This is a genomic window from Niveispirillum sp. GW835-FHT14G11, assembly GCF_058793615.1.
In genome coordinates, this window is sequence record NZ_JBXAFZ010000011.1 from 112,444 (window position 1) to 227,786 (window position 115,343).

The window sequence follows — 115,343 nt, forward strand, 5'->3', positions numbered from 1 at the left end:
AAATTATTACCCGCCGCCGTAAAGGCGACCGACGTGGCGCGGGGATAATCGGCGTCGATCAGCCGGCCCATGAAGAAGCTGACCAGGAACATGATGAAGAAATAGAGGGTCAGGGGCACGGCGATGGAAAGCGCGTCCAGTGGCAGACGCACCACATCGCCACCCTTCAGGCTGAACATGGCGACAATGGTGAACAGCAATGCGGCCAGGGTGATGGGGGAGATGCGGGGCAGGAAACGGCTTTCGTACCAGTTCTCCCCCTTGGCCTTGATCAGGATCTTTCGGGTCAGGAAGCCGGCCAGGAAGGGAATGCCCAGATAGATCAGCACCGCCTCCGCGATGGTCCAGAAGGAGACATCAATGACGCTGCCCTCTAGCCCCAGAAGCGGCGGCAGGAAACCGAGGAAGAACCAGGCATAGAGGCTGAAAAACAGGATCTGGAAGATGGAGTTGAAGGCCACCAGCCCGGCCACATACTGGTTCGACCCGCAGGCGAGCTGGTTCCAGACCAGCACCATGGCGATACAGCGCGCCAGCCCGATCAGGATCAGGCCCGTCATGTAGTCCGGCTGGTCATGCAGAAAAATCACCGCCAGCACGAACATCAGCACCGGCCCGATGATCCAGTTCTGGACCAAGGACAGGGCCAGGATGCGCTTGTCTGCAAATACCTGATGCAATTCCTCGTACTGGACCTTGGCCAGGGGCGGATACATCATCAAGATCAGACCGATAGCGATGGGAATGTTGGTGGTGCCCACCGACAGCCGGTCGAGTGCGGCCGGCAGCCCCTCGAACAAGCTTCCCAGCGCCACGCCCAGTGCCATGGCGGCGAAGATCCATAAGGTCAGATAGCGGTCCAGGAAGGAGAGGCGGCGGGTGGCTTGTGTCACGGCGGAGCACCTTGGGGCAGGCAGGGGGAGGAGGGTGTCAGCGCAGCCGGTTGCCGGCCGCGTCGATGACGGGCTCACCATCCTCCTTGGCAAAGGCGGCCTTCTGTGCATCGGGCAGGATGTCCAGCACCTGTTCGGACGGCCGGCACAGCCGCACGCCCAGCGGCGTGACCACGATGGGCCGGTTGATCAGGATCGGATGTGCGATCATGGCATCCAGCAGCGCATCGTCCGACATGGTCGGGTCATCCAGCCCCAGATCGGCATAGGACGTACCCTTCTCGCGCAGCACATCACGCACGGGCACGCCCATGCGGGCGATCAGCCCGACCAGGGTGTCGCGTGACGGCGGGGTCTTCAGATACTCAATGACCACGGGTTCCACGCCGCTGTTGCGGATCATGGCCAGTGTGTTGCGCGAGGTGCCGCAGGCGGGGTTGTGATAGATGGTGATCTCGGTCACGCCATGGCTCCCTGCTGCGCCATCTCCGCCAGCTTGCGTTTCAGCGCCAGCTTGTCGAGCGAGGTCAGCGGCAGGCTCATGAACAATTGCAGTCGGCGCTGGATCTGGCGATAGACATCGGCGGTGAAGGCCGCCTTCTCCGCATCGTTGCCCGTGGCCGATGACGGGTCGGGAAAGCCCCAATGCGCCGTCATCGGATGGCCGGGCCACACCGGACAGACCTCGCCAGCCGCGTTGTCGCAGACCGTAAAGATGAAATCCATCTGCGGCGCATCCGGTGCGGCGAACTCGTCCCAGGTCTTGGAGCGAACGCCCGAAAGATCGTGGCCGAGATGCGTCAGCAGGTCCTTCACATAGGGGTTGATGCGGCCCGACGGCTGGCTGCCAGCGCTGTAGGCATGGAAACGGCCGTTGCCTTCCTTGTTCAGGATGCATTCGGCCATGACGCTGCGGGCGGAATTGTGGGTGCAGAGGAACAGTACATTGAAAACGCGCTCGGACATGATGTCTCCTTCCGGCAAGGTCGATGGGGTCAACCGGCGCCATTGTCGCAGCAGGCCACGGGCTGGATGTCACCGCAAATCTCCGGCCGACCCTGGCAGCAATCCTCCATCAGGAAGGCGATCAGCCGGCGCGTGCCCTCGTAATCGGTGGCGTAGAATATCTGCCGCTGCACCCGCCAGGACCGCAGCAGGCCCGCGCGGTCCAGAATGCCCAGATGATGGGAAAGCGTAGAGGCGGGCACGCCGACCTGGGTGGCGATCTCACTGGCATGCAGGCCGTTCGGTCCCCGCTGCACCAGCAGGCGGAAGATGGCGAGCCGTGTTTCCTGGGCAAGGGCCGCAAAGGCGTCGATGGCTTGTTTTGATTCCATGATTCTATAAATATCGAATTGATGGTTTATGTCAAGTCCCGTCACAAGCCGTGGTGTCATCGCCGGACCGGGTGGTCCAGGCCCCTTCGAGAGACAGCCCGTGCACCAGTCGGCTGGCCCGGCGCAGGTTCGGGACAATTCACCGGAACTCCACGGCCATCCCGCCGTTATCCGGGATAAGCCTATCAGGAAGGAATGCTCTCATGGATGAAGCCACGCGGTTCGCCACCCATAAGGGTGCCGGCGGTGAGACCCACCAGACATTGCCCAAATCCAGCACGGATGCGCAGGCGCGCCTGACCACCAATCAGGGCATCCCGGTCGCCGACAATCAGAACAGCCTGAAGTCAGGGACCCGGGGGCCAACCCTGCTGGAAGATTTCATCCTGCGGGAGAAGATCTTCCATTTCGACCATGAGCGCATTCCCGAGCGTATCGTCCATGCCCGTGGCTCCGCCGCCCATGGCTATTTCGAGCTGTATGAATCGCTGCCCGACCTCACCAAAGCCGATATTTTCCAGCGGGCCGGGGAAAAGACACCCCTCTTCACCCGCTTCTCCACCGTCGCCGGCGGTGCCGGGTCGGTGGACACGCCGCGCGACGTGCGCGGCTTTGCTGTGAAATTCTATACAAAGGAGGGCAACTGGGACCTTGTCGGCAACAATATCCCGGTTTTCTTCATCCAGGACGCCATCAAGTTTCCCGACCTGGTGCATGCGGTAAAGATGGAGGCGGACAAGGCCTATCCCCAGGCGGGTTCGGCGCATGACACGTTCTGGGACTTCGCCTCGCTGATGCCGGAGACGACCCACATGCTGATGTGGGCCATGTCTGACCGGACCATCCCGCGTTCCCTGCGCATGATTGAGGGGTTCGGGGTCCATACGTTCCGGCTGGTCAATGCCAAGGGAAAGTCCAGCTTCGTCAAGTTCCACTGGAAGCCCAAGCTGGGCCTGCAATCGACCGTTTGGGACGAGGCGGTGAAGCTGCAATCCGCCGATAACGACTATCACCGCCGCGACCTCTACGAAGCCATTGATGCCGGCGATTTCCCGGAATGGGAGCTGGGTATCCAGGTCTTCGATCAGGCCTTCGCCGATGCCCAGCCTTACGACGTGCTGGACGCGACCAAGCTGATCCCGGAGGAGGTTCTGCCCATCCGCAAGGTCGGGCGCATGGTGCTGGACCGCAACCCCGACAATTTCTTCGCGGAGACGGAGCAGGTGGCCTTTTGCCCGGCCAATGTCCCTCCCGGCATCGATTTCAGCGAGGACCCGCTTCTGCAGGGCCGCCTGTTCTCCTACCTGGATACGCAGAAATCCCGCCTGGGGACGGCCAATTTCCACCAGTTGCCGATCAACGCCCCCAAATGCCCGTTCCAGAATTTCCAGCGTGACGGCCAGATGCAGATGCATGTGCCGCGCGGACGTGCCAATTACGAGCCCAACAGCCTTGCCCAGCATGGGGAGGAGGCGGGGCCGCGCGAATGTCCGGCCAAGGGCTTTACCACCGTTGCCGATACGCTGGCGGACGCGCAGGGGGACAAGCCGCGGGTGCGTGCCGAGCTGTTCGCCGACCATTACAGCCAGGCAAGGCTGTTCTGGATATCCCAGACGCCGGAGGAACAGGCGCATATCGCATCCTCCTTCGTGTTCGAGCTGTCGAAGGTGGGGTTGGCGCAGGTGCCGGGCCGGATGCTGGCCAATTTGCGCAATGTCGATGAGGACTTGGCCAAGCGGGTCGCCGCCGGCCTGGGTGTGCCCGTGCCGCCGGTGGCCAAGGCGGCGCGGCCCCCGGTTGACATGGAACCATCGCCTGCCTTGTCGATCCATATGAACATGAAGCCGACCCTGGAAGGCCGCGCGGTCGGCATCCTTATCCATGATGGCAGCGACGCCGATGAACTGGCGACGCTGGTCAAGGCGGTCACCGAAGCCGGCGCAAAAGCCGTCATCGTGGCGCCCCGGATCGGTGGTGCCAAGCTGTCCGATGGCACGGTCCGCAAGGCGGACCATCTGCTGTTCGGCGCCCCGTCACCGATTTTCGACGCCGTCGCTGTTGTCTTGTCGGCACAGGGAACCAAGGCCTTACTGAAGGAGGGGGCGGCCATCCAATGGTTGATGGATGCGTTCGGACATCTGAAGGCCATCGGTTTCAGTCCGGCGGCGAAACCGCTTCTCGACAAGGCCGGTATCGTGCCGGACGCCGGTGTGCAACCTATCGGTAACGGCTTCGTTGAAGCCGCCAAAACCCGCCATTGGGCGCGGGAGCCCGATATCCGCACCCTGGCCTGACCTGGACATGCGATGCTGACGCAGCCAAAGGATCTGTGGACCGGGCGGTCCATATGGATGGACAGCACGGTTCCCCGGATCCAAACTACATCACTGGACCGGGACGTGACGACCGACATTATTCTGATCGGTGCCGGGATCAGTGCGGCGATCACGGCGCAGGCCCTGGCCACCCGGGGCCATAAGGTCGTGTTGCTGGACCGCCGTGCGCCACTGTCGGGATCGACAGCGGTCACCACGGCCCTGTTGCAGCATGAGGTCGATCTGCCGATCCTGAAGCTCAGGAAGAAGATCGGCCTGGAACCGGCAATACGGGCCTGGCAGAGGACCAGGCTGGCCCTGGAAACGCTGGCCGACAAGGTCGGCGCGCTGAACATTCAGTGCGGGCTGGAACGCCGGTCCTCGCTTTATCTGGCGGGGACGGTGCTCAATGCCGGCCAGTTGCGGGAGGAGGCGGCGTTGCGCAACCGTGCGGGCCTGCATACCGAGTATCTGGATCGCACCGATCTGCGTTCGCGCTATGGGCTCGACCGGGCGGCGGGATTGCTGTCTTTCGGCAATTTCACCGCCAACCCGCTGCAGCTGGCGGCGGGTTTCCTGTTGGATGCGCAGCGGCGCGGGGTGGCCATTTTCTCCCCCATCACCGTCGCCAGCCTTGAGAGCCGGGGTGGCGGGGTGGTGGTCACGACGAAGGAGGGGCCGAAGCTCCATGCCGGCACGGCGATCTATGCCACGGGCTATGAACTGCCAAAAGGGGTCCGCCGGACGAAGCACAGGATCAGTTCCACCTGGGCTATCGCCACGCGGCCACAGCCCCGCAAGCTCTGGCCCGACCAATGCCTGATCTGGGAAGCATCCGACCCCTACCTCTATGTGCGGACCTTGCCGGATGGCCGGGTCATCTGTGGCGGCGAGGACGAGGATTTCCAGGATGAAGCGTTGCGGGACGCGCTTCTGCCGGCCAAGGTCGCGCAGTTGCAGGAGAAGCTGAAAGCCTTGCTTCCGGCGCTTGATACCAGGGCGGACTATGCCTGGTGTGGGAATTTCGGATCGACGCCCAGCGGCTTGCCGACCATCCGGCGGGTGGGTGGCAAGCCCAACGTCATGGCCATTCTGGCCTTTGGCGGGAACGGCATTACGTTCAGCAGCCTGGCGGCGGAACTGCTGGTCAGTGCGATCGAGGGTCGTGTGGATATCGATGCCGGCCTGTTTGCCTGACAGTTAGCGCACGGGATGGGAGGGGTGATGGACCTTGCAGCGATTGCCGGCCTGCTGGCCCCGGCGGCCACCATGATCGCCGCGATGATGACCGCTGCCAATCTGGGTGTGCGGATGACGGGTTGGGGTTTTGTCATGTTCGCCTTGGGCTCCGTCTGCTGGGCCGCCGTCGGCTTCACGTCTGGCCAAGCCAATCTTTTGTGGACGAATCTGTTTCTGGCGACCGTCAACATTGTCGGCGTCTGGCGTTGGCTGGGGCGTAAACGCGCTTATGAGGAGGGTGGAAAATCCGCAATCGCGGCCAGTCGCCGATCAGCAGCCCCGACCTTGCTGACGGCGACCGGTATTGCTGGCACCCCGGTCCGGGACGTGAACGGCATCGCGCTGGGCAAAGCGGTTGAAGCACTGATCGAATGTGACACGGGCCGCGTCAGCTATGTGGTCGTCGCATCAGGCGATGCCGGCAGCAACCATGAGAATCTACGGGCAGTGCCCCGGCACCACATCGATCTTGACGCCGGATGTTTGATCATGAGGGTCACGGAAGCGCAATTTCGACAGCTGAACATCCTGCAGGATGAAGGTTGGCCGGTTCAGGCATGATCCCGGCGGACCGCTGAAAATTTTTTCGCACAGGGGTGTAACCTTCCCCTGCGTGCGGCGAATGACAGGGTACGGACGACGGCGACCCGCCGTTCCCGGTGGGGCCGATAGAGGCGCCCATAACCTTGCCCTGTTAAGGAACCGCACCCATGAATACGCGCATTTCCGTCCTGACCCTCGGTGCCGCCGTTGCCGGTGCCCTGTCCCTGGCCGCCATCGCCGCCCCGGCCAATGCCGCTGAGGGTGAGAAGGTCCATTGCTATGGCGTGGCCAAGGCCGGCGAGAATGACTGCGCCAACAAGGCCGCCGGCCATTCCTGCGCCACCCAGTCCAAGGTCGATTACAGCGGTCAGGACTTCAAGGCGATGACCAAGGAGGCCTGCGAAGCCGCCAAGGGCAGCCTGACCGCCTATGAGGGCGCCAACCCCGCCATGATGGCGACCAAGAAGTAAGGCCACGTCCGCATGCGCCCTCCTTCCACCTTCCGGTCCCAACCCGTCCCGGCTGCGGCCGGAATCGGGCTCCGGCACGCGCATGTGCCGGATTTCCTGACGGCGCCCCAGCCGGCGGGGTGGCTGGAGGTGCATGCGGAAAATTACCTGGTCGCAGGCGGGCCGCGCCTGGCGCAGCTGGAACGGCTGCGCCGGGACTACCCGGTCTCCTTCCATTCGGTGGCCCTGTCCCTGGGTGCCGCCGACGGGGTGGATGGGGATCATCTGGCCCGCCTGCGTGCCCTTTACGACCGGTTCGAACCGGCACTGGTTTCCGACCATCTGGCCTGGACCGGGATGGTCGGTACCCATGTGCCGGATCTGCTGCCCCTGCCGCTGACGGCGCAGACGCTCGACATCGTCTGCCGCAATGTGGATCGGGTGCAGGAGGCGCTGGGTCGACGGCTGCTGGTGGAAAACCCCTCCCTCTATCTGCGCTTCCAGATGGATCAGATGGATGAGGGGGAGTTCCTGGGCGCCCTTGTCGCCCGCACCGGCTGTGGCCTGCTGCTGGACCTGAACAATCTGTATGTCAGCGCCCGCAACCGGGGGCGTGATGCCCTGTCGCTTCTGTCGCGGTTTCCCGCTGATGCAGTGGGGGAGATACATCTGGCGGGGCATGCGACCGTGGAGATCGACGGGGCGAGGCTGCTGATCGACGATCATGGCAGCGCCGTGCCCGATCCCGTTTGGGCGCTGTATGACATCGCCATGCGCCGCTTCGGCCCGCGCCCGACCCTGGTGGAATGGGACACGGCCCTGCCGCCGCTGCCTTTGCTGCTGGCTCAGGCCGCCAGGGCCGATGCGATACGGGAGGCGACGTCATGCTGATGGAATTGCAGCAATCGATGCTGGCCGCCTGTTACGGTGATCCCAACGGCTTCGCGCAGACGCTGGCGCACCTAGCACCGGCATCGGTGCCGGTGGACAAGGCGCTCTATATCCATACGGCCACAGTAACAGCGGCGCTGACGGCGGTGCTGGCCCAGGCCTATCCCAGCCTGGAGATGCGCCTGGGACCGGAAAGCTTCGCCGACATCGCCCGTCGTCACCTGCGTGCCCATCCGCCGCGACCGGCCGTGCTGGCTGATTATGGTGAAGGGTTCGGCGGCGACCTGCCGGATGATTTGCCTGTGCTGGCCGCTGCCGACTGGGCCGCGCACGCAGCCTATTTCGCTGCCGATGCCGAGCCGATGTCGGCGCAGGTAATGGCGGCTCTACCGCCCGATGCCTTGGCCGCCCTGCGCCTGCCGCCTGTGCCGTCGGCGGGTTTGGTTCATGGTGTGGCGGCCGTGCTGTCCGCCTGGCTCGACGGGCGACCGGATATCAAGCCCGTCGCGCCACCCTTGCCTTTAGGCGACGGTGCGGCTGTGGCGCTGATCTGGCGGGGGAGCGACCTGCTGGTCGCGGTCACGCTGCTGCCGCCCGATGCCAGTGCCTTCGTTCAGGCCCTGATTGATGGGGCGACCCTGCTGGAGGCCGCGGATGTCCTGGCCGATCCGGAGAGACTTTCCCCCCTTCTGGCGCTGCTGTTCGGCCATGGGCTGATCGCCGCCGCAACCGATGATGTGACGCCATGATTCGCCCGTTGCTGCATTTTCTGAGCGATCCCGGTCCCACCATGCGTGTCGCGGCCCCCGCGAGATGGGCGTCCGCCCTGCTGCTGGCCTTTGGGCGCTGGTGGCTGGCATGGCCGTTCCTGACGGCGGGCTGGCACCGTGTTCTCACCTGGGACAGCCAGGAGTTCCTGTTCACGGAAGTGCACCCCGTCCCCTTTCTGCCGGCCATGGCGGCGGCCCCCCTGACCACGGGGGCTGAGATCGTCCTGGGCCTGTCATTGCTGTTGGGGCTGGCGGGGCGGGTGGGGGCTGCAGGTCTGGCCGTGATGGCGGCCACCTTGTTCCTGGTCATCGGTCGCACGCCGCAGGGCATGGAAAGCGGTATCGCCATTGCGGCGGAGCAGATTCCGTGGATCATGGTCGGGTTGGCCCTGTTCCTGTCCGGTCCCGGCCTTCTGTCACTGGATGCCGCCTTGCGGCGCCTTCGATTGTCCCGCTTCACCCCTGTCCCGAGGTGACCCATGCGCTGCACCCAACGCACCGGCCTGCTGCTGGTCCTGTTTCTTGCCCTCCTGCCGCCGGCTGTGGCTCAGCAGGCCGGCGCCCCGTCGATGACTGCGGCGGAGAAGGCGGAGAAGCAGGCGGCGAACGAAGAGGCGGAACGCCTCTGCAAGCGTATCAAGGACCCGGACAAGTTCGATGAATGCCTCGACCTCTATTTCCTGGATGCCGGGAAGTTCAAGGCCTTCTTGGAAGCCAACGGCGCCGCCAAGCCCGACAAGCCGGCCAAGTAACGCCTTGCCAATGGGCTTAGCGATGCGGGCAGCGGAGGTGGGGGAGGGCGATCTTGGCCTGCTGCTGGCCGCGGCGCAGGACGGGGATCGGGCCGCCTACACCGCCTTCCTGCACGCTGCCGTACCGCTGATCCGCGCGGTCGGGCGTGGCCGGCTGGTGCGCGCCGCCGATCTGGAGGATTTTGTGCAGGATTCGCTGCTGGCCCTGCATCAGGCGCTGGCCACCTATCAACCGGGCCGGCCCGTTGGCCCCTGGCTGGGCACCATCGCCCGCAACCGGCTGGCCGATGCGCTGCGCCGCCATTATCGCCGTCGGGCGGTGGAGACGGATTTCGATGAGGATCTGGCCGAGACCGTAGCCCAGCCGGTGGCCGATGCGTCGCCGGCGCTGGCGCTTGGGCCGCTTCTGTCGCAGTTGCCGGAGCGGCAGCGGCTGGCCATCGACATGCTGAAGGTGCGGGGCATGAGCCTGAAGGAGGCGTCCATGGCCAGCGGCGTCAGCATCGGCGCATTGAAGGTGGCCGTGCATCGCGGTATCGCGGGCTTGCGGCAATTGTTGGGAAAGGATGCAGACCATGGCTGATACGGCCCATCTGATCGACCTGTTGAGCGCGCAAGCCGCGCCCGCCCGACGCCTGCCGCCCCCTGCGCTGCGGCTGGCCCGCTGGGCCTTGTTGTCCATCGCGCTGATGGTGCTGGCCACCACCTGGCATGGCGTGCGCAGCGACCTTGCCAGCGTAATAGTAAGCCCGGCCTGGCTGACCGAGCAGGGGCTGGCGCTGCTCACCGCGCTGCTGGCCGGGTTCGCTGCCATTTCCTTTTCCGTGCCGGGGCGGCGGGGATGGGAAAGGCTGGTCTGGCTGCCGGCCATCGCCTTCTGGGGGCTGGTCCTGTGGGAAAGCGGCAAGCCCGATATGACCACGCAGGAGATGCCGGCCCTGATGCATCTGTTCTGCCCCTGGTGCTTCCCCGTGATCAGCATCGGGTCCGCTTTGTTCCTGGCCGCCGACATGCGCCGTGCAGCACCCGTGGCGCCCGTCCGGATGATGGGCCTGCTGCTGATCGCCGGCGGCGGCATGGCCTTGTTCGGGGAACGGATGATCCATGACGATCTGGATGCGCCGCTGTTGATCGCCGTCCAGGTGGTTGCCGTCCTGCTTCTGGGGGCGATGCTGGCGCCGCTGGGCCGGTTGCTGTTCCGCTGGAAATCGCGTCGCTGACGCGCATTTGCGCGCCGTAACGGCACGCCGCTGCTGGATTTGGCTGTAGATCGGAAGGTAAGTCACCGCCGAAATGCGGCATTTTATAACTCACTATCTTGAGAGTGAATAATATATCCGCTATACAGGCGCTTCGAAAAATCAGAGGGGAGCGCTGGAACATGGCGTTGAAGGGACGGATCGCGATTGTCACGGGGGCGGGTGGCGGCTTGGGCCGGCAGCATGCCTTGTTCCTGGCGCGGCAGGGCGCCAAGGTTGTGGTGAATGACCTCAGCCAGGAAGCAGCCGACAAGGTGGTGGTGGAGATCGCGGTGGCGGGTGGCGATGCCATGGCTATCGCTGGTTCCGTGACGGATGAGGCCGCGGTGGCCGCCATGGTGTCGCGCACCATGGGCGAATGGGGTCGCATCGACATCCTGGTCAACAATGCCGGCATTCTGCGCGATAAGAGCTTCGCCAAGATGGGGCTAGATGATTTCCGCATCGTTCTGGATGTGCATCTGATGGGGGCCGTGATCTGCACCAAGGCGGTGTGGGAGATCATGCGCAACCAGCGCCATGGCCGCATCGTCCTGACCACTTCCTCCTCCGGCCTTTACGGCAATTTCGGGCAGGCCAATTATGGCGCCGCCAAGATGGCGCTGGTCGGCCTGATGCAGACGCTGGGGATTGAGGGGGAGAAGTATGATATCCGCGTCAATTGCCTGGCGCCCACGGCGGCCACGCAGATGACGGACGGTGTACTCTCCGGCGACAGTCTGGAGCGGCTGCACCCGTCGCTGGTCAGCCCGGCCCTGCTGCCGCTGGTCGGCGACGATGCGCCGACGCGCACCATCCTGTGTGCCGGCGGCGGCAATTTCGCGGCGGCCAACATCACCCTGACCCAGGGCTGCTATATCGGCAGCGGGCCGGAAGTGGGGGCGCAGGTGGTGGACCGCCTGGCCGAGGTCACGGATCGGACGGGCGAGATCGTGCCCGCCTATGGCTTCATGCAGGCCGAACGGGAACTGACTGCCGCCGGGTGGCGCCAACCGGTGATGGCGGTATCGCGCTGAAGCGCGGTGCGGGAGGGGTTACGACCCCTCCCGCACCTTGCAGACTTCCTTGAAGCCGGCGGCCATGAAGGCGGCCATGCGGGCCTTCACGGCGGTGAAATCATCGGATTTGCACAGGCCGCCCGACAGTTTGTCGATGCGCCCGGTGCGGGCCAGGGTCAGCAGCAGGGCCCCGGTGACGAAGTGATATCCCCAGAAGATGTCCTCTTCCGCCCGGTCGGGCAGGGCCTTCTTCAGCAGGTCGATCAGCCGCAGCACGACGGGATCGAAATGCTGGTCCATCAACTCCGCCCCCCATTCGGGTGTGTTGGCCACCTGGGCGCCCAGGGCCGCGTAATTCTTCCAGGCTTCCCCGCCTTCGATATAGAGGTCAAGGTCGGTATCCAGGAAGGCGTGCAGCGCGCCCTCCACCGTGGGCTTGCCGCCGCTTGCTGCCTCATACTCGTCCAATGCGCGCATCCGCCGCTCGCTGGTGACGGCGGCGCGGCGGGCGAAGACGGCATCGAACAGCTTCTTCTTGTCCTCGAAATAATAATTCAGCAGCGTGTGGTGCACGCCCACCCGCTGCGCCACGTCCTTCAGCGTGACACCGTAGAGACCGTGCTTGGAGAAAAGATACTCGGCCTCGTCGAGGATTTGCTCCATCTTCTCGGCCCGCTGCTCGGCCTTGGTGGAGCGTCGACGGGGTTTCACCTGCTCGGACACCAATTCATCTTTCCATTCCTGACCGGTCTGCCCGCGTCACCACATCCCATTTCAACCGCCACCATGTTGAATCCGCAAGCGGATTTTGTCGATCTTGCCGGTTGCTGCAAGCGGCATCGCGTCCAGCCGGATGATCGCGTCCGGCATCCACCAAGGAGCCACCTTGCCGTTCAACGGCGCCAGCAGGCCGGCATCGTCGATCATGTCGCATGTTTCCACCAGCAGAACCGGGCGCTCCCCCCATTTCGGATGGGTTCGGCCGATGACGGCGACCAGCGACACCTCCGGCAGGGCCCCCACCAGCGCCTCGATCTCCGCTGGGTTGATCCACTCGCCGCCCGATTTGATCAGATCCTTGGCCCGACCGGTGATCATCAGATTGCCGGCCGCATCAATCCGCGCCAGGTCGCCTGTGGGGAACCAGCCGGCCTTGTCGGTGGCGGGCTGGTCCTGCCCGAAATAACGATCGATGACGGCGGCCCCGCGCACTCGCAGATGTCCCTCCACCTCCCGCTGCTGTGGCAGGGGCACGCCGTCCGCGTCGGTCAGCAGCAGGTCGACCCCCACCGACGGCCGGCCAGACAGCGCGGCGTCGCGTACCGGGTCATTGGCGGGGGCGACGGTGCCCGATGGCGACAGTTCGGTCATGCCCCAACTGGTCTGCACGATGACGCCCAGCCGCCGCTCGATCCGCTCCATCAGGGCCGGGGGCAGGGGAGACCCGCCGACGATGACCCGCTCCAGGCTGGGCAGTTCCCCGCCGGTCGCGTCCAGATGTTCCACCAGCCCCAGCCAGACGGTGGGCACGCCCACGCCCACCGTGACCCCTTCGGATGCAATCAGGTGAGCAAGGCTGGTGCCGTCCGTATGGCGCCCCGGCAGCACCAGCCGCCCGCCCACCGCTGGCACGGCAAAAGGCAGACCCCAGGCATTGGCATGGAACATGGGCACGGCGACCAGCACGCTGTCGCGGCCCGACAGGGCCATGACATCGGTCTGCAACAGCTTCAGCGTATGCAGGAAGCTGGACCGGTGAGTATAGGTCACGCCCTTGGGCGCGCCGGTCGTGCCCGACGTGAAGCAGAGGCCTGAGGGTGCCGTTTCGGCAAAGCAACCCCACTGGGCATCACGCGGTGCGCCGTCGATCAACGGTTCCAGCGCGGTGGCCAGCGGCCAGTCGGCCGGGGCTGGCCCGTCGATGATCAAAACGCGGGCGATGCCGGGTGCCCGTGCGGCGACCTGACGGGCCAGCGGTATCAGGTCGGCGCTGGCCACCAGAATGCGGGCCTGCGATTGCAACAGCATCGTGGCCAGCTGTTCCGGCGTCAGGCGGGGATTCAGGGTGTGGCAGACCGCGCCCATGCCCATGATGGCATACCAGGCCTCCACATGGCCCTGGCTGTTCCAGGCCAGGGTAGCGACCCTTTCGCCCCGTCGCACCCCAAGGTCTGCCAGGATGGCGGAGACGGCCAGGCTGCGATCCATCAGCGCCGCATAGCCGACGCGGTCCGGTTGCCCGCCCTCGCGCGCCGTCACCAGCTGGGCATCGGGGTGCCATTTGGCGGCATGGCGCAGGAACTGGTCCAGCGTCAGGGGGAAATCCTGCATGGTTCCGTCCAGCATCAGCAGACATTCCCCTTGGGCGGCAGCACGGGCGAGGCGACGCCGGTATTCCAGTTCCAGGCCAGGGTGCCCGCCGCCCGGCGGCGGCAGACGGCGGTTTCATGCAGGGCGAACATGCCGGGGCGCACCCGCATGCCCGGCTTGGGCGTGCCGGCGAAGGCCATGTAACCTTCTTGCCTGCCGAAGACCGGCCATGCGGGCTGTCCATCCGCCACTGGCGACCCATCGCGGGCAAAGCTGGCCCAGTAACTGTTCATGGCGGCCGACAGCCGGCGTTCGGCGGCATTGTCCGGCACTTTGGGCCAGAGCGGCGGGGTGCGGTCGGCTGTGCCGAACACATAGGGGATTTCGGCGGCATGGAAGGCGTGCAAGCCATGTTCGTCCGCCGCCGGATAGCCATGGTCGAAAATATAGAGATAGGCACTCTGCCCCAGGGCCGTCTGGTTGCGGACCAGCCGTTCCGACGTCCAGCCATAGAGCGCGTCACGCGTGGTGGCCAGCATGCTTTCCTCCACATTGCTGGCTGGATAGAGCCGCAGGAACAGATCGGCCAGATCGCCATAGCGTTCGCGGATCATTGCCTCATAGGCGGCTGCATCGGCGGGCTTGGGTGGCAGCAGGAAACGCAGGGAGCGGATTTCCCCGCTGTTGAATCCGGTCAGGATGGGTACCGGTGCCTGCTGCCCCTTGTCGAAAATCTCGACCAGCTGGGCCGGCAGCACCTTGCCATCGACGGTGCCGAAGGGGATGTAGCCGGCCTTCACCGCTTCCGCCGTCAGGGTTTCCGGGTCCATGGCGCGCAAGGCGGCGATATCGGCGGCGCCGACCTTGCCGGCCACATAGGTGCCGATCGCCTCCGCCGCGAATTCCCCGTTGCGGGGCTGTTTCAGGTCGGGCGTGGAGATCATATAGGCGCTTTGCGCTATGGCCTTGCCGAACAGGCCCCTGGCCTGGGGCGCGGCCATCAGATACATGACCGACAGGGCGCCGGCGGACTCCCCCGCCACGGTAACATTGCCGGCAGCGCCGCCAAAGGCCCCGATATTGTCGCGGACCCAGCGCAGGGACGCGATCTGGTCCAGCAGGCCGTAATTGCCGGAAATTCCCTCGGGATTCTCCGCACTCAACCCCGGATGCGCCAGATAGCCCAGGATGCCCAGCCGGTAATTGATGGAGACGACAACCAGCCCCTGTGTGGCCAAGGCCGATCCATCATACATCTCCTCATGCCCGTAGCCGCCGGTCAGCGACCCGCCATGGATCCAGACCAGGACAGGGGCATTCTTCGCCCCTTCCGGTGCCCAGATGTTCAGGGACAGGCAATCCTCCCCCATCTCCTTGGGCGGGTTGGCGTAGATACTGGCCAGACGCGGGCGCGGCTGCACACAGGCGCGGCCCGCCTCACCCGCATCGCGCACCCCTGTCCAGGCGGGCAGCGGTTCCGGCGCCTTCCAGCGCCGGTCGCCCACGGGCGGCTGGGCATAGGGGATGCCCTTGAAGACATTCACCCCGTCCTTGGCGCGGCCGGCAACGGCGCCTGCCGGGGCGGTGATGGTGGGATTGTCCTGCGCCATCGCGGTCAAGGACAGAAAGGTGGCCGCCGCACAGACGCCCAGGCGAAGGGAAAGGCGCATCAGCGGCCTCCGTTCCGGTTTGCAACGCCCTTCAGCACCCGCGCCAGCACCAGGAACATGCCGATCGCCAGGAAATAGAAGGGGATCAGGGTGTAAAAGGCCAATTGCAGGGAATTGTCGGGGTTGGTGGCCCGGAAATAGTCGCTGGCGGCACCCAGATATGTCGGGCCCAATCCCAGCCCGATCATGTTCATGACCAGCAGCAGCAGGGCGCCCGACATCACCCGCTGATTGGGACGCACCGCCTCCTGCACCAGGGCCACGGCGGGCGACAGGTAGAAATAGTTGAAGAAGGTCGGCCCGATCAGGAACAAGAGCGCCAGTTCCCAGCCCGGGGCCCAGACGAAGCCCGCGAAGAACGGCACCGCCCCCACCAGACCCACGGCGGGGATCAGGGCATAGGCCTGCCGGTAGCGCACAGAGTACCGGTCGATCAGGCGGCCCGACGCATACATGCCCAGGCTGATACCCACCCCGATCAGCAGCGCGTAATAGAGCGCCACTTCACCCAGGCTCATCCCCTTTTCCCGCATCAGGAACAGGACTGTGAAATTCATCACCGCATAGGTGACAAACTGCGTGGCCCCACAGGCCAGCGACAGCAGCAGCAAATCTTTGCGGCGGAAGAACATGGACACGGTTTCCATGAACCCGGCCTTTTCCATCGGGGCTGGTGCTGCACCCGCCGCCGGCTGATCCAGCCCGCCGCGCTTGGGCTCCCGGATGGTGGCCCAGACCACGGCCGCCGCGACGATGCCCACCGCGCCCAGCACCACGAAGGCACTGCGCCAGCTATAGGCGGCGGCGATGGAGGCCCCAAACGCCACGCCCATCGCCTGACCCAGCGGCGGTCCCAGATTGAACAGGCCCAGTGCGGTGCCCCGGCGGCCCGGTGAGAAATAGTCGGTGATGATGGCGTAGGAGGGGGGAACACCCCCGGCCTCTCCCACCCCCACGGCCATGCGGGCGGCGACCAGTTGCGGATATGTGGCGGACAGGCCGCAGGCCACGGTCGCCGCACTCCACAGCGCACAGGCGATGGACAGCACCTTCACCCGGTTCGCCCGGTCGGCCAGCCAGGCCACGGGGATGGAAATGGTGCAGTAGAACAGCGCGAAATACAGCCCGCTTATCAGACCCAACTGCCCATCGGTGACGCCCAGATCATCCTGGATGGGCTTGGCCAGGATCGACAGCAGCTGTCGGTCCAGGAAATTCAGCACATAAACGAAGCAGAGGGCACCCAGCACATACCAGGCGCGGGCGTCCGGCGGCGGGTGGGCCGCCGGACTGTTCAGGGGGGAAGGGGCGGCCTTCATCGCTTAATACTCATAGCCGACGCGCACACCCACCGTGCGCGGCCGCATCGTGCCGAAGCGGCTGGCCAGGAAGGCTTCCGGGTGGATGTAGGTGATCGAATGATCGTCGAACAGGTTCTCCACATAGGCGGTGGCTGTCCAGTTCCCCTTGGTCACCCCGAAGCTGGCATTGACGTTGCTGTAGCTGTCGGTATGGCCATAGGTGGGCAGCATGTTGTTGGGCTGGCCCGGCACGCGCGGGAAGGAGCTGGGGAAGGAGCCGACATGCTGCCAGTTGGCGGTGGCGAAGCCATCCAGCTCCGGCGCCAGATTGACCCAGTACTGGGCGAAGACCGACCCCTGGAAATGCGGCGATGACAGGCGCGCACCCTTCACCGCACCGGAGATCGCGGCTTCCGCGTCGGTCAGCTTCGTCACCTTGGCATCGTTCAGGGAACCGTTCAGGCCGATGGTCAGGCCCGTGGCCGGTACGGCGGCGATTTCAAACTCAATGCCCTTGCTGCGCGCAGCCCCGATATTGGTGGCGAACTGCACGCTGTCCGACGTGCGGTTGGCCTGGACCTGGATGTTCTTCCAGTCGATATAATAGGCGGCCAGATGTGCCGTCAACTTGCCGTTCAGCCAGCGGCCCTTCAGCCCCAGCTCATAATTGGTCAGATCGTCGGAACTGGCGCCATAGGGGATGATCAGGTCATTGGCATTCACCACACTGGGTCGCCCGGCATAGGCATTGACCACGGGGGCCCGGAAGCCGGTGGAGACGCTGGCATAGGTGGTAATGGCCTCGCTGGCCCTGTAGGAGGCGCTGACCTTGTAGGAAGGCTTGGAGCCCTTGGCCTTCACGCCGGTGGCGGCGGGGATGGGCACCATGGCCAGCGGCCCGGACTGCCCGGTCAGGGCATAGGTCAGATAGGCGGAATTGTACCCGCCCTCGGTGAAGCCCTGCGCGTCCAGCCGGCCATAGCGCAGGCCACCGGTCAGCCAGAATTTCTCGTTGACGTGATAGGTCAGCTCACCGAACCCCGCCAGTTCATGCGAGATCGTGTGGACATACTGGCGCTGGTAATATTCATCCGGCAGGCCGGTGATGCGGCGTGCCGCCAGGAAGGCCGGTGAAGAGCGGTAGAAATAATCCACGTCGTGCCGGCGATCCAGATAGAAGCCGCCGATGGTCCAATCCCAATCGCCACCGGGATCGGACGCCAGCCGCACCTCCTCCACGAACGTGTCCTGATAGCCATTGGCATCCAGGCCGAAGGCGATGGCCTGATTGAAGGTCCCGGCCAGATCGACGTGGAATTTCTGGTCGAAGGTGGAATATGTCGATGAACTGGTCAGCTTGGCGCCGTCGAACTGGTATTCCAGTGTGGCGTTATAGGTGGTCAGCACGCCGGAATAGAGGTCGGGTCGGTCGGAAATCCGCTTTTCCTTGCCCAACGATGGGCTGGTCAGCGAACTGTCGCGGGGATTGCTTTCCTCACGCGAGGCCAGGAAGCGTATCGACAGGTCTTCCGACGGCTTCCATTGCAGGATAGAGCGCCCACCCCAGCTTTCCAGCGTGTTAGAATTGTGGGTGCCGGTGCCGACATTGTCGAGATAGCCTTCCTCATGCCGGTAGAAGCCGACCACGCGCAGCGCCAGTTCATCCTCCACCAGGGGCGTGTTCAGCATCAGGTTATAGCGCTGGCGCAGGCTGTCGGACCCGGTCAGGCCGAAATCCACCTGGCCGGCGGCATCGAATTTCCGCAGATCCGGGCTCCTGGTCAGGATGCGCATAGCGCCCGACAGAGAGCCGGAGCCAAACAGCGTGCCCTGCGGCCCGCGCAGGAATTCCACCCGTTCCACATCGAACAGGGTCGGGTCCAGCACCGTGGTGTTGCCGATGGTGGAGATGGGCAGTTCGTCGATATAGACGGCCACCGTGCTTTGCAGGTTGGCGCCATAGCCATTGGTGGCAATGCCGCGCGCCGTGAAATTGTTGAAATTGGCGCTGGGCCGGTTCAACACGACGCCCGGCGTTTCCCGCGCCAGCCCCTCATACCCGACCACGCCCTTGATATTCAGGTCTTCCTGCGAGAAGGCGGTGATGGATAGCGGCACCTCACTGATATTCTGGGCGCGGCGGGTGGCGGTGACGATGATTTCCTGCAGCGTATCTTCCTGCGCGGCAGGCTTGCGCGTGGATGATGCTTCCTGCGCCATCGCCTGGGTCGAAATGGTGATCAGCGCGACCGCGCAAGCGGACGCGAGCAGCTTGGCCCTCATGTGAAGCGTTCTCCCATATGACCGCCGGTCGTTATCGCCAGCGTGCCAGGGGAGGATGGGGCAAGGTCTGTCAGCTGTCAACATTCACTATCGTGTGTGTGAATATTATTTATGATGCGTTTTGTCAGGCCCTCCCGACCGGTCGATGACAGGTTCAGTCATAAGTAAAGTTTGGTACGATCGCACTTTTCATCATTGGACATTGATGCTGGGGAGCGGCACTTCCTTGTCAAAACAGTTTCCGGTCCGGCCGATTGCCGCACCGGCCATGTTGTGAAGGGAGGATCAAGAATGACGTTCAAGCCCCGCCACCGGTGTTATCTGCTGGCCACCACCATGCTGGTTGCCGCCACCCTGCCGGCCCACGCCCAGCAGGCCGAGGAAAGCTTCGTCCTGGAGGAGATCGTGGTGACGGCGCAGAAACGAGCCGAGCGCCTGCAAGACGTGCCGCTGGCCGTCAGCGCCCTGTCCGCCGATGCCCTGGCCCAGTCCCAGGTCAACAGCACGGCCGGTGTAGCAGCGCTGGTGCCGTCGCTGACCTATACCCAGTCGACCAGCGACCTGAACAACAATGTCCGCATCCGCGGTGTCGGCACGGCCCTGTTCAATGCCGGCCTGGAATCGGCGGTGTCCTTCGTAGTGGACGGCGTCGTCATGTCTCGCCAGGGCCAGGGCTTCCAGGATCTGATCGATGTGGAGCGGGTGGAGGTGCTGCGCGGCCCTCAAGGTACGCTGTTCGGCAAGAACGCCACTGCCGGCGTCATCAACATCGTCACCAAGCGCCCCTCGCGTGACTTTGAGGGCGTGGCCGAGGTCGGGATCGCCGAACAGGGTGAGTACCGGGCCCGGGCGTCAGTTTCCGGCCCGCTGAGCGAAACGGTGGGTGCCCGGCTGACCGGCTATTACACCGACAATCGCGGCTATGTGTATGATCATGGCCGTGGCGAGCATGTCTATGGCGGCCGCGATGTCGGTGTGCGCGGCAAGGTGGAATGGCATGCGACGGATGATCTGAACATCCTGTTCACTGCCGACCTGCGCGACAGCGACAGCGATTGCTGCCAACCCATCCCATACCTGACCACCAATAGTGTCCTGGCCGGGGTGCGCGCGCCCGTCGTGGCGTCGTCGGACAATCGCAGCGTCACCAGCGGCGACACGCGCACCTTCTCCAATTCCGAACAGGCCGGCGGCTCGATCGAGGCGAACCTGGATCTGGGTGACCACACGATCATTTCGGTCACCGCCTTGCGCAACTGGACGCTGGAGAACAATGTTGACGTGGATGGTTTCAATACCGCCACGCCGCTCTATCTGCCATTCGGCAATGGCTATTTCGGGGTCAATGGCGGCACGGCCGATATCAATCAGTTCACCCAGGAACTGCGGTTGGCCTCTGCCGATACCGGGCCGCTGTCCTATACGCTGGGCCTGTTCTATTTCAATCTGGACCTGGATCGCGCCTTCACCCGTCGCGTCGGCGGCTGCGTGACGCCGGGGACGGCGTTCGGCCAGCCCTGCGCCACCTCCTTCTTCTCGTCCGCGAGCCATGTCGCCAATACCAAGACGGACAATTACGCCGCCTTCGGCCAGATCGAGTATGATTTGACCGACGCGCTGTCCGCCTTTGCCGGCTTCCGGTTGCAGCGGGAAACCGTGTCCTATAGCGGTACCCGCACCGGTACGGCACCTTATGCCGGCGACCGGCTGCTGTTCGCGGCCTCCACCGGGTCGGGCAAGGTGTCGGACAATGACCTGTCGGGCAAGGCTGGCCTTAAATATGAGATCGACCGTGATGCGCAGACCTATTTCACCTGGTCGCGCGGCTATAAGGGGCAGGGCTATGACGTTGAACTGACGGCGAATTTCGCCGGACAGACGCCGGTGCGCCCGGAAACGGTGAATTCCTATGAACTGGGCTGGAAGCAGCAGGCTCTGGATGGCCGCCTGATCCTGAACAGTGCTCTGTTCTATGCCAAATATCAGGATTTGCAGGTCCAATCGACCATCGCGCCCAACGTGTCGGTGCCCACTAATGCCGGCAATTCCGTCTCCAAGGGGGCGGAGCTGGAGTTCCAGGCGCGGGCGTCATCGGCGTTGAGCATCAATGGCGGCGTCACCTTCCTGGACGCCACGTTCGATGCCGATCGCATCGCCTGTGCCCTGCCGGCCCAGGCCACGCCCGTCACGTTGGCCACGGGGGCGGCGGAGCCGGCCAATACCTGCTTCCGCCTGGGCAATGGTACGGTCCAGAATGTGCGTGGCGGCGATCTGCCCAACGCCCCGCGCTGGCGCGGCAATATCAATGTCCGCTACGAGGATGAGATCGCGGCCGACTGGAACGGTTTCGCCCAGGTCGGGTTCAACAGCCAGAGCGCCGTCACCTTCTCGCTGGAACAGGATGAGGGGCTGGAGCAGGGCGGTTATAGCACGGTGGACCTGTCGTTCGGTGTGCTGTCGCAGGATGACCGCTATCAGCTGACGCTCTATGTCCGCAACCTCACGGACAAGAATTTCGCCGTCGGCATGCAGCGCGACAACATCCTGACCAATGCCGCCAATCCCGGCAACATCCTCTACTTCACCTCCAAGGAAGCGTCGCGCTACATGGGCGGCACCTTCCGCGTGAAGTTCTGATCCTCCCTGGGGCCGGCATATGCCTATCCAGGGCAGTGCCGGCCCTTTCTTTCCCGAAGGGACAAGCAAGGCAGCCATGATCCATGATGTCGCCATTGTCGGCTGCGGTCCCGTTGGCGCCACGGCTGCCAACCTGCTGGGCCGGGCCGGATTGTCGGTTCTGGTGCTGGAGCGCGAGCCGGACCCCCACCCGCTGCCGCGCGCCGTCCATATCGACCATGAGATGATGCGTATCTTCCAGGGTATCGGCCTGATCGACCGGCTGCTGCCCTTGATGCGCGAAACAGACGGGCACCTGCATATCGGCGCCGATGGCGGGGCCATCCGCTATCTGGGCACCGCCGGCCGGGCACGGCCCTTCGGCTGGGCCAATGACTATTTCTTCTATCAGCCGGAACTGGAAGCCAGCCTGCGCGACGCACTGGAAGCCTATCCGCATGTCGATCTGCTCTTAGGCGCTGAACTGGTCGGGCTGGTGCAGGGAGACGACCATGTCACCCTGCGTCTGGCCGATGGCGGGCAGGCGCAGGCCCGCTATGTCATCGCCTGCGACGGTGCGCGCAGCAGCGTGCGCAAGGCGCTGGACCTGCGGCTGGATGATCTGGATTTCGAGGAACCGTGGCTGGTGGTGGACGCGGAGGTGGATGGCCCCATCCATTTCCCGCCCTTCACCGGTGTGCCGGATGAGGCGGACCTGCAGCGCCTGTCGGTCATGCTGTGCGATCCCAAACGTCCGGCCACCATAGTGCCGGGGCGTGGCAATCATCGCCGCTGGGAATTCATGCTGCTGTCCGGTGAGGATGACCGGGAGATGATGGGGCCGACGCAGGTGGCCGGCCTGATCGGCCCCTGGGTGGATACCGCCCCGCATCGGCTGGTGCGGGCGGCTACCTATCGCTTCCATGGACTGGTGGCATTCGACTGGCAGGCGGGCCGGGTGTTCCTGGCCGGTGATGCCGCCCACCAGACCCCGCCCTTCTTCGGCCAGGGCATGTGCCACGGGCTGCGTGATGTGGCCAATCTGGCATGGAAACTGGAACTGGTGCTGAAGGGTTTGGCCGCGCCCGCCCTGCTGGAAACCTATCAGCCGGAACGCGATCCGCATGTGCGCGCCGTGATCGGGGCCGCTGTGGCGGCAGGGCGTTATATCTGTGAGCTGGACCCCGCCCTGGCGGCGGAGCGTGACGCGGAGATGCGGCGCCGGGCGGTACTGTCGGGTGCTACGGCCGCCGATCTGATCCCGCCCTATCGGGCCGGCGTGGTCGGCGCCGGCGGCGGGGAGCGCTTTATCCAGCCTATGGTGACGGATGCGCAAGGCCAGCGCCGGTTGCTGGATGATGTGACAGGCGGTGGCTGGGTGCTGTTGCGCGGCGCCGATGCGACCGCCACGGCGTTGCCGCCGGCCCTGGGCGTGAAATCGCTGATGATCGGTCGCGACCTGTTGGATGATACCGGCATGCTGGCCGCTTGGTTCGACCGGCATGGGCTGGGCTCCGGCGCCTCGATCCTGCTGCGCCCGGATGCCTATCTGTTTGGCATTGCCGTGGATGACGCGGCCCTGGCTGCCCTGGTCGATGAACTGACCGCCAAACTTCACCTGCAACCGGAGAGGATCGCATGTTCAGCCTGACCCTTGCCGCCGCCGGCACCATCGTTGATGCTGCCCTGGCCGAGGCCCGCCGCCAGGGTTTCGCCCCGCTCTGCGTCGCCGTGCTGGATGCCGGTGCGCATCTGGTGGCTTTGAAGCGCGAGGATGGCGCCAGCCTGATGCGCCCGCAGATCGCCATCGCCAAGGCCACTGGCGCCCTGGGCATGGGCTATGGCAGCCGCGAGCTGGCGCGCCGGGCCAATGCCGCCCCCACCTTCTACAACGCCCTGTTCGCCATCAGCGGCGGGGCCATGGCGCCCTCGCCGGGAGGCGTGCTGATCCGGGATGGGGCCGGCGCGCTGATCGGCGCTGTCGGCATCAGCGGTGACACCGGGGATGCCGATGAGACCTGCGCCGTTGCCGGGGTGAATGCGGCGGGGCTGGTGGCCGATCCCGGCCTGCCGCCGGCTTGAAGGAGGATGTGATGCGTCTGCGCAGCATCGAACTGAACCTGGCCGGCGCCGACGCGGCGGCCGATTTCCTGACCAGCATCTGGGGGCTGGCCCCGGCGGAGACCGAGGTGGACGGCACGCGCTATCTGCGCGGGTCCGGTCCTTTCCCCTATCTGGTGGCATTGACCGAAGCCGATGGCCCCTCCATCCGCTGCACGACCTTTGTCAGCGATGAAGCCAGCGTGGCCGGTATCGCCACCCGCGCCCGTGCCGCCGGCTGGCCGGTACAGGATACGGTCTCGACCGATCCCGGTGGTGGCCAGGGCATCCTTGTGCAGTTGCCGGAGGGGGAGGTGTTCCGCCTCCTGTACGGTGCCGCCGAGGTCGCGCCCATCGACGGCCGTGACCTGCCGGTGAAGCTGACCCATGTCGTCATGAACGCCACCGATGCCGAGGCGACGGCCCGTGCCGCTGAACAGGTGCTGGGCTTCCGCGTGTCGGACCGCACCAAGGGCATGGTCTTCGTCCGCTGCAACAATTCCCACCATTCGGTGGCATTCGCGCGGGCGGGCCACAGCTCGCTGAACCATATCGCCTTTGAAATGAACGATCTGGACGCCGTGATGCGCGGCATCGGACGGCTGCGCGACAGTGGCCTGGTGCCGGCCTGGGGGCCGGGTCGACACGGGCCGGGCGACAATGCCTTTGCCTATTTCGTCGCCCCGTTCGGCGCCGTGGTGGAATTCTCCACCGCTGTGGAGATCGTGCCCGACGATTACCATGTCGGCGCCCCCGAAGACTGGACCTGGCCGCAGAACCGCATCGATCAGTGGGGCATCTCCGACAAGGACGTGGCCGCCCTGGCCGAAGCCGAACGCAATTTCCATTATCGCCCGCTGGTGGCGTGACCCTTTCCCCTATCGCTGGAAACCATCCGACATGAAACTGATCAGCTTCCGCCATCAGGGCCGGGACAGCTATGGCCTGGTCCGCGACCAGCAGGTCCTGGATCTGGGTGCCGTGGCCGGTGCCACTGCACCCGACCTGAAATCCGCTATCGCCAACGGCCTGCTGGCCGATCTGGTCGGCCGTGACTCCCCGTCGCTGGCGTTTGATGCCGTCACGCTGCTGCCGACAATTCCCAATCCGGGCAAGATATTCTGCGTTGGCCACAATTACGAGGAGCACCGCCAGGAGACGGGCCGCGCCAAGGTGGGCCATCCGTCGATCTTCACCCGCTTCGCCGACACGCTGACCCAACATGGCGGCCCCATCATCCGACCCCGCGTCTCCACCAGTCTGGATTTCGAAGGCGAATTGGCCATCGTGATCGGCAAGGGCGGGCGCCATATCGATGAGGCCGACGCTATGGCCCATATCGCCGGCTTCACCTGCGCCAACGACGCCTCGGTGCGCGACTGGCAGTGGCATACCCAGCAATTCACGCCGGGTAAGAACTTCCCCGCCACGGGTGGCCTGGGCCCCTGGCTGGTGACGCCGGACGAGATCGCGGACCTGCCTTCTGTCACGCTCACCACCCGCCTGAATGGCGAGGTGGTGCAGCAGGCGCCGCTGGCCGACCTGATCTTCCCGCTGCCGGTGATCGTCGCCTACCTCTCCACCTTCACGCCGCTGTCGCCGGGCGATGTCATCCTGACCGGGACGCCGGGTGGGGTGGGGGCCAAGCGCGAACCGCCGCTATGGATGAAGCCGGGCGACGTGGTGGAGGTGGATATCTCCGGTGTTGGCCTGTTACGCAATGAGATTGTTGACGAATCGTAATGAAAAAGGGGCGGTTTTCACCGCCCCTTTTCTTTTAATTTCGATACCGGTTTGATGCTGTTATCCCTTTAGTCCGAAACCGGTCGGGTAGAGTGGCTTGTCACTGTCGGAAGACACGTCGGGCAACTGCTTTTCCACCGCCTGCATAGAGGAGGGCAGTTCGAATGGCAGCTTGCCGGTGAACGTGGCCTTGCCGGTCAGCAGGTCCAGCAGTGCGTCGTCGGAGGCGCCGAAATCGACGATCAGAACGGTGGCCTTGTCCTTGATCGGGCCCAGGATGGCTGGCCGGTCCAGATAGGTACTGACCATCACCGGTAATCCTGCGGCAGCGGCCCGTTCCACGGCCAGCCGGTCGGCATTGTCGGGCGCGAAGGCCAGCGATCCTTCATGATGGCGGGAGCCGAAGAAATAGGCCGGGCGCGTCGTGAAGGGGGTGGCGATGCGCATCAGCGCCACATCGGCCTGTTCCGGGCTGTCCACGATGGTGAAGCCGCGGGCCTTCACGGCGTCGGCATCCATCTTCCACAGCCAGGCACGCGGCCTTTTGGCCGGGTCCATCGGCAAGGCACCGTTCGCTGCCTCCAGCAGCACCAGCGACCGGCGCTGGGCCTCCAGCGCCTTTTCCCGGTCGGCCGGGGCCCCGACGATGCGCTCCGCCGCGTCGGCATCGACATACGGGTTCTCGAAAAGGCCCAACTGGAACATCACCATCAGCATGCGGCGCACCGACAGGTCGATGCGCTCAGGTGTGATGCGGCCGCTTTCCACCAGCGTGACCAGGATGTCGGGGTCCATGATGCCGCCGAACTGGTCCACCCCGGCATCCAGGGACTTGGCGAAACGGTCGGGCTTGGACAGGGCCTCCACGCCCCACGGCATGCCGACCTCGTCATGCTTCAGGGTGCCTTGCAGGCAGGGCGTCAGGCAATCATCGGTGATCTTCCAGTCGGTCAGGACGAATCCGTCGAACCGGTAGGTGTCGCGCAGCAGTTCGGTCAGCATCTGGCGGCTGAAGCCGGCGGCCACCTTTTCCGCCGGGCGGCCATTGATGGTCACGCTGTCCGGCAGCATGCCATAGGTGGGCATGACGCCGGTGGCGCCGGCCCGGAAGGCGCCCTTGAACGGGGCGACATGTTGGTCGAACCAACCGCCGGGAAAGGCGATATCGCGGCCATAGGGATTGTGTGCATCGTACCCTTCGGGCTGCGCGCCATAGCCCGCCCAATGCTTGACCACGGTGGCCACACCGCCCGGCGCCAAGCCGTCCCTGGCCCCCTGGAACCCCTCCACATAGGCCTGCACGAAGGTTTCCACCTTGGCCGGATCGTCGCCGAAGGTGCCGTTGGTGCGTGGCCAGCGCGGCTCGCTCGCCAGGTCGGCCATGGGGGACAGGGCCAAGCTGATGCCCATGGCGCGATATTCCCGCGCTGCGATACGCCCGAATTCGCGCACCAGTTCGCGGTCGCCGGATGCAGCCATGCCCGGCGGTTCCGGCCATTGCGTGGATTTGCCGGCACTGACGCTGAGCCCGAATGTCGCCTGGAAATGGTTGCGCGGGTCGGAACTGATGACCAGCGGGATGCCCAGCCGTGTCTCCTCCGCCAGCTTCTGCGCGCCATTGGCCATCGCCGCCATCTCGCGCGGGGTGACGGAGACGCGGTTGATGTAGAAGCGGATATGCCGGTCGCGGATCTGCGGGGCGATGGCCGCCAGGTCCCAGGGATTGCGCAAGCCCCCGTTCAGGCCCGGCGGATTGCCATGCATCAGCAGGCCGGCCTTCTCGTCCAGGCTCATGCGGCCCGTCAGGTCGGCGGCGCGGTCGGCCGGGGACAGGCGCCAATCCTCATACCCGTCCAGCTTGCCATTGCGGTTCAGGTCCTTGAAGCCCTGGCCATCGGCCTGGATCACCGGCGCGGTGCGGTATCCTAGGGCGGGCTGCGCCGGGGTGCCGGCATGGGCGGCGGCGGCCAGGGCCAGGATGGCGGCCAGACTGGCTGGCAGGTGCTTTCTCATTAAGGCGAAACCTCTTTCCAGGGATCAGGCGGCCAAGGCGGGGCGAAGCCCATGGCGGCGGGCCAGGAAGATGGCGGCGGCCCCGAACTGCGCCAGGGCCAGCAGCGACAGGGTGACCCAAAGGGCACCGGATGCCTGCTGGGCCATGCCGATGATCAGCGGGCCCATGACGCCACCGATGCGGTTGACACCGACGGCGATACCCACGGCTGTACTGCGCAGGCCGGTTTCATAGCTCATGGCGATGAAATTATTCATCACCGCCTGCGCCCCGAACACGCAGGCCCCGACCAGGGCGACCACGACCCAGGCGACGTCCGTGCCGATGGTGGGGATCAGCAGCAGCAGCGTGGCCGCCCCGCCCAGGAAGCCGGCGGCCATGCTGTTGACCTGCCCATACCGGTCGGCCAGCCAGCCGCCGATGCCGCCGCCTACGATCTGCATGGTCATCAGCAGGGAGCCATAGGCGAATGCCATCTCCACCGCCGCCCCCTGTTCCAGGATGATGCTGGGCAGCCAGCCGGACAGGCCATGGAGGCAGAACAGGCTGAAGGCCCCCGCCACCCAGATGGAAAGCGTCACGCTGCGATAGCGGGGGCTCAGCAGGGCGCCGACATTGGTGCTGCCGGTTGCCGCCTCCCCCGACAGGAATTGCGTGGCGGCGGCATAGGCGGCGGCCCGTTCTGGCCGGGCGCGCGACAGGATGGCGGCCACGTCCGCATGCCGGCCCTTGGCCACCAGGAAGCGCACGGATTCCGGCAGCAGCCTGTACCCAACCAGGGCGGCGGGCAGGGCCAGAGCGCCGATGGCATACAGGCCGTGCCAGCCGAAATGCGGCGCGATGGCGATGCCGCCCAAACCCGCCGCGATCCCGCCCAGCGAGAAGGGCAGCACGAAGGCCAGCGTGGCATAGCGGTTGGCGCAGCGCTGTGGTGCCCATTCATTGATATAGACGAAAGCCAGCGGCGAGATCATGCCCAGGCAGATGCCCAGCAGCCCGCGCAGCACACAGAAGATCACGAAACTCGGCGCCCACAGCCATAGCGCCAGGCTGGCCAGCCCCAATCCCGTCACGGCCCCCAGCAGCACGCGGCGGCGGCCCAGGCGGTCGGCCAGCGGCCCCTGTAACAGCGCACCCGACGCCAGGCCCGCGATGCCGATGGACAGCATCAGCCCGATCTGGAACGCGCTCAACGCCCATTGCGCCTTTACATAGGGCGCCACATAGGCGGCGTTGAACAGGTCGTAGCCATCGATGAACAGGATGGCGCCCATCAGCAGGGCGAAGCGTACATGGAAGGAGGCCAGCCCCATCTCGCCCAGCTCGCGGGCCACGTTGATCGCACGATCGGACATTTTTTCCTCCGATGCCGGACTTCGCCAGCTTCATGGTTCACCGTTGACACCGTTCAGCACCCCCTGTCAAATAATGATAATCGGCTTTGTCATAGGTTTAAGTTATGGCTGTTGAAGCAAGCCAGATCGCCAATCTGCTGGCGATCGCCAAGTACGGTTCCTTCACGCGGGCGGCGGAAGAGAAGGGGATTTCCCAACCGGCCCTGTCCAATTCCATCGCCCTGCTGGAACAGCGGCTGGGCGTGCGCGTGCTGGAACGCACGCGGCGCGGTTCGACCCTGACCCCCTATGGCGAGATCCTGGTGCGCCGGGCTGAAGGCGTGCTGTCGCTATTGTCGGATGCGGAGACGGAGGTCAAGCGCCGGTCGGCCGGTGTTGCCGGCCCCTTGCGCATCGGCGCCACGCCCAGTGTGCTGGCCACATTGCTGCCAGCGGCGCTGCGGGAATTGCTGGCGGATGCGGGGCCGGTGGATATCGAGATCGTGGATGGCTTGGACGACATGCTGGTGCCGATGCTGCGGTCGGGCGCCATCGACATCATCGTCGGGCCGGTGGCGGAGATGTTTCGCAGCCCGGATGACGTGCTGGAACATGTGCTGGTCCAGGACCCGTTCGCCGTGGCCGTCGGCCCGGACAGCGCTTTCTTCCAGCGGGACAAGGTGACTCTGGCGGAACTGGCCGACGCCAAATGGGTGCTGCCCCGGCCGGGCAGCACCTATCGCCGGCATGTGGAGGCGCTGTTCATGACCAGCGGCATTCCCTGGCCGCAAAACTGCATCCTGGCCAATTCCCTGCCGGTGCTGGAAAGCCTGGTGCGGTTTTCCAGCTGCGTCACCATCGTCTCTTCGGTGCAGATCAGCGAGGGGAACAGCGATTTCAAGGTGCTGACACTGGATGGCGCGGGCCATCGCTCCATCGGCTACAAACTGCGCCGCAACATGCGGCCCAGCCCCCTGCTGGAACAGTTCTGTGCCGTATTGAAGGTGTTTTTCGACCGCTGATCGTTCTGCGGAACCCCCGCCATCCAAGCCTATATCGTGAACGTTCCGGCTCCTTTTGCTGCCATGCGCACACGCCCTGTCCCGCGGGGTGTGCCTGCCCGCGCTGACGATTTCGCTTTTCATTCATTTATCACTAAGTTAATGAAATGATATTCGATGTCCGCAGGCCCATTGGCACCAACCAACTGAAAAGACGGCGCCGCGGGGAGGGTTTCCAGTCAGGAGTTGTCGTTATGTCGAACGATGGTGTCGCATTCTCTTCCATTCTTATCCACCACGCGCGCCGATCCCCCTCCCGGGCGGCGCTGATCCTGGACGATCGTTCGGTATCCTTCGCAGAGTTGGATGCACGCGCCAACCGCCGTGCGCGGATGCTGGCGGTGCAAGGGGTTGGTCATGGCGATTTCGTCACGGTGGCGCTTCCCAATGGTATGGCCTTCTATGAGAGTGTCTTTGCCATCTGGAAACTGGGTGCCATCCCGAACATCGTCGCCGCCAAGCTGCCGCGCCCGGAAATGGAAGCGATCCTGGACATTGTCCGCCCCCGGATCTTTATTGGCAACCCGCCCGGCCCCGGCATCAAGGCATTGGCCGCCGATGCGGGGAACCCGGACGAATATTCCGCCGATCCGCTGCCCGAAGCCGTCTCACCGCATTGGAAGGCGATGACCAGCGGCGGTTCCACGGGACGGCCGAAGGTGATCGTGGATGCTATGCCGGCCAGATGGAACCCGCAGGAGGGGTTCCTGGGCCAGCATCCGGGTGATGTGATGCTCAATCCCGGACCCCTTTATCACAATGCGCCGTTCCATTGCATCTTCATGGGCCTGTGCGTCGGCAACAGCATCGTCGAGATGGGCAAGTTCGATGCGCTGCGGGCTCTCCAACTGATCGAAGCCCATCAGGTGAACTGGGTGACGCTGGTGCCGACGATGATGCATCGCATCTGGCATCTGGGTCCCGACATCCTGTCGCGTTTCACCCTGCCCAGCCTGCGGATGATGCTGCATATGGCGGCCCCTTGCGCCCCCTGGCTGAAACTGGCCTGGATCGACTGGTTGGGGAGCGAGCGGGTGCATGAATATTACGGGACGACGGAGGCCATCGGATCGACCATGATCTCCGGCACAGACTGGCTGGCCCATCGCGGATCGGTCGGCCGGGTGCGCGAGGGGTATGAACTGGCGATCCTGGATGCCGAAGGGCGGCCACGCCCCACCGGCGAAGTCGGGGAGGTCTATTTTCGTCCCCGGGGTGGTGCCGGCTCCACATACCATTACCTGGGCAGCACGGCCAAGCGCATGGGCGAATGGGAGGCGACCGGCGATCTGGGCAGCGTGGACGCGGAGGGCTATCTCTATCTTTCCGATCGCCGCAATGACCTGATCATCTCCGGAGGGGCGAACATCTATCCGGCGGAGGTGGAGGCGGCGATCGATGCGCATCCTGCCGTCCGCACCAGTGCGGTGATCGGGCTCCCTGATGAGGAATGGGGGGCGCGTGTCCATGCTATCGTCCAGCCGCTGGCGGGGATGGACCTGGACGAAGGGGAAATCCTGGCTTTCGTCGCCGAACGGCTGGCCCGTTACAAGCTGCCAAAAAGCGTGGAATTCACCAGCGAACCCCTGAGGGACGAAGCGGGAAAGGTGCGCCGCGCCGCGCTTCGCGATGCGCGCCTGGGGCCAGGATGAGGGACAGGCCGTCCCAACCCGGTGGATTGGTGCGGCTTTCCTTTCGGCTATTGCCCCCGGCGTTTGTAAAGCGCCTCGAAGCCGCCTGCCATGAAGGTCACGAACCTTTCACGGGCGGCTTCGTAATCATCGGATGAACACAGATTGTCGGACAGCCGGTCGATGCGGCCCGTACGCGACAGGATCAGCGTGTAGGCGCCCGAGGTGAACTGGAAGCACCAGTACAGATCATCCAGCGGCGCCCCTGGCAGGGCCTTCTTCAGGATGCCGACAAGCCGGCGCACCGGCGGGTCGAAATAGGTGTCCATCTTCTCCGCGCCATAGCCGGGCGCATTGTTGACCTGGGCGAAGATGCGGCCGAAATTGCGCCAGCCTTCCCCCCCGTTGATATAGATGTCGAACGCACCGTCATAGAAGGCGCGTAAGGCACCCTCCACGGTCGGATGATCCCCCGCGGCCGCCTCATAGGCGTCCAGCGCCGCCGACCGGGTGGTGACGGCATATTGAACGCGGCGCTCCCAGACGGCGTCGAACAGCGCCTGTTTGCCATCGAAATAATAGTGAATCAGCGCGGGATGGATGCCCATCTTGTCCGCGACGTCCTTGATCGTCACCCCGAAATAGCCGAGCTGCGAGAACAGGTCCTCGCTCGTATCCAGGATCAGTTTCAAGGTCGCCGCCCGCTGTTCCGCGCGCGTGCGGCGCCCCACTGGTTTCGGCTCTGTTGCCATAACCTCCGGCCTTTCTGACGGGACGCGTCCGGAGAAGACACGACCACCCGATCTTTCAGGTGAGACGATGGAGGCGGGGACCATGTCCGGTCAAGCGATGACGCTTTTCCTCAGAAGTTTTATTTATCACTAAATGAATGAACTTGACGAGCCGCCCCGGTCGGGATATCGCTTGGCAAAAGCCACAATCAAATAAGGGAGGATATTGAATGTCAGGAGCCTGGAATGCCGCGAGACATGTCGCGCTGTCCGGATCGTCGCTGGTTGCCCTCATGCTGCTGGCGGCGGGCCCCGGATTGGCGCAGGCGCCGGATGCGGCGGCATCCGACATCATTCTTGAGGAAATCATCGTTACCGGATCGAGAATCCGGGGTGTTCCGCCGACCGGTTCCAACCTGATCAGCGTATCGCGCGACGATATCAAGGCGGTCGGCGCGCCGACGACGCCGGACCTGCTGGCCAGCGTGCCACAATTGAACAGTTTCAACACCGCCCCGCGCGCCAGCAGCGCCGGATTCGGTCCATTCGCGCCTGGCCTTCGCGCGCTGCCATCCAGTGCGACGCTGGTGTTGATGAATGGCCGCCGCCTGGTCGGCGCCGCCGCCAACGACACCAATCCCGACTATCCGCATCTGCCGGGCCTGGCGATCGAGCGGGTGGAGGTCGTTGCCGACGGCGCCTCGTCGGTCTATGGCTCCGACGCCATCGCCGGTGTGGTGAACTTTGTCACCCGACAGCACTTCTCCGGTGCGGAGGTGGATGTCCGCCATGGCGTGGGCGACGGCTATCACTCCACCTATGCCAGCACCCTGGTCGGCGAAGATTGGGGCAGTGGGTCGATCCTGGCCGCCTATCAATATACCCAGAACGACAATATCACCGGTGCCGATCGCGATTACCGGGTTCTGGATTTCCGCCCCTATGGCGGCGTCGATACCAGGCTGACCAACTGCCCGTCGCCCAATGTGCTGATCCCGCAGACCGGTGCCGTCACCTATGCCGCCCCCGGCTTTGCGCCCAACACGACGAACTATTGCGACAATGGCGCCTCGGTGGATCTGTATCCCCGCACCCGCATGCATAGCGGTTTCCTGTCAGGCCGGCAGGAACTGGGCGAGCATGTCACCCTGTGGGGCGACGTGCTCTATTCGGACCGCAAGGACAAGATCCAGGCGGCACCGGCAATCCAGGCGCTGACCATCCGCAATACCAACCCGTTCTTCGTGGCTCCCCCTGGCACCAATGCCACGCAGGAGACGGTGCTGTTCCGCACCGACAATCTCTATGGCGCCGACCATGTCGTGAATACCGACCGTGCGAAGGTCGGCAATTCGTCGCTGGGCCTCGACGTGTCGCTGCCCGGCGACCTGAACCTCAGCGCCTATGGTACGTTCGGCTGGACGACCAACAGTGCTTTCATCCCCGACGTCAATCCCTATGCCCTGGCCGCCGCTGCAGCCGGGACAACGACGGCGACGGCGCTCGACCCGTTCGGCACGCGTACCGCACCATCAGTGGCAGCCGCCATCACCGATTATTCGACCAGCGTCACCGTCAAGCAGCGCACGTCGCTGGGTGCCGTCAAGATCGACGGGCCGCTGTTCGACCTGCCCGGCGGTGAACTGAAATTCGCAGCCGGTGCCGAATATCGGCACGAGTCATTCGAACAGGCGGGCTTCGTCGGATTCTTCCCCGTGCCGGAGGATTTGGGCCGCAACATTTATTCCGTGTTCGGTGAGATCTTCGCGCCCATCGTCGGCGCCGATAACGAGGCGCCGCTGCTGCACCGCCTGTCGCTGTCCGTGTCCGGCCGATATGACCATTACAGCGATTTTGGATCGACCACCAATCCCAAGGTCGGCTTCAATTGGGACCCGGTGGCAGGTGTGACGGTACGCGGCACCTATGGCCGATCCTTCCGGGCACCGGGCATGCGCCAGGTCGGGGCCACGGTGGGGGCCTATTATCTGGATGCCGCGTCGGCGGCGGTGGCCGCCCGCGATCCGACGCGCGGCAATAATCAGGTCAACACCATCTATTTCCGGGGCGGTAATCGTGATTTGCAACCCGAAAAGGCCCGCACCTATTCGTTCGGCCTCGACTGGCTGCCCAGCTTCCTGCCAGAGGTACGGGCGAGCGCAACCTTCTACGATATCCGTTTCACCGACGCGATCGGCGTCCCGGCGGCGGCCCTGATGTTCTCCGACCCGACGCTGGCCTCGATCGTCTATCGCAATCCATCGGCATCGCAGCTTGCCAGCCTGTTGTCGGTGGCCACGCCGGTCAATCTGCCCACACCCCTGCCGTCGATTGGCAATGTGCTGGACCAGCGCCTGGGCAATTTCGGTATCCGTGAGACCAATGGCCTGGATTTCGACATCGGCTGGCGACGGACCACGGATTTCGGTGCGGTCTTTGCCGGTCTGGCCGGCAACTATATCCTGAAGTTCGATACGCAACTGACGCCAGGGGCACCTGTCTCCGACAGCCTGGACTTGGGTCTGCCCCGGACGACGGCCAGGGCGTCCCTGGGGGCGGTGGCCGGGCCGGTCAGCGTTGTCGGTTTCGTGAATTACCGGGCGGGCGTCAAAAGCACGTTCAGCACGCCCACGGGTCTGGGCATGTACAAGTCCGATCCCTATACGACGGTGGATCTGCGCGTCACCTGGACCCTGCCCGACAGCGGCATGACCTCCGACACGCAGCTTGCCTTGCAGGTCAACGACCTGTTCGACAAGAAACCACCCTTCTTCCCTGCGACGGACGGCATCGGCGGCAATTATAATCCCATCGGCCGCTTCGTGGCGCTCAACCTGCGCAAGGCCTTCTGATTATATGTCAGGCACCCGGCCGAAGCCGCCTTCCTGCCAAGGGTGGCGACTTCGGCCGCATCGCACAGGCCGTCCGCAACAATAATGAGCGTCAAACCATGACCAATGTCGCCAAATCCCCGCCACCGGACGCGCGCGCCTGGTACGTCTTGGGGGCTCTGTGCTTCGTCTATGTGCTGAACTTCCTGGACCGGCAGCTTCTGTCCATCCTGGCCAAGCCCATCCAGGATGATCTGGGTGTCACCGATGGGCAATTGGGCCTGATCAGCGGGCTCTATTTTGCCTTGTTCTATTGCACCATTTCCATCCCCGTGGCGTGGCTGGCCGACCGCACCAACCGGGTAAAGGTGCTGTCCATCGCCTGCGCCCTGTGGAGTGCGGCAACCGTGGCCTGCGGCCTGTCATCGACATATCCGCAACTGGTGCTGGCGCGCATGTCGGTGGGTGTGGGGGAGGCGGGTGGCGTGCCGCCATCCTATGCCATCATCACCGACTATTTCCCGCCGGGCCGGCGGGGGACGGCGCTGGGCCTGTTCAACCTGGGACCGCCACTGGGGCAGGCCCTGGGCGTGGCCTTTGGTGCTTCCATCGCCGCCGCCTATAGCTGGCGCAGCGCCTTCATCGTGCTGGGTGTGTTCGGCATTGGGGCGGCATTGGTCGTCTGGACCACGATCAGGGAGCCCAAGCGTGGCGGTCTGGACCTGTCGGCGCCCGGTACGCTGCCAGATCAGGCGCCGGCCAAGGCCGGATTCTGGGAAACGGTGTCCATGTTCTTCGGGCGGCGGGTGCTGCTGGTGCTGTCGCTGGCCGGTGGCGCGACGCAGTTCGTCACCTATGCGGTGATGAATTTCACCGTCCTGTTCCTGATGCGGGAAAAGGGGATGACCCTGCAGGAGGTGGCGCTTTACTACGCGCTGCTGATCGGCATCGGCATCTCCATCGGCATGTTCGTGTCGGGCCGCCTGATCGACCGGTTCAGCGCCAAGTCAAAGCAGGCCTACGCCCTGATCCCGGCTTTGGGGCTGGCGGGATCGGTTCCGTTCTTCATCGGTTTCGTCTGGGCGCCGGGATGGGAACTGGCGCTGTTGTTCCTGATCGGGCCGACCATCCTCAATTATTTCTTCCTGTCACCGGCCGTCACGCTGGTGCAGGAGGAGGTGAAACCGCAGCAGCGCGTGATGTCGGGGGCCCTGCTGCTGCTGGTCATGAACCTGATCGGGCTGGGCCTGGGGCCCACCTACCTGGGCGCGGCCAGCGATTATTTCCGGGCCGCCCATCCCGATAATTCCCTGCAACTCGCCTTCTACACGCTGACCCCCTTCTACTTCCTGGCCATCGCGCTTTACCTGCTGCTGGCCCGGTTGTTGAAGGCAGAGGCGGCCCGGACCGGAGGTCAATGATGCGTCTTCTCCGTCACCTTGGTGCCTGCGCCGCCGCCGCGCTGCTGTCCGTCGCGGCCATGGCCCAGGACAATCCCCGGGTCCAGGCTCCCGCTGGCACCCTGGAAGGTCGCACCATCGGCGACCGGACCGTCTTCAACGGCATCCCCTATGCCCGACCACCGGTCGGCCCCTTGCGCTGGAAGGCGCCGGAGCCGCTGCCACCCTGGCAGGGCGTGCGTGATGCCGGGTCGCCGGGCCTCGCCTGTGTACAGCCCACCGTGACCGTCGTCAGCGTCTATACCAATCCGCCCCCCGCCTCGGGCGAGGATTGTCTGACCCTGAACATCTCGGTGCCCAAGGGGGCGAAGAAGGCGCCGGTCCTGATCTGGATCCATGGTGGCACCCTGCTGAATGGTCGCGGCTTCGGTGCGATGTATGACGGGTCCGCCATGGCGGCGCGCGGGGTGATGGTTGTTTCCATCAATTACCGGCTGGGCGTGCTGGGCTATATGGCGCATCCGGGCCTAAGTGCCGAGAATCCGGACGGGATTTCCGGCAATTACGGGTTGTTGGACCAGATCGCGTCTCTGCGCTGGGTCCGTGACAATATCGCCTCCTTCGGTGGCGACCCCGACAATGTCACCATTTCCGGGGAGTCTGCCGGGGCGCTGTCGGTCATGTATCTGATGACCTCTCCGCTGGCCAAGGGCCTGTTCGCCAAGGCCATCGTGCAGAGCGGTTACATGATTTCCGGTCCCGAACTGAAAAAGCCCAACCATGGGGAGTTCGCGGCGGAAGCCATCGGTGCCTATATGATGGCCCAGGCTGGTGCCAACGATGTGGCAGCGATGCGCGCCGCGGATGCGCAGGCCCTGGTGGATGTGGCTGCCAAGCTGAATTATTTTCCGCTGGGCACCGTGGATGGCAAGGTCCTGACGGGGCAACTGGTCGATGTGTTCGATCGGGGCGAACAGGCGCCGGTTCCCGTGCTGGCCGGGTTCAATGGCGGGGAAATCCGCAGCCTGCGTCACCTGCTGCCGCCCAAGCCGGCCGATGCCAAGGCCTATGAGAAGGCCATCGCCGAGAAATATGGCGACCTGACGGATCTGTTCCTGCGGCTCTACCCCTCCGACAATCTGGAGGAGAGCATGCTGGCGGTCACACGGGACGCGCTGTACAGCTGGACGGCGGAACGGCTGGTGCGCAGCCAGACGGCCTTGGGGCAGGGTGGGTATTATTATCTGTTCGACCATGCCTATCCGGCCACGCAGGAGAAGGGGCAGAACGCCTTCCACGCGGCGGAAATTCCCTATGTTTTCGGCACCATGGACCGCACGCCATCCTATTGGCCCAAGGCGCCGGACAATCCGGTCGAACGGGCCCTGTCCGCCGCCATGACCGATTATTGGGCCAGCTTCGCCAGCACCGGCAAGCCGGTGGCGAAGGGGCAGCCCGACTGGCCCGAATATGGCAAGGACGAAGGCTATATGGCCTTCATCGATGCGCCGCAGCCGGGGCAGCGCCTGCTGCCAGGCATGTTCACCCTGCACGAAACCGCCATGTGCCGGCGCCGGGCTGCCGGAACGATGCAGTGGAACTGGAACACCGGCCTGGTCTCCCCCGCGCTGCCGGCCAAGGGCAAGGATTGCTGATCACATCGTCGCTCTCGAATTTCAGGAACAATCTGCGCGCCCCATGCCCGCATCATGCCGCACCTCCCGCCGGACGGCGCCGCGCCCGGCGGCCCAGCGCCACGATGCTGAAGAAGGACACCGCACACATGGCGCAGAGATAGAGGGAGATGGACAGGGTCGACTGGTAATGGGCGTAGAGTGCGGTGGCGATGATCGGTGCGAAGCCACCGCCCACCACGGATCCGACCTGATAGCCCAGCGAAGCGCCGGAATAACGCACATCGACGGGGAACAATTCCGCGAACAACGCCGCCTGCGGCCCGTACATCATGCTGATGAACAGCATCTCCACCGCGATGGCCAGGATGATCAGGGGGGTGGAGGCAGTTTCCACCAGCGGGAACATGGCGAAGGCCCACAGCCCGCTCAACACCGCGCCGATCATGAAGATGCCGCGCCGCCCGTACCGGTCCGACAGGCCGCCGAAGATGATCAGCACCGGCAGCATTATGCCGCTGGCCAGCATGACGGCCATCAGCATGGTTTCCTGCGCGATGCCCAGGGTCGCGGTGCCATAGGCGACGATGTAGGTGATGGCCATGTAGAAGCAGGTATTGTTGGCGACAAACGCCCCACCGGCCAGCAGCACATCCGGCATATGGTCGCGCAGCACCTTGGTCAGCGGCAATTCCCTGGGCTTGTCCGGTGTGGCCGGCACCGCCTTGTCGAACTCCTCCGGCTCCTCCAGGTGCCGCTGTACATAGGTGCCGATCAGGACCAGCACGATAGACAGCAGGAAGGGTACGCGCCATCCCCAGGACTGGAATGCCTCTGGCGATACCGCCTCGCTGACCAGCAGGAAGATGGTATTGGCCAGGACCAGCCCGACCGGCACCCCGATCTGCACGAAGCTGCCATAATAGCCGCGCCGGTTGGCGGGTGCGCTTTCGATGGCCATCAATGCGGCCCCGCCCCATTGCCCGCCGACCGCCAGCCCCTGGGCAAAGCGCAGCAGCACCAGGGCCAGCGGCGCGAACACCCCCGCCTGGGCATAGTTCGGCAAAAGGCCGATGGCGGTGGTGGCGATGCCCATGATCAGCAGGGCAATGGACAGCGCCCGCCGGCGCCCGAACATGTCGCCCAGATGCCCGAACAGGATGCCGCCCAGCGGCCGCACGATGAAACCGACGGCAAAGGTGCTGAAGGCCGCGATCTGCGCCACCAATGGCGGCATGTCGGCCGGGAAGAACTGGCCCGGGAAGACCAGGGCAGCGGCCGTGCCATAGATGAAGAAATCATACCATTCGATGGAGGCGGCGGCCCCGGCGGTTGCCGCGACCTTGGTGGTGGACCGGGATTGTGCTGTTGCTGTCATGGTCTGTGCCTCCTTCAGCGCTTGATGGCGGTAAAGGCGGCACCCTGCCGGCCCACGATATCGACCAGGTCGCCGATGCCGATATGCATGTCGATGCGGTGAAGGCCCCAATCGGCGAAGGTGCGGCCCTTCACCACCACATCACCCGGCACATCCTGCGTGCGTCCATCATCCTTGCCCGCCGCCACATGCACGGCCAGATAGCTGATATTGCCCTGCGTAACACAGCGCGCGCTCAGCAGGCCCGGCGTGGTGACGAAGGGCGTATCGATGCGTTTGCCATCGCGGGTCCAGGCAAAGCCGTCGCGCGCCCACGGGCCCATATCGGTCTGGAAATAGCTGCGCAACGGCCCCGACCCGCCGCCCAGGTCGGCGGGGTTGGTGCAAAGTCCGTGGGCATTGGGGAAGGATAGCATGCTGGTCGGCTCCACCCCCTTTCCGAACAGCCCGTTCTCCGATGGCGGGACAGTGTCGCGGAAGGAGACATAGGAGATGACGCAGCCCGTCTGGTTCGCCGCCCGGCAGGCGGGGATATGTTTCAGCGAGCCGCCGACATCCGCCCCGTTGGGCACGACAACATTGGTGCCCGGCAGGATGGCGGAGACGAGCTGCTTCTGCACCGGCTTGCCATCGATCTCCGCCTTGATCAGGGCCAGCAGGACCGCGGCCCCCTGGCTGTGTCCGATCAGGACGACGCCCCGGCCCTGATTGTCATACGCCAGATAGTGGCGCCAGGCCGCCAGCACGTCGTTATAGGCCATGTCACGGTCGGCCGCGGGGCCGGTGCCGCCATTCATGCGGGCATGCAGGGAGGTCAGTGTTGCTTGCCGGTACAAGGGCGCGAAGGTCCGGCACGCGGCCCCGAACCGCGCGAACTGCACCTTCGCCACGAATGTCTCTTCAGGGCCCGCGTTCAGATCGCTATTGCCGCCGGGATCGGTCGACACGGTGGGATAGACATAAAAACAGTCGATGGCCGGGTCGGCGGCCCGCGTGAACGGTTCCCGCACCATGCCGCCATCGGCCTGGATGATGGTGGCGGTCAGGTCACCGGCGCAGGCATCGTTGCGGCCGGGACGGCACAGCCAACTGGCATCGTCCGCGTAATCGGCCGGCGGCGTCTCTGCCTGCGCCGGGGTCAGGCCCAGCGACAGGACAGCCCCCAGCAGCAGCCGTTTCAGTCCACGCATTGCATCCTCCCAGATCATGTCGTTGGTGCCCCGGTGACAGGGTCGTTCAGGTGCCCTTGACGATGCCGGCGAAATGGCGGGCGCTGGGCTTGGGTGTCCGCGCAAAAGTCTCTCGGTCCACGGACACCAGACCGAAATGCTGGCCGTATCCCTGCGTCCATTCAAAATTGTCCAGCAGCGACCAGTAGATATAGCTGCGCACGTCGATACCCTCACGCAGGCATCGCTCCACCTCGGCCACGCAGTCATTCAGCCAGGCGATGCGGCGGGTGTCATCGTCGGTGGCGATGCCGCTTTCGGTGACATAGATGGGCTTGGCTGTTTTTGCGGCGGCCAGACGGATCACCGAACCCAGCGCCTTGGGGTAATATTCATAGCCCGCTGCCGTCATCTCCGCGCCCGCCGGGGCCGCCATCGGTCCCTTGGCATCGACGCGGATGCGGGTATAGGCCTGGACGCCGACAAAATCGCTCTGGTTCACCGCGTCCCACCAGCCGCCATAGAGCGTGGTTTCCACCTGCGCGGCCAGACTGACCTCGCCTACTGCCTCCACCGCTTGGGTGGTCAGGGTGACGCCGACGGGGAAATCACCCGATCCCGCCTTGATCGCCTGATAGGCCTTGGCATGGGCGGCCAGAAGGTTGGGTTCGATCCGGTCGGGTTCGGCAAACAGGATGGAGGAGAAGTTCTGCGACCCCGTGGCCCGCCCCGCCGCCGCGATCATCGCGGCGCGTTTGGCGCGGTGTTCCGGCGTGGCCGCCATGCGGAACACCTTCACCAGCAGATGGATATTGGCTTCGTTGAAGGGTGACGCCATGCCGATCTGGTCACCCAGCGCGCGGGTCGCGCGGTCGCAGAAGCGGGCGAACAGGTCCGAACTGTCCGCCATCTCCCACCCGCCCCGGCTGGCGAACCAGACCGGTACGGTAAAATGGTTGTAGGTGACGATGGGCAGCAGCCCATGCTTACGGCACGACGCCAGCACCCGGATATAATGGTCCAGCGCCGCCTGATCGAACCGGCCTTCCTCCGGCTCGATCCGCGCCCATTCGATGCCGAACCGGTAACAGTTCAGGCCAAGATCGCGGGCAATGGCGAAATCCTGGGCATAGCGATTATAGCTGTCGCAGGCGCTGCCCGACGGTTCCTTGTAGACCGTCTCCGGCAGATGCTCGAGCAGCCAGCTATCGGAATTGGTATTGTTGCCCTCGCTCTGATGGGCGGAGATGGCCGATCCCCAGAGAAAGCCCCTGGGCATCGCCCGGCCGGGAGCGGCCAGCGCGGGGGAGGGGCCGAGTGTCGCGGCCAGGGCCATTCCCGCCAGCATCTGGCGGCGTGTCGTCTTCATCCGTTCCTCCCTGGTTTGTTTCTTATTGGGAAACAAAATAGTCAGCCGTAGTCGGCGCGCAGGCGTGCCTTGTCGATCTTGCCCGTGGCGGCGAGCGGCATGGTATCGACGCGCACCACGGCATCGGGCAGCCACCAGGACGGCACGCGTGGCCGCAGAGCATCCAGCAAGGCCTCGTCCGCGATGTCCGCCCCCTGGCGCGGTTCGATCACCAGCACCGGGCGTTCGCCCCATTTGGCATCGGCGCGGCCGACAACGGCGACCTGCGCCACCTGCGGCAGGGTGCCGATCACGGACTCGATCTCGCCGGGATTGATCCACTCGCCCCCTGATTTGATCAGGTCCTTGGCGCGGCCCGTGATGGTGATGTTGCCATCCGCATCGATGCGGGCCAGATCGCCCGTGTCGAACCAGCCATTTTCATCGACGGCCAGTTGTTCCTGGCCGAAATAGCGCTGGACCACGGCGGCACCGCGCACGCGCAGTCGGCCCTCCGGTCCGCGCTGCTCCGGCAGGGCCACGCCATCGCTATCTGTCAGCAGCAGATCCACGCCCATGGCCGGCCGGCCGGATTGCGAGGCGTGGCGCACCGTTGCCCCTGGTGGCGCCGCCGTGCCCAGCGGCGACAGTTCGGTCATGCCCCAGCTTGTCTGGATCACGATGCCCAGCCGCCGTTCCAGCCGTTCCATCAGGGCCTGCGGCATGGCGGCACCGCCGACCATGACGCGGCGCAGGGTCGGCACCTCCCCGCCCGTACGGTCCAGATAATCGGCCAGCCCCAGCCAGACGGTGGCCACCCCGGCCGCCACCGTCACCCCTTCCCGGTTGATCAGGTGGGCCAGGCTGGCCCCGTCCTGATGCCGGCCGGGCAGGACCAGCTTGGCCCCCGCCGCCGGCCCGGAAAAGGGAAAACCCCAGCCATTGGCATGGAACATGGGCACGGCGACCAGGACGCAGTCGCGCCATGTCAGCCCGCAGGCATCGGCCTGAAGCTGATGCACCGTATGCAGATAGTTGGAGCGGTGCGTATAGGTGACGCCCTTGGGCGCGCCCGTGGTGCCGGAGGTGAAGCACAGGCCGGCGGGCGCCTGCTCATCCACCCCGCCCCACCCGACATCCCGGCCCAGCCTGGCCAGAAGATCGCCATAGGCCCAGACCTTCACGCGGCCGCCATCGGGCCATGCCCCCCCGGCCCCCGGCTCGTCCAGCACGATCACATGCGCCAAACCGGGGCAAAGCTCGACCAGCATGCGGGCCAGTTCCGTCAGGTCGGGGCTGACGGCCAGCACACGGTTGCCGGCCTGCCGGATCATGCCGGCCAGATGGGTGGGCGACAGGCGGGGGTTCAGCGTGTGGCAGACGATGCCCACCCCCACGGCCCCGTACCAGCATTCCATATGCGCCTGACTGTTCCAGGCCAGCAGGCCCAGATTGTCACCGGCGCCCAGGCCCAGCGCCTGGAACGCTCCGGAAAGGTGCCGGGCGCGGTCGCGCAACGCCGCATAGCCGATCCGGGTGGTGACCCCGCCGCCACCGGCCGTCACGACCTCCGTGGCGCCATGCCACCGGGCCGCATGCTCGATGAAACGGTCCAGCGTCAGCGCATAGGGCTGCATGGCGCCGGCTTGTAAGGGGGTGGTCATCTTGTGGCACTGCTCCCGCAGGGTCGCTAGGGGGATGTCTGTCGTTTCCGGGCGGCCTCTTCCCGGCAGATGGCCTCGAAACCGGCGGCCATGAATTTCGCCATGTGCCGCCGGATGGAGACAAAATCATCAGAGGAGCAAAGGCCGTGGGACAGTTCGTCCAGACGGCCCGTGCGGGCCATGTTGTGCGTCATGGCGCCCGACACGAAATGGTAGCCCCAGAAGATCGTTTCCTCGTCACAATCGGGCATGGCCTTTTTCAGCAGGTCGATCAGGGCCAAGACGACCGGGTTGAAATATTTGGTCATCTTTTCCGCACCCCAGCCGGCAGCACTGTTGGCCTGGGCCGCGATCTTGCCGAAGGCCCGCCACTGGTCCGTCTCCTCGATCTGCACATTCAGGTCGGCGTCGATCCAGGAGGCCAGGGCGCCTTCCACCGTGATCCTGTCGCCGGCCTCCTCGGCATAGCGACGCATGGATTCCAGGCGGTTGCGGGCGGAGATCGGGGCCTTGCGGGCCCATACCGCCTCACAGATGCTGTCCTTGCCGCTGAAATGGTAATGGATCAGGGTTGAACTGACGCCGACCTTGGCCGCCACATCTTTCAAGGTGAAGCCGTGATAGCCGAATTCGGCGAAAAGCTGCTCGGCCGCATCCAGGATGCGTTCGATGGACGCTTCCCGGACACGGGCCTTGTGGTTCTTGCCACGGGCAGGTTGTTCAACGTCGCTCATGATACTCCACACTTCCGACCGGGGGGCTCCTGCCGGGCGGCGTGCGTGCCGCCCGGCTCTTTCCCAGTACGGTTAAAAGGCCGCGAACCCGATGTCGAGCCGCCAGGCACGCCCCTGCCGCCGCCGGCTTTCAACCAGCGCATCGGCATGGGCGAAGGGACCGGCCAGAAGCCCGCGCCCCACCGCCGGACGCTCTGCGATGTCCAGGTAACCAGCTTCCCCGGCCGCATAGCGGGGCCAGGCGGCCTCACCGTCGGCGCGGGGGGCGCCGTCACGGACGAAGGACAGCCAATAGCCCATCATGGCAGCCGACAGTTTTGCCTCATCCTCGCTCAGCGGCGGTTTGGGCCAGTTCGGGCCCAGGGCCGCGTCCGGCCCCACCTGCCCGAACAGGTAGGGCAGTTCACTGGCATGGAAGGCGGCCAGGTTGCGGTCCCGCTGTGCCGGTGTGCTGTGCCGGAAATAATAGAGATAGGCCGGCTGCCCCGCCGCCGCCTGCTGGCGCACGACATTCTGCGCGGCCCAGCCGTAAAGACCGTCGCGGATGGATGCGGCCGCATCCTCCTTCGGGTCGTCGCCGGGATAAAGCGCCAGATAGGAAGCTGCCCCGCCCCCGAAGCGGGCGCGGATATCCGCCTCGTAAGCCGCCTTGGTGGCGGGCACGTTCTTCGGCATCAGGAAGGGCAGGGAGCGGATTTCCCCCTCGTTGAAGCCGGCCAGCACCGGCACTTTGGCCTGCTCACCCAGGGCAAAACTGTCGGCCAGTTGCCGCGTCAGCACGGCACCATCGATCACCGGCTCCGGCGCCCAGCCCGTGGCCAGCCCGGCCTTGAACAGGGTGACCAGATCGGCCTTGCGCAGTGACGCGGCATCGCTGACGCCCGCCATCTTGCCGAGTGCTGCCCCCATCGCTTCGGCCGAGGGCAGGCCCAATGTCTCCTCCCGCAGGGCGCGGTAGGAGGGCATATAGCCGCTCTGTGTAATGGAAGCGCGGAACAGGCCATGGGCCTGATTGCTGGCCATCAGGGCGATGACGGACAGGCCGCCCGCCGATTCACCGGCGATGGTGACCTTGGCCGGATCGCCGCCGAACGAGGCGATATTGTCGCGGACCCAGCGCAGTGCCGCGATCTGGTCCATCAAGCCGTAATTGCCCGACAATTTGTCTGGCGATTCAGCGCTGAGTGCCGGATGCGCCAGGAAACCCAGCAGCCCCAGCCGGTAATTGATGGAGACGAAGATCACGCCCTTCTGCGCGATCTTCGTGCCGTCATAAAGCGGTTCCGAACTGCTGCCGCCCACCAGGGCCCCGCCATGGATCCAGACCATGACGGGCAGGTCCTTGGCCTCCGCCGGCGCCCAGACGTTCAGGCTCAGGCAATCCTCCGCCATCGACGCCATGCCGCCATAATAGAGGCTGGTGGGCACCGGTGGGGGCTGCAGGCAGGACGGTCCGAAGCTTTTCGCCTCCCGCACCCCCTGCCAGGGCCGCGCCGGCACCGGCGGGCGCCAGCGCTGGTCGCCCGTCGGCGGCTCGGCATAGGGGATGCCCTTATAGGACACCACCCCGTCGCCGGACACGCCCTGCAGCACGCCATCGCCGATATGGACCTGCGGGTCGGCGCTGGCCAGGGCCGGCAGACCCGTGGCAAGCCCCGCGCAGAGGCTGGCGAGCGCCAGCCACCGGCGCATGCCGCGCAACGCCCTTACCATAGATTGTACCCCAGCCGGATGCCGACGGTCAGCGGCCTTGTCACGGCATAGCGGCTATAGACGAAGGCTTCGGGATGCACATAGGTGATGGCATTGCGGTCGGTCAGGTTCTCACCATACAGTGTGACGGTCAGGTCGTCGAAGGTGATGCCCGTCTGCAGGTTCAGCAAAGTATAGGCGTCGGTGCTGTCATAGGTCGGGCGCGGCACGGTCGGCTTGCCCGGCGTATTGGGGAACCCGACAGGGAAGGACCCGACATGCTGGATCTGGAAGCTGGTGAAGGCCGGCCGGTCGTCGAACAGCTTGTAGCTGTAGCTGCCGAAGAATGATCCCTGCAGATGCGGCGACGCCAGACGTGACCCGTCCACGGCACCGGAGACCGCCGCCTCCTGCGGCGTCAGCTTGGTCACCTTGGCATCGTTCAAGGCGGCGTTCAGACCCAGGGTCAGGCCGCGCACGGGCCGCAGGGTGACTTCCGCCTCCAGCCCCTTGCTGACCGCCTGGCGGATATTGGTGGCGAATTGCACCGAATCCGACACGCGGTTGGCCTGGACCTGCAGGTTCGACCAATCGATGTAATAGGCGGCGAGATTGGCGGTCAGCTTGCCGTCCAGCCAGGTGCCCTTGACGCCCGCCTCGTAATTGGTCAGATCGTCGGAGGTGGCGCCTCCGGGAATGATCAGATCGGTGGGGTTCACGGTGCTGACGCTGCCGGCGCGGACATTATAGACGGGCGTGCGGTACCCCGTGGACACGGTCGTATAGAGCGTCATGTTGCGCGACGGCTCATAGGACAGGCTGGCCTTCCAGGAAGATTTCTCCGTTGACGGATAATCGCGGGTCACCGGTACGGTGGGCACCAGCGCCAGCGGGCCGCGGATGCCGCCCAGCGCATAGGTGAAATAGGCCGAGTTGAAGCCCGAGACCACATCCACTGTCGTCTTGTACTTGCCGTAACGCAGGCCACCGATGGCCGACAGCTGGTCGGTGATGTGCCAGGTCAGTTCCCCGAACCCCGCCAGTTCATAGGACTCTGCATCCGTCACATTCGAATAGAAGGTGCCGTCCGGCATCAGGCCCGTGATGCCGCGCGCGGCCAGGAAGTCGGGCCGCGACGCCTGCCGCGCATCCAGGAACTGGTCGCGATGCAGATAATAGCCGCCGACCGTCCAGTCGAACCGCCCGCCGGTGGCGGAAACCAGCCGCGTCTCCTGCACCAGGGTCTTCCAGATGCCGGTATTGAACAGGTCATAGGGGATGGCAAGGTTGAAGGTGCCCGACAGATCGACGTCGAAATGCCCCTTCTGGTGGCCGTAGCTGGTCGAGCTGGTCAGGTGCGCCCAGTCGAAATCATAATCCAGCGTCGCGTTATATTGCTGGGTCTGTGAGGTATAGAGGTCCGGCATGGTGGTGTAGCGCTTGCGCTTGCCCAGCGACGGGGTGACCAGCGAAGCGTCTTCCGGCTGGCTGTCCTCATACAGCGCCATCAGCTTCAGGCTCAGCCGCTCGGTCGGCTGCCAGAGCAGCATGGCGCGGCCGCCGACGCTTTCCAGCGTGTTGGCGTGCTTCTTGCCGGTACCGGTATTCTCGACATAGCCATCCTCGTGCCGGTAGAAGCCGACGACGCGCAGGCCCAGCTTGTCCTCCACCAGCGGCACATTCACCATGCCGTTATAGCGTTGGCGCAGACCGTCAGAGGCCGGCGTATAGCCGCCATCCACCGACAGCGCCTTGTCGGTCTGGGTCAGGTCCGGGCTCTTGGTCAGGATACGCAGGGCACCCGACAGCGAACCCGACCCGAACAGCGTGCCCTGCGGCCCGCGCAGGAATTCCACCCGTTCCACATCGAACAAGGTCGGGTCCAGCGTCACCGAATTGCCGATGGTGGTCAGCGGAAGATCATTCAGATAGATGGTGGTGGTGCTTTGCAGCCCGGCATCATAGCCATTGACCGAAATGCCGCGCGTCGTGACGCTGAGATTGTTGCTGCTGCGGTTATCCAGCACGACGCCCGGCGTCTCCTTGGCGATGCCTTCGACGCCGACAATGCCCTTCTGGGTCAGTTCGGCCTGGGTGAAGGCCGTGATGGACAGGGGCACGTCCTGCAACCGCTCGGCCCGGCGGGTCGCCGTCACGACGATTTCTTCCAGCACGATGCCGTCATTGGACGGGGTTTGGGCAACGGCAGCGGACGCAGCCGCCAGCAGCGCCGTCGCCGACGCCGCGCAAGCTAGGTTTCTCAATTTTTCCTCCCTGTTTCGGCGGCGTCTTGGCGACGCTTTTGCGCGAATGGAGTGACGTTCGCATACGATCGGACGTCCGTCAATACTGACTGACACGGAAGTCAGTATTAATTTCCGGGCCGGATCGCGCCGTCAAAAAAATTGGTACGATCGATCAAAATACATTGACCTCCCCGACCGCTTGCCCTTAATCCATCCGCGATCCGTGCCGGCGCATGCGCCCGCCGCCGGAAGCTGACAGGAGTGGCCGCCATGTCCCTGATTGTTCACCGCCGGAACCTTGATTTCCTGCTCTATGAGACATTGGGTTTTGACGAGCTGCTGACGGCCCCCCGCTTTGCCGCCTATGACCGTGGCGCGATCGACGCGGTGCTGGGTGCCACCCAGGTCATTGCGGAACGGGAGTTGCTGCCCTGCGCCGCCGATCTTGATGCGCATGAGTCGCATTTCAGGGATGGCAGGGTGCAGGTCGATCCGCGGGTGAAGCGGGCACTGACGGCCTGCGCGGAGGCCGGTCTGTTCTGTGCCGGCTTTGCTCACGAACTGGGCGGGCTAGGGATGCCGGCCACGGTGACGATGTTGATCAACGGCATCCTGGCCGCTGCCAATATCGGCATTGCCAACTACCAGCTTCTGACCGTGGCCGCCGCCAACATGCTGGCGACTTTTGGTACGGATGAACAGAAATCCCTGTTCCTTCCGCCCATGCTGGACGGAAACTGGTTCGGCACCATGTGCCTGTCGGAACCCCAGGCCGGCTCCTCCCTGTCCGACATCCGCACCCGTGCGGAGCCGCTGGAAGGGCGCCTTCACCGGATCACGGGTACCAAGATGTGGATTTCCGGTGGCGATCACGACCTGACGGAAAACATCGTCCATATGGTGCTGGCGCGCCGTCCCGACGGGCCGCCGGGTGTGAAGGGCCTGTCGCTGTTCATCGTGCCCAAATACCGGGTCGCGGCCGATGGCACGCCGGGGGAATTCAACAATATCGCCCTGGCCGGGCTGAACCATAAGATGGGGCAGCGCGGAACGACCAACTGTCTGCTGAATTTCGGGGAAGGGGGCGATTGCCTCGGCTATCTGCTGGGCGAGGCGCATCAGGGCCTGGCCTGCATGTTCCATATGATGAACGAGGCGCGGATCGGCGTCGGTGCCAATTCCGTCATGTCGGCACAGGCGGGATATCTCTATTCCCTGGACTATGCCCGCAGCCGGCCGCAGGGGCGGTCGCTGCGCAACAAGGACGCCACCACGCCGCAGGTGCCGATCATCGCGCATGCGGACGTCCGCCGCATGCTGCTGGCCCAGAAGGCAGCGGTGGAGGGCGCGCTGGCCCTTTCCTGCTATTGCGCGATGCTGGTCGACCGGATGGCGACGGCCACGGACGAGGCGGAGCGGCGCGACCTGCATCTGTTGCTGGAATTGCTGACGCCCATGGCCAAATCCTGGCCCGCCGAACATTGCCTGGAAGCCAACAAGCTGGCCATCCAGGTGCTGGGTGGCTACGGCTATACGCGCGATTATCCGGTGGAACGCCATTACCGCGACAATCGCCTGAACGCCATCCATGAAGGCGCCTATGGCATCCAGGGGCTGGACCTGCTGGGCCGCAAGGTGCGGATGGAAGGCGGTTGGGCCATGGACCTGCTGGTGCTGGAGATCGGCCAGACGCAGGATGCCGCGGAAGCCGATGGAGACTTCACCGATGAGGTGGATGCGCTGCACGCCGCCCTGGCCGCGCTGGGCCGAGCCACGCGCGCCGTCATGGCCTGCACCGATACGGAACGCGGCTTGGCCAACGCTACGCTCTATCTCGATGCGTTCGGCCAGATCGTCATTGCCTGGCTTTGGCTGAAACAGGCCGTGGTTGCCAGCCGCGCCCTTCGGACAGGAGGCGGGGCGGTGGAGGCCGATTTCTACCGGGGCAAGATCACCGCCTGCCGTTATTTCTTCCGCTATGAACTGCCTCGGGCCTTGCCGCTGCTGGTGCTGGTGGAACGGCTGGACAGGATCTGCCTGGATGTCACCCCGGCCCAGTTCCTGGGGGGCTGAGCTGTCCGGCGGGGGGCTTGCTGCGCGAGGATGCGCAACGGTAGGCTTGGCGTCGCCAGAGACAGCGCCCGTGGGTATCATGAGTGAGCCAGCCGCATCCGGGCCGACCGAACGACGTCGCGGAGAAAAGCAGGAACGGTCCCAGCAGCGCCGGGCCCGGATGGTGGATGCCATCGTCACACTCATGGCCAGCCATGGCATCGCCGGCCTGACCCATCGCCTGGTGGCGGGTGAGGCTGGGGTTTCCCTGGCCGCCACCACCTATTATTTCGACAGCAAGGTTGACATGGTGGCCGCCGCCTCCAACCGGGTCCTGGACGGGTATATGGCGGCCTTCCGGCGGGCTGCGATATCCGGGCGCAACGGGTCGGTTCGCGACTATGTCGTCCGGCTGTTGATCAACGCCGTCGGGCGCCACCGGGCGGGGGCCACCTGCTGGGCGGAGATCATGCTGGACGCGCCGCGTCACGCGGAAAGCCTGACTCTGGCCCGGGAATGGTTCGCCGGTCTGGCGGTGATCTGGCAGGATATCGCCCAGGCGACAGGATGCCCCGACCCGCAGGCGACGGCCAGTTCCGCCATTGATGCCATGATCGGCCTGCTTTTGGCGGTGCTGGCCCTGGGGCTGACCGAGGCGCAGGTCGCCGCCGTGCTGCTGCACGGAGCGCAGCCGCTGGAGGTATGGATGCCGCCCGTCCCCGCGGGCGTCATCCCGCCCCGTAAACCCGGACGCAAATCTGCCGGAACGCGGGACAGGATTATCGCCGCCGCCATCGACATCCTGACGGCGGAAGGCACTGCCGCCGTCAGCTACAGGAATGTGGCCGCCCGGGCGGGACTGGCACCGGCGGGCCCGGCCTATCATTTCCCCACCGTGGACAGCCTGCTTGCCGCCGCCCAGGCGCAATTGTTCGAGGAGTCAAAGCAGCGCTATCGCCTGGCCGCCGCGATGGATAGCGGCCCGCATGATCTGGAGCGGTTGATCGACCGCACTGCCGTCGTTTTCCTGCGGGAAGTAACGGCTTTCGCCGACCAGAACCTGGCGAATTTCACCGTCTGGCTGGAGGCGGCCCGGCGGCCGGAATTGCGCCCGATGGTCTGGAACAGCATCGCCGATCAGATACGGGCCTGGCGCCATGTGCTCGACAATAGGGGGGCCACGGTTCGGCCGCTGGATGCGCTGCTGCCGCAATGCCTGTTCATCGGCAAGATGATCCGGTTGCTGGCCACCGGCTGCCCCCTGCAGGCGCTGGAGACCGCGCGCCGCGAATTCGCGGGCGACCTGACCTCCCTGGCGCGGGGGCGTTTCTGGCTTTCACCCTGATGGCGCGTGCGTGTCAGCCGGCACGCCGTGGGCAAAGTTTCACAATTCCTTCAATGCGGCAGGGCTGGCATCGGTGATACATCCCCCCGGCAGGGGGCGTTGGCCGCCATCCCCTGAAGAAATCCTCAAGGAATGGGAGAACCTAAGACCATGCGTGCCCTGATCCCGTTTGCCGCCATTTTGCTGCTGCTGTCCGCCTGTGGCAGGGACCAGCCCGCCGCGCCGGTGGCCTATGCGTCGCTGCCCCTGGTCAAGCCGGTGGTTGAAACCGCCCCGGGCATGCCCGACAGCGCGCAGAAGGGCGATGCCGACGATCCGTCCTTCTGGCTGCACCCGGACGATCCGGCCAAAAGCCTGGTGATCACGGCGGTGAAGGGATCGGGCCTGCGGGTCTATGATTTGTCGGGCAAGCTGGTGCAGCGCATCGATGCCCAGCCGGACGGGCGCTACAACAATGTCGACGTGGCCTATGGGTTGAAGCGCCCCGATGGGTCGACGGTCGACATCGCCGTAGCCAGCGACCGCGGCCGCGATCGGCTGGTGGTCTGGGCCATCGACCCGGCCAATCCCGCCGGCCCTCTGACCGATATCAGCGATCCCGGCCAGGGGCCGGTCTTTCCCACCCGTTTGGCGCCCGACGGCAAGGGCGAGATCGACAACCCGGTGGCCGACCAGGTCGGTGCCTATGGCCTGACGCTCTGGCAGGACAAGGCGACGGGGGAGGTCCGCACCGTGGTCGCACAGCGCAAGGCCGCACGGCTGGCCGAACAGCGCCTCGTGGTGAAACCCGACGGTACCGTCGGGCATGAACGCATCCGCCATTGGGATTTCCCCTCCAACCACAAGGGCCAGAGCCTGGTGGCCGAGCACGAAACCGACCCCGAACAGGACTGGTCGCCGCAGTTCGAAGGGCTGGTGGTCGATGCCGAAGCCGGCATCCTGTTCGCAGGCCAGGAGGATGTAGGCCTGTGGCGGGTGAATCTCACCACCGGCCAAGCCGACGACAAGCCCTTCTATGAGACGCGCGGATCGGTGAAGAGCCCGTTCAACAACAAGGACAGCCAGATCGCCCGCGACGTGGAAGGCCTGGCGCTCTATCGCGGGGCGGACGGCGCCGGCTATCTGATCGCCTCCAGCCAGGGCGACGTCCATGGCGATGGCGGCCATTCCGACAATGGCGGCCTGGATGACAGCTTCGCCATCTTCGAACGCGGCGGGGAGAACCGGTATCTGGGCAGCTTCCGGCTGACCGTCAACGGCGCCATCGATGCCGGGCAGGAATGCGACGGGGCGGAACTGGTGTCGATCCCGCTGCCGGGTTATCCGCAGGGGCTGCTGATGGTGCAGGACGGGTACAATGACGACCAGAACGGTCTGTCGGGCGAGCCCAATGCCACCAACTTCAAGTTCGTCTCCTGGGCTGACGTCGTGGCCGCCCTGCCGCAGCTGAATGTGCAGGCCGGCGGCTGGGTGCCGCGGTAGGGTGCAGCGGCCATAGGCCCGACCATATCCATGGTCGGTCATTCCACGGGACGACACCATGATATCGGGTTGGACATCGCGGCGCGGGCGCAATCTGCCCCGCTTTGGACACCAGACATGATCATCCCAGCGTCTCGATAAACCCGGTGACGGCCGCCACCACGGCGGATTCGTCGGCGCCTTCCTGGTTGTAATTATCCAGGTCCAGGCGCAGGACGGGGATGCCCGCCGTCTCCAGCGCGCGTAGCACGAACGGGTCGGCATCGGTCAGGGCCACAGCCCCGTGTACCCCATGGATTTGGGCGTCGCGGACATGCCACGCCCCGGCCCAGGTCGGCATTCGCAACTCGTCTCCCATGGTCGCGAACCGGGCGGCGAGCGCCCGCATCGGGTCGCGGTCCCGGTCGTGCCGGCGGATATAGCCGTCGGCCGCCAGCGACAGGTACATGGAGCAGACGAAGACCGCACCGTGGCTTTCCTCCCAGCGCTGGTAGAAACCCATGTCGCTCCACAGCCCGCGCCCCACCCACATCAGGCGCACGCGCTCATGCGGGCATGCGGCCTCTCCCGCCGCCACGCGGGCCGCCACCTCGTCATACAGCGCCTTGGCTGCGTCGCGGGCCCAGACGGAACCGCGATGCCATTGCGGCACCATGGTGGCCGGCATCGTATCGACGATGCCGACGGGGGCGGGGCGGCTGGCGGCGATCAGGTCGCGGGTGCGGCGATACCATTCCTCCTGTTCGTTCACCAGGTCCATCACGTCAGCGAACCGCGCGGGATCGAACCGTCGGCCGGTCGCGACCTCCAGGGCCGCCACCTGCGCCCGCAATTCGCCCTCCAGCAGGTCCAGGCGCTCGGGCTCCAGATGCCGGTCCCAGTCGCCGGGCAGGTTGTCCCACCATTCGACGGGGATGGTCCACCGGCTGTCGAAGCTACGCTGGTACAAGAACAGTGCCGCACCCGTCTCCGCCGCCCAATGGCGAAAGATGCGGGCGGTCGCGTCGGTTCCCGTCACGGCGGCCAGGAAGTCGGGCCTGGGCAGCCCGCCCCAGGGCGCCTTCTCCGCATCCTCATCGAAGGTGGCGGCCAGTCCCTGTGCGCTGTAGGCCTCGACATCCGCCGGATAGCCCTGTTCGCGCAGCAGGCTGAAATAGCGGCCGGACTGCTGCTTGGCCGCAACGATGGAGGCCCACCATTGGTTGACGACAAAGGGGATGTCCAGGGCGCGTAGGATCTCCTGCGGCGCATTGGCGTTGACGACGGCCAGGGGGGCGCCGGCCGCCACCTGTTCACGCAGGCCCGCGAACCAGTCACGCTGGAACTGCCCAAAGCTGGCCACGGCGGCCAGCGACTTGCGGCTGCGCGTCGGCGGCTTCAGCGCCACGCGCCCACCGCCGGCACGAGCGGGGGAGGGGGGCTCAACGGGTGCCGGAAGGGGGGGCGGGGCTGCGGGATCGGCCAGGAAGGCTGAAAGGGTGGGGGGCATCGGGGCGCTTGCGTCCCAGGTGACGGCCAGGAACGGCCGGCCGGCATCACCCAGTGCCTTGACATCCCAGGGCGCGGCCTCGTCCCCCGGCCGGGTGACATGCAGCAGGGCTTCAGCCCCGGCTGCGCGTGCCATCGCCAGGATGGATACCGCCTTGTCCGGCGCACGGCGGACCAGGGGGGCGGGGTCGTCGCACCAGTTCCGGCCCCAATCCTGGGCTTCCCCCGCCACCAACGCCCCTGCCGCCTCCAGCGCATCATACAGCCGGAAATCCTCCTGCACGCTGCCGGCCACGAACAGCTTGCGTCCGGCTTCGATCAGGGGCGGGGGATCGGTCAGCAGCGCCGACAAGGCGGTTTCCACGCGGTCCGATGGCAACAACGCCGTCGCCGCCACCAGCCGCGCCGCCTCCGCTCCCGTCAGCCGCCCGGCCGGCCGCAGGTCCAGCACCCGTCGCAGCAGCGCACGCAACCGCGCTTCTTCGGCCGCCGCTGCCGCGATATCGCCAACCGGCGCCCCGATACCGGCCAGCCAGTCGCACAACTGCGCCATGCGCCGGTCATTGTACTGCGCCAACCCGTTCCCAGACCCGTAAAGCCGGTCCAGGAAATGCACCGGCCCCAGGCGCGGCGCGGCGTCGCGGGCCAGTTCGCGCAAGGCGGCAAAGACCTGTGGCTGTTCATTGTCGGCGCTGGTGATCAGGACTGGGTCGGGTCTTGCCCCATCACCCACCAACTGTTCCAGCAGCGACTTGCCCCGCACCGACAGGCCGGCACCGCCCATGATGGTATTCATCATCGGCGTTGGTGCGGTCGTGGGCACCAACCGGACCGGCAACAGACCCGCCGCCCGCACCAAAGCGCGCGGCGCATCCACGCCCAGCAGGCGGATGGGCCGGTGCCCTTGGCCCCGCAGTGTGTCCAGGGTCCCAGCGGGGTCGTCGGCAGCGGCCAGCAGGAGGGCGAGGGCCGGGTGGCGGGCCATCAGATCACCCCCCCTTGCCTCAGCGCCGCCAGCTTCTCGGCCGAATAACCGGTCAGCCGCGCATAGACGGCGCCATTATGCTCCCCGATGGCCACTGGCAAGACGGGATCGAAGCCGGTGCGCGCGCCGGAGAACAGGATGGGGATGCCGGCCGTGCGCAGGTCGATGTCGGAGCTGTAGCTGGGATGGGCGATGGGCATCGTCTCATTCCGCGCCACCACGCGCGGATCGACCAGCGCATCCTCCGGATGGCGCACGGGGGCCACGGGCACGCCATGCGCCTCCAGCGCCGCCACGACCTCGGTCACCGGTAATGCCCGTGACCAGGCGTTGATGCGCGCCTCCAGTTCGGTGGCATTGGCCACGCGGGCGTCGCGGGTGGCGAAGTGCGGATGCTGCAACAGTTCCACCTGTCCCATGGCGCGGAACAGACCGGCGGCCAGCTTGTCATGCACCGCCACCAGGGCGATATAGCCGTCGGCGCATTCGAACACGCCGAAGGGCGACAGGCGCTGCACCGTCAGGCCCGTGCGCGACGGCATGCCGGCGGCGGCCATGGCCGACCAGTTCTCGATGGCCACGAAGGACGTCAGCGCCCCCAGCATCGACACGTCGATATGCTGGCCCTCGCCGGTCCGATGCCGTTGTTCCAGGGCCGCCAGGATGCCGATGACGGCGAAGACCGGGGCCAGCATGTCGGCCATGGGCACGCCCATGCGCACCGGCGGTTCCCCCGGCGCGCCCGACGTGTACATGGCGCCCGACAGGGCCTGGATGATCACATCCATGGCCTTGCCGCCTTCCGACCCATTGGCGCCGAAACCGGACAGGGAACAATAGATCACGCGCGGATTTGCAGACTTAGCGGCCTCATAACCCACACCCAGCCGGTCGGCCGTGCCGCTGGTGAAGTTCTCCACCACGATGTCGCAGCCCTTCACCAGATCGGCGAAGACCGCCCTGGCACCCGGATGCTTCAGGTTCAGGCTGATGCCATGCTTGCCGCGGGCGCGGGTCAGGTGGGAGATGGAGATGTCATCGTCGTGCCGACGTTCCACCACCACCCCGTCGCGCCCGACATAGGGGCTGTTCTCCCGCGCCAGATCGCCGCCGACCGGGTCCTCCAGCTTGATCACCTCCGCCCCCAGCCCCGCCAGCAACAAGGTGGCGTAGGGGCCTGCCAGGGCGCGGGTCAGGTCCAGGACACGCAATCCTTCCAGGGGGCGCTGCTGGCTGTTCTCGGTCATGCTCATGCTCGTGATCCTTGACGGGCGGACAGGGCGCCCTTGTCGCGCAGGGACTGGATGTCGGTTTGAGAAAGGCCGATGCCGGCCAGAATGGCGTCACTGTCGCCGCCCGCCGGTGTCGCCGGTTGCGGCGGGGCAGGGGGCGTGTCAGACAAGTGGATAGGCAGGCCAATATGCGGGGCGGTGCCGCCGCCCGGCAGCGGCACCTCGAACACCATGCCGCGCGCCCGGTTATGTGGGTCGGCCAGGGCGCCCTGCAGGTCATGCACGGGCGCGAACTGCGTATCCGCCGCCGCCAGAATGTCCAGCCATTCGGCCAGGGTTTTCGTGCGGAAGATGGCGGCCAGCGTGTCGGCGATCTCTTCCCGCCGGTTGACATCCATCTGCGACCCGGCGAAGTCCGGGCGGCCCACCGCTGTGCAGAAGCGCTGCCAATAGCGGGGTTCCATATCGGTGGTGGTGATGAACCGCCCGTCCGCCGTTTCCCAGATGCCGCTGTCCGCCCGCCGCTTGCCGCGCGCCGGCACCTTGGACAGGTCGGGATTGCGGGAAATGGTGCTGGCGACCAGGGCGAGCGAGGCATCCGACATGGCGACATCGACATGCTGGCCCCGGCCCGTCACACCGCGCGCGATGATGGCCGACAGGATGCCGATGACGGCGTTCGACCCGCTCAACAGATCGGCCACCGGCACGCCGGGGAAGCTGGGTCGGGCGGCGTCCTCGCCGATACGCGACAGCGCGCCGGCAATGGCCAGGGCCACGGGGTCGTGCCCCGGTTTGTCCCGATACGGCCCCGTCTGCCCGCACAGGGTGACCGAGGCATAGACCAGCCTGGGGTTGAGTTCCAACATGGCGGCGGCACCAAAGCCCATACTGTCCATCACGCCGGGACGGTAATCCTCCACCAGGATGTCGGCCTTGGCGACCAGCGCCTCGATCACAGGGCGGGCCTCTTCATGGCCGGGATCAATGACCAGGCTACGCTTGTTGCGAGCATAGATATCGTGGGCACGCAGGTTCGCGCGGGCGTCACTGTCCAGCCTGTCCCACCCGAACACCTGCGCCTGTTTCGCCAATTCGCGCGGGTTTTCCACCCGGATGATATCGGCCCCCAGATTGCCCAGCATCCAGGTGCAGTAGGGGCCGGGCAGGAACTTGGAGAAATCGATGACCGTCAGGCCGGAAAGCGGGCCGTTCATCGCGCATCCTCCCGGCTGGTCCGGAACAGGGAGCCGGGCACGCGGAGGATGCGGTCCGACACGGGATCATCGAACGGAACAAAGGCGCCGCGTGCCGCATGATGCGGGCTGTTCAACACATCTTCCGGTTCATCGATGGCCGACAGGCCCATGCCATAGCGGTTGGATTGGTCGGCCAGGAACGCGCGGGTCTTGGTGGCGAAGAACGCCCCCACCAGCTTCTCCCATTCCTTCAGGGTTTCCTGCGGCAGATCCGCGACCAGGAGTTTCTCCCACTCGACCCCGGCCAGCGGCCCCGCCATATCATCGGCCTGCATCAGGGCGACCATGGCGCGCATCATGCCGGGATTGTCGACCAGCGCCCAGGTGACCCAGCCATCGGCCACTTTCCAGACCTGATTGACCCCCGACTTGCCGCGTACCAGCAGATTACCCTGCCGTCCGCCGATCTTGCCGGCCCAGTCCCACATCACCGGTTCCCGGTAATTGGCCAGCACGGCGGACTGATAGGCGGAAACGGTCACGCGCTGGCCCTTGTCCTGGCGGGCATGCAGGGCTGTCAGCACCCCGATCACCGCCTGGATGGCGCCCAGCGCATAGGCCTGTTGCCCCGGCAGACGCAGCGGTTCCCGGTCCGGATCGCCACCGATATGCAGCAGCCCCGACCGCGCCATCAGGGTCAGGTCGGTGGCTGGCCGGTCGCTACAGGCGAACGGGGTCAGAACCACATCGATCAGACCCGGGTAATCCGCTGGCTCCGCCCCGGTCAGCGGCCCGTTGCGCAGCAGGATGTCGGCGCCCGACAGCAGGGCCGGCAGGTCGGCATCGTCCAGGGCCACGCACCGTTTGTCCCGGTTCCATACCGGATCGGCCTTCTCGCCCCACGCCGGGACCAGCCGCGTCACGGATGCGCCCAGTTGCGCCAGCATATGGCCGGCCAGGGCACCCAACTCGCCCGTCGCGTCGATGATGGTTAGATGGTTCAGCATCTTCATCCCCTTACGCCAGCGCGCCGGATGCGGTCAGTTCATCGACCACCGCTGGGTCCATGCCCAGCAGGTCGACAAAGACAGCGCGGTTATCGCCGCCCAGCAGCGGCGGCGGTCCGACATGGATGCCGGCATTGGAAAAGCGCAAGGGCGGCCCCGGCATCTCGCAATCGCCCAGCTTTTCATGGTGGATGCGGTGGTAGTGGCCGGCCGCCTCCAACTCCATATCGGTGAAGACATCGCGGCCGTCATTGACGGCTTCGGCCGGGATGCCGGCCTGCGACAGGCTGTCGGCCAGCCTGTGCTTGTCATGGGTCTGGGTCCAGGCCGACAGAAGCGCTTTCAGGTCGCCCGCATGCGCCTTGCGGCCCTCTAGGCGAGCGAAACGGGTATCGTCGATCCCTGCCAATACCGCCAACGCCCGCCATTCCGCATCATTCCGCACCGCGATGGCGCACCATTGGTCGGGACCGCGACAGGGGAACAGGCCGTGCGGTTCCATGCGCGGATCATCATTGCCGCGGCGCGGCTCGATCCCGCGCTGCCCATCGGCCAGACAGTCCGACGTGACCAGCATCATCGGTTCCACCTGCGACACGTCCAGATGCTGGCCTTTACCGGTTTGGCGGCGATGCTCCAGCGCCGCCAGCACCGCCACCGTCGCCATCATCGGCGCCACCACATCGCCATAGGCAAAGGGCGCCATATGCGGCCCCCGGTCGGGCCAGCCGGACAGGGCAGCAAAGCCCGACAGGGCGGCAGCGGAATTACCATAGCCGCGCAGATCCGACAGCGGTCCGGTGCGCCCGGCCACGCTGACCGACAGCAGGATGATATCCGGCTTGATGGCTTTCAGAATGTCCCAGGACAGGCCGATCCGGTCCATGTAGCCCTTGCCGAAATTCTCCACCACCACATCGGCCCAGGCGATCAGCTTTTTCGCCACCTCAATGCCGCGCGGGTCGTTCAGGTTGATGGTGACCCCATGCTTGCCGGTATTGGTGATGGCGAAGAAGGCGGACGCGTCATGGTGGCGCCTTCCATCCTTGAAGGGCGGGGACAGGCGGCCAAGGTCCAGGCGTCTGGCGCTTTCCACCTTGATGACGGTGGCACCGTAATCGGCCAGATCCTTGGTGGCGCGCGGGCCGGCGCCGACCCAACTGAAATCAGCGATGCGCAGCCCGGCCAAGGGGCCTTCCAGGGGGCCTTCGCGGGTCATGGCGATTGCTCCGTTTGGCTGTTGAAACAGGCAGGGGTCTCCCCCCGGCTCCGTGCGGCGATCAGTTCCTGGGCATGGGCCAGGATCGGGGCGCCATCGATTTCGAAATGCGACAGCTCATCGGCAATGCGCCTTGCATTGGCGGCATAAAGGGCCCGGAACCGTTCCTGGTCCTCCGGCGGCAGGGCCTCGATGATGCGCATGTTCTGGGCCTTGCCCTTCTCCATGCCGCGTTCCTCGGCACTCAGGATCTGGCGGGACAATGCCGCTTCCCAGATGGGTTGAGCCTTTTTCAGCACCTGACGCAGTTCGGGCGTCAGCCGCTGCCAGGCCTTGTCCGACATGGCGCGGGCCGGATAGGCGCCACGGTCGAAATGCAGAGCGGTGAAATAGGAGGCAACCTCCCCGAAATGCAGGGAATGGACCGTGTCCACCGGGGCCACGACCCCGTCGATCACCCCCTTGGCCAGGGCGGAATAGACCTCCCCCATGGGCATGTTGACAGGATCGGCGCCCAGGTCGCGCAGCACGCCCAGCGCCTCCGTCTGGGCCCGCAGGCGCAGACCGCGCAGATCTTCCAGCCTTTCAATCGGCTTGTGCCGGGTCAGCACGCCGGGGAAATTGCCGCCCTGGACGGCTAGGACATGCAGCCCCTCCAACTCCCGGCCGAAGGCGGGGAAGGCGGCTTCCAGGCATTTATAGATGGCGACCTGATCCGACAGGTCCTTGATCCCGCCATAGAACCCTGCCTGTCCGCGCAGCGCGTGCGCGCCGCCCCTTGTATAGATCGGGGTGATCAGGCCGATATCGGCCACGCCATGGCGGATTTCCACCATGCTCTGGTCCGACGTGATCAGCGATCCCGACCAGAAGGGCTTGATCACCAGCCTGCCGCCGGATTTCTCGGTCACAGCCTGCATCCACTCGATGTCGGCCTTGCTGAATGGATGGCCGGGCGGGTAGGGGCTGGCATAGGACAGGGTGACGGTGCCCGGCGGGGGTTCGTCCTTGCTGCCACAGGCGGACAGGGCGATCAGGGCGCAGGTCGCCAGCAGATGTTTCAGACGCTTGCCCATCATCATGCCCCCAGCACCTTGGGCAGCCACAGCGTCACCGCCGGAAAGGCGATGATGACCGCCAGATGCACGAAATCGATGGCCAGGAAGGGCACGATGCCCCGGAAGATGGTACCCAGCGGGATATCCTTGGCGATGCCATGGATGACGTAGCAGTTCAGTCCCAGGGGCGGATGCACGAACCCGATCTCCATGGTCCGCACCAGGAAGATGCCGAACCAGATGGGCGAGAGGCCCAGATCGATGATGATCGGCAGGAAGATGGGTGCCGTCAGCAGCATCAGCGCCAACCCGTCCAGGAACGACCCCAGCACCAGCAGCAGCAAGGTCATCACCAGCACCGCGGCCAGCGGCCCCGCTTCCAGATCGGCGACCAGGGCCGACATATGCCCCGTGATGCCCGTCAGGCTGACGAACGTGGAAAACAGGATGGCGCCGATGATGACGACATAGATCATGCCGGTCGTGCGTAGCGTGTCCGACAGGGCCTTGGTGATCGCCGCCCGCGTCAGGGCACCCCGGATGGCACACAGCAGGAAGGACCCCACTGCCCCGACTGATGCGGCTTCTGTCGGCGTGAACCAGCCCACCATCAGGCCGCCGACCACGAACACGACCAGCGCCACGATATCGATGATCCGCCGCAGGGCCGGCAGCCGGTCGCGCCAAGGCACCCGCGCCGTTTTCGGCCCCAGATCGGGCCAGATGCGGCACAGGATAGTGATGCCGACCATATAGAACAGGGCCTGGCTCAAACCCGGAATGACGGCGGCGGCGAACAGACGGCCGATGGATTGTTCGGCGATGATGCCGAACACGATCAGCGCCCCCGACGGCGGGATCAGCGCGCCCAGGGTTCCCCCGGCGGCCAGCGCCCCCGTGGCGAAGGCGGGGGAGTAATTGTGCTTGCGCATCTCCGGCAGGGCCACCGACCCGATGGTGGCGGCGGTGGCCAGGCTGGACCCGCTGATGGCCCCGAACCCGGCGCAACCGGCGATGGAGGCGAGCGCCAGACCGCCGGGCCGGTGCCCGATGAACCGGGCCGCCGCGTCGAAGAAATCCCGGCTGGCCCCGGCGGCAAAGCACAGGTGCGCCATCAGCAGGAACAGCGGCAATACGCCCAGTTCGTACTTGGCGATGGTTTCGAACGCCACCACCCCGGCCTTGATCATGGCCGCTTCCGGCGTGACCAGGATGGCAATGCCGCCTGCGCCCACGGCGGCCAAGGCCACACCGATGGGCAGACCCAGGGTCAGCAGGGCCAGCAGGGCGATGATGCCGATGGCACCCCAGAGTTCAGGACTCATGATGTCCCCCCTTGCCCAGGGCGCGCGCCAGGAACAACAATGCGATCAGCACGCAGGAAGCGATCCAGACCACGCGCAGCCAGCGCAGAGGCAGGCCCAGGATTTCCGTCACCTCGAACCCGTTCCACAGGTCGGCGGCGACCCAGGCGGAGCCGGCGGCCAGGAACAGGAAGAACAGGCAGCAGGCGATATCCGACGCGCGGTCATAACGCTGGTGCCAAGTGGGGCCCAGCCGTTCGATCAGGATATGTACCCGGGCATGGGCGCCTGACAGGGTAGCCCCGACCATGGCGGCAGAGGCCGCCAGGACGACGCTGGCCTGCACCACCTCGATGGCGCCCAGCAGGGTGAAGCCGACATGCCGGCCCAGCACTGCGATGGCATCCGCCGACATGGCCATCAACAGGCCAGCCGCCCCCAGCACAAAGGAAAGCCGGGTCAGCAGCCCGCCACCGGCCGAGGGTGGTTTGTCAAAGCGTTGAACCAAGATTCACTTGCCCCCTTATCGCTTTTCTCGTCATCCCGGCGAAAGCCGGGACCCAGGGGCCACATGCCCAACCTCTCGGCAGCGTCCAGCGAAGCCGCTCTGACCGCAAGTGCCCACGGCCCCTGGGTCCCGGCTTTCGCCGGGATGACGCAGGAGAGGGGCGTCGGAGGGGAATGACCACCCTCAGAACGTTACCCTTATGCCGCCATAGGTCATGCGCGGCGGCTTGTAGGTGACCATCTGGTTGCCGTTGGCGGGGGAGGCGACGCCGTTGGCGATGACGGCCTTGTTGTTGATGTTGCTCATCGCCACGAACAGTTCCCAGCCGCCGGCGGCCGGCACGAAGGTAATGCGCCCGTCAAACACATCATAGGCGTCCTGGGCCACGGCTTCGGTATTGTCGATATCGATGAAATAGCTGCTGGAATGGCGCCAGTCGCCACGCAGACGCACCGCCGCACCGTCCGTCGATACCGGCACCTCATAGGTCAGGCCCAGATTGCCGGTGAATTTCGGCACGAAGGGCAGTTCGTTCTGCAGGCCCAGCAGCACCGTGCCCGGCGTCGCCTGCTGCGGCAGCAGCTTGGTGAACTTGAAATCGGTATAGCCCAGTCCCGCCTGCAAGGTCAGTCCCTCGGCCAGCAGGGCCGTCGCTTCGGCTTCCAGACCCTTGATCTCCCCATCGCCACCATTGGTTTCCAGACGGATGAAGGCGCCCGTGGCGTCGGTGGTGTTGCGGGTGATCTGGATGTCATCATACTCGCTGAAATAGGCGGCCAGGTTCAGGCGCAAGCGGCGATCAAAGAAGTCACCCTTGAAGCCTGCCTCATAGGCCGTCAGCTTTTCCGGATCGAAGGTATTGAACAGGTCGGCGCGGGTCGGACGACCGTTGACGCCACCGGCCTTGAACCCCTTGGACCAGGAGACATAGGCCATCATGTTGCTGTCGAACTTGTATTCCGCCCCGAGTTTGGGCGTGAACACGTCCCAGGTGTCACCGGCAGTGACATTGTTGAAGCTGACCAGATTGTTCTGGAGCGGCCGGACCTCGTAATAGCGGAAGTCCTTCTTCTCCTTGCTGATACGCGCACCGGCGGTCAGGCTGAACGCGTCCGTGACTTTGTATCCGGCATGGGCGAAGGCGGCATAGGATGATCCGTCCAGCCAGCGATTGCCCAGCCGCGTCTGATCATAGCGCAAATTGTTGTTATTGGTCGCTCCACCCAGGCAGCTTGCCGGACCGGTCCCGTTGGCGGGGCAGGTCGCGGCCGCGACACCGGGCGGGGAGATAGAGCGGTTGGGGGCCGCCCGCAGCGCCTCCACCAGACCCACCAGCTGGCGGGAGGACTGGGTATCCTGGGCCTTTTCCTCAAAGTACCAGAGGCCGACCAGCCAGTTCAGCCGGTCATCGAATGCCTGGCCACTGAACTGGAATTCCTGGCTGAACTGGTGCTGCTGCACAGAGATGCCGGCAGAGGCCACGATGTCGGCGGGGGTACCGTCGGCATCGGCCTTGCTGCGCACATCCAGGTCGCGATAGGCGGTGATGGATTTCACCCCGATCGCACCGGGGTCCCAATCGACCACACCGGACACGCCCCAGACATCGGAATTGGCGTAGCTGGAGGAGGTGGAATAGGTGGTCCAGGGCTTGGGCGCTACCCAGCGATTGTCATAGGTCAGGCCCTGCGGGGCCAGCACGACGCGGTTATACAGCTCGATATTGGGGGCAGCAGACGCCGTATTGAAGATGCCAACGGCCTGGTAATCCGTCGCCGCCTGCCGTTCCCGCGTCACGTCGCCGGACAGGGTGACCTGCAGCGTATCGGTTGGTGTCCAGGCCAGGGTGGCGCGGCCGCTGCGCACATTCACATCATTGCCATCGCGCTTCGTGCCGTCGGCAGACGGCAGCAGACGCTTGTAATAACCGTCCTGATCGCGCGACAGGGCGCTGACCCGCAGGGCCAGCTTGTCCTCCACCAGGGGCACATTGACAGAAGCACCAACATCCAGCCGCGCGTAATTGCCGATGCGCAGTTCGGCCACGCCGCCGAATTCATCCGCGGGCGCTTTGGTGCTGATATTGAGCGCACCGCCCGACGTATTCTTGCCGAACAGCGTGCCCTGTGGCCCGCGCAGCACTTCCACCCGCTCGATATCCAGCAATTCCAGCACGGCACCGGGTGCCCGCGCCAGATAGACGCCGTCGATATAGATGCCGACGGCGGGGTCCTTGGTGATGATGAAATCCGGCTGCCCGACGCCACGGATGAACAGCTGGGCAAAATTGCTGCCGCCGGAGCCGTTGCCCGACGTGGTCATCTGGAAATTCGGGGTAGCATCGGCCACACCCTTCAGATCGACCACGCCCTTTTCACGCAGATCCTCAGCCGTCAGCGCCGTGATGGCGATGGGCGTGTCCTGCAGGTTCGTGGACCGGCGTTCCGCCGTCACGATGATCTCTTCCAGCACGATGGGGGCGGTCTGCTGGGCCTGGGCCATGGCAGGGATAGCGTAAAGACCGACGGCCAGCGCAACAGGCGCGGCGCCACGAGGCGTCCACTTCTGGAACATAATCATCCTCCCTGGATGTTCGGGCGGGGTTCTTTGCCCCCATGAAGGCTCTCTCGCCTTTCGTTATCGTTCATAACATAGACAGTTGATGTTCACAACTATCTAATTCCTGGAATGCCATCCCCGAGAACGGAATTTGCGGACAGGGCGCTCCGCTTCCGCTATCAAGGTTTTACGACAATCCCTACTCCTTTCCCGATGATGACCATGGCGAATGACAAGAATGATGTGATGGACCCGCCTGAAGTGGATCTAGGGCGGCTGGGTGACTTTATCGGCTTTCGCCTGCGTCGTATCCAGAACCATTTGTCGCGCAATTTCTCCGCCCGCAATGCCGACTGGAATCTGCGTTCAGGCCTGTTCAGCTCGCTGGCTATCATCGCCGCAAACCCGGGGATTTCCCAGAACCTCCTGTCGCGGGAGGTGGGGCTGGACAAGTCCGCCACGGTGCAGATCGTCGATGACCTGGAAGGCCGCGGCTGGGCCGAGCGCCGCCGTTCGCTGAACGACCGGCGCTTCTATGAACTGGTGGTGACCGATGCGGGGCAGACGGCCCTGTCGCAGCTTTTCGCCAATCTGGAACAGACGGAAAAGGACGTTATGACCCATCTGTCGCAAGCGGAGCGGACCCTGCTGCTGGGGCTGCTGGACCGGATCTATCAGAGTTGCTTCAAGGGCTGATCCGGTCCGGCATTTAGTTATAGTACATTACTAAAATCACGATGGCCGATAGCCGGTGTCGATTACCGCATGTCCGCCCGCGATTCGGGAGACACAGGCGCAGAGCTTGGTACCATCCCGCTTCTCCGCGTCCGACAGGAACACATCGCGATGGTCGATCGGGCTCTGGTTATCCAGCACCTCGACGACGCACAGGCCACATTCCCCGCGCCGACAATCATGGATCATGGGAATGCCGGCATCGTCCAGCGCGTCCAGCAGCGACCGGTCCGGCGGCACCGTCACATCCACCCCGTATCCCGCCACCCGTACCGTGAATGATGCCTCGGCGAAGCGGCCGGTATCGCCAAACACCTCATAGCGGAAACGGCTGCCGGCCCGCCCAGCCTTGGCCCAGGCGCGCTTGGCCGCTTCCAGCATGGGCAGGGGGCCGCAGATATAGACCTCCCCGTCGGGCGACAGTCCGGCAATGGCCTTGTCCAGGTCGATCATGGCGCCCTGGTCCTGTGGGTGCAGCGCCAGCCTGTCACCCAGCAGGATGCGCAGTGGTTCCACGAACGGCATCGCGGCAAGGCTTTGGCCACCATATTCCAGGCGGACATTGGCCCCACGCCCGACCAGGGCCTGTGCCATGCCGTGGATCGGGGTGATGCCGATTCCCCCGGCCAGCAGCAGATAATCCGGTGCCCGCCAGGACAGTTCGAACCGGTTTTCCGGCGTGGTGATCCGCACCTCGTCGCCTGGCATCAGACCGAACATGAAGCGCGACCCGCCCCGGCTGTTGGGATGCAGCTTCACGGCCACGGCGACATGGCCGGGTGCGGCGTCTGGCAGGCAGCTATAGGTACGGATGGCATGGCCGCCGACGATGGCGGTCCGGATGGCGATATGCGATCCGGGATCGAAGGCGGGCAGGGGGCCTGCGGCCGCGAACTCGATGCGGCGCACGCCGTCGGCGATGTCATCGGCGCGGGTGACGTGGGCGTTCAGCCAGATGGCGTCATTCTTCATTTCTTTTCCTCCCTTACCCGGCGACCAGCGCCAGGGCCGGGAAGCGGCGCAGGGCGGCACTGCCCGCTTCCATCACCTGTTCCAGATTGCGCCGCGCCAGCCGTGCGTGCTCGCGGGCCACGGCTTCCGCCCGCGATCCTTCGCGCAGACCGATCGCCTCCACCATGGCGCGATGTTGCGCCTGGGCCAGGACCAGGGAATGCGGCACCACGGCCGATCCCGGCTTTTCCAGAAAGGCGGACGGGGAGGCGAAGGGCAGAAGGGTGATGCGGTCTATCTCCCGCTCGATCGTCTCGCTTCCGGAAAGACCGGACAGCAACTGGTGGAACTCCGCGTTCAGGGCAATATAGCGGTCGAGCGGCGGGTTGGCCGGGTCGGGCGCCATCGCCGTATCGATGGCGTCCAGCACGCGGTTGATGGCGATCATCCGCCGGGGTTCCACCCCGCGCTCCGCCGCCAGCCGCGCCGCCGTGCCTTCCAGCACACCGCGCAGTTCGATGGCGTCGATGGCTTCGGCCAGGGTGAAGCGGCGTGGCATGTGCCCGCCCGCTGGCACCCGCTCCAGCAGCCCCTCCTGTTCCAGCCGGGCCAGGGCGGCACGGATCGGCGTGCGGGAAATGCCCAGCCGCTCTGCCAAAGCCGGCTCCGACAGGCGCTCCCCTGGTTCCACTGCCCCGCGCAGGATCAGGTCGCGGATACCGGCCAGGGCGCGCACGGTTTGCGCCGCGTCCTTGTTATAGCTCATGATGGGGCTCCCTATTCGGCAGCCGCCAGTACCGGCCGCGTTTCCCGCTCAATCATCCGGTCGATCAGGCGGCGCGCCCACATCGACCCGGCATCGATGTTCAGATTATAGAAGACATGGCCGGGATTGGCGTCGATGGCGCGCTGCTGCGCCTCCAGGATCTGTTCATCCTCGCGGAAGATGCCGGCCACGCCCTCGCGGATCTTGTGGGTGCGGGCCTGGTTATGGATGTCGAAATTGCGGGCGAAGGCCCAGAAATAATGGCAGGTCGTCTCCGTCTCCGGCGTCAGGACATTGATCACCCGCCCATCCACGCCCTTGGACCGGTCGCCCTGCGGCGCGCCCGTACCCGTGGGCGCCACCCCCACCTCAATGATGATGGTGGAGGGGGCAGTGAAATTGATGATCTGCCAGCGGTCGACATGGTCCTTGCGGCCCAGGTTATCGGCCCAGAAGGGCGGCGCTTCGATATCCACCATCCAGCGGGTGATGGTGGCCGTCTCCTCGGAATGCGTGGCCGTGAACGGTGCCTCCGCCACAGCGTTGTTACCGATGGAAGAACCATGCACGAAGGTTTCGTGGGTCAGGTCCATCAGATTGTCGACCACCAGCCGGTAATCGCACTTGGCATGGATGACCTTGCCATCGGCGGCCCAGGCCGGGTCATTGTTCCAATGGATGTCGGGGATCAGGGCCGGATCGGCCAGCGCCGGGTCGCCCGGCCATATCCACAGGAACCGGTGCCGCTCTACAAGTGGATAGGATTTCACACAAGCTGACGGGTTGATCGTATGTTGCGACGGCATGTATACACATCGCCCGGTATCGTCATAGGCCAGCCCGTGATAGCCACAGACCACCCGATCCTCTTCCAACCTACCCAGCGACAGCGGCAGCAGCCGGTGCCAGCAGGCATCGGCCAACGCGACAGGCGATCCGTCCAATTTTCTATATAAAACCAGCTGTTTGCCGCAGATGGTGCGGGGCATAAGCTTGCGCCCCACCTCCACGTCATAGGCTGCCACATACCAAGCGTTCAATGGAAAACTCTGGCCCATCTCTCATCCTCCCAGAAGCATGTGTCCCTATTTTCATACCTGTATACAGCATTTGCGGCCACAAATCGACATGGGTGCACTGGCACCTGAAACCAACTGGGCTGCTCTCCGCTTTCGATATGCAATATAACGGAAACATCGGGTCCGCAAGCATGATGTGCGAGAAGGAGGACGGTGCGCCGATACGCTCACGAACGATTATCCGTCAGCGAGGCAACGAAAATGCCGACCGATACATATGTTATATTGCATTACGGTATGTGCTATTGTATCGTTCATAAAATTAACTAACAAAGAGCCCGCTCCGCACATCGCGACCGGGCCGTCCCCAAGGGAGAAGCCCCATGAATAAGCTGGCATCGCGCCCGGCGGCGCGTCTGCTCACCCTTTTGCTGGCCGGCAGCGCCATGGTCCCCGCCGTTGAGGCACAGGACGCCGTACTGGAAGAGATCGTGGTCACGGCAGAGCGCCGGACCCAGAGCCTGCAGGATGTGCCGATCAGCGCCACCGTCCTGTCCGGCGACGACATCGTCCGCAAGGGGGTCGCCAACCTGGCTGATATCCAGCAGGTGTCGCCGTCGATCGCCATCAATCAGGTGAACCGATCCACCTATGTGAATATCCGCGGCGTCGGCATCGCGCAGACGGCCCCCAGCTCCAGCCCCGGCGTGGCCTATTACATTGATGGCCAGTTGATCCCGCATGAGCAGTTCATCAGCCAATCCTTCTACGATATCGGGTCGCTGGAGGTGTTGCGCGGACCGCAGGGCACCCTGACGGGGCAGAATTCCACGGGCGGCGCCATCTATGTGCGCACACCGGAACCGGAATTCGGGCTGGTGAAGGGCTTCATCGACCAGACCATCGCATCCTACGACTGGTATCGCACCACCGGTGCGCTGAATGTCGGTCTGGGCGACAATGTCGCTGTCCGCGTCGCCGCCGTCCGCGACAAGCGCGACAGCTTCACCCGGAATATCGGTCCCAGCCCCAGTGACCCCGGCAATACCGATCTGGAAGGGGCGCGCATCAACATCGCCCTGCGCAACGATGCCGAAACCCTGCGCATCAACCTGCGCGCCGAATATTTCAACAGCGACAGCGACAACAACGCCGTCAAGCGTCGCAATGATACCGTCAGCACCAACCCCTATATCATCCAGGAAGACGCCATCTCCTACCTGAAGCAGGAGGGTTACCGCCTGTCGGGTGAGGTGAAGTTCGCCCTGTCGGACAGCGTCGATCTGCGCGCCCTGACCTCCTGGCAGGATGGCAGCACGACAGACCAGACCGACGGTGACCGCACCGCCACGGCCCGCCCGCGCCCGCCGGCGGCCAATGTCGGGCGTGTCGGTTACACGGACACGACCATTGAGACGTTGATCAACGAGGTGAACCTGCTGTCCACGGGTGATGGGCCGCTGACCTGGGTGGTCGGTGCCTTCCGCATGGATGAGGATATTCCCATCACCGTCCTGCGTGACAATAACAATACCGTCAATTTCGTTTCCTCCACCTCCACCATCATTTCCAAGGTGACGAACAAGTCGCAGTCGGTGTTCGGTCAGGCGAATTATTTCGCGACGGAGCAGTGGGAACTCATTGTCGGTGCCCGCCATTCTTGGGACGACCAGACCTATAACCGCATCGCATCGGCTGGCGGTACGGGCGTCAGCAAGCTCAGCTCCACCAAGCTGACGGGCAAGGTGGGGGCGAACTATCACGCCACCGATGACACGATGCTCTATGCCAGCCTGTCGCGCGGGTATAAGGCCGGCGGCGGCAATCTGCCGGCCTCCAGCCCGTCCTTCGGGCCGGAAACCAACCTTGTGTACGAAGCCGGTTGGAAGACCACTCTGCTGGAAAGGCGCCTGCGCCTGAACGGTTCCCTGTTCTATTCCGACTATAAGGACATGCAGCTGGCCAGCCTGGCCAACGGCCTGCCGCTGACCCAGAACGCCGCCGCCGGCCAGGCCATGGGTGGCGAGTTGGAGCTGGAGGGTCGGTTCGGCGCCCTGGGCTTCAATGCCGGCCTGGGCTATCTGGATGCGGAATTCGCCAAGGATACGACGCTGCAGAACACGGTCGCCAACCGCAACGAACTGGTGCGCAAGGGCAGTACACTGCCCTTTTCGCCTGAATGGACCCTTAATGCCGGGGTGCAGTACGAGATCCTGGTGGGGGAGACGGCGATCACCCCGCGCCTGCAATGGAGCCACGTGGCGGAAAGTTACGCCACGCCGTTCCCCAGTGCCGTCACCACCCTGCCATCGCGTGACGTGGTGGATGCCCGCCTGTCCATCGATCCGACGGACGCTGTGCGGCTGGAACTGTTCGTCACCAACCTGTTTGACGAAACCTATATCGCCAGTCAGCTGCAGAACTCGTCTTCGGCCGATGGCGGCATCATCTATGGTGCCCGCCGCCAATATGGCGGCCGCCTGACCTATCGGTTCTGAGGCGGGGGCAAGGGGATGCGGTCCTTCGTTTCAGCGTTGGCCTTGGCGGCGGCAATCACACTGCCGGCCGGCGCCACCTGGTGGTCGCCGGGCGACGGCACGCCGTTTCCGGCCCGGTATGATGATGCCGACACGGACGGCCTCACGCGCCTGCTGCTGGATGGCGGGCCGATGGAAACGAAGGGCCATCCCTTCTTCGAGGCGCAGGGCAAATATGGCCGCGCCTGCGTCACCTGCCACCAGCCGTCGGACGGGATGAGCCTGTCGGCCGAAACCGCCCGGACAAGGTGGGAGGAGACGGGGGGCAAGGACCCGCTGTTCGCTGCCATCGACGGCGCGAACTGTCCCGATCTGGTACAGGGGGAGCGGGCGTCGCATTCCCTGCTGCTGGATCACGGCCTGTTCCGCATCGCCCGCCCCTGGCCGCCCGTTGATCATGACGGCGCGAAAATCGAACCCGACTTCACGCTGGAGGTTGTGCGCGACCCGACCGGGTGCAACGCGTCCAAACGCTGGGGCCTGTCGTCGGCCAATCCGCAAGTGTCGGTCTTCCGCCGCCCGCGCCCGGTGGCGAACTTCAAATATATCCTGGCCATGGGCTTCGCCATCGATCCCAAGGTGGGCAAACCCCTGCCCATCGATCCGGAGACGGGGCAGATGGTCAGCGGCAACCTGATGGCCGACCGCCGCGTCCTGTCGCTGGAGGCGCAGATGCGCGACGCGGCCTATTCCCATATGGGCTTCGACGGGCTGACGCCGGACGATATCAGACGCATCCGTAATTTCGAGGATCGCATCTTCGTGGCCCGCCAGCGCGACCGGGTGGGCGGCGACCTGGATCAGGATGGAGCCAAGGGGGGGGCCGAGATGCTGGCGATGTCGCAGCCCGGCCGCCTGGGCAGCCAGGGCACGGCGGTATTCAGCGAGTTCGCGGCGTGGGAGAATATCCCGGCCGATGCTGCGATCACGCCCGAACAACGCGCCTGGCGGGAATCGGTGGCGCGCGGTGCGCGTGTTTTCCGGGAGAAGATGTTCCTGATCACCGACAGCGCCGGGATCAATTCCCCCGTCGGTTTCGGCAATCCCGTGCGCAATTCCTGCGTCTTCTGTCACAATATGAGCCAGATGGGCATGGATGTGGCGCCGGGGCAGGTGGACCTGGGCACCACCACCATGCCCTTTGCCGATCCGCAGCCGCATCTGCCGCTGTTCCGCCTGACCTGCACGGGCGAGCCGCATCCGCATTACGGCCGGGTGATCCATACCCATGATCCGGGTTACGCCCTGACCACGGGGCGCTGTGCCGATGTCGGCAAGATCACCTTGCAGACCCTGCGCGGCCTGACCGGGCGCGCCCCTTATTTCGCCAATGGTTCGGCCGCGAGCCTGCGGGCCGTGATCGACTATTACGACCGGCGCTATAACATCCATTATACCGAGCAGGAGAAGCGAGACCTGGTCAATCTGATGGGGGCGCTCTGATGCGGCGGATGATGACGGCGCTGCTGGCGCTATTGTCCTTCAACAGCCTGGCCCAGGCAGCGGATACGGTGCGCTTCATCAGCTGTCCGATCTACCGCGACACCGATGCCGGCCGCAAATCCGGCTGCTGGCTGGCGGATGAGCGGGAGACGGGCCGGCGTTTCGACGTCACCCAGTCGGCCACCAAGCCCGACTGGTCCATGGCCGTCCTGGTTGAAGGGCGGATCGCACAGAAGCAGGACAATGCTTGTGGTGCCACGGTGCTGGAGCCGGTCCGCATCTCCGTTCTGCCGGCCCAGGACTGCACCCGCACCATTATCCCGGACGAAGGGTTCCCCGGCCGGCGTTTCATGCTGCCCGCCCGCAATATCCGCCCGCTTTATGCTCCCGATCCGGCCCCGCCGCCCCCCTACACGAACCGGCTGTTCCCCATCCCGTTCGATTTCGGCCGCGACTTTGTCGTCTATCAGCAAAGCGACTGGATGCTGGTCAATGCCGCCACCTATGCCAAGGCGGCGGGGGGCCGGGTGACCGTCACTGGCTATGCCGAAACCGAGCCGCTTAACCTGTCCGGACAAGAGCTTTCGGAGCCGGCCGATCTGGCAAAGCGCCGGGCAGAGATGGCCCGGTTATGGCTGGTCAGCCTGGGCGTGCCGGCGGATCGGCTCGTGCTGGAATGGCGCCTGAACCCGGCACCGCTGGCCGATCCCGCCTTTGACGGGCTGACGGAAACCTCGCGGCGGCGGGTGGATATCAGGGTGGAACCGTAGGGCCGACCTCTTGGCGACCGGCACCGTCATCGACAGTCGCCACCGGTTTCGCCTTGGTCTTCCTGGGCATCGGCAGGGGTGGCGTGCTGCTGCCCTCGCCCAGGGGCCGGATCACCATGACACTGTCCGTCCAGCGGCCGTATTTGTAGCCGACCGAGGGCAGAAAGCCGCAGCGGGTGAAGCCGAAACTGTCATGCAGGCGCAGCGACCGGTCGTTGGCCGCATCGATATAGCCGATCATCTGCCGGTATCCGGCCGCCGCACAGGCATCGATCAGGAACTGCATCAGCCGCCTTCCCACGCCGGCGGACAGATGGTCGTGATGGACATAGATGGAGTGCTTCACCGCATAGCGATAGGCCGGGCGCTTGCGGAACGGCACGGCATAGGCATAGCCCACCACCACGCCGTCCAGTTCGGCCGCCACATGTGGCAGCCGCTTGCTCAGCATGTTTTTGCGCCGGCGCTTGATGTCATCCTCGTCCGGGTCCTCGGGCTCGTAATCGCCCAGCCCGCGGTTGATGTAATGGACATAGATGGCCAGCATCGCCTCCACATCCGCCTCCGTCGAAGGACGGACGACCAGGGTGGAGGCGGCGGCGTGGCCGGGATCAGGCATGACAGTCATCGGTGCCGAGGGTCCTATTCGCGAACGACGTAGGTATAGAAGCGGATGCGGCCGTCCGGGTCCAGCTTGCGATAGACACCCTGGATCTCGTTGTCGAAGCCGGGGAACAGGTTGGCCCCCTTCTCGAACACTTTCAGGTAATCGATCATCGGCCGGGCGCGCTCCGTCAACCGCTCACCCGGCAGGATGGTGGCGATGCCGGGCGGATAGACCAGCATCAGGGTCGTGGCGATGCGACCCTCCAACTGATCCAGGGTGACGAAATCCACCTTGTTGCGGACCAGCTGCTTGGCGGCCTTGTGCGGCAGCATGGCCATTTCCGGCAGATGTTCGGGCCGGAACTGCCGGCGCTGCAGGGCACTGATATTATGGTCGCGGTAGAAGCTGTGGATGTCGCGGCACAGGTCGCCCAGGCGCACGCCATTATAGCGCGGCGCCCGGCGGCGGACGAAATCGGGCATGATCTCGTCCAGCAGCGCGTTGTCGTCATGCAGGCGCTTGAAGAAGATGAGCGCGCTCATCAGGCCGCCGGCCTTGCTGCTTTCCACACCGGGCGTCAGCAGGAACAGCAGGGAATTCAGATCGTTCTTCTCCGGCACGATCTGGTTCTCGCGCAGATATTCCGCCACCACCGGTGCCGGCACGCCCTGGTCCAGATAGGCACCAGTCGTGCGGTCGAAGCCCGGCGTCAGGATGGTCAGCTTGTTGGGGTCGGTCATGGCATAATCCGGCCCCAGATGCTTGAACCCGTGCCAACCCCGACCGGGCTCAAGCGCCCAATGGCTGGGATCGCGGGCCAGGTCGTCGGTGGGCACATCCTCCCACCGCACATCCAGTCCGTTCAGGCTGGTCACATCCGGTACGAACGGGTCGAAGAACCATTGCCGGGCGGCATCGCTCTCCTTCTCCATGAATTCCCGTCCGATGGTCCGCAGCTTCTTGCGGATCTCGATGCCCAGGCGGATGGTGTCGTCCCACAGGACCTCGCCCGACTTGCCCTTCATCATCTGCGCGCCCACGTCCAGCGACGCGAAGATCGGATAGAAGGGGCTGGTGGAGGCGTGCTGGAGGAAGCTTTCATTGAAGCGGCGATGTTCCACCCGTCGCTCGATATCGCCGATATGCTTGTCCTTCACATGGATCTGGGAGGCCTGGCTGAAACTGGCCAGCTGCTTATGGGTGGATTGGGTGGTGATGATGCCGGGGCTGTCGGGTCCCAGGTCCTTGACGCCCATGCCATAGCGGCCCTGGAACAGCGGATGGAACTTCATGAAGCCGGCCCAGGCCTCGTCGAACAGGATATAGTCGCAGAGCGGGCCCAGCTTTTGCACCAGCAGGTCGGCATTGTTGATGGTGCCGTCATAGGAACATTGCTGGATCACCGCCACGCGGAAGGGGCGGGGCTTCTTCCAGGCGTCGGGGTCCTTCACGAACGGGTGGGTGCGAATCTTCTCGCGGATCGCCGCCTCGTCCAGCGCCTCGTAATCGATGGGGCCGATCAGACCGTGGGCGTTGCGGTCGGTTTCCAGGAAGATCGGCGTGCCCTGGCCCAGCAGCAGGGCGCCGTGATGGGCGGCCTTGTGGTTGTTGCGGTCGAACAGGACCAGATCGTCCTCCGCCACCAGCGCGCCCAGCACCACCTTGTTCGACGCCGAGGTGCCGTTCAGCACGAAATAGGTGCGCTCCGCCCCGAAGATCTTGGCGGCTTCCTTCTGGGCGCGCAGCGCCGGGCCCTCATGCACCAGCAGGTCGCCCAGATCGACGACGGAATTGTCCAGGTCGTCGCGGAAGATCGCCTCGCCCAGATGCTCCACGAAGATGCGGCCGATAGGGCTGCGGCTATAGAAGATGCCGCCATTATGACCGGGGCAGGTCCAAAGCTGGTTGCCCTCCTCGGCATAATCGACCAGGGCGCCGAAGAACGGCGTCTTCAGCGTCTCGGCATATTGGCGCAGGCGGCTGATCAGGTTCTTGGCGATGAATTGCGGCGTTTCCTCCGCCAGGAAGACATAGCCGTCCACTTCCCGCATCACATCGACCGGGATATCCTCCAGCCGCTTGCGCCGGACCACCAACACGATGGGCATTTCCAGCCCGCGGGCGCGGACAAGGGAGATCAATGCTGCGGCCTTGCCTTCCGACCAGCGCTTGCCCCAGTCCAGGACCATGCAGCCGATGGCGGCATCCGTGCGGATGGCCAGTTCCGCATCCTCGATCCGCCGTGCCTTGGTGACCTCGAAGCCCAGCCTTTCGACCTCGCCGATAATGTCCTGCAGGCGGGAACCTTCCAACTCGTCGGCCTCGAAGGCAGGCGCGCAGACCAGGAAATTGAAGCGGCGGAAGAAATCCATCTGAGGTGGCTCCGTGGGGACTGAACGGGAGGACAACATTTGCGGCTGGAGAAGGGATCATGTCCCGCCCCCATCCGCAAAAGAAGTTTCAAAGAAATTTCACATGGCCCACCCGCGATGGCTTTGCAAAGCGCTTTCTTCACCCCGGCCGGCAGCTGCCTGTCTTGTCAGGTGGCCGTGGATGGGTGGTGTATCACCATGGTCGCCGGAACCAGAAGCATCGACGACATCGAGTTGCACCCTGGCGACGCCGCTGGTAACGTCCGGTCATGGCACAGAAAAAGCCGCTGCATATCGCCTTCGCGATGTATGACGATGTCAACTTCCTGGATGTTGGCGGCCCGCTGGAGGCCTTCTGGCTGGCCACCAATGACAGCGGGGAGGAGAATGACCCGCGCTACCGCCTGACCATCGTGTCGCTGAAGGGCGGGCAGGTCCGCACCTCCAGCGGCATGCTGATCGAAACCGTGCCCTGCAGCGCCTTAGGCGCGGTGGATACGGTCGTCATCCCCGGCGGTGGCAGCCCGCAATCGCCCAGGGTGCCGGACGACATGGTGCGGTGGATCGCCCAGATCGCGCCCAACGTCCGACGCCTTTGCTCCGTCTGTACCGGTGCCTTCCTGCTGGCAGCAGCCGGGCAGCTGGACGGGCGCAAGGCCACCACCCATTGGGCCGCGGCCCGCCTGCTGCGCAAGCGGGCGCCGACCACGCAGGTGGAGGATGACCGCATCTATCTGCGCGACGGCAATGTTTGGACCTGTGCTGGCGTCACCGCCGGCATCGATCTGGCCCTGGCATTGATCGAGGATGATTACGGGTTCGAGGCGGCGATGGATGTCGCCCGCTATCTGGTCGTCTATCTGCGCCGTCCGGGGTCGCAGTCGCAATTCAGCAAGCCGCTGTCCCTGCAGGTGGCCGATGACAGTTTCGCCGCCCTGCATGCCTGGATTCGCGAGAATCTGGCCCAGCCGCTGACCGTGGAACGGATGGCGGAGGTGGCGGGGATGAGCGTGCGCACCTTCTCCCGCCGCTATCGCGACCAGACCGGCCGCACCCCGGCCCGCGCCATCGCCGCCCTGCGGCTGGAAGCGGCCCAGAGCGCCATCGAACGCGGCACCTCCACCCTGAAACGCATCGCCCGCGATTACGGTTACGGGGATGAGCGCAACCTGCGCCGGGCGCTGCAGCGCGGGCCCGACGATGAATAAAAAGCCCCGCTTCCGAAGAAGCGGGGCCAGTCATGTCCATCCCAGGACAGCCGTGATGTCAGTGCCTTGCCGTCAGCGTCACGCCGATCGTGCGCGGGCGGAGCGTGTTGGCGTAATAGGTCGTGTCGGTGGGAAACGCGTTGGAGATATAGTTCAGCTGTGGGGCCGAGTTGAACAGATTGTCGACGAACATCGACAGGTCGAAATCCTCGTTCCGCCAGCCCACGCGCAGGTTCGTCAGATGATAGCCCTGGTTGCGCCGGCCATTGACGTCATAGCCCGACGAGGTCGGCGTGTCGTACTTGGCGAACAATCCGCTGGCGCGTGAGGCGTATTGGTGGATGGCGCGGACATAGCCATCGGCGTCATTGTCCAGCGGCAGGGAATATTCCACCGTTCCGGCGATCTGCCAGGGCGGGCTGTCACTGACCATCGCGCCCTTCTGCGCCAGGATGATGTTGTTCGACGTCACGGTTTCGGCAAAGCGCGAGCGGTTGTAACCGGCCGACAGCGACAGGAACAGCGCATCGGTGGGCTTGGCGCTGACCGCCAGGTCGAAACCGTCGCTGTTGGCCGAGCCCAGGTTGGTGGTGAAGGCACCGGGACAGCCGCTCAAGGTCACGCCGCTCTGGATGTTGCTCCAGTCGATGTGATAGGCGCTGGCATTGACCTGCATGGCGCGGTCGAACAGGCTGATCTTGCTGCCGACCTCGTAATTCCACACCGTATCGCTGTCATAGGTCTGCGGCGCGCTGGACATGCCCAGTTGCGACAGGGCAGCCAGGCAGGGCGGGGTCGGGGTGATCGGGATATTGGCGCCGCCGGTGCGAAAGCCCTTGGCGGCCGAGGCATAGACCATGGCGTCGTCGGTCGCTTCCCAGGTCAGGCTGACCTTCGGCGTGATCGGGCTTTCCTTCTGCTTGCCGGTGGTGAATTGCCGGCCGCGGGTAAACGACCCGTTCAATTCCTCCTCATAGGAGAATTTCATCGACGCTGCTCGGATACCGCCCGACAGCTTCAGATCGCCCAACTGGTAATCGGCATTGGCGAAGGCTGCCAGTTGTTCATCCTCGCCATGGTAATCGCGGAAATAGCGGGTGATGCCGTTGACATTCCGGAAGCCCAGCAGGGTTTCAAATTCATCGGCGTAATAAGCGTCGTTGACGGCAATGGCATTGACCTGCTTGGCCCGCTGGAAGAAGCCGCCGACCAGCCAGCTGAACGGGCCGTCGCCATCAGATTGCAGGCGGATTTCCTGGGTGAAATTATCCTGGCGGTTATTCACCACATTCTCGGCCCCGCCGGCGGCCACGAACGCCTCGGGCAGCAGGATGGGCAGGGGCAGCACACCGATGCCGGGCAGCGGGCCGCCGACGCGGTTGGTGTTGTACAGCCGGGCCACGCCTTCATCCAGATTGCTGTAATCCAGGATCACTGACTGCCGCCTTGTGAAGTTGGAGGTGACGGAGGTGGCCGTCATCCCGTCCAGATAGGCCTCCACCTTCAAGGCCGGCAGATAGAACCGGTCCTTCGACGGCTGTGCCAGGGTGCGGCCGCTGATCAGCTTCTGCTCCGACCGGTCGGACAGGCGGGCGTAGAACTGAGATGAGTCCTTGGCACGGGTTTCCTGAAAATTCACCGACGGCGTGATGTGCCAGACATCATCGGGCGCGAACAGGGCTGCTGCCTTCATCGTGTGGGCGCTGGCGCTGTTGGCATCCTTGTCGACCATGGCGCCCGTGCGCTCATTGATGCGGTCGACATAGCCGGCATCACGGCGGTAGGAGGCGCTGAGCCGCACGGCCAGCTTGTCCTCGATGATCGGGGTACCGGTGGCCACGCCGCCCTCATAGCCGATGCCGCCGCTGTCGGTGGAGGTCACCTCCGCCCGTGCATAGGCCTTCACATCGTTCAGGTCGGGGGTGGGCGAGATGAAGCGCACTGAACCACCCTGGGAGCCGGAGCCGAACAGCGTGCCCTGCGGCCCGCGCAGCACCTCCACCCGATCCAGGTCGAAGATGGTGGGCAGGGCGTCGCCGGCATTCTGCGGGCCGGTATTGCGGGCCTGGATCGGCGTGTCGTCGATATAGATGCCGGTGGTCGCCCCGCCCACCGTGGACCGCACGCCGCGGATGGCGATATTGGCCGGCTGGAAGGTGCTGGGCGGGGCGAAGGACAGGCTCGGCGTCTGGGCCACGATATCGGTGAAATTGCGCATACCCTGCTTGTCCAGGGCCGCCTGGTCCAATGCTGCGACGCTGGCCGCCACACGGTTGACGCTTTCCACGCGCCGGTTGGCGGTGACGATGATCTCTTCCAGGATGGAGGTACCGGCCGGCTCCGTCGCCGTCTGTGCCTGGGCCGGCACCGCCATCAGGGCCGCCGTGCAGACGCCGAGCGACAGCCAGGTCATACGCTTTACTGACTCCCCGTTCATCACTAACCCCCGTTCGTTCATTTGGATTTGGATTGGAGCGTCGCCGGCCGGGTCAGCATGCTGAAACCCTGTCTTCTGTCACGGCGAAACTGCTGCTTTTGTGAGGGGAAGGTTACTTGAAGCCGGATTGGCCGGTGGGCCAAACCACGGGCAATTTCGGCCAGATTTGGCCGGATGATGCGTGCCCTCGGGCATCCCTCATCAATGAAATGGCCCCGGCGGTGAGGGGAAATATAATCACAAGCCATTGATATAAATGAGATTATTTGGGCGTTGTGACGACCCTTTCCATATCCGGCCGGCAGAGGCCATGGCTGGACCCGTGGCCGAATTTTGTCAGTAAGTGGCGTTGTATTGTGCGCCCTTATCCGTGATCGTTCTCGTCAAGGAACATCGCTGTCCCTGGCTACGGAAAGCCGGGACACGCACACTTTCGTGTGGAGAGTTCGTTGGCGGATGGGAAGAGATGAATGTCTGATATCGACGACCTGATCCGGCGCCGGCAACAGGTTTTGGGCCGCAACAGTCCGCTTTTTTACGACCGGCCGCTGCACCTGGTTCGGGGCGAGGGGGCTTGGGTCTATGACGCGGATGGCCGCACCTATCTGGACGTTTATAACAATGTCCCCTGCGTCGGCCATTGCCATCCCCATGTCGTGGACACCATTGCCCGGCAGACGGCGACGCTGAACCTGCACATCCGCTATCTGGATGAGACCCTGGTGGCCTATGCGGAGCGGCTGACGTCACTGTTCGCCGATCCGCTGAATGCGGTGATGCTGACCTGTTCCGGGACGGAGGCCAATGAACTGGCGCTGCGGCTGGCGCGGTTCGTCACGGGTGGGCAGGGGATCATCGTCAGTGATCTTTCCTATCACGGCAATTCCACCATCCTGGCCGGCATGGCCAGCGCCTTTCCGGGTGGGGAGCCGTTTCCACCCTTCGCCCGCGCGGTGCGGGTGCCGGACCCGGCCCATGACCGGCAAGGCCGCACGGATGCGGAACTGGCCTCCGTCTTCGCGGCCCATGTCCATGAAGCGGTGGGCAGTCTGAAAGCCGATGGCATCCAGGTGGCCGCCTTGCTGATGGACAGTTTCTTCGCCAATGAAGGGCTGCCGGACCGGGTGCCGGGTTATGTGGAACAGGCGGTGGCGATCGTGCGCCAGGCCGGCGGCCTGTTCATCTGCGACGAGGTGCAGTCAGGCTTCGCCCGCACCGGCGATGTCCTATGGGGGCACCAGTTGACCGGTGTTGTGCCCGACATCGTCACCCTGGGCAAGCCGATGGGCAACGGCTATCCCGTGGCCGGCATGGTCACCCGGCGTGATTGGGTGGACCGGTTCGGCGCGGCATCCCGCTATTTCAACACGTTTGCCGGCAATCCGGTGGCCGCCGCCGCCGGCATGGCGGTGCTAGAGGTGATCGAACGGGAGGATATCCAGGGCAACAGCCGCCGCGTTGGCGCCCATGTCAGGGCTGGTCTGGATGGATTGGCGGCCAAGCACCCGATCCTGGCCGGGGTGCGCGGGCGGGGCCTGTTCTTCGGGGTGGAACTGATCCGTCCCGATGGCAGCCCAGCGGATGTGGAGACCAAGCGGCTGATCAACCGGATGCGCGACAATGGCGTGCTGATCAGCCGGGCCGGCCGCCACAGCAATATCCTGAAGATGCGCCCGCCCCTGGTCTTCTCCACTGACAACGCCGATCATCTTCTGTCCGTCATGGACGATGCGCTGGCCGCCTTATAGGGGATCGATCCTTGGCCAATTTCTATCAACTCTCCGACGCGGACCAGGCGGAATGCCTGACCGGGCTTGCCCGGGCGGCCCTTGACCGCTGGGACGGGCGGTTCAGCGATCCGGTGCTGTTCAAATACCGGGAGAATGCCGTATTCACCACCCACCGGGAGGACGGGACACGGTTCGCGCTGCGCGTCCATCGCGCCGGGTACCACACGGATGGTTCGCTGCGCTCAGAACTCTACTGGATGCGGGCGCTGGGTCAGGCGGGCATTCCAGTGCCGCCGGTCCTGCCCGCCGCCGATGGCAGCCTGTTCGTGCATGCCGCTGCCGATGGCGTGCCGGAGGTCCGGCAGGTGGACATGCTGGGCTGGCTATCCGGCGGCGACGCACCCAAGGACGACCCGGCCAACCATTACTTCCAGGTCGGCCAACTGGCGGCCCGGTTGCACAGCCGGGGATCGCAAATTCCACTTCCGGCCGACTTCGACCGGCATAGCTGGGACGCCGACGGTTTGCTGGGGGACAGCCCGGTCTGGGGACGGTTCTGGGAACTGCCCGCCCTGTCGGCGGACCAGCGCGACCTGCTGCTGCGGGCCCGGGGTCTGGCCTTGGCCGATCTGGCCGATTATGGCAAGGCGGGCGACCGCTACGGCATGATCCACGCCGACCTGATCCGCGATAATCTGATCGCGGATGGCGACCGCTTGCAGGCCATCGATTTCGATGATTGCGGCTTCGGCTGGTACCTGTTCGAGCTGACAACGGTGATCAACGCCATGCCTGACGGGAATGATCCGGCGCTGCGCGACCCGTTATTCGCCGGATATCGTTCCGTACGGCCGCTGCCCGATCTCGACCGCCTGCCTTTGTTCCGCTTCCTGCGCGCCACCACTTATCTGGGCTGGCTGCAGACCCGGTCGGAAACCCGGACAGCACGGGAAAAGGCGGCGATGCTGATCGATGGGTGCTGCCGGCTGGCGGCCGAATATCTGAAGAATGCAACGGGAGGGCGGCCATGATCCGTGAGATTTTGAAGCTGGGCGACATCCGCCTGCTGCGCGTCGCCCAGCCGGTGGCGGATATCTATGATCCGGCCGTGAAGGCGGTGATCGCCGACATGTATGACACGCTGCACGCCGCCAATTCCTTCGGGCTGGCGGCGCCGCAGATCGGGGTCGATCTGCGCGTTCTGATCTTCGGCATCGCGCCCAACAAATACCATCCCGATGAACAGCCGGTGCCGCTGACCGCCCTGATCAATCCCTGGCTGGAAATCCTGACGGAAGAAACGGTGCAGGCGCCGGAATCCTGCCTGTCGGTGCCGGGCATGCGCGGTCTCGTGCCGCGCCACACCCATATCCGCTATGGCGGCACGGCAGAGGATGGCGGCCCGATGGCGCGGGAGGCCAAGGGCTTCCACGCCCGGCTGTTCCAGCATGAATATGACCATCTGGACGGCATCCTCTATCCCCAGCGTATCCGGGACATGACGAAGTTCGGTTTCACCGAGGCCTTGTTGCCCGGCAATGACTGGGCCAAGCACGCGTCCGAATAGAACCGTCGTTCGAATGACAATTCCAGAATACCGACCGACCCCATCGGGGTCGGAAGGAAGCCCTATGCCCGGACCATGGGCCGGCGATGGGGTGCGAAGGAGAGGACCCGATGGAGAATATTCCGGCCCTCATCGTCGATGGGCGCCCGCTGGCGGGCGGCGAGACGCATGATGTGATCGATCCGGCCACCGGCCGGGCCTTTGCCCGTTCCCCGCTGGCCAGCCTGGCCGATCTGGACCAGGCGGTGGCGGCGGCCAGACGGGCCTTTCCGGCCTGGGCCGCGACCCCGATCGAAGAACGCGCCGCCGCTGTCGAACGTATCGCCGACGCCATGGAAGCGGCGCGCGACAGCCTGGGTGCGCTGCTGTCGCGTGAACAGGGCAAGCCGCGGCACAGCAGTGCGGTGGGGGAGATTTCCGGTGCCGCCGCCTGGGCCCGCGCCACTGCCGCCCTGCGCCCCCTGGTGGAACTGGTCAAGGATGGCGCGGATGAACGGGTCGAGGTGCATCGCCGGCCGCTGGGCGTCGTCGCCTCCATCACCCCCTGGAATTACCCGGTGCTGATTTCCGTCTGGCATGTCATGCCGGCCCTGGTTGCCGGCAATACGGTCGTGCTGAAACCCTCGCCCTATACCCCGCTTGCCGTCCTGCGGATGATCGAGATCGCCAATGCGCATCTGCCGCCGGGCGTGGTGAATTCGGTCTCCGGCGACGCGGTGCTGGGCCAAGCGATGGCGGAGCACCAGGGGATCGACAAGATCGTCTTCACCGGATCGACCCCGACCGGCCGGCGCATCATGGCCAGCGGTGCCGGCAACCTGAAGCGCCTGACGCTTGAACTGGGCGGCAATGACGCGGCCATCGTCCTGGCGGATGCCGATATCGACGCCATCGCGCCGAAGATCTTCGCCAAGGCCTTCAGCAATAACGGCCAGACCTGCGCCGCGCTGAAACGGCTCTATGTCCATGACGCGGTCCATGACGCGCTGGCCGACAGGCTGGCGGTACTGGCCCGGCAGGCGCGCACCGGCCCCGGTAGTGATCCCTCGACGCAGTTCGGTCCGGTGCAGAACCGGGCGCAGTTCGATTATGTCTGCGCCCTGGCCGAAGATGCCCGCGCCAAGGGTGGAAGGTTCCTGTCCGGTGGCGCACCGCTGGAGCGTGAAGGCTATTTCTTCCCGCTGTCGATCCTGGTCGATGTGTCGGACGGGATGCGCATCGTGGATGAGGAACAGTTCGGCCCCATTCTGCCCCTCATCCGCTTCACCGACGCGGAAGACGCCCTGGCCCGCGCCAATGCCAATGAAAACGGGCTGGGCGGGTCCGTCTGGTCGTCCGATCTGGTCCAGGCGCGTGCGCTGGCCGAACGGATGCAGGTGGGTACGGCCTGGGTCAATGACCATGGCACCATCTCCCCCGATGCGCCGTTCGGCGGTGCCAAGCAATCCGGCATCGGCACGGAATTCGGGCTGCACGGGCTGGACGAATATATGCAGTTGCAGACGGTGCGGATCAGCCGCTGAGGACCCTGGCCGAAATTGCCCGTCCAGCGGCCTTTGCGCGCGCAAGGGCGGCTGACACAATCATCCGATGATGCCCCTAGGGAGTGCCGATTGCCCATGACTGATCCCACCGCGACAGACGCGCCGCCCAATCCGCTCTATGCCTACTACGTCCTGTTCATCCTGGTGCTGATCTTCATCCTGAACTGGATCGACCGGCTGGTGATCTCCATCCTGCTGGTGCCGATCCAGCAGGAATTCGCCCTGTCGGACACGGCCATGGGGCTGCTGAGCGGGTCCGGCTTCGCGGTGCTGTATGCCATCGCCACCCTGTGGATCGCGCGCTTTTCCGACCGGCACAACCGGCGCAACCTGGTGTCCGTGGCCGTCACGGTGTGGAGTGTGGCGACGTCGATCTGCGGGGCCGTCACCGGCTTCGGCCAGATGCTGGCAGCCCGCGCCGTGGTGGGCGTGGCGGAGGCCGGGGGTGGGGCGCCCACCTATTCCCTGATCGCCGATTATTTCGCGCCCCGGCGGCGGGCGCTGGCCATGGGCATCTATTCCAGCGGTATCTATATCGGCATCATGCTGAGCTTCCTGCTGGGTTCCTTCGTGGCGGAACGGTTCGGCTGGCGGATGACCTTCCTGCTGCTGGGGCCGCCGGGCCTGCTGCTGGCCCTGGTCCTGCGCCTGACGGTGAAAGAGCCGCTGCGCGGCCGGTTCGAGCCGGCGGCCCTGCGCGGGGATGAGGCAACGGGTGCGTCGCTGCGCTTTCTCTGGCAACAGCGTGCCTATCTGGCTGCGGCTGGTGGCCTCACCATCACGGCGGTGACACAGGGCGCCTATGCCGCCTGGGCGCCGGCCTTCCTGATCAAGGTGCATGGGCTCGGCCTCACGGAGGTCGGGCTGCATCTGGGGCTGGTGCTGGGCATCGCCGGGGGCATCGGCACCTTCGTGGGTGGCGGGCTGTCGGACTGGCTGTCGGAACGTAACCCACGGGTCCGGCTGTATTTCCCGGCACTCGTCACCCTGCTGACCACCCCATTCTTTGCGATGTTCTGTCTAGCCGACGACCTCTATACCGGCCTGGGCATCTATGCCGCCGGTACGGTCATTTCGGCGATGCATTTCGGGCCGGCCTTCGGTCTGACCCAGAATCTGGCCCGGCCGTCCATGCGCGGGCTCGCCACCGCCCTGGTCATGGTGGCCACCGTGTTGACCGGCCAGGGCATCGGCCCGGTGCTGACCGGCATGATCAGCGATGGGTTGCGTGACAGCGCGGGTGTCGACGCACTGCGCTACGCCCTGGCCATCATGGCCGGCTTCGCGACGCTCGGTGCCTTGATGTTCGCCTATGGGGCGCGGTTCGTGGCCCGGGATATCGAGCGGGCGACCGGTGCCGACCTTTCCGGAGACAGACCATGATCGATCGCCGATCCCTGGCCCGGATGGGCGGCGCCCTGCTGGCTACGGCGGTCCAGGCCGCACCACCGGTACCCGGCCGTGACACCATCCTGGCGCAGACCGGAGAGGTCCGGCGCCGGTTCGCGGAGATCCTGTTTACCGGCGACCATGCGGCCCTGCCGGCCCTGTTCACCGCCGATACGCTGGTGCTGCCGGCCGGCCGACCGCTGGTGCGGGGCCGCGATGCCGCCATCGCGTTTTGGACGGCTGCGACCAATAACCCCGCCCGACGCCTGCGCAGCCAGTTCGAGCTGGTCGATCAGATCATCGAGGGGCCGCTGGTGATCGAAGCTGGTTTGGCCACCGTCTCGGCCGTGGAGGCCGGGCGGGAACAGATCATCGACCACGGCAAATATATCCTGGTCTGGAAATGGGAGGAGGGACGATGGCAGCGCCATCGCGACATCTTCAACAGCGATGGACCCAAGGCGTGAAGCAGATGCACACAGAAAAGGGAAATACCATGAACCACATGATCGACCGCCGGTCCTTCGCCGCCATGGGGTTGGCCGGCAGCGCCGCGCTGATCGCCGGCAGCGGTGCGCAAGCGTCGGAAACGCCAGCTTCGCGCGCCGGCAAGAAGACCCAGGTCACCATGCTGCTCTATCCCGGTACCACGGTGCTGGACTGGGTTGGCCCGTACGAGGCGCTGCACCGGGTGGAGGGGGTGGAGGTCGTGCTGGCCGCCAAGAGCCTCGACCTGATGAAAAGCGACAGTGGCATCATGGATTACAAAGCCAATGTCACCTTCGACCAGATCGACCGCACCGACATTCTGCTGGTGCCCGGCGGTGCCAAGGGGCTGATGGAGACGTCCAACGATCCCGTCACCATGGACTGGCTGCGGCGCATGGACAGCACATCGATCTGTACGGTGGGCATCTGCACCGGATCGCTGATGCTGTCGCATGCCGGCCTGCTGAAGGGCAGGCGCGCCACCACCTATTGGAAATTCACCGGCATGCTGGATCAGGCCGGGTCGACCTTCGTGCCGGAACGCTGGGTTCGCGACGGCAAATACTGGACCTCGGCCGGGGTGTCGGCCGGCATCGACCTCACCCTTGCCCTGATCGCCGACCTTTACGGGTCCAAGCAGGCGATGATGGCGCAACTGGCCATCGAATACGACCCCCACCCCCCGTTCAATGCCGGATCGGTCCGGACGGCACCGCGGGAGGTGGTGGAGGCGTTGGGTGGCTGAAACTCAGCTATAGCGCTTGTCCAACGCATCCCATTCCGGCTTGCCGACCAGGCGCTGGCGTTCGGCGAAGGGGGTGACGAGGCCGCTATCCTCCTTCAACTCCTGGGCGTCGCGCAGGACTGTCAGCGCCTTCTGCATCCCCATCACCGCCCCCTGCAGCGCGGCATTGGCATAGAGCACGATGCCATAGCCCAGGCCCGCCAGATCGGTGGCATTGAAGATCGGCGTCTTGCCGCCGATGACCATGTTCATCAATTGCGGCTGGTCCAGACGCTGCGGCAGGGTGCGGACTTCATCGGCCTTGGTCACCGCCTCCACAAACAGGATGTCGGCCCCGGCCTCGGCGAACTTTTGCGCCCGTTCCACGGCGGCTTCGAACCCGTGTACGGCGGCGGCATCGGTGCGGGCCATGATCAGCAGGTCGGGATCGCGCCGCGCATCCACGGCGGCCTTGATCTTGGACACCGCCTCCTCGGTGGAGATGACGTCCTTGCCGTTGAAATGGCCACAGCGCTTGGGGGCCACTTGGTCTTCCAACTGGATGCAGTCAGCCCCGGCCCGCTCCAGCGTGCGGACGGTGTGATAGACGTTCAGCGCATTGCCGAAGCCGGTATCGGCATCGACCAGCAGCGGCACATTGACCGTATCGCGGATGCGGGCCGTGTGGTCGGCGATTTCGGCCAAGCCCATGAAGCCCTGGTCCGGCATGCCGAACCACATGTTGGTGACACCGGCACCGGTGACATAGATGGCCTCGAAGCCCAGATCCTCCACCACCTTGGCGGACAAGGCGTTGAACGCGCCAGGAACGATGACGCCACGGCGGGCTTCGACCAGGGCCTTCAGTTGCTTGCGGGTAGACATGTCGGTTCCTTGAAGAATGTCAGAAACTACCGGCGGGTACGCGGACCCAGCCTTCCATCAGGATGCGGGCGCTGCGGCTCATCACGGCCTTGGTCACCTGCCATTTTCCATCGGCCAGCTTGGCCTCTGCGCCCACGCGCAGCGTGCCGGACGGGTGTCCGAAACGCACCGCGTTGCGTTCACCGCCGCCCGCCGCCAGATTGACCAAGGTGCCGGGAATGGCCGCCGCCGTGGCGATGGCGACCGACGCCGTGCCCATCATGGCGTGGTGCAGCTTGCCCATGGACAGGGCACGGACCAGAAGATCGATATCCCCGGCGGCAATGCGCTTGCCGCTGGAAACAATATGGTCCGCAGGCGGGGCCACGAAGGCGATCTTTGGTGTGTGCTGACGCTTAGGCGCGTCGGCAATGTCCTTGATCAGCCCCATGCGAACGGCACCGATGGCCCGCAAGGTCTCGAACCGGGCGAGTGCCGCCTTGTCCTCGTTGATATCGCCCTGAAGCTCCGTGCCGCGATAGCCGATATCGGCGGCATTCACGAAGATGGTCGGGATGCCGGCATTGATCATCGTTGCCCGCAGCTTGCCGCCGGGGACGATGCTGTCCGGCACGTCCAGTTCATCGACCAGGTTGCCGGTCGGGAACAGGGTGCCGCCATCCTCCCCCTCTTCGGCCGGGTCGAGGAACTCCAGCACGATTTCGGCGGCTGGGAAGGTCACGCCATCCAGCTCGAAATCCCCCATCTCCTGCACTTGACCACCCGTGACAGGGACATGGGCAATGATGGTCTTGTTGATGTTGGCCTGCCAGATGCGCACCGTGCAGATGCCATCCGCTGGCACGCGGGCCCGGTCGATCAACCCGCCATGGATGGCAAAGGCACCCGCCGCCGTGGACAGGTTGCCGCAATTGCCCGACCAGTCGACAAAAGCGCTGTCGATGGAGACCTGGCCGTAGAGATAATCCACATCATGGTCAGGCCGCGTACTCTTTGACAGGATCACGCATTTGGATGTGCTGGAGGTGGCGCCCCCCATGCCATCGGTGTGCTTGGCATAGGGATCGGGGCTGCCAATGGTGCGCAGGAACAGAAGGTCGCGTGCCTCGCCCGGCACACGGCAGCGTTCGGGCAAGTCGTCCAGCCGGAAGAACACGCCCTTGCTGGTGCCGCCACGCATATAGGTGGCGGGAATGCGGATTTGGGGAGCGGACGCCATCAGACAGCCTCCCGCTTCGGGCCTTCACTGGCCAGGAAATCCTCGGCAAAGCGCTGCAGCACGCCGCCCGCCTCATAGATCGACACTTCCTCGCCCGTGTCCAGGCGGCAGGTGACGGGCACCTCCACCCGTTCGCCGTTGCGGCGGCGGATGACGAGGGTGAGGTCGGCGCGCGGTTTGCGCTCACCCGTCACGTCATAGGTTTCCGTGCCATCGAGGCCCAGGGTCAGGCGCGTCGTGCCCGGCTTGAATTCCAGCGGCAGCACGCCCATCCCGATCAGGTTGGTGCGGTGGATACGCTCGAACCCCTCCGCGACGATGGCTTCCACCCCGGCCAGCCGCACGCCTTTGGCGGCCCAGTCGCGGCTGGAGCCCTGGCCGTAATCGGCCCCGGCGATGATGATCAGGGGGCGACGGCGGTCCAGATAGGTCTCGATCGCCTCCCACATGCGCATCACCTTGCCGTCGGGTTCCAGGCGGGTCAGCGATCCCTTTTTCACCGCCCCGTCGACCACGGCCATTTCATTGACCAGCTGCGGGTTGGCGAAGGTGGCGCGCATGGCGGTCAGATGGTCGCCGCGATGGGTGGCGTAGGAATTGAAGTCCTCCTCCGGCACGCCCATGCGCGTCAGATATTCCCCCGCCGCCGAATGGGCCAGGATGGCGTTGGAGGGCGACAGATGGTCGGTGGTGATATTGTCGGGCAGAATGGCCAGCGGCCGCATGTCCTTCAGTGTGCGCGGGAAAGCGGCGAGCGCCTCCACGCCCTCGGTATCCCAATAAGGGGGGCGGCGGATATAGGTGGAGGTCGGGCGCCAGTCATAAAGCGGGCTGACCTTCTCGGCCTTGGTCCGGCCGGTGCCAAACATCGGCTCATAGACCTGGCGGAACTGTTCCGGCTTCACCGACGCGGCGACAATGGCGTCGATCTCCTCGTCCGACGGCCACAGATCCTTCAGGGTGATGGGGTTGCCGTCGGCATCCATCCCCAGCACATCACGCTCGATATCAAAGCGCACGGTCCCGGCGATGGCATAGGCCACGACCAGCGGTGGGGAGGCCAGGAAAGCCTGTTTGGCATAGGGATGGATGCGGCCATCGAAATTGCGGTTGCCCGACAGGACGGCCGTCGCATAGAGGTCGCGGTCGATGATCTCCTGCTGGATGGCCGGGTCAAGGGCACCCGACATGCCGTTGCAGGTGGTGCAGGCATAGGCGACGATGCCGAAGCCCAGCTTTTCCAGCTCCGACAACAGGCCTGCTTCTTCCAGATACAGCCGCGCCACCTTCGACCCCGGCGCGAAGGAGCTTTTTACCCAGGGCTTGCGCACCAACCCCAGTTGGTTGGCCTTGCGAGCGACAAGCCCGGCGGCCACCACGTTGCGCGGGTTGGAGGTGTTGGTGCAGCTAGTGATGGCGGCGATGATCACCGCGCCATCGGGCAGCTTCCCGTCACGTTCCTCCGCCTGTGCCTTGTCGAGATTGCCGGCAATGCCCCGCTCGACCAATGCCGAGGTCGGCAGGCGCCTGTGCGGGTTGGACGGCCCGGCCATGTTGCGCACGACGCCGGACAGGTCGAATTCCAGCACCCGCTCATACGTGGCGGTCTTCAGGGCATCGGCCCACAGGCCCAGCACCTTGGCGTAATGCTCGACCAGCGCCACCTGCTCCGGCTCCCGGCCCGTCAGGCGCAGGTAGTCGATGGTCTGGCTGTCGATATGGAACATGGCGGCGGTGGCGCCATATTCGGGGCACATGTTGGAAATGGTGGCGCGGTCGCCGATGGACAGGCTGTCTGCCCCTTCGCCGAAGAATTCCAGCCAGGCACCCACGACCCGTTCCTTGCGCAGGAACTCGGTCAGGGCCAGCACGATATCGGTGGCGGTGATGCCGGGCGGGCGTCGGCCGGTCAGGCGGACGCCGACAATGTCGGGCAGGCGCATCATGGAGGCGCGGCCCAGCATCACCGTTTCCGCCTCCAGCCCGCCGACGCCGATGGCGATGACACCCAGCGCATCGACATGCGGCGTGTGGCTGTCCGTACCCACACAAGTGTCGGGGAAGGCCACGCCATCACGGACCTGGATGACGGGCGACATCTTCTCCAGATTGATCTGGTGCATGATGCCGTTGCCAGCGGGGATCACGTCGACATTCTCGAAGGCCCGCTTGCTCCATTCGATGAAATGGAACCGGTCCGCGTTGCGGCGATCCTCAATGGCGCGGTTCTTCTCGAACGCCTGCGGGTCGAAGCCGCCATATTCCACGGCCAGGGAATGATCGACGATCAACTGCGTCGGCACCACCGGGTTGACCTTGGACGGATCGCCACCCTGGAGGGATATGGCGTCGCGCAGGCCGGCCAGATCGACCAACGCCGTCTGTCCCAGAATGTCGTGACAGACGACGCGGGCGGGATACCAGGGGAAATCCAGGTCGCGGCGGCGTTCCACCAACTGGCGCAGCGCATCGGTCAGCAGCGCCGGATCGCAGCGCCGCACCAGTTGTTCGGCCAGCACGCGGCTGACATAGGGCAGCCCCGCCCAGGCACCGGGGCGGATGGCGTCCACGGCGGCGGGCGCATCGAAATAGTCGTGCGGCGTGCCGGGCAGCATCTTGCGATAGGTGCTGTTCATGATCCTGCCCTCACTGCCGCTGGTCGATGGCGACGAAGGGGCGATCCTCGGGGCCGACATAATGGGCACTGGGCCGGATGATCTTGTTGTCGATGCGCTGTTCGATGACGTGCGCGGCCCAGCCCGAGGTGCGGGCGATGACGAACAGCGGCGTGAACATGGCCGTGGGTACGCCCATCATGTGGTAGGAGACGGCGCTGAACCAGTCCAGGTTCGGGAACATGCGTTTCACCTCCCACATCACCGCCTCCAGCCGGGCCGCGATGTCGAACATCTTGGTCGATCCGGCTTCCAGGGAAAGCTGGTGGGCGACGCGCTTGATCACCTCGTTACGGGGATCGGACACGGTATAGACGGGATGGCCGAAGCCGATCACCACCTCCTTGCGCTCCACGCGGGCGCGGATATCGGCCTCGGCTTCGTCCGGGTTGTCGTAGCGCTTCTGGATCTCGAACGCGACCTCGTTGGCACCGCCATGCTTGGGCCCGCGCAGGGCACCGATGGCACCGGTGATGGCGGAATACATATCCGATCCCGTTCCGGCGATGACCCGGCCCGTGAAGGTCGAGGCGTTGAACTCATGCTCGGCATAGAGGATCAGCGAGGTGTGCATCGCCCGTTCCCACTGCGCCGAGGGCTTCTTTCCATGCAGCAGATGCAGGAAGTGCGCGCCGATGCTGTCATCGTCGGTATCCACCTCGATGCGCTTGCCATTCGTGGACCAGTGATACCAGTAGAGCAGCATCGACCCCAGCGAGGCCATCAGCCGGTCGGCGATGTCACGGGCACCGGGGATATTGTGGTCGTCCTTCTCTGGCAGGGCACAGCCCAGGGCCGATACGCCGGTGCGCATCACATCCATCGGATGGGCGGAGGCTGGCAAGCATTCCAGCGCCTGTTTCACATGGGTCGGCAGGCCGCGCATGGCCTTCAGCCTGGCCTTGTAGGCACGCAGTTCGGCACCGGTGGGCAATTTGCCATGGACCAGCAGATGGGCCACTTCCTCGAATTCGCAACGTTCAGCGATTTCCAGGATGTCGTAGCCCCGGTAATGCAGGTCGTTGCCCGACTTGCCGACGGTGCACAGCGCCGTGTTGCCGGCGGTAACGCCCGACAGCGCGACGGACTTCTTGGGCCGAAAGGGGGCGGGGGCGATGGCATCCATGGGGGCGGGGTCCTGTTCGATCCTTCGATGCCGCGCATCATCGGGCGATGGACCCCATTGGTGAATGGCTGAAATGGTGGAGATTTGCCGAGGTCAGCTTGCGAATTTGGGAAGGTTGTGAAGGTTGGGAGCGGCTTTCCCGCCCCCAACCTTGAAATCAGGACAAGCCCGCGCGCAGGGTCCGGGCGGCATTGACCATGCTGGTCAGGGCTGGGATCACTTCATTCCAGGCCCGCGTCTTCAGGCCGCAATCGGGATTGACCCACAGACGGTCGGCTGGAATGCGCTCCGCCGCCTTCTTCATCAGGTCGACGATATGCGCCTCGGTCGGGATGTTGGGCGAATGGATGTCATAGACGCCGGGGCCGATCTGATTGGGATAGTTGAAATTGTCGAATGCCTCCAGCAACTCCATGTCCGACCGCGAGGTCTCGATGGTGATGACGTCGGCATCCATGTCAGCAATTGACGCGATGATGTCGTTGAATTCCGAATAGCACATATGGGTGTGGATCTGGGTCTCGTCGGCCACGCCATTGGCCGTGATACGGAAGCTCTCCACCGCCCAGTGCAGATAGTCCTGCCATTGCGCCCGGCGTAGCGGCAATCCTTCACGCAGCGCCGCTTCATCGATCTGGATGATGCGTACGCCGGCCTTCTCCAGATCCAGCACCTCCTCGCGGATGGCCAGCGCCAGCTGATAGCAGGAAACCGACCGCGGCTGGTCGTCGCGCACGAAGGACCAGTTCAGGATGGTGACGGGACCGGTCAGCATGCCCTTCATCGGCTTTTCCGTCAGCGACTGGGCATAGGTGATCCAGTCCACGGTCATCGCGCGTGGGCGGCTGATATCGCCGAACAGGATCGGCGGCTTTACACAGCGCGAGCCGTAGGATTGCACCCACCCACCCTGGCTGAAGGCGTAACCGTCCAACTGCTCCCCGAAATATTCGACCATGTCGTTACGCTCGGCCTCGCCATGCACCAGCACGTCCAGGCCCAGGGCCTCCTGCTCGCGCACGGACCGTTCGATTTCCTGGCGCATGGCCCTTTCATAGGCTGTCAGATCCAGGTTGCCGGCCTTGAAGGCGCTGCGCACCAACCGGATCTCCTTGGTCTGCGGGAAGGAGCCGATGGTGGTGGTGGGGTAAAGCGGCAGGTTCAGATGCACCTGCTGCTTGGCCGCACGCTCGGCGAAGGTGGCTTTGCGTTGACCGAGGTTGGCATCAATACGGGCGATTGCCGCCTTTACGGCCGGATTGTTGACGCGGGTAGAATGGCGGCGGGTGGCGATGGCGGCTTCGTTTACGGCCAGATCATCGGCGACGGCATCCCGGCCCTGGGACAGCGCCCTGGCCAGTATCTTGATCTCGGCCAGCTTCTGGATGGCGAAGGCTAGCCAGGACTTGATCTCTGCATCCAGCTTGCGCTCGCCCGCCAGATCAACCGGCACATGCAGTAAAGAGCAGGAGGGCGCTATCCACAGGCGCTCTCGCAGTTGGATCGCCACCGGCTCCAACCAGTTCAGCACCGCCGCCAGGTCGGTCTTCCAGATGTTGCGGCCTTTGACGACACCCAGCGATATCACCCGGTCGGACGGCGTGGCGCGGATCAGGGCGTTGACCTCGTCACGGGCATTGATGGCGTCCAGGTGGATACCCTGGACCGGCAGTTCGGCGGTGAGGGCCAGGTTCTCCCGCAACTGGCCGAAATAGGTGGCCAGCAGCAGCTTGACGCCACTGCCCTTCAGCGCCGCGTAGGCCTGCGTGACGGCACCGCGCCATGTGCTGTCAAGTTCGGTCACCAGGATCGGCTCATCCATCTGCACCCATTCCACCCCGTTGTCGGCCAGCGCCTTCAGCAGCTCGGCATAGACGGGCAGGAGGCGGGGGAGCAGGGACAGCTTGTCAGAACCATCCTTGGCCTTGCCGATCGCCAGATATGTCACGGGCCCGATAATTACCGGCTTCGCCCTCACGCTCAGCGCCCTGGCTTCAGCCAACTGTTCCAGCAGGCGGCTGGAATCCAGAGTGAACTGCGTTTCGGCGTCAAATTCCGGGACGATGTAGTGATAGTTGGTATCGAACCACTTGGTCATCTCGCCGGCTGCGACCCCGCCGCAGCAATCGGCATGATCCTCGGTCCCCTTGGCTGACCGGCCCCGTGCCACACGGAAGTAATTATCCAGTTTGTCACCGTGGAAGCCGCGTACCCGCTCCGGCAGATTGCCCAGCGTGAAGCTCATGTCCAGGATCTGATCGTAGAAGGAGAAATCGCCAACGGGCACGAGGTCGAGGGCGGCCTGGTCGTGCCAATGGCGGGCGCGCAGGTCGGCACCGATACGCGTCAGCTCGCCGCGCGAGGTCAGACCCTTCCAGTAGGCCTCCTGGGCGAACTTCAGTTCGCGTTTGGCGCCGATGCGGGGGAAGCCGAGATTGTGGGTCGTTACCATGGTCTTCACCTTGGGGATGGGAAACGACCGGGACCATATGACCTGGAATTCATGAATAAAAATGGTATGAATTCATTAATCGATGAATCTCAATCATGTGGTGGTCGCCATGTCGATCCTGGAACGTATCCATCTATCCATCATCCGTGAGGTGGATCGGCAGGGGTCGCTGACGGCGGCGGCCAGCCATTTGAACCTGACGCAATCAGCGCTGAGCCATTCCATCCGCAAGCTTGAGGACCAGATCGGCATCGCCATCTGGCATCGGGAGGGGCGCAGCCTGCGGCCGACCCAGGCGGGGGAATGGCTGCTGGCCGTCGCCAACCGCTTGCTGCCGCAACTGACCCATGCCGAGGAAAGGTTGCAGCAATTCGCCAAGGGAGAGCGGGGCAATCTGCGTATCGGGATGGAATGCCATCCTTGCTACCAATGGCTGCTGAAGATCGTGGCCCCCTATCTCGACACCTGGTCCCGGGTGGATGTGGATGTCCGCCAGAAGGTGCAGTTCGGCGGCATCGGTGCCTTGTTCGGCTATGACATCGACATGCTGGTGACCCCCGACCCCCTGTTCAAACCGGGCCTGCGATTCGAACCAGTATTCGATTACGAGCAGGTGTTAGTGGTGGGGCCGGACCACCGGTTGCGAGAAGCGGAATATGTCGAGGCGCGGCAGGTTGCCGACGAGACACTGATCACCTATCCCGTCCCCACCGACCGTCTGGACATCTATACCCGCTTCCTGATGCCGGCCGGCGTCAGCCCGAAGCAGCACAAGGAGATCGAGACGACGGACATTATGCTGCTGATGGTGTCGCACGGGCGCGGCGTGGCGGCGCTGCCGCGCTGGATGGTGGAGGAATTCGGGCCGAAATTCGGGGTATCGCCGGTGCGGCTGGGCCCGGATGGCGTGGACAAACAGATTTTTCTGGGTTTCCGGGAGGCCGACGCCGATATCGACTATCTGCGCGCTTTCGTGGATATGGCCCTCGCCCACCGGGATGCAGCCGTCAAGTGACGGCGATCATCTGGAAATAGCCGCTCAGCGCCAGCGTGCGGCGACCGCTGGTTGGCGATTGCATCATGCCATCGACCAGAATGGTCATGACGGCACCGTTCACATGGATCAGGCGGGCCGTCAGGTCCAGCAGATGGCCGATGGGCAGCGGCTGGTGAAAGCAGACATCGTCCGTTCGCACCATCATCACCTTGCCATTGGTGTAACCTCTGGCGACGGCCAGTGCCGCCTTGCCCATCAAGCGCAGGGCGTCGCCAGCGAACAGCGTGCCATCATCTTGGCCGGATGGGTCCGCGCGCACGACTTCCAGCAGCACGGTGCGGGTTTCAATCAGCGCATAGTCGGTCTTCATCGCGGTCACAGGCATGGCGCTTCTCCAATCCGCTTGCCAATCACAAGATCATTCTCAATATTTGCAAAGCACAATTCAGGGGATGCCTGAATTAGTGAATGTCTGCGCAGATTGATCTGCAAATGTGTGAATGTTGTGAATGGTGGGGCATGCGTAAACAGTTCGTCGGTGTCCGGCTTCGCCGGTTGCGGGAGGAGAGGGGGCTGAGCCAGGCGGCCCTCGCCCGGGCGCTGGGGCTTTCACCCAGCTATCTGAACCAGCTGGAGCAGAACCTGCGACCGCTGACTGTTCCCGTCCTGCTGAAGATCAACGCCGCGTTCGGCGTCGATGTGCAGCTCTTTTCGGAGGATGAGGAGGCACGGCTGGTCGCCGACCTGCGGGAAGCGCTGACTGAGGCCGGGGTGGCGGACGGTGTGGCCCTGGCCGAATTGAAGGAACTGGCCTCCAGCATGCCATCGGTGGGCAAGGCGCTTCTTGGCCTGCACCGCCGCTACCGCGAGGCATCCGGGCGGCTGGAGCAGGTGTCGGCCAGACTGGGTGAGGATTGGCAGGCCACGCCTAAGCCGCTAATGCCGTTCGAGGAGGTTCGGGACTTCTTCTATGCCCGCCATAACCATGTGGAATCGTTGGACGCGGCGGCATCGGCGTTGCACCGCGGTGCCGGTCTCACCATCGGTAACATGGCGCCGGGCCTGTTGATCCATCTCGCCCGTCGCCATGACGTGCGGGTGGTGATGGAGAGCGGGTTGGAGCACGACCGGGTGTCGCGCCGCTTCGACGCGGTCAGTCGCACGCTTTACTTGTCCGCTGATCTGACGGCGGGCCAGCGGGCCTTCCATATGGCCACGCAGGTGGCCTTCCTGGAACAGGCGGAGGAGTTGGACCGGTTGACGGCGCAAGCGGACTTCTCCGGGGAGGAGGCGCGGCGGTTGGCCCGGATCGGGCTGGCCAATTATTTCGCGGGCGCGGTCATCCTGCCCTATCAGCTCTTCCTGTCCGCCGCCGAAAGCCTGCGATACGATATCGAGCGGCTGGAGCGACAGTTCGGTGTAGGATTTGAGACCATCTGCCACCGTCTTTCCACCCTGCAACGGCCGGATGCGCGTGGCGTGCCCTTCTTCTTCGTGCGGGTGGACCGGGCAGGCAATATCTCCAAGCGGCAATCGGCCACCGATTTCCATTTCTCCCGTGTCGGCGGCTCCTGCCCCTTGTGGAACGTGTATGAGGCCTTCGCCCAGCCCGGCCGCATCCTGACCCAGCGGGCGCTGATGCCGGACGGGCGGCAATATCTGTGGGTGGCGCGCACGGTCAGCCAGGGGGCCGGTGGCTATGGCAATCCCGCCAAGCAGTTCGCTATAGGACTGGGCTGCGACATGCGCCATGCCGGCCGTCTGGTCTATGCCAAGGGTATGGACCTGTCGGATGTGGAGGCGGCCACCCCCATCGGTGCCGGCTGCAAGGTGTGCGAGCGGCCGGACTGTGCCCAGCGCGCCTTTCCCGCCATCGGCCGGCACCTGGCGGTGGATGAGGCCGTGGCGCGGTTCGCTCCCTATCGGGCGGAGGCCGACACCGACCGGACAGGGGGCATCGGGAGCCGTCAGATCCTCTCCGTTCGTCCAGGTCCGTGAGACGAGTACCGCCATTTGGCCCTAGTCCGCGTTGGTGGCGCCGACATGATCCACGGACCCACCCTATGGCGAATGATTTAGCCGGCGGCAGACATAGAACCATGGCGATAACAATGCCTTAGTCAGGAAGTTTTCTTGTCGTTTCCATAGTTTCCGGTCCAGATGGTGAACGAAAGTGAGGGGCATGAATTGCCCATCATTCACCCAGCAGGGAGACAATCAGATGCAAATCGCGATCGCCGAAGCCGCATTTCATCCCCAGGCCGTCCTCATTGATCTGAGCAGCGTGGAGCCGCATCTGCCGGCCCTGCGCCGCCATGCCGAAGCGATGTCTGGCAGCCAGGCTTCCGCCGATGCCTATACTGGCGCCCTGCTGGAGATTTTGGCCACAGACGGCAGCATCCTGCCGGCCGGGGCCGATGGCAAGGTGGGTTTGTTCAAGCTGTACAACCGTCTCTACGCCAATCTTTTCAATCAGGACCGGCTGGAGGGGGATGCATATCGGTGGCTGTCATGGCAGGCCCGCCAGGTGCTGTTCCTGGTCCTGTCGGAAGATTTCACGATCGATGAGGCGGCCGACATCATGGACATCCCCGCTACCGAGGTGGAAGCCATTGTCCGCACCGGCAGCGGGGCGGCGGCGCTCTACAATTGACTTTGCACGGCCTGAACGGTCCCCGGTCATTGGCATTCCCCACAGCGATATCGGGCGGGATATCGTTATCGACAGGGGCGCATACCGCCATCTTCCCTAATCATCGTCCCCAGCCTATAACGCCTTGAGAAAAGCGGCGTCCCGTCACCTGTTATCGTGACATGCAGGCAGCGCGGGATTGCGGGGGACGGGGGGATATTTTGGGGGACGAGAACGACAATCCCGGTGCGGTTCGCCGCAGGCCGGCCGTCACGGTCCATGATGTGGCCAAACTGGCCGGCGTGTCGCCGATGACCGTGTCGCGTGTCGCCAACGGCACCAAGGTGCGCGAACCGCTGCGCAAGAAGGTGGAAGCAGCGATCCGTGAGTTGAACTATGTGCCCAACGTCGCGGCGCGGGTGGCGCGATCAGGCAGTTTCCGTATCGGCGTGCTGTTCAACAATCCACGATCGGGCAACCTGGGCGATTTCCTGATGGGGGCGTTCCATCAGAGCGGGCGCGACGGCAGCCAACTGGTGATCGAGCCGGTGGCCGCCCATCCCGCACCCGTGGATGCTGTGCGCAAACTTGTGGCCGCAGGGGTGGACGGCATGATCCTGCCCCCGCCGCTGTGCGACAGTCTGGAGGCGCTGGACCTGCTCTGGCAGGCTGACATCGCTGCGCTGAGCTTCGCCACGGCCGACCCGCGCTCACACTCATCCGCTGTGCTGATCGATGATTTCGAGGGTGCGCGGGCCATGGCGCGGCACCTGCTGTCGCTGGGCCATCGCGACATTGCCTTCGTGCGTGGCAATCCCAGCCATTCCCCCGCACTGCGTCGGGAGGAGGGGTTCCGTGCCGCCATGGCCCAGGCAGGCCAGTCGGTGCGCGCGGAATGGGTGATGCAGGGTGATTTCAGCTACCGGTCCGGGTTGGAAGCGGGCCGACGCCTGCTCATCGGGGGCGATACGCGGCCCACCGCCATCTTTTCCAGCAATGACGACATGGCTGCGGCCATCATGGCCGTCGCGCTGGGGGCCGGCCTGCGCGTGCCGACAGACCTTTCCATCGCCGGCTTCGACGATACGCCCATCGCGTCGCTAATGTGGCCGCAACTGACCACCGTGCACCAGCCCATTGCGGAGATGGCATCCAAGGCCGTGGAGATGCTGACCGATTTCATCAAGGAGCGGCGGGGTGGGGCGGCACCGGCCATCCGCCACCATGTGGCGCCCTTCACCCTACGGGAGCGGGAGAGCACCGGGCCGGCCCCGATCCGATGAGGCAATGATTATGCCGCCCTTTTTGCGGAAAATGATGTCGGCCTTGATGCCGATCAGCATGAAATCCGCGCACCATGGGATCTGATTGTCTTGTGAATTTATGGATAACGATATCTCCAACTGATGTGAATGGCCATGGCAGCGGGTGTCAAGACACCCTGCTTCCGGGTGGCTGATCGCGACGAAATCCCATATATCGGCACAATATTCTATATTGTATGATAAATACCCTCCGAATATTATGCGGACCATTGGCAAGGGGCGCAGCAGGGTGGCGATCCGTGCGTCAATCCAATCCGCCGGATCGTCGTTGAGAGAGATCATGTTCCGCCTGTCACGCCTCCTTCTGTCCGTCATCACCGCTTCCCTTCTGTCACCCGCGGCGGCAGCGAATCCCGTTGAGCTCTTCGATGGCAGCCGCGTGGCCGGCATCATCCATGATGGCGGGCAGCCCACTATGCTGGCGGGCGACCTGCTGGCCCGCGATCTGGCGCAGTTGACGGGGCAGGCACCGGCCGTTTCGACCGACATGGCGCAGTGCCGCCAGCTCTGTATCGTTGTGGGTACGATCACGTCCGATCTGGTGCAGGCCCTTGCGCGGGAGGAGGGGATTGATCTGTCCGACATCGCCGGGCAGTGGGAGCGCTATGTGCGCCTTTCCATCCGGTCCAGGCGCGACCCGTCGCGCCGCTTTCTGCTGATTGCCGGATCGGACCCGCGCGGTGCCGTCTGGGGCGTGGTTGACCTGACGCGGGAGATGGGTATTTCCGCCTGGGAATGGTGGGCCGATGTCACGCCGCGCCGGGTCGGGCGCCTGTCGGTCGACGGCGCCCGCATCCGTTCCGACAGCCCGTCCGTCCAGTATCGCGGCATCTTCCTGAATGATGAGGATTGGGGCCTGCAGCCCTGGGCGGCCAAGACCTATGAGCCGGAAACGGGCGATATCGGCCCGAAAACCTATGCCCGCATCTTTGAGTTGATGTGGCGGCTGAAGGCCAACCTGATCTGGCCGGCCATGCATGACAGCACCAGGCCCTTCTACCAGATCCCCGGCAATGCCCAGATGGCGGACGCCTATGGCATCGTCGTCGGCACCTCCCATGCCGAGCCGATGATGCGCAATAATGTGCGGGAATGGGACGAGGGCGCGCGTGGCCCGTTCAACTTCTTCACCAACCGCGCCGCCATGATCGATTACTGGCGCCAGCGGGCCGACGAGGTGAAGGGGTTCGAGACCATCTATTCCATCGGCCTGCGCGGCAAGCATGACAGCGCCATGGAAGGCACCACCTCGCCGGAGGCGGCGCGCGATGCCATGGAACAGGTGATGGGCATCCAGCGCGACCTGCTGGCCACGGCCCAGAACCGCCCGGCAACCCAGGTGCCCCAGGTTCTGACCCTCTATAAGGAGGTGCTGGATATCTACAAGTCCGGGCTGGTGGTGCCCGACTACGTCACCCTGGTCTGGCCGGAGGATAATTACGGCTATATCAACCGGCTCCCCAGCCCCCTTGAACAGGCCCGCAGAGGCGGGTCGGGCGTCTATTATCACATCTCCTACTGGGGGCGTCCGCACGACTATCTCTGGCTGGCCACCACCCACCCGGCCCTGATCCGAGAGCAGATGGACCGGGCCTGGCAGATGCGGGCCCGCAAGATCTGGGTGGTGAATGTCGGCGACATCAAGCCCGGCGAGTATCTGACCCAGTATTTCCTGGATCTGGCCTTCGACCACCGCAGCCTTGCCCCCACGCCGCGCCAGCATCTGGAAGCCTGGGCGGAGCGGCAGTTCGGTAAGGCTGCGGCTGTGGAGGTCGCCGACATCCTCACCGATTATTACGATCTGGCATTCGAGCGACGACCTGAATTCATGGGCTTCAGCCAGACCGAACCGACGCGGCCCATCCGCATCGGCGATCATATCCGCACCGGCGGGGCGGAGGCCCATGCGCGGATCGACCGCTACGCGGATCTGGCGGCGCGGGCTGCCGCTCTGGCATCCCGGCTGCCGGCCGACCGCAGCGACGCCTATTTCCAACTGGTGCTCTACCCCGTCCGCGCCGCTGCCGCCATCAACGAACGCAACCTGACGCTGGACCTGGCGGCCCTGTATGCAAGGCGGGGGCGGGCCAATGTCAATGCCTATGCCGACCGGGCCCGTGCGGCGCATGCCAGCATCGTCGCCGATACCGCTGCCTATAATGACCGGAACGGCAGCAAATGGCGCGGCATGATGGACATGGCGCCCCGCCGCCTGCCGGTCTTCGCGGAACCCGCCTATCCCAGGGTGGATATCGTCCCCCGTCCCGGCTGCGCCATCGATCCGTCAGAACTGGTCTTTGTCATCGGCCGGCCCGCCAGCCACAGCCTGACGCTTTACAGCCATGGCGAGGCGGCGGACTGGACGCTGGCCGGAGCGAAAGGCATCGTCCCCACCGCCACCGGTGGCCGGCTGGAGGCCGCGAACGGGTTCGAGCAGCGGGTGGAACTGCGCTATGATGGCGGCCAGGTACTGGAGGCTGGTACGGTGCAATGCGCCGGCCGCGCGATCAAGGTGGCGGCCACGCTGCTGCCCGCCCCGTCGCCCGATGCGCCGGTGGAACTGAACCGCATTATCTCGTTGAAAGCGGCCGACGCAACGCTGGCGCCTGATGGTGTATGGGAGATGGTGCCCGGCCTGGGGTCGCGCGGCGATGCGCTGCGATCCAGGCTGTCCCTGCCATCGGCGACGCAAGCCGCCGCTGTGCCGCCATTGACCTTCACCTTCCAGACGTGGGCAACTACAGGAGCCGAGTTGCGCATCGTGGCCCTGCCCGTGCATCCTTTGACGGGTAACAACGGGCTGCGTATCGGGCTCCAGGTGGATGATGGTGCGGTGCAGGTGCTGGATTACCAGACGCATGGCCGCAGTGAGGAATGGAAGGGCAATGTCCTGTCCAACAGTGCCGTCCGCACAATGGCGCTGGGACAGCTTCCCGCCGGGGCGCATCGGATCAGGGTCCATGCGCTCGATCCCGGCTTCCTGCTGGACCGGATCGACGTGCGGCTGGACGGGGCGCCGGACTATTACGGGGCGCCGCCGGTCCGATAAGAACCACAGACGGCGGACATGAAAAAGGCGGCGGCATGAAACCATGCCACCGCCTTGATCAGGACCCGACGTCGCTTAGGCGACGCGCAGGTTCTCGGCAGCGGTCTTGCCCTTGCGCGGGTCGCGCACGGGGTCGAAGCTGACCTTCTGGCCTTCATTCAGGGTGGACAGGCCAGCGCGCTCAACGGCGGAGATATGCACGAAAACGTCGGCAGAGCCATCCTCGGGCTGGATGAAGCCGAAGCCCTTGGTGCTATTGAACCACTTGACGGTACCGATGCTCATGAAAGCCTCCTGGGATAGTTCCCGTTCGGAGCTGCCCGGCGCGAGAGTGCGATACGGGCATCAAAGTCACGACAGGGACGAACCAGCGGTAGCCGGCAGATAACCCAGTAGCAAAGTCGATGTAAGGCATATAGCCGCCATGGCCGCGGGTGGCAAGGGTTTCAGCGTAAATATCCCGCCAATGCCCGCGCCAGCGTTCTGACACGCGTGCCGCCATCGGGTCCGGCCGGTCTCTCCCATCATGAACCAAGGTCCGGAACCAAGGTCCGGGGCATGGGCATTCAAATCGGTGATGCGTCGAATTTATCCATTCAATTTCAAACTTGCAGCCCCTTGGGTTGATAGTGGGGTCAGTGAAGCGATCCCCGGATCAACCGGGGACGACCAGGGAGGTGGCAATGAGACCTGTATATCCGGGCCGCGTGGCGCGCCTGCCGGCCTGAGATTTTGCGAACCGCAGAAATATTGATCGACGCGCCGGGCAAGACCCGGCCGCGACCGGAGAAATTCGCCCGTCAACACGGGCCATGAGGGAGGCTGCCCATGCGGCACCTGTTCAGCAATGTCTGGATTTTCGACGGCACCGGCGCCGACCGCTTCCGGGGCGAGGTTATGGTTGAGGACGGGCGTATCGCCGCTGTGGCCCGGCTCGGTAGCGACCCGGAACTGCCACGTGACGGCGCCATTGTCGTGGATGGCACGGGCGGCACCCTGATGCCGGGCCTGGTGGAGGCGCATGGACACCTGACCTGGCCATCATCGGTGGAACGCATCATCCACCGGTTCGAACTGCCGCCAGAGGAAATGACCCTGGCCGCCGCGCGCAATGCCCGCGTCCTGCTGGACCATGGCTTCACCAGCGTCTATTCCGCCGGCGCCCTGGGGGAGCGGGTGGAGGTGGTGCTGCGCGACCATATCCGTGACGGCCATCTGCCCGGCCCGCGCCTGCGCGCATCGACCATCGAACGCAGCCCGCCCGGCGGCGACGGGGTGGAAACCGGCCATATCGACCATGGCCGCGGTCCCGACGCCATGCGCGCCTTCATCGACCATTGCAAGGGACTGGGCATTGATAGCGTGAAATTGCTGCTGTCCGGGGAGGATGCGCTGCTGCCCGGCGCATCGCAGCACATCCTTTATACCGATACGGAGGTCGCGGCGGCGTGTCAGCGGGCGCGGGAGCAGGGGCTGTGGGTGAACGCCCATACCCAGGCATCCGACGCGGTGAAGATGGGCCTGCGCCATGGCGTGCGCGTCCTTTATCACTGCACCTATGCCGATGCGGAGGCGGTGGACATGCTGGAGGCGGCGAAGGCCGACATCTTCATGGCGCCGGCCATCGGCATTATCGTCGCGACCCTGGAGGCCAAGCCGCCACCCCATATCGACATGAGTGCGATGAAGGAGAGCGCCAAGCCGGTGATCGAACGCGCCACGTGCCTGATCCCGGAACTGAAGAAGCGCGGTGTGCGGGTGTTGCCGGGCGGTGACTATGGCTTCCCCTTCAATCCCAACGGTCGCAATGGTCGCGACCTGGAGCATTTCGTGACCCTGTTCGGTTATAGCCCGGCCGAGGCGCTGGCCGCCGCCACGGGGCTGGGCGGGCAGATCATGGATCTGCCCGTGGGGCTGGTGCGGGAAGGGTATCTGGCGGACCTGCTGCTGGTCGCCGGTGACCCCACCGCCGATGTCCGCATCCTTCAGGACAAGCGCAACCTGTCGGCCATCATGCTGGACGGCCGCTTCCACAAGGCGCCGGCGGTGGCGGCATGAGGCCGGAAAGCCTGGTCTTCGGCGACCATCCGGGGGGCGGCCTGGCCGGGGACCTGTGGCGCCCGGACGGGCCGGGACCGCATCCCGTGCTGGTGGCGGTGCCCGGCGGGGCCTGGCTGCGGGGCGACAAGGCGGCATTGGGTGGCTGGGGCCGGTATCTGGCAGGCCGGGGCATCGCGCTGTTCGCCATCGATTACCGCCGCGCCGTTGCGGGGCCGGTCTTTCCCGGCAATGTGCGCGACGTGCGCGCCGCCCTGTGCTTCATCGCGGCGAAGGCGGGGGATCTGGGGCTGGACGCTGACCGTATCGCCATCCTGGGTGCATCGGCCGGGGCGCATCTGGCGGCCCTGGTGGCTTTGGGCGGGGACAGGGCGCCGTTCAAGGCGGAGGGTGATGCCCCCCTGCCGGGCTTGCGGGCGCTGGTCGGCATTTATGGAGTCTATGATCTGTTCAGCCATTGGCAGGCCGATCTGGCCGGCAATGCCGGACCGGGAAAGGATGCCGCGGCACGTATGCTGGGCGCCGATCCCTATGACGATCCCGGCCTTTATACCGATGCTTCGCCTTTGCGGCAGGTGCGGCGCACGGGCAATGCCTTGCCGGTCCTGCTGGCCTGGGGCATGCATGATACGGATGTGCTGCCGGGACAGAGCGAGGGGATGCTGACCGCCCTGCGCCAGGCCGGGTTTCCCGTCCGTGGCCGGCCCGTCCTGGGTGCCACCCATTTCTGGTTCAGCGAGCAGGACCCGGCGGAAGATGGCAGCTTCAGTGCCCAACTGGCCCCGGATCTGCTGCGCTTTCTGAAACTGCATCTTGGCGGGGGGCGGTAATGGAATTCGATGTCGCCATCATCGGCTGCGGCCCCGTGGGCGCGCTGGTGGCCAATCTGCTGGGACGCCGCGGCATCAGCACCCTGGTGGTGGAGCAGGCTGCCAGCCCGCATCCCTTGCCACGCGCCGTCCATATCGATCACGAAATGGTCCGGCTTTTCCAGGATATTGACCTGACCGAAACGATCCTGCCGCTGATGCGGGATACCGACGGGCATTTGCATGTCGGGGCCGATGGTGGGGTCATCCGCTATATGGGCACGGCGGGCCAAGCGCGGCCCTTTGGCTGGTCCAACGACTATTTCTTCTACCAGCCGGAGCTGGAAGACGCCCTGCGCGCCGGCCTGTCGCGGTTCGACCATGTGCAATTGCGCCTGGGCTGCCGGCTGACCGGGCTGGAACAGGCGGGAGGGAAGGTGTTCCTGACCCTGCTGGAGGGTGAGGTGGAAAGCCGCGTCGCCGTCCGCCATGTTATCGCCTGCGACGGGGCCAGTTCGCCGGTGCGCAAGCTGCTGGGCGTAAGGCCCGCCACCATCGTGCCCGGCCCGCGCAACCTGCGCCGCTGGGAATTCATGCTGCTGCCGGGGGAGGATGACAGTGAGATGATGCGGCCGGAACAGGTTGCGGGTCTGTTGGAACCCTGGGTCAGGGATGTACCGCACAAGATCGTGCGCGGGGCGACATACCGGTTCCACGGGCTGGTGGCGGAGTGCTGGCGGGTGGGCAATGTCTTCCTGGCCGGTGACGCCGCGCACCAGACGCCGCCCTTTTTCGGTCAGGGCATGTGCCATGGCTTCCGCGACGTGGCCAACCTGGCCTGGAAGCTTGACATGGTGCTGAAGGGCCTGGCGCCCGACGCGCTGCTGGACACTTATCAGCCGGAGCGCGAGCCGCATGTGCGCAGCGTGATCGGCGCCGCCGTGGCAGCCGGGCGCTATATCTGCGTCCTGGACCGCGACAAGGCGGCGGAGCGTGACCGCACCATCCGGGCACAGATGGCGGGCGGCCCGCCGCGCACCGCCGCCGATCTGATCCCGGCCATCGCCGCCGGCATCGTGCGGCCGGGGTCGGGCCAGCGCTTCATCCAGCCCCAGGACGGTGAGGGGTGCTTGTTGGACGATATCACCGGCGGCGGCTGGCGTCTGATCCTGCGCGCCGATGCAACGCTGCCGGCGTTGCCGGCCATGTGGCAGGCGCTGGGCGGTACGGTCTGGCAGGTGGGGCTGGATGGGCTGACGGACCCGCAGGGACAGTTGTCGCGCTGGTTCGACGCGAATGGGGCGGCGGCCGTGCTGCTGCGCCCGGATTTCTACATCTACGGCATCGCGGCGGATGCGGCCGGGATCACCGGGCTGGCCTGGGATCTGGTCCGTGACCTGGTTGGCGGCGTTGCCGCTGCCCATGCCGCCTGACGGATGCTAGCCAAGGAGCCTTGCCATGGAATTGCGCAGTATCGAGCTGGACCTGCCCGACCCCGACGGGGCGGCGCGGTTCCTGACAGGTGTTTGGGGCCTGGGCGATGCCGGCGGGGACGGGGACAGCCGCTACCTGCGCGGATCGGGGGATCAGCCCTATCTGGTCGGCCTGTACCCTGCCGACCATCCGCTGGTCCGCTCCGTCACCTTCCTGGCGGTGGCGGATGAGATCGAGGCCGCGCGCCGGCGTGCCGCCCAGCACGGCGTGGCGGTGATGGAAGTGGCATCCACCGATCCCGGTGCTGGTGCTGGCATCGCGCTGGTCCTGCCGGACGGCGCCGTCATCCGCCTGCTGTCCGGGGCCGGGCGGGTGGAGCCGGTGACGGGGGTTCCCGACCGGGCCGTGCGCCTGACCCATGTCGTGCTGAATGCCGTGGATGCGGAGGCGACGGCGCGTTTCGCAGAAGATGTGCTGGGCTTCCGCGTGTCGGACCGGACCAAGGGCATGGTCTTCGTGCGCTGCAACGCCTCGCACCATTCCATCGCCTTTGCCCGTGCAGGCTTTGCATCCCTGAACCATATCGCGTTCGAGATGACCGATATGGATGCCGTCATGCGCGGTATCGGGCGGTTGCGTGATGTCGGCATGGTGCCAGCCTGGGGGCCGGGCCGGCACGGGCCGGGGGCCAATGTCTTCGCCTATTTCATCGCGCCATTCGGTGCCGTCGTCGAATTCTCCACCGCCGTGGAAGTGGTTGGCGAGGATTACCGCACGGGCGCACCAGACGACTGGACCTGGCCGCCCAACCGCATCGACCAATGGGGCATCTCCGGCAAGGACATGGCGGCATTGGGGGAGGCGGAACGCGTCTTCCGCTTCCGGCGCGGCTGACAGGAGCAAGCAACCATGCGTTTGATCAGTTTCCTTCATGATGGCAAACCCGGCTTCGGCGCCGTTTCCGGCGACCGGATCGCGGATTTCACCACCCTGGCGCCCGACCTGAAATCGGCCATCGCCGATGGTATCCTGGCCGGTCTGGCGGGCGCAGAGCCGACGGTCCCCCTGTCGGCCGTCACCCTGCTGCCACCCATCCCCAATCCGGGCAAGATCCTGTGCGTCGGGCATAATTACGAGACGCACCGGCAGGAGACGGGCCGGGCCAAGGTTGCCCACCCGTCGATCTTCACCCGCTTCGCCGACACGCTGACCCCATCCGGCCAGCCCATCCTGCGCCCCCGCCATTCCACGCACCTGGATTTCGAGGGCGAACTGGCGGTGGTGATCGGCCGGGGCGGGCGCGACATTGCCGTGGAGGATGCCCACGCGCACGTGGCCGGCTATGCCTGCTTCAACGATGCCTCGGTGCGCGACTGGCAGTGGCACACGCAGCAATTCACCCCGGGCAAGAACTTTCCCGGCACGGGCGGCTTCGGTCCTGTTCTGGTGACGACCGATGCCGTGCCGGATTATCGCGCCCTGACCGTGACCACGCGTCTGAACGGACAGGTGGTGCAGAGCCAGCCGACGGCCGACATGATTTTCTCCATCCCCACCATCATCGCCTATATCTCCGCCTTCACACCCCTGACGCCCGGCGACGTCATCGCCACGGGCACACCGGGTGGGGTGGGGGCGAAGCGCGAGCCCCCGCTCTGGATGCAGCCAGGCGACGTGGTGGAGGTGGATATTCCCGGCATCGGCCTGCTGCGCAACCCCATCGCCGACGCCGCCTGAACAATCAATGATAAAGCAGGGAGGATCAGTCATGTTGACCAATGATCATATCGGGCGCCGCGCGCTGCTGGCCGGACTATCGGCGGGGGCCGCCCTGGCGGCACTGCCCGGCCGGGCAGCGGGTACGGCGTTTCCCAAGGATTTCCTCTGGGGTGCCGCCATTTCCGGCCATCAGACGGAGGGCGATAACAGCAACAGCGATATCTGGCACCTGGAACAGCTGTCCCCCGGCCCGTTTTTGGAAAAGTCGGGCAAGGCCTGCGACTTTCTGAACCTCTATGCCCAGGACCTGGACCTGGCCGCCCGGCTGGGCTTCAACGCCTTCCGTTTCTCGCTGGAATGGTCGCGGATCGAACCGGAGGAGGGTAGGTTTGACGCCCAGGCGCTGGACCAATATCGCCGCGTCGCCGCCACGGCCCGTGAAAAGGGCCTGGCGCCCGCCATCACCTTCAACCATTTCACCACGCCCCTGTGGTTCGCCAAGCAGGGCGGGTGGGAAGTGGCCGGGTCGGGCGACAAATTCGCCCGCTTCTGCGCGGCGGCGGTGAAGGCGGTGGGCGAATTTGCCAGCATTGCCACCACCTTGAACGAGCCCAATCTGGGCCGGTTGCTGCGGGTCATCCTGCCGCCGCCCATCGTTGCCGACATGGGCAAGGCCATGCAGGGGGCGGCAGCCCTGGCCGGCTCCGCCCGCTTCTCCGCCGCACAGTTCGGCGACCAGGACGCCATGCTGCCCAATCTGCTCGACGGGCATCGCAAGGGCGTGGCCGCCATCAAGGCCGGGCCGGGCAGTTTCCCCGTCGGCGTGTCGCTGGCCATCGTTGATGACCAGGCGGTTGGCGCGGGGAGCAAGCGTGACGAGGTGCGGTCCTATCTGAACGATGCCTGGCTGGATGCGGTGAAGGTCGACGATTTCGTGGGCGTGCAGACCTATGGCCGCAACCGCTTCGATGCCAAGGGCCTGATGCACCCGCCGGAAGGGGCCGAACTGACCCAGATGGGGGAGGAATTCTATCCCCAGGGCCTGGGTGCCACCGTCCGCTATGTCCATGGGGCGACAGGCCGTCCCGTCTATGTCACGGAAAACGGCATCGCGACGGAAGATGATACAAGGCGCATCGCCTATATCGACGGGGCTGTCGCGGCGCTGCGCGACTGCATCCGCGACGGCTTGCCGGTGAAGGGCTATCTGCATTGGTCGTTCCTGGATAATTACGAATGGATCTTCGGCTATCGCCCGAAATTCGGGCTGGTCGCCGTGGATCGCGCCACACAGAAGCGTAGCCCCAAGCCCAGCGCCGCCCATCTGGGCGCCATCGCCCGGCGCAATGGCGGTGCGGCGTGAGCGGGCTTCTGGTCCGGGAGGTGGCGGTCAGCATCGCCATCAACAGCTTGCTGAACCTGGGTTTCACTTGGGTGGCCTTCCATGGGATGGAGCGGGTGGAAGTCGATGCACTGCTAATTGATCTGATCCCGACCGCCTTCATGATCGCGCTGATGGGCAGCGTGGTGCCCAGCCTGATCAACCGCCGCCGTCTGTTGCCACCGCCGTCCGTGCGTTTCATCCTGTTGCGTGGGGTGGGGCTGGCGCTGTTGGCTGCTACCATGGTGGTGCCGTCGGTGGCCCTGCTGCTGCGTGGGTTGGAAGGCTTGGATTGGGGACAGGTTCTGCAATTGAAAATGCCGCTGGGCGCGGTCATCGCTCTGGCTGTCACGACATGGTCGCTGCGCGGCCTGGGGAAGGAACTCCATGCGTAAGGCAATGATCCTGCTGGCCGCCTGTCTGTTGTCCGGCACCTCAGCATTCGCCACCGACACATTGCGCGACGGGTTCCAGACCCCGCCCGACAGTGCCAGGCCGCGCGTCTGGTGGCACTGGCTGGGCAACAACGTCACCGCCGACGGCATCGACAAGGATTTGGCCTGGATGCGCCGGGTGGGTATCGGCGGTTTCCAGCTGTTCTCCGGCAATCTGGAAACGCCGCTGCTGGTGGACAAGCCGGTCGTGGTGTTTTCACCCGAATGGCGTTCCATGGTCCGACACACGGCCGAACGCGCTGATGCTCTGGGCCTGGAAATGACCATGGCTGCCTCGGCGGGGTGGAGCGAGACGGGCGGCCCCTGGGTCAAGCCTGAACAGGCCATGAAGAAGCTGGTGTGGTCGCAAACCGTGATCCACGGAGGGAAACGTTTCCAGGGCAGGCTGCCGGCACCGCCCGCCGGCAACGGCCCGTTCCAGGACATGGCGCCGGCACCGGAACTGCGCCTGCCGCCCCCGCCGGCGGTTCCGGGCGCCCGCGCGCGGCCGCCAGCAGCCCCACACGGGCCGGACCCGACCCATTATGCCGATGTGGCCATCATCGCCTATCGCCTGCCCGACGGGGTGGTGCCGCTGTCCGACCTGAAACCGCGCATCAGCAGCAGCGCCGGCGACGCCGCCATCCTGGGCGACGGCCTTTATGCCACGCCCCTGCGGCTGGAACAGAAGGCGCCGGACGGGCAACTGGCCTGGGTGGACTATGCCTTCGACAAGCCGGTCAGCCTGCCGGCCCTGACGCTGGCCGCCGCTATCGAGGACCCTTTGAATGCCCTGTCGCCCAGCGGCGTGGTGGAGGTGGCGGACGATACCGGTACCTTGCGCGAACTGGTGCGGATCGAACCGCAGCAGGTGGTGGCATTCCCGGCATCGGCGCCCGTGCGTACCGTATCGCTGCCCAAGGCCACGTCCAAGCGCTGGCGTTTCCGCCTGGACCCGATCCCGCCGCAGGCCCTGGCCCTTCCCGGTATGCCGCAGCAGACTGTCCACGCCGTCACCGAAATCCGGTTCGAGACGGAGGCGATGGTCGATCGCTGGCAGGCCAAGGCGGCCTATGACACGGCGCGATCCTATGACGCCGGTGCGGCAGGCCCCTTGGCACCCGCCCGCGATCAGGTAATCGACCTGACCGATCGGATGAAGCCCGATGGCACGCTGGACTGGACCCCGCCCGCCGGCCGCTGGCAGGTGCTGCGTCTGGGCCATTCCCTGACCGGCGTCAAGAACCACCCGGCCGATCCGGAGGGAACCGGGTTCGAGGTGGACAAGCTGGATGGCGCTGCCGTCAGGGCCTATCTGGAGGGCTATCTGGGGCCTGTCGATGAGGCGCTGGGCGATTTGCGCGGCGCCAAAGGCCTGAAGAACCTGCTGACCGACAGCTGGGAGGCGGGGCAGGCCAACTGGACCCCGGCCCTTCCGGCGGAATTCAAACGACGGCGCGGGTACGACATGCTGCCCTGGCTGCCCGTCCTGACCGGCCGGGTAGTGGGCAATGTTACCGACAGCGAGCGCTTCCTCTGGGATTTCCGCCGCACCATCGCCGATCTGCTGGCCGAAGCGCATTTCAAGACCATCCGCGATTTCGCGCATGAGAAGGGCCTGGGCTATTACGGGGAGGCGATGGGCACGCGGCTGCCGACCACCGGCGACGGGTTCCTGAACAAGCGGTATACCGACATTCCGATGGGCGAGTTCTGGCAGATGCCGCCGGGTGCGCCCTCCGACCCGGCGCATACAAGCGATATCGCGGAAGCCGCGTCCGCCGCGCATTTCTATGGCCAGAATCTGGTGGCGGCGGAGGCGTTCACCGCCTTGCCCTTCATGCCGCCCTTCACGGCGACGCCGGCGGCATTGAAGCCCTTCGCCGACCGGTTCCTGGCGCGGGGCGTCAACCGGTTCGTGGTGCATACGTCGGTGCATCAGCCGTCCGACGACCTGCGCCCCGGTATCACGCTGGGCCCGTTCGGGCAGTATCTCACCCGGCATGAGACCTGGGCTGAGCAGGCGGGGCCGTGGATGACCTATCTCTCCCGATCCTCATTCCTGATGCAGCAGGGCCGCGATGTGGCCGATATCGTCTGGCTGGCGGGGGAGGGGGCGGCCTTGTCGGCGCCCGACCCGGATCGGCTGCCGCTGGATGTGCCCGCCGGCTATCGGCTGGACTTCGTAGGGCGGGATGCGCTGACCGAGCTGCTTTCGGTGAAGGACGGGCAACTGGTGGCTCCGTCGGGCGCGCGCTATCTGCTGCTGGTCATTCCGCCATCGGTGAAGGGGCTGACGCTCGCCGCCCTGACCCGGCTGCGCGAATTGCTGGGACAGGGGGCGTGCGTGCTGGCCTCACGCCCGGATGGCAGCCCCAGCCTGGGGGATGATCCGTCACGGGTGGCGGCCCTGATCGCCGAACTGTGGGGCGCCGACGCCACGAAAACGGCGCCGCGCACCATCGGCAAGGGCAGGCTTTATCCCGCCACCGATATCACGGCCGCCATGGCTGACCTGGGGCAGGCGCCAGACCTGCTGGTGCAGGGGGCACCGGATGCCGACATCGCCTGGGCCCATCGGCGCACGGATGATGCCGATATCTGGTTCATTGCCAATCAGAAGGATCGCGCCGAAAACATTACCCTGTCGCTGCGCGGCGATGGGCGGGATGCCGCCCTGTGGCATGCCGACAGCGGTACCGTGGAGCCGGCAGGGTACCGTCTGCAAGAGGGGCGCACGTTCGTACCGCTGTCGCTGGCCCCCCATCAGGCGTTGTTCATTGTGCAGCGGGGCGAGGCACCCGCTTCGTCGCGTGCGGTGGCCGCCCCGGTGGCGGCGGAGAGCTTGGCGCTGTCCGGTGCCTGGACCTTGTTCTTCCCCATGGGTCAGGCCACGCCGGATAGCGTCCTTCTTCCCCAATTGGGATTGTGGAACGACCTGTCCGACGCGTCCGTCCGGCATTTCTCCGGCACCGCCACCTATAAGACGCAGGTCAAACTCCCCGTCGCCTGGGTGGGGCAGCCGGTCTGGATTGATCTGGGCCGGGTGTATGAGGTGGCAACGGTGCGGGTGAACGGCAAGGAGG

The 115,343-nt window shown here is 65.1% G+C and carries 90 protein-coding genes (2 of these 90 only partly in view); 49 read left to right on the plus strand and 41 right to left on the minus strand.

Annotated elements, in window-relative coordinates; all coding sequences use genetic code 11:
* The 4 genes in view from arsB to AC1Q7F_RS20375 are tightly spaced (at most 37 nt apart) and all read right to left on the minus strand, a layout consistent with a single transcriptional unit that may run on beyond the window.
* Positions 1–893, minus strand: partial view of an ACR3 family arsenite efflux transporter gene (gene arsB, locus AC1Q7F_RS20360; protein WP_492510260.1) — the 5' portion only. Its footprint begins 169 nt before the window's first position; only the first 893 of its 1,062 coding nucleotides appear in the window; it begins with the start codon at positions 891–893; its stop codon lies beyond the left edge, outside the window.
* Positions 894–930: 37 nt separating this feature from the next.
* Positions 931–1,356, minus strand: a complete 426-nt coding sequence (arsC, locus tag AC1Q7F_RS20365; protein ID WP_492510262.1) for an arsenate reductase (glutaredoxin) — start codon at positions 1,354–1,356, stop codon at positions 931–933.
* Complete coding sequence (locus tag AC1Q7F_RS20370; RefSeq protein WP_492510264.1) at positions 1,353–1,859, minus strand: arsenate reductase ArsC; 507 nt, start codon at positions 1,857–1,859, stop codon at positions 1,353–1,355. Before AC1Q7F_RS20370 ends, arsC begins: the two co-directional genes overlap by 4 nt.
* Before the next feature lie 29 nt (positions 1,860–1,888).
* On the minus strand, positions 1,889–2,230 hold the full coding sequence (locus AC1Q7F_RS20375) for an ArsR/SmtB family transcription factor (protein ID WP_492510266.1): 342 nt from the start codon (positions 2,228–2,230) through the stop codon (positions 1,889–1,891).
* A 203-nt stretch (positions 2,231–2,433) separates the two neighbouring features.
* On the opposite strand from AC1Q7F_RS20375, the gene AC1Q7F_RS20380 reads away from it, so the two are divergent.
* From AC1Q7F_RS20380 to AC1Q7F_RS20430, 11 genes are all read left to right on the plus strand, one after another.
* Positions 2,434–4,524, plus strand: coding sequence for a catalase (locus AC1Q7F_RS20380; protein ID WP_492510268.1), 2,091 nt, complete (start codon positions 2,434–2,436; stop codon positions 4,522–4,524).
* A 105-nt stretch (positions 4,525–4,629) separates the two neighbouring features.
* Positions 4,630–5,742, plus strand: coding sequence for an NAD(P)/FAD-dependent oxidoreductase (locus AC1Q7F_RS20385; RefSeq protein WP_492510270.1), 1,113 nt, complete (start codon positions 4,630–4,632; stop codon positions 5,740–5,742).
* 27 nt (positions 5,743–5,769) lie between these two features.
* The gene (locus tag AC1Q7F_RS20390) at positions 5,770–6,345 is read left to right on the plus strand and encodes a PRC-barrel domain-containing protein (RefSeq protein WP_492510272.1); all 576 of its coding nucleotides are present in this window, start codon (positions 5,770–5,772) and stop codon (positions 6,343–6,345) included.
* A gap of 149 nt (positions 6,346–6,494) precedes the next feature.
* On the plus strand, positions 6,495–6,797 hold the full coding sequence (locus AC1Q7F_RS20395; protein WP_492510274.1) for a BufA1 family periplasmic bufferin-type metallophore: 303 nt from the start codon (positions 6,495–6,497) through the stop codon (positions 6,795–6,797).
* Between the two features lie 12 nt (positions 6,798–6,809).
* Entirely contained in the window at positions 6,810–7,667 is an 858-nt protein-coding gene (bufB, locus tag AC1Q7F_RS20400; protein WP_492510276.1) for an MNIO family bufferin maturase, read from the plus strand.
* Positions 7,661–8,416, plus strand: a complete 756-nt coding sequence (locus AC1Q7F_RS20405; RefSeq protein WP_492510278.1) for an HvfC/BufC family peptide modification chaperone — start codon at positions 7,661–7,663, stop codon at positions 8,414–8,416. The genes bufB and AC1Q7F_RS20405 overlap by 7 nt, the downstream gene beginning before the upstream one ends.
* The gene (locus tag AC1Q7F_RS20410) at positions 8,413–8,913 is read left to right on the plus strand and encodes a DoxX family protein (RefSeq protein WP_492510280.1); all 501 of its coding nucleotides are present in this window, start codon (positions 8,413–8,415) and stop codon (positions 8,911–8,913) included. Before AC1Q7F_RS20405 ends, AC1Q7F_RS20410 begins: the two co-directional genes overlap by 4 nt.
* 3 nt (positions 8,914–8,916) lie before the next feature.
* Positions 8,917–9,189 carry a hypothetical protein gene (locus AC1Q7F_RS20415; protein WP_492510282.1) on the plus strand — a complete coding sequence of 91 codons (273 nt, stop codon included), beginning with the start codon at positions 8,917–8,919 and terminating at the stop codon, positions 9,187–9,189.
* A gap of 22 nt (positions 9,190–9,211) precedes the next feature.
* The gene (locus tag AC1Q7F_RS20420; protein ID WP_492510284.1) at positions 9,212–9,772 is read left to right on the plus strand and encodes a sigma-70 family RNA polymerase sigma factor; all 561 of its coding nucleotides are present in this window, start codon (positions 9,212–9,214) and stop codon (positions 9,770–9,772) included.
* Positions 9,765–10,409, plus strand: a complete 645-nt coding sequence (locus AC1Q7F_RS20425; RefSeq protein WP_492510286.1) for an NrsF family protein — start codon at positions 9,765–9,767, stop codon at positions 10,407–10,409. Before AC1Q7F_RS20420 ends, AC1Q7F_RS20425 begins: the two co-directional genes overlap by 8 nt.
* A gap of 161 nt (positions 10,410–10,570) precedes the next feature.
* Positions 10,571–11,464 (plus strand): SDR family NAD(P)-dependent oxidoreductase, encoded by an 894-nt coding sequence (locus AC1Q7F_RS20430; protein ID WP_492510288.1) that lies wholly within the window; start codon positions 10,571–10,573, stop codon positions 11,462–11,464.
* A gap of 18 nt (positions 11,465–11,482) precedes the next feature.
* On the opposite strand, the gene AC1Q7F_RS20435 is transcribed toward AC1Q7F_RS20430, so the two are convergent.
* Genes AC1Q7F_RS20435 through AC1Q7F_RS20455 form a run of 5 tightly spaced genes read right to left on the minus strand, consistent with a single transcriptional unit; the run spans position 11,483 to position 19,010 of the window.
* Positions 11,483–12,169, minus strand: a complete 687-nt coding sequence (locus AC1Q7F_RS20435) for a TetR/AcrR family transcriptional regulator (RefSeq protein WP_492510290.1) — start codon at positions 12,167–12,169, stop codon at positions 11,483–11,485.
* Between the two features lie 51 nt (positions 12,170–12,220).
* Positions 12,221–13,792, minus strand: a complete 1,572-nt coding sequence (locus AC1Q7F_RS20440; RefSeq protein WP_492510292.1) for an AMP-binding protein — start codon at positions 13,790–13,792, stop codon at positions 12,221–12,223.
* A complete protein-coding gene (locus tag AC1Q7F_RS20445) occupies positions 13,792–15,426 on the minus strand; it encodes a carboxylesterase/lipase family protein (RefSeq protein WP_492510294.1) in 1,635 nt (544 codons plus the stop codon). The genes AC1Q7F_RS20440 and AC1Q7F_RS20445 overlap by 1 nt, the downstream gene beginning before the upstream one ends.
* Positions 15,426–16,745 carry a spinster family MFS transporter gene (locus AC1Q7F_RS20450; RefSeq protein WP_492510296.1) on the minus strand — a complete coding sequence of 440 codons (1,320 nt, stop codon included), beginning with the start codon at positions 16,743–16,745 and terminating at the stop codon, positions 15,426–15,428. The genes AC1Q7F_RS20445 and AC1Q7F_RS20450 overlap by 1 nt, the downstream gene beginning before the upstream one ends.
* A 3-nt stretch (positions 16,746–16,748) precedes the next feature.
* The gene (locus AC1Q7F_RS20455) at positions 16,749–19,010 is read right to left on the minus strand and encodes a TonB-dependent receptor (RefSeq protein ID WP_492510298.1); all 2,262 of its coding nucleotides are present in this window, start codon (positions 19,008–19,010) and stop codon (positions 16,749–16,751) included.
* Between the two features lie 291 nt (positions 19,011–19,301).
* Here AC1Q7F_RS20455 and AC1Q7F_RS20460 point away from each other — a divergent pair, with 291 nt between their 5' ends.
* From AC1Q7F_RS20460 to AC1Q7F_RS20480, 5 genes are all read left to right on the plus strand, one after another.
* Positions 19,302–21,647 (plus strand): TonB-dependent receptor, encoded by a 2,346-nt coding sequence (locus tag AC1Q7F_RS20460; protein ID WP_492510300.1) that lies wholly within the window; start codon positions 19,302–19,304, stop codon positions 21,645–21,647.
* 76 nt (positions 21,648–21,723) lie between these two features.
* The gene (locus AC1Q7F_RS20465; RefSeq protein WP_492510302.1) at positions 21,724–23,277 is read left to right on the plus strand and encodes a bifunctional 3-(3-hydroxy-phenyl)propionate/3-hydroxycinnamic acid hydroxylase; all 1,554 of its coding nucleotides are present in this window, start codon (positions 21,724–21,726) and stop codon (positions 23,275–23,277) included.
* Entirely contained in the window at positions 23,265–23,708 is a 444-nt protein-coding gene (locus AC1Q7F_RS20470) for a GlcG/HbpS family heme-binding protein (protein ID WP_492510304.1), read from the plus strand. Before AC1Q7F_RS20465 ends, AC1Q7F_RS20470 begins: the two co-directional genes overlap by 13 nt.
* Positions 23,709–23,719: 11 nt before the next feature.
* The gene (locus tag AC1Q7F_RS20475; protein WP_492510306.1) at positions 23,720–24,595 is read left to right on the plus strand and encodes a VOC family protein; all 876 of its coding nucleotides are present in this window, start codon (positions 23,720–23,722) and stop codon (positions 24,593–24,595) included.
* A 31-nt stretch (positions 24,596–24,626) separates the two neighbouring features.
* Positions 24,627–25,469 (plus strand): fumarylacetoacetate hydrolase family protein, encoded by an 843-nt coding sequence (locus AC1Q7F_RS20480; protein ID WP_492510308.1) that lies wholly within the window; start codon positions 24,627–24,629, stop codon positions 25,467–25,469.
* A gap of 60 nt (positions 25,470–25,529) precedes the next feature.
* Here AC1Q7F_RS20480 and AC1Q7F_RS20485 read toward each other — a convergent pair whose 3' ends face one another.
* Together AC1Q7F_RS20485 and AC1Q7F_RS20490 are read right to left on the minus strand one after the other, a co-directional pair.
* The gene (locus AC1Q7F_RS20485) at positions 25,530–27,482 is read right to left on the minus strand and encodes a glycoside hydrolase family 3 protein (RefSeq protein WP_492510310.1); all 1,953 of its coding nucleotides are present in this window, start codon (positions 27,480–27,482) and stop codon (positions 25,530–25,532) included.
* A 24-nt stretch (positions 27,483–27,506) separates the two neighbouring features.
* Positions 27,507–28,838, minus strand: coding sequence for an MFS transporter (locus AC1Q7F_RS20490; protein ID WP_492510312.1), 1,332 nt, complete (start codon positions 28,836–28,838; stop codon positions 27,507–27,509).
* A 104-nt stretch (positions 28,839–28,942) separates the two neighbouring features.
* On the opposite strand from AC1Q7F_RS20490, the gene AC1Q7F_RS20495 reads away from it, so the two are divergent.
* Both AC1Q7F_RS20495 and AC1Q7F_RS20500 read left to right on the plus strand, forming a co-directional pair.
* On the plus strand, positions 28,943–29,839 hold the full coding sequence (locus AC1Q7F_RS20495; RefSeq protein WP_492510314.1) for a LysR family transcriptional regulator: 897 nt from the start codon (positions 28,943–28,945) through the stop codon (positions 29,837–29,839).
* 233 nt (positions 29,840–30,072) lie between these two features.
* The gene (locus AC1Q7F_RS20500; protein ID WP_492510316.1) at positions 30,073–31,530 is read left to right on the plus strand and encodes an AMP-binding protein; all 1,458 of its coding nucleotides are present in this window, start codon (positions 30,073–30,075) and stop codon (positions 31,528–31,530) included.
* A gap of 47 nt (positions 31,531–31,577) precedes the next feature.
* On the opposite strand, the gene AC1Q7F_RS20505 is transcribed toward AC1Q7F_RS20500, so the two are convergent.
* Positions 31,578–32,201 carry a TetR/AcrR family transcriptional regulator gene (locus tag AC1Q7F_RS20505; RefSeq protein WP_492510318.1) on the minus strand — a complete coding sequence of 208 codons (624 nt, stop codon included), beginning with the start codon at positions 32,199–32,201 and terminating at the stop codon, positions 31,578–31,580.
* 269 nt (positions 32,202–32,470) lie between these two features.
* Here AC1Q7F_RS20505 and AC1Q7F_RS20510 point away from each other — a divergent pair, with 269 nt between their 5' ends.
* The 3 genes from AC1Q7F_RS20510 (at position 32,471) to AC1Q7F_RS20520 (ending at position 38,126) form a co-directional block, all read left to right on the plus strand.
* The gene (locus tag AC1Q7F_RS20510; RefSeq protein ID WP_492510320.1) at positions 32,471–35,092 is read left to right on the plus strand and encodes a TonB-dependent receptor plug domain-containing protein; all 2,622 of its coding nucleotides are present in this window, start codon (positions 32,471–32,473) and stop codon (positions 35,090–35,092) included.
* A 98-nt stretch (positions 35,093–35,190) separates the two neighbouring features.
* Positions 35,191–36,492: a spinster family MFS transporter gene (locus tag AC1Q7F_RS20515; RefSeq protein WP_492510322.1), complete on the plus strand. Its 1,302-nt coding sequence runs from the start codon at positions 35,191–35,193 to the stop codon at positions 36,490–36,492.
* A complete protein-coding gene (locus tag AC1Q7F_RS20520) occupies positions 36,492–38,126 on the plus strand; it encodes a carboxylesterase/lipase family protein (protein WP_492510324.1) in 1,635 nt (544 codons plus the stop codon). The genes AC1Q7F_RS20515 and AC1Q7F_RS20520 overlap by 1 nt, the downstream gene beginning before the upstream one ends.
* A 52-nt stretch (positions 38,127–38,178) precedes the next feature.
* Here AC1Q7F_RS20520 and AC1Q7F_RS20525 read toward each other — a convergent pair whose 3' ends face one another.
* The 7 genes from AC1Q7F_RS20525 to AC1Q7F_RS20555 all read right to left on the minus strand — a co-directional run bounded on the left by AC1Q7F_RS20525 (position 38,179) and on the right by AC1Q7F_RS20555 (position 48,354).
* Positions 38,179–39,483 (minus strand): MFS transporter, encoded by a 1,305-nt coding sequence (locus AC1Q7F_RS20525; RefSeq protein WP_492510326.1) that lies wholly within the window; start codon positions 39,481–39,483, stop codon positions 38,179–38,181.
* 14 nt (positions 39,484–39,497) lie between these two features.
* Positions 39,498–40,673, minus strand: coding sequence for a DUF3089 domain-containing protein (locus tag AC1Q7F_RS20530; protein WP_492510328.1), 1,176 nt, complete (start codon positions 40,671–40,673; stop codon positions 39,498–39,500).
* 46 nt (positions 40,674–40,719) lie between these two features.
* Positions 40,720–42,021: a glycoside hydrolase family 1 protein gene (locus AC1Q7F_RS20535; protein ID WP_492510330.1), complete on the minus strand. Its 1,302-nt coding sequence runs from the start codon at positions 42,019–42,021 to the stop codon at positions 40,720–40,722.
* Between the two features lie 41 nt (positions 42,022–42,062).
* Positions 42,063–43,664, minus strand: coding sequence for an AMP-binding protein (locus tag AC1Q7F_RS20540; protein ID WP_492510332.1), 1,602 nt, complete (start codon positions 43,662–43,664; stop codon positions 42,063–42,065).
* Between the two features lie 26 nt (positions 43,665–43,690).
* Positions 43,691–44,398 carry a TetR/AcrR family transcriptional regulator gene (locus AC1Q7F_RS20545; protein WP_492510334.1) on the minus strand — a complete coding sequence of 236 codons (708 nt, stop codon included), beginning with the start codon at positions 44,396–44,398 and terminating at the stop codon, positions 43,691–43,693.
* A 72-nt stretch (positions 44,399–44,470) separates the two neighbouring features.
* Positions 44,471–46,090 (minus strand): carboxylesterase/lipase family protein, encoded by a 1,620-nt coding sequence (locus AC1Q7F_RS20550; RefSeq protein ID WP_492510336.1) that lies wholly within the window; start codon positions 46,088–46,090, stop codon positions 44,471–44,473.
* 14 nt (positions 46,091–46,104) lie between these two features.
* Positions 46,105–48,354, minus strand: a complete 2,250-nt coding sequence (locus AC1Q7F_RS20555) for a TonB-dependent receptor (protein WP_492510338.1) — start codon at positions 48,352–48,354, stop codon at positions 46,105–46,107.
* A 252-nt stretch (positions 48,355–48,606) separates the two neighbouring features.
* Between AC1Q7F_RS20555 and AC1Q7F_RS20560 the strand changes: the two genes are divergently transcribed.
* The 3 genes from AC1Q7F_RS20560 to AC1Q7F_RS20570 all read left to right on the plus strand — a co-directional run bounded on the left by AC1Q7F_RS20560 (position 48,607) and on the right by AC1Q7F_RS20570 (position 53,215).
* Positions 48,607–50,409: an acyl-CoA dehydrogenase gene (locus AC1Q7F_RS20560; RefSeq protein ID WP_492510340.1), complete on the plus strand. Its 1,803-nt coding sequence runs from the start codon at positions 48,607–48,609 to the stop codon at positions 50,407–50,409.
* A 79-nt stretch (positions 50,410–50,488) separates the two neighbouring features.
* Positions 50,489–51,733, plus strand: a complete 1,245-nt coding sequence (locus tag AC1Q7F_RS20565) for a TetR/AcrR family transcriptional regulator (protein ID WP_492510342.1) — start codon at positions 50,489–50,491, stop codon at positions 51,731–51,733.
* A 150-nt stretch (positions 51,734–51,883) separates the two neighbouring features.
* Entirely contained in the window at positions 51,884–53,215 is a 1,332-nt protein-coding gene (locus tag AC1Q7F_RS20570; protein ID WP_492510344.1) for a phytase, read from the plus strand.
* 121 nt (positions 53,216–53,336) lie between these two features.
* Here AC1Q7F_RS20570 and AC1Q7F_RS20575 read toward each other — a convergent pair whose 3' ends face one another.
* The 9 genes from AC1Q7F_RS20575 to AC1Q7F_RS20615 all read right to left on the minus strand — a co-directional run bounded on the left by AC1Q7F_RS20575 (position 53,337) and on the right by AC1Q7F_RS20615 (position 65,789).
* Positions 53,337–55,688 carry a 2-hydroxyacyl-CoA dehydratase gene (locus tag AC1Q7F_RS20575; RefSeq protein WP_492510346.1) on the minus strand — a complete coding sequence of 784 codons (2,352 nt, stop codon included), beginning with the start codon at positions 55,686–55,688 and terminating at the stop codon, positions 53,337–53,339.
* Entirely contained in the window at positions 55,688–56,941 is a 1,254-nt protein-coding gene (locus tag AC1Q7F_RS20580; RefSeq protein ID WP_492510348.1) for a CaiB/BaiF CoA transferase family protein, read from the minus strand. Before AC1Q7F_RS20580 ends, AC1Q7F_RS20575 begins: the two co-directional genes overlap by 1 nt.
* Entirely contained in the window at positions 56,938–58,137 is a 1,200-nt protein-coding gene (locus AC1Q7F_RS20585; RefSeq protein WP_492510350.1) for a CaiB/BaiF CoA transferase family protein, read from the minus strand. Before AC1Q7F_RS20585 ends, AC1Q7F_RS20580 begins: the two co-directional genes overlap by 4 nt.
* Positions 58,134–59,126 carry a CoA transferase gene (locus tag AC1Q7F_RS20590; RefSeq protein ID WP_492510351.1) on the minus strand — a complete coding sequence of 331 codons (993 nt, stop codon included), beginning with the start codon at positions 59,124–59,126 and terminating at the stop codon, positions 58,134–58,136. The genes AC1Q7F_RS20585 and AC1Q7F_RS20590 overlap by 4 nt, the downstream gene beginning before the upstream one ends.
* A 10-nt stretch (positions 59,127–59,136) precedes the next feature.
* Positions 59,137–60,345 (minus strand): CaiB/BaiF CoA transferase family protein, encoded by a 1,209-nt coding sequence (locus tag AC1Q7F_RS20595; protein ID WP_492510353.1) that lies wholly within the window; start codon positions 60,343–60,345, stop codon positions 59,137–59,139.
* Positions 60,342–61,427, minus strand: a complete 1,086-nt coding sequence (locus tag AC1Q7F_RS20600) for a TRAP transporter substrate-binding protein (protein ID WP_492510355.1) — start codon at positions 61,425–61,427, stop codon at positions 60,342–60,344. The genes AC1Q7F_RS20595 and AC1Q7F_RS20600 overlap by 4 nt, the downstream gene beginning before the upstream one ends.
* The gene (locus tag AC1Q7F_RS20605; RefSeq protein ID WP_492510357.1) at positions 61,424–62,728 is read right to left on the minus strand and encodes a TRAP transporter large permease; all 1,305 of its coding nucleotides are present in this window, start codon (positions 62,726–62,728) and stop codon (positions 61,424–61,426) included. The genes AC1Q7F_RS20600 and AC1Q7F_RS20605 overlap by 4 nt, the downstream gene beginning before the upstream one ends.
* Positions 62,718–63,215: a TRAP transporter small permease gene (locus AC1Q7F_RS20610; RefSeq protein ID WP_492510358.1), complete on the minus strand. Its 498-nt coding sequence runs from the start codon at positions 63,213–63,215 to the stop codon at positions 62,718–62,720. Before AC1Q7F_RS20610 ends, AC1Q7F_RS20605 begins: the two co-directional genes overlap by 11 nt.
* Before the next feature lie 183 nt (positions 63,216–63,398).
* Entirely contained in the window at positions 63,399–65,789 is a 2,391-nt protein-coding gene (locus AC1Q7F_RS20615; RefSeq protein WP_492510359.1) for a TonB-dependent receptor, read from the minus strand.
* A gap of 207 nt (positions 65,790–65,996) precedes the next feature.
* Between AC1Q7F_RS20615 and AC1Q7F_RS20620 the strand changes: the two genes are divergently transcribed.
* Positions 65,997–66,470 carry a MarR family winged helix-turn-helix transcriptional regulator gene (locus AC1Q7F_RS20620; RefSeq protein ID WP_492510361.1) on the plus strand — a complete coding sequence of 158 codons (474 nt, stop codon included), beginning with the start codon at positions 65,997–65,999 and terminating at the stop codon, positions 66,468–66,470.
* A gap of 36 nt (positions 66,471–66,506) precedes the next feature.
* Here AC1Q7F_RS20620 and AC1Q7F_RS20625 read toward each other — a convergent pair whose 3' ends face one another.
* The 3 genes from AC1Q7F_RS20625 to AC1Q7F_RS20635 are packed head-to-tail and all read right to left on the minus strand — an operon-like array spanning position 66,507 to position 69,284.
* Complete coding sequence (locus tag AC1Q7F_RS20625) at positions 66,507–67,481, minus strand: PDR/VanB family oxidoreductase (protein ID WP_492510363.1); 975 nt, start codon at positions 67,479–67,481, stop codon at positions 66,507–66,509.
* 13 nt (positions 67,482–67,494) lie between these two features.
* Positions 67,495–68,226 (minus strand): GntR family transcriptional regulator, encoded by a 732-nt coding sequence (locus tag AC1Q7F_RS20630; RefSeq protein ID WP_492510365.1) that lies wholly within the window; start codon positions 68,224–68,226, stop codon positions 67,495–67,497.
* 11 nt (positions 68,227–68,237) lie between these two features.
* Positions 68,238–69,284 carry an aromatic ring-hydroxylating dioxygenase subunit alpha gene (locus tag AC1Q7F_RS20635; RefSeq protein WP_492510367.1) on the minus strand — a complete coding sequence of 349 codons (1,047 nt, stop codon included), beginning with the start codon at positions 69,282–69,284 and terminating at the stop codon, positions 68,238–68,240.
* A 344-nt stretch (positions 69,285–69,628) separates the two neighbouring features.
* On the opposite strand from AC1Q7F_RS20635, the gene AC1Q7F_RS20640 reads away from it, so the two are divergent.
* From AC1Q7F_RS20640 to AC1Q7F_RS20650, 3 genes are read left to right on the plus strand one after another with little or no spacing between them, the layout of a single operon-like run.
* Positions 69,629–71,743, plus strand: a complete 2,115-nt coding sequence (locus AC1Q7F_RS20640) for a TonB-dependent receptor (RefSeq protein WP_492510369.1) — start codon at positions 69,629–69,631, stop codon at positions 71,741–71,743.
* Between the two features lie 15 nt (positions 71,744–71,758).
* Entirely contained in the window at positions 71,759–73,225 is a 1,467-nt protein-coding gene (locus tag AC1Q7F_RS20645; RefSeq protein WP_492510371.1) for a hypothetical protein, read from the plus strand.
* On the plus strand, positions 73,225–73,995 hold the full coding sequence (locus tag AC1Q7F_RS20650) for an OmpA family protein (protein WP_492510373.1): 771 nt from the start codon (positions 73,225–73,227) through the stop codon (positions 73,993–73,995). Before AC1Q7F_RS20645 ends, AC1Q7F_RS20650 begins: the two co-directional genes overlap by 1 nt.
* On the opposite strand, the gene AC1Q7F_RS20655 is transcribed toward AC1Q7F_RS20650, so the two are convergent.
* Both AC1Q7F_RS20655 and AC1Q7F_RS20660 read right to left on the minus strand, forming a co-directional pair.
* A complete protein-coding gene (locus AC1Q7F_RS20655; RefSeq protein WP_492510375.1) occupies positions 73,979–74,623 on the minus strand; it encodes a GNAT family N-acetyltransferase in 645 nt (214 codons plus the stop codon). The genes AC1Q7F_RS20650 and AC1Q7F_RS20655 overlap by 17 nt on opposite strands.
* A gap of 14 nt (positions 74,624–74,637) precedes the next feature.
* Positions 74,638–76,974, minus strand: coding sequence for an Orn/Lys/Arg family decarboxylase (locus AC1Q7F_RS20660; protein ID WP_492510377.1), 2,337 nt, complete (start codon positions 76,972–76,974; stop codon positions 74,638–74,640).
* 269 nt (positions 76,975–77,243) lie between these two features.
* Here AC1Q7F_RS20660 and AC1Q7F_RS20665 point away from each other — a divergent pair, with 269 nt between their 5' ends.
* On the plus strand, positions 77,244–78,182 hold the full coding sequence (locus AC1Q7F_RS20665) for a GlxA family transcriptional regulator (RefSeq protein ID WP_492510379.1): 939 nt from the start codon (positions 77,244–77,246) through the stop codon (positions 78,180–78,182).
* Positions 78,183–78,240: 58 nt separating this feature from the next.
* Here the strand turns inward: AC1Q7F_RS20665 and AC1Q7F_RS20670 are convergent, their stop codons facing one another.
* Positions 78,241–80,595 carry a TonB-dependent receptor gene (locus tag AC1Q7F_RS20670; protein ID WP_492510381.1) on the minus strand — a complete coding sequence of 785 codons (2,355 nt, stop codon included), beginning with the start codon at positions 80,593–80,595 and terminating at the stop codon, positions 78,241–78,243.
* Positions 80,596–81,089: 494 nt separating this feature from the next.
* Here AC1Q7F_RS20670 and AC1Q7F_RS20675 point away from each other — a divergent pair, with 494 nt between their 5' ends.
* The 7 genes from AC1Q7F_RS20675 to AC1Q7F_RS20705 all read left to right on the plus strand — a co-directional run bounded on the left by AC1Q7F_RS20675 (position 81,090) and on the right by AC1Q7F_RS20705 (position 88,083).
* Positions 81,090–82,367 carry an aspartate aminotransferase family protein gene (locus tag AC1Q7F_RS20675; RefSeq protein ID WP_492510383.1) on the plus strand — a complete coding sequence of 426 codons (1,278 nt, stop codon included), beginning with the start codon at positions 81,090–81,092 and terminating at the stop codon, positions 82,365–82,367.
* An 11-nt stretch (positions 82,368–82,378) separates the two neighbouring features.
* Positions 82,379–83,380 carry a phosphotransferase enzyme family protein gene (locus AC1Q7F_RS20680; protein ID WP_492510385.1) on the plus strand — a complete coding sequence of 334 codons (1,002 nt, stop codon included), beginning with the start codon at positions 82,379–82,381 and terminating at the stop codon, positions 83,378–83,380.
* Complete coding sequence (def, locus tag AC1Q7F_RS20685; protein WP_492510387.1) at positions 83,377–83,916, plus strand: peptide deformylase; 540 nt, start codon at positions 83,377–83,379, stop codon at positions 83,914–83,916. Before AC1Q7F_RS20680 ends, def begins: the two co-directional genes overlap by 4 nt.
* 110 nt (positions 83,917–84,026) lie before the next feature.
* On the plus strand, positions 84,027–85,439 hold the full coding sequence (locus AC1Q7F_RS20690; protein WP_492510389.1) for an aldehyde dehydrogenase family protein: 1,413 nt from the start codon (positions 84,027–84,029) through the stop codon (positions 85,437–85,439).
* 96 nt (positions 85,440–85,535) lie between these two features.
* A complete protein-coding gene (locus tag AC1Q7F_RS20695) occupies positions 85,536–86,843 on the plus strand; it encodes a spinster family MFS transporter (RefSeq protein WP_492510391.1) in 1,308 nt (435 codons plus the stop codon).
* Complete coding sequence (locus AC1Q7F_RS20700) at positions 86,840–87,316, plus strand: YybH family protein (protein WP_492510393.1); 477 nt, start codon at positions 86,840–86,842, stop codon at positions 87,314–87,316. Before AC1Q7F_RS20695 ends, AC1Q7F_RS20700 begins: the two co-directional genes overlap by 4 nt.
* Before the next feature lie 29 nt (positions 87,317–87,345).
* Positions 87,346–88,083, plus strand: a complete 738-nt coding sequence (locus AC1Q7F_RS20705; RefSeq protein ID WP_492510395.1) for a DJ-1/PfpI family protein — start codon at positions 87,346–87,348, stop codon at positions 88,081–88,083.
* 3 nt (positions 88,084–88,086) lie between these two features.
* On the opposite strand, the gene AC1Q7F_RS20710 is transcribed toward AC1Q7F_RS20705, so the two are convergent.
* The 5 genes from AC1Q7F_RS20710 to metE form a co-directional block, all read right to left on the minus strand.
* Positions 88,087–88,947, minus strand: a complete 861-nt coding sequence (locus AC1Q7F_RS20710) for an isocitrate lyase/PEP mutase family protein (protein ID WP_492510397.1) — start codon at positions 88,945–88,947, stop codon at positions 88,087–88,089.
* 19 nt (positions 88,948–88,966) lie between these two features.
* Positions 88,967–90,166 (minus strand): 2-methylaconitate cis-trans isomerase PrpF, encoded by a 1,200-nt coding sequence (gene prpF, locus AC1Q7F_RS20715; RefSeq protein WP_492510399.1) that lies wholly within the window; start codon positions 90,164–90,166, stop codon positions 88,967–88,969.
* Entirely contained in the window at positions 90,166–92,802 is a 2,637-nt protein-coding gene (gene acnD / locus AC1Q7F_RS20720; RefSeq protein WP_492510400.1) for a Fe/S-dependent 2-methylisocitrate dehydratase AcnD, read from the minus strand. Before acnD ends, prpF begins: the two co-directional genes overlap by 1 nt.
* Positions 92,803–92,812: 10 nt before the next feature.
* Complete coding sequence (prpC, locus tag AC1Q7F_RS20725; protein ID WP_492510402.1) at positions 92,813–93,967, minus strand: bifunctional 2-methylcitrate synthase/citrate synthase; 1,155 nt, start codon at positions 93,965–93,967, stop codon at positions 92,813–92,815.
* A gap of 157 nt (positions 93,968–94,124) precedes the next feature.
* Positions 94,125–96,419, minus strand: a complete 2,295-nt coding sequence (metE, locus tag AC1Q7F_RS20730) for a 5-methyltetrahydropteroyltriglutamate--homocysteine S-methyltransferase (RefSeq protein ID WP_492510403.1) — start codon at positions 96,417–96,419, stop codon at positions 94,125–94,127.
* An 82-nt stretch (positions 96,420–96,501) separates the two neighbouring features.
* Here metE and AC1Q7F_RS20735 point away from each other — a divergent pair, with 82 nt between their 5' ends.
* Positions 96,502–97,434: a LysR family transcriptional regulator gene (locus AC1Q7F_RS20735; RefSeq protein ID WP_492510405.1), complete on the plus strand. Its 933-nt coding sequence runs from the start codon at positions 96,502–96,504 to the stop codon at positions 97,432–97,434.
* Here AC1Q7F_RS20735 and AC1Q7F_RS20740 read toward each other — a convergent pair.
* The gene (locus AC1Q7F_RS20740) at positions 97,427–97,801 is read right to left on the minus strand and encodes a hotdog domain-containing protein (protein WP_492510407.1); all 375 of its coding nucleotides are present in this window, start codon (positions 97,799–97,801) and stop codon (positions 97,427–97,429) included. The two genes, AC1Q7F_RS20735 and AC1Q7F_RS20740, sit on opposite strands and share 8 nt — an antisense overlap.
* Positions 97,802–97,935: 134 nt before the next feature.
* On the opposite strand from AC1Q7F_RS20740, the gene AC1Q7F_RS20745 reads away from it, so the two are divergent.
* The 4 genes from AC1Q7F_RS20745 (at position 97,936) to AC1Q7F_RS20760 (ending at position 104,422) form a co-directional block, all read left to right on the plus strand.
* Positions 97,936–99,414 (plus strand): short-chain fatty acyl-CoA regulator family protein, encoded by a 1,479-nt coding sequence (locus AC1Q7F_RS20745; protein ID WP_492510408.1) that lies wholly within the window; start codon positions 97,936–97,938, stop codon positions 99,412–99,414.
* A gap of 223 nt (positions 99,415–99,637) precedes the next feature.
* Complete coding sequence (locus tag AC1Q7F_RS20750; RefSeq protein WP_492510409.1) at positions 99,638–100,069, plus strand: hypothetical protein; 432 nt, start codon at positions 99,638–99,640, stop codon at positions 100,067–100,069.
* A 200-nt stretch (positions 100,070–100,269) separates the two neighbouring features.
* Positions 100,270–101,331: a LacI family DNA-binding transcriptional regulator gene (locus tag AC1Q7F_RS20755; RefSeq protein ID WP_492510410.1), complete on the plus strand. Its 1,062-nt coding sequence runs from the start codon at positions 100,270–100,272 to the stop codon at positions 101,329–101,331.
* A 322-nt stretch (positions 101,332–101,653) separates the two neighbouring features.
* Positions 101,654–104,422 carry a glycosyl hydrolase 115 family protein gene (locus AC1Q7F_RS20760; protein WP_492510411.1) on the plus strand — a complete coding sequence of 923 codons (2,769 nt, stop codon included), beginning with the start codon at positions 101,654–101,656 and terminating at the stop codon, positions 104,420–104,422.
* A gap of 75 nt (positions 104,423–104,497) precedes the next feature.
* Here the strand turns inward: AC1Q7F_RS20760 and AC1Q7F_RS20765 are convergent, their stop codons facing one another.
* Entirely contained in the window at positions 104,498–104,707 is a 210-nt protein-coding gene (locus AC1Q7F_RS20765) for a cold-shock protein (protein ID WP_492510412.1), read from the minus strand.
* A 543-nt stretch (positions 104,708–105,250) separates the two neighbouring features.
* Here AC1Q7F_RS20765 and AC1Q7F_RS20770 point away from each other — a divergent pair.
* The 8 genes in view from AC1Q7F_RS20770 to AC1Q7F_RS20805 are tightly spaced (at most 31 nt apart) and all read left to right on the plus strand, a layout consistent with a single transcriptional unit that may run on beyond the window.
* Positions 105,251–106,480, plus strand: coding sequence for an amidohydrolase family protein (locus AC1Q7F_RS20770; protein ID WP_492510413.1), 1,230 nt, complete (start codon positions 105,251–105,253; stop codon positions 106,478–106,480).
* Positions 106,477–107,310, plus strand: a complete 834-nt coding sequence (locus tag AC1Q7F_RS20775; protein ID WP_492510414.1) for an alpha/beta hydrolase fold domain-containing protein — start codon at positions 106,477–106,479, stop codon at positions 107,308–107,310. Before AC1Q7F_RS20770 ends, AC1Q7F_RS20775 begins: the two co-directional genes overlap by 4 nt.
* A complete protein-coding gene (locus AC1Q7F_RS20780; protein ID WP_492510415.1) occupies positions 107,310–108,722 on the plus strand; it encodes an FAD-dependent monooxygenase in 1,413 nt (470 codons plus the stop codon). Before AC1Q7F_RS20775 ends, AC1Q7F_RS20780 begins: the two co-directional genes overlap by 1 nt.
* Before the next feature lie 25 nt (positions 108,723–108,747).
* On the plus strand, positions 108,748–109,617 hold the full coding sequence (locus tag AC1Q7F_RS20785; protein WP_492510416.1) for a VOC family protein: 870 nt from the start codon (positions 108,748–108,750) through the stop codon (positions 109,615–109,617).
* A gap of 15 nt (positions 109,618–109,632) precedes the next feature.
* Positions 109,633–110,460: a fumarylacetoacetate hydrolase family protein gene (locus AC1Q7F_RS20790; protein ID WP_492510417.1), complete on the plus strand. Its 828-nt coding sequence runs from the start codon at positions 109,633–109,635 to the stop codon at positions 110,458–110,460.
* Positions 110,461–110,491: 31 nt separating this feature from the next.
* Complete coding sequence (locus AC1Q7F_RS20795; protein WP_492510418.1) at positions 110,492–111,805, plus strand: glycoside hydrolase family 1 protein; 1,314 nt, start codon at positions 110,492–110,494, stop codon at positions 111,803–111,805.
* Positions 111,802–112,218 carry a hypothetical protein gene (locus tag AC1Q7F_RS20800; protein WP_492510419.1) on the plus strand — a complete coding sequence of 139 codons (417 nt, stop codon included), beginning with the start codon at positions 111,802–111,804 and terminating at the stop codon, positions 112,216–112,218. Before AC1Q7F_RS20795 ends, AC1Q7F_RS20800 begins: the two co-directional genes overlap by 4 nt.
* Positions 112,211–115,343: the 5' portion of a glycosyl hydrolase gene (locus AC1Q7F_RS20805; protein WP_492510420.1), read on the plus strand. Its footprint extends 257 nt past the window's final position; the window shows 3,133 of its 3,390 coding nt (coding positions 1–3,133); the start codon lies at positions 112,211–112,213; its stop codon lies beyond the right edge, outside the window. Before AC1Q7F_RS20800 ends, AC1Q7F_RS20805 begins: the two co-directional genes overlap by 8 nt.

Coding starts and splice junctions, on each gene's coding strand:
- AC1Q7F_RS20765 (WP_492510412.1), bottom strand. CDS start 104,707: ATGAGCATCGGTACCGTCAAGTGGTTCAATAGCACCAAGGGCTTCGGC.
- AC1Q7F_RS20560 (WP_492510340.1), top strand. CDS start 48,607: ATGTCCCTGATTGTTCACCGCCGGAACCTTGATTTCCTGCTCTATGAG.
- AC1Q7F_RS20410 (WP_492510280.1), top strand. CDS start 8,413: ATGATTCGCCCGTTGCTGCATTTTCTGAGCGATCCCGGTCCCACCATG.
- AC1Q7F_RS20395 (WP_492510274.1), top strand. CDS start 6,495: ATGAATACGCGCATTTCCGTCCTGACCCTCGGTGCCGCCGTTGCCGGT.
- AC1Q7F_RS20795 (WP_492510418.1), top strand. CDS start 110,492: ATGTTGACCAATGATCATATCGGGCGCCGCGCGCTGCTGGCCGGACTA.
- AC1Q7F_RS20585 (WP_492510350.1), bottom strand. CDS start 58,137: ATGAACGGCCCGCTTTCCGGCCTGACGGTCATCGATTTCTCCAAGTTC.
- AC1Q7F_RS20600 (WP_492510355.1), bottom strand. CDS start 61,427: ATGATGATGGGCAAGCGTCTGAAACATCTGCTGGCGACCTGCGCCCTG.
- AC1Q7F_RS20510 (WP_492510320.1), top strand. CDS start 32,471: ATGTCAGGAGCCTGGAATGCCGCGAGACATGTCGCGCTGTCCGGATCG.
- AC1Q7F_RS20550 (WP_492510336.1), bottom strand. CDS start 46,090: ATGCGCCGGTGGCTGGCGCTCGCCAGCCTCTGCGCGGGGCTTGCCACG.
- AC1Q7F_RS20370 (WP_492510264.1), bottom strand. CDS start 1,859: ATGTCCGAGCGCGTTTTCAATGTACTGTTCCTCTGCACCCACAATTCC.
- AC1Q7F_RS20700 (WP_492510393.1), top strand. CDS start 86,840: ATGATCGATCGCCGATCCCTGGCCCGGATGGGCGGCGCCCTGCTGGCT.
- AC1Q7F_RS20405 (WP_492510278.1), top strand. CDS start 7,661: ATGCTGATGGAATTGCAGCAATCGATGCTGGCCGCCTGTTACGGTGAT.
- AC1Q7F_RS20485 (WP_492510310.1), bottom strand. CDS start 27,482: ATGAGAAAGCACCTGCCAGCCAGTCTGGCCGCCATCCTGGCCCTGGCC.
- AC1Q7F_RS20525 (WP_492510326.1), bottom strand. CDS start 39,483: ATGACAGCAACAGCACAATCCCGGTCCACCACCAAGGTCGCGGCAACC.
- AC1Q7F_RS20645 (WP_492510371.1), top strand. CDS start 71,759: ATGCGGTCCTTCGTTTCAGCGTTGGCCTTGGCGGCGGCAATCACACTG.
- AC1Q7F_RS20620 (WP_492510361.1), top strand. CDS start 65,997: ATGGCGAATGACAAGAATGATGTGATGGACCCGCCTGAAGTGGATCTA.
- AC1Q7F_RS20390 (WP_492510272.1), top strand. CDS start 5,770: ATGGACCTTGCAGCGATTGCCGGCCTGCTGGCCCCGGCGGCCACCATG.
- def (WP_492510387.1), top strand. CDS start 83,377: ATGATCCGTGAGATTTTGAAGCTGGGCGACATCCGCCTGCTGCGCGTC.
- prpC (WP_492510402.1), bottom strand. CDS start 93,967: ATGGATGCCATCGCCCCCGCCCCCTTTCGGCCCAAGAAGTCCGTCGCG.
- AC1Q7F_RS20470 (WP_492510304.1), top strand. CDS start 23,265: ATGTTCAGCCTGACCCTTGCCGCCGCCGGCACCATCGTTGATGCTGCC.
- AC1Q7F_RS20770 (WP_492510413.1), top strand. CDS start 105,251: ATGCGGCACCTGTTCAGCAATGTCTGGATTTTCGACGGCACCGGCGCC.
- AC1Q7F_RS20520 (WP_492510324.1), top strand. CDS start 36,492: ATGCGTCTTCTCCGTCACCTTGGTGCCTGCGCCGCCGCCGCGCTGCTG.
- AC1Q7F_RS20415 (WP_492510282.1), top strand. CDS start 8,917: ATGCGCTGCACCCAACGCACCGGCCTGCTGCTGGTCCTGTTTCTTGCC.
- AC1Q7F_RS20500 (WP_492510316.1), top strand. CDS start 30,073: ATGTCGAACGATGGTGTCGCATTCTCTTCCATTCTTATCCACCACGCG.
- AC1Q7F_RS20375 (WP_492510266.1), bottom strand. CDS start 2,230: ATGGAATCAAAACAAGCCATCGACGCCTTTGCGGCCCTTGCCCAGGAA.
- AC1Q7F_RS20690 (WP_492510389.1), top strand. CDS start 84,027: ATGGAGAATATTCCGGCCCTCATCGTCGATGGGCGCCCGCTGGCGGGC.
- AC1Q7F_RS20605 (WP_492510357.1), bottom strand. CDS start 62,728: ATGAGTCCTGAACTCTGGGGTGCCATCGGCATCATCGCCCTGCTGGCC.
- AC1Q7F_RS20735 (WP_492510405.1), top strand. CDS start 96,502: ATGAATCTCAATCATGTGGTGGTCGCCATGTCGATCCTGGAACGTATC.
- AC1Q7F_RS20420 (WP_492510284.1), top strand. CDS start 9,212: ATGCGGGCAGCGGAGGTGGGGGAGGGCGATCTTGGCCTGCTGCTGGCC.
- AC1Q7F_RS20440 (WP_492510292.1), bottom strand. CDS start 13,792: ATGCTGGACGGAACCATGCAGGATTTCCCCCTGACGCTGGACCAGTTC.
- AC1Q7F_RS20750 (WP_492510409.1), top strand. CDS start 99,638: ATGCAAATCGCGATCGCCGAAGCCGCATTTCATCCCCAGGCCGTCCTC.
- AC1Q7F_RS20650 (WP_492510373.1), top strand. CDS start 73,225: ATGCGGCGGATGATGACGGCGCTGCTGGCGCTATTGTCCTTCAACAGC.
- AC1Q7F_RS20450 (WP_492510296.1), bottom strand. CDS start 16,745: ATGAAGGCCGCCCCTTCCCCCCTGAACAGTCCGGCGGCCCACCCGCCG.
- AC1Q7F_RS20425 (WP_492510286.1), top strand. CDS start 9,765: ATGGCTGATACGGCCCATCTGATCGACCTGTTGAGCGCGCAAGCCGCG.
- acnD (WP_492510400.1), bottom strand. CDS start 92,802: ATGAACAGCACCTATCGCAAGATGCTGCCCGGCACGCCGCACGACTAT.
- AC1Q7F_RS20660 (WP_492510377.1), bottom strand. CDS start 76,974: ATGGATTTCTTCCGCCGCTTCAATTTCCTGGTCTGCGCGCCTGCCTTC.
- AC1Q7F_RS20465 (WP_492510302.1), top strand. CDS start 21,724: ATGATCCATGATGTCGCCATTGTCGGCTGCGGTCCCGTTGGCGCCACG.
- AC1Q7F_RS20785 (WP_492510416.1), top strand. CDS start 108,748: ATGGAATTGCGCAGTATCGAGCTGGACCTGCCCGACCCCGACGGGGCG.
- AC1Q7F_RS20775 (WP_492510414.1), top strand. CDS start 106,477: ATGAGGCCGGAAAGCCTGGTCTTCGGCGACCATCCGGGGGGCGGCCTG.
- AC1Q7F_RS20455 (WP_492510298.1), bottom strand. CDS start 19,010: ATGAGGGCCAAGCTGCTCGCGTCCGCTTGCGCGGTCGCGCTGATCACC.
- AC1Q7F_RS20710 (WP_492510397.1), bottom strand. CDS start 88,947: ATGTCTACCCGCAAGCAACTGAAGGCCCTGGTCGAAGCCCGCCGTGGC.
- AC1Q7F_RS20480 (WP_492510308.1), top strand. CDS start 24,627: ATGAAACTGATCAGCTTCCGCCATCAGGGCCGGGACAGCTATGGCCTG.
- AC1Q7F_RS20625 (WP_492510363.1), bottom strand. CDS start 67,481: ATGAAGAATGACGCCATCTGGCTGAACGCCCACGTCACCCGCGCCGAT.
- AC1Q7F_RS20780 (WP_492510415.1), top strand. CDS start 107,310: ATGGAATTCGATGTCGCCATCATCGGCTGCGGCCCCGTGGGCGCGCTG.
- AC1Q7F_RS20380 (WP_492510268.1), top strand. CDS start 2,434: ATGGATGAAGCCACGCGGTTCGCCACCCATAAGGGTGCCGGCGGTGAG.
- AC1Q7F_RS20495 (WP_492510314.1), top strand. CDS start 28,943: ATGGCTGTTGAAGCAAGCCAGATCGCCAATCTGCTGGCGATCGCCAAG.
- AC1Q7F_RS20655 (WP_492510375.1), bottom strand. CDS start 74,623: ATGACTGTCATGCCTGATCCCGGCCACGCCGCCGCCTCCACCCTGGTC.
- AC1Q7F_RS20675 (WP_492510383.1), top strand. CDS start 81,090: ATGTCTGATATCGACGACCTGATCCGGCGCCGGCAACAGGTTTTGGGC.
- AC1Q7F_RS20745 (WP_492510408.1), top strand. CDS start 97,936: ATGCGTAAACAGTTCGTCGGTGTCCGGCTTCGCCGGTTGCGGGAGGAG.
- AC1Q7F_RS20445 (WP_492510294.1), bottom strand. CDS start 15,426: ATGCGCCTTTCCCTTCGCCTGGGCGTCTGTGCGGCGGCCACCTTTCTG.
- AC1Q7F_RS20565 (WP_492510342.1), top strand. CDS start 50,489: ATGAGTGAGCCAGCCGCATCCGGGCCGACCGAACGACGTCGCGGAGAA.
- AC1Q7F_RS20545 (WP_492510334.1), bottom strand. CDS start 44,398: ATGAGCGACGTTGAACAACCTGCCCGTGGCAAGAACCACAAGGCCCGT.
- AC1Q7F_RS20490 (WP_492510312.1), bottom strand. CDS start 28,838: ATGTCCGATCGTGCGATCAACGTGGCCCGCGAGCTGGGCGAGATGGGG.
- AC1Q7F_RS20790 (WP_492510417.1), top strand. CDS start 109,633: ATGCGTTTGATCAGTTTCCTTCATGATGGCAAACCCGGCTTCGGCGCC.
- AC1Q7F_RS20475 (WP_492510306.1), top strand. CDS start 23,720: ATGCGTCTGCGCAGCATCGAACTGAACCTGGCCGGCGCCGACGCGGCG.
- AC1Q7F_RS20580 (WP_492510348.1), bottom strand. CDS start 56,941: ATGAGCATGACCGAGAACAGCCAGCAGCGCCCCCTGGAAGGATTGCGT.
- AC1Q7F_RS20430 (WP_492510288.1), top strand. CDS start 10,571: ATGGCGTTGAAGGGACGGATCGCGATTGTCACGGGGGCGGGTGGCGGC.
- AC1Q7F_RS20590 (WP_492510351.1), bottom strand. CDS start 59,126: ATGCTGAACCATCTAACCATCATCGACGCGACGGGCGAGTTGGGTGCC.
- AC1Q7F_RS20530 (WP_492510328.1), bottom strand. CDS start 40,673: ATGCGTGGACTGAAACGGCTGCTGCTGGGGGCTGTCCTGTCGCTGGGC.
- AC1Q7F_RS20640 (WP_492510369.1), top strand. CDS start 69,629: ATGAATAAGCTGGCATCGCGCCCGGCGGCGCGTCTGCTCACCCTTTTG.
- AC1Q7F_RS20740 (WP_492510407.1), bottom strand. CDS start 97,801: ATGCCTGTGACCGCGATGAAGACCGACTATGCGCTGATTGAAACCCGC.
- AC1Q7F_RS20670 (WP_492510381.1), bottom strand. CDS start 80,595: ATGACCTGGCTGTCGCTCGGCGTCTGCACGGCGGCCCTGATGGCGGTG.
- AC1Q7F_RS20515 (WP_492510322.1), top strand. CDS start 35,191: ATGACCAATGTCGCCAAATCCCCGCCACCGGACGCGCGCGCCTGGTAC.
- AC1Q7F_RS20635 (WP_492510367.1), bottom strand. CDS start 69,284: ATGGGCCAGAGTTTTCCATTGAACGCTTGGTATGTGGCAGCCTATGAC.
- AC1Q7F_RS20460 (WP_492510300.1), top strand. CDS start 19,302: ATGACGTTCAAGCCCCGCCACCGGTGTTATCTGCTGGCCACCACCATG.
- prpF (WP_492510399.1), bottom strand. CDS start 90,166: ATGGCGTCCGCTCCCCAAATCCGCATTCCCGCCACCTATATGCGTGGC.
- AC1Q7F_RS20695 (WP_492510391.1), top strand. CDS start 85,536: ATGACTGATCCCACCGCGACAGACGCGCCGCCCAATCCGCTCTATGCC.
- AC1Q7F_RS20665 (WP_492510379.1), top strand. CDS start 77,244: ATGGCACAGAAAAAGCCGCTGCATATCGCCTTCGCGATGTATGACGAT.
- AC1Q7F_RS20595 (WP_492510353.1), bottom strand. CDS start 60,345: ATGACCCGCGAAGGCCCCCTGGAAGGCCCCTTGGCCGGGCTGCGCATC.
- AC1Q7F_RS20535 (WP_492510330.1), bottom strand. CDS start 42,021: ATGAAGACGACACGCCGCCAGATGCTGGCGGGAATGGCCCTGGCCGCG.
- AC1Q7F_RS20705 (WP_492510395.1), top strand. CDS start 87,346: ATGAACCACATGATCGACCGCCGGTCCTTCGCCGCCATGGGGTTGGCC.
- AC1Q7F_RS20540 (WP_492510332.1), bottom strand. CDS start 43,664: ATGACCACCCCCTTACAAGCCGGCGCCATGCAGCCCTATGCGCTGACG.
- bufB (WP_492510276.1), top strand. CDS start 6,810: ATGCGCCCTCCTTCCACCTTCCGGTCCCAACCCGTCCCGGCTGCGGCC.
- metE (WP_492510403.1), bottom strand. CDS start 96,419: ATGGTAACGACCCACAATCTCGGCTTCCCCCGCATCGGCGCCAAACGC.
- AC1Q7F_RS20615 (WP_492510359.1), bottom strand. CDS start 65,789: ATGTTCCAGAAGTGGACGCCTCGTGGCGCCGCGCCTGTTGCGCTGGCC.
- AC1Q7F_RS20570 (WP_492510344.1), top strand. CDS start 51,884: ATGCGTGCCCTGATCCCGTTTGCCGCCATTTTGCTGCTGCTGTCCGCC.
- AC1Q7F_RS20575 (WP_492510346.1), bottom strand. CDS start 55,688: ATGGCCCGCCACCCGGCCCTCGCCCTCCTGCTGGCCGCTGCCGACGAC.
- AC1Q7F_RS20630 (WP_492510365.1), bottom strand. CDS start 68,226: ATGAGCTATAACAAGGACGCGGCGCAAACCGTGCGCGCCCTGGCCGGT.
- AC1Q7F_RS20760 (WP_492510411.1), top strand. CDS start 101,654: ATGTTCCGCCTGTCACGCCTCCTTCTGTCCGTCATCACCGCTTCCCTT.